This is a genomic window from Marinobacter aromaticivorans (genome assembly GCF_002806975.1).
Taxonomy (GTDB): domain Bacteria; phylum Pseudomonadota; class Gammaproteobacteria; order Pseudomonadales; family Oleiphilaceae; genus Marinobacter; species Marinobacter aromaticivorans.
Window position 1 is genome coordinate 1 of record NZ_NIHD01000012.1, and the last position, 92,802, is coordinate 92,802.

General features: G+C 56.3%; 86 protein-coding genes, 1 tRNA gene, 1 rRNA gene and 1 pseudogene. 59 read left to right on the forward strand and 30 right to left on the reverse strand.

Annotated elements, in window-relative coordinates; translation table 11 throughout:
- Together CDH48_RS15215 and tyrS are read right to left on the reverse strand one after the other, a co-directional pair.
- Nucleotides 1-66: ribosomal RNA gene (locus CDH48_RS15215) — 16S ribosomal RNA — on the reverse strand; the annotation flags it as partial.
- 367 nt (nucleotides 67-433) lie between these two features.
- Nucleotides 434-1,636, reverse strand: a complete 1,203-nt coding sequence (tyrS, locus tag CDH48_RS15220; protein ID WP_100689598.1) for a tyrosine--tRNA ligase — start codon at nucleotides 1,634-1,636, stop codon at nucleotides 434-436.
- A gap of 302 nt (nucleotides 1,637-1,938) precedes the next feature.
- Between tyrS and CDH48_RS15225 the strand changes: the two genes are divergently transcribed.
- Entirely contained in the window at nucleotides 1,939-3,348 is a 1,410-nt protein-coding gene (locus CDH48_RS15225) for a peptidoglycan DD-metalloendopeptidase family protein (RefSeq protein ID WP_100689675.1), read from the forward strand.
- A gap of 5 nt (nucleotides 3,349-3,353) precedes the next feature.
- Nucleotides 3,354-4,451: an anhydro-N-acetylmuramic acid kinase gene (locus CDH48_RS15230; protein WP_100689599.1), complete on the forward strand. Its 1,098-nt coding sequence runs from the start codon at nucleotides 3,354-3,356 to the stop codon at nucleotides 4,449-4,451.
- Between the two features lie 47 nt (nucleotides 4,452-4,498).
- On the opposite strand, the gene erpA is transcribed toward CDH48_RS15230, so the two are convergent.
- The 4 genes from erpA to argC form a co-directional block, all read right to left on the reverse strand.
- Nucleotides 4,499-4,831, reverse strand: a complete 333-nt coding sequence (erpA, locus tag CDH48_RS15235) for an iron-sulfur cluster insertion protein ErpA (RefSeq protein WP_188437786.1) — start codon at nucleotides 4,829-4,831, stop codon at nucleotides 4,499-4,501.
- 84 nt (nucleotides 4,832-4,915) lie between these two features.
- Nucleotides 4,916-5,398 (reverse strand): bactofilin family protein, encoded by a 483-nt coding sequence (locus CDH48_RS15240; protein WP_100689601.1) that lies wholly within the window; start codon nucleotides 5,396-5,398, stop codon nucleotides 4,916-4,918.
- 2 nt (nucleotides 5,399-5,400) lie between these two features.
- Nucleotides 5,401-6,141 (reverse strand): DUF6776 family protein, encoded by a 741-nt coding sequence (locus tag CDH48_RS15245; protein ID WP_100689602.1) that lies wholly within the window; start codon nucleotides 6,139-6,141, stop codon nucleotides 5,401-5,403.
- A 9-nt stretch (nucleotides 6,142-6,150) separates the two neighbouring features.
- On the reverse strand, nucleotides 6,151-7,188 hold the full coding sequence (gene argC / locus CDH48_RS15250) for an N-acetyl-gamma-glutamyl-phosphate reductase (protein ID WP_100689603.1): 1,038 nt from the start codon (nucleotides 7,186-7,188) through the stop codon (nucleotides 6,151-6,153).
- A 179-nt stretch (nucleotides 7,189-7,367) separates the two neighbouring features.
- Here argC and CDH48_RS15255 point away from each other — a divergent pair, with 179 nt between their 5' ends.
- From CDH48_RS15255 to CDH48_RS15280, 6 genes and pseudogenes are all read left to right on the forward strand, one after another.
- Nucleotides 7,368-9,158: a chloride channel protein gene (locus tag CDH48_RS15255; RefSeq protein ID WP_100689604.1), complete on the forward strand. Its 1,791-nt coding sequence runs from the start codon at nucleotides 7,368-7,370 to the stop codon at nucleotides 9,156-9,158.
- A gap of 3 nt (nucleotides 9,159-9,161) precedes the next feature.
- Nucleotides 9,162-9,584: a protoporphyrinogen oxidase HemJ gene (gene hemJ, locus CDH48_RS15260; RefSeq protein WP_100689605.1), complete on the forward strand. Its 423-nt coding sequence runs from the start codon at nucleotides 9,162-9,164 to the stop codon at nucleotides 9,582-9,584.
- 36 nt (nucleotides 9,585-9,620) lie between these two features.
- Nucleotides 9,621-10,385, forward strand: coding sequence for a bifunctional hydroxymethylpyrimidine kinase/phosphomethylpyrimidine kinase (gene thiD, locus CDH48_RS15265; protein WP_227521113.1), 765 nt, complete (start codon nucleotides 9,621-9,623; stop codon nucleotides 10,383-10,385).
- Nucleotides 10,373-11,041, forward strand: coding sequence for a thiamine phosphate synthase (gene thiE, locus CDH48_RS15270; RefSeq protein WP_198515513.1), 669 nt, complete (start codon nucleotides 10,373-10,375; stop codon nucleotides 11,039-11,041). Before thiD ends, thiE begins: the two co-directional genes overlap by 13 nt.
- A gap of 15 nt (nucleotides 11,042-11,056) precedes the next feature.
- Nucleotides 11,057-12,337 (forward strand): glutamate-1-semialdehyde 2,1-aminomutase, encoded by a 1,281-nt coding sequence (gene hemL, locus CDH48_RS15275; protein WP_100689607.1) that lies wholly within the window; start codon nucleotides 11,057-11,059, stop codon nucleotides 12,335-12,337.
- A gap of 361 nt (nucleotides 12,338-12,698) precedes the next feature.
- Nucleotides 12,699-13,619, forward strand: a pseudogene (locus CDH48_RS15280) (lipase family alpha/beta hydrolase).
- 56 nt (nucleotides 13,620-13,675) lie between these two features.
- On the opposite strand, the gene CDH48_RS15285 reads toward CDH48_RS15280, so the two are convergent.
- Together CDH48_RS15285 and mrcB are read right to left on the reverse strand one after the other, a co-directional pair.
- A complete protein-coding gene (locus CDH48_RS15285; RefSeq protein WP_100689608.1) occupies nucleotides 13,676-14,248 on the reverse strand; it encodes a tetratricopeptide repeat protein in 573 nt (190 codons plus the stop codon).
- Nucleotides 14,245-16,575: a penicillin-binding protein 1B gene (gene mrcB / locus CDH48_RS15290; RefSeq protein WP_100689609.1), complete on the reverse strand. Its 2,331-nt coding sequence runs from the start codon at nucleotides 16,573-16,575 to the stop codon at nucleotides 14,245-14,247. Before mrcB ends, CDH48_RS15285 begins: the two co-directional genes overlap by 4 nt.
- Before the next feature lie 120 nt (nucleotides 16,576-16,695).
- Between mrcB and CDH48_RS15295 the strand changes: the two genes are divergently transcribed.
- Together CDH48_RS15295 and CDH48_RS15300 are read left to right on the forward strand one after the other, a co-directional pair.
- Nucleotides 16,696-18,273 (forward strand): bifunctional aminoglycoside phosphotransferase/ATP-binding protein, encoded by a 1,578-nt coding sequence (locus CDH48_RS15295; protein WP_100689610.1) that lies wholly within the window; start codon nucleotides 16,696-16,698, stop codon nucleotides 18,271-18,273.
- A gap of 74 nt (nucleotides 18,274-18,347) precedes the next feature.
- The gene (locus CDH48_RS15300) at nucleotides 18,348-18,734 is read left to right on the forward strand and encodes a Rieske (2Fe-2S) protein (protein WP_100689611.1); all 387 of its coding nucleotides are present in this window, start codon (nucleotides 18,348-18,350) and stop codon (nucleotides 18,732-18,734) included.
- Here CDH48_RS15300 and sfsA read toward each other — a convergent pair.
- The gene (gene sfsA, locus CDH48_RS15305) at nucleotides 18,718-19,449 is read right to left on the reverse strand and encodes a DNA/RNA nuclease SfsA (RefSeq protein ID WP_100689612.1); all 732 of its coding nucleotides are present in this window, start codon (nucleotides 19,447-19,449) and stop codon (nucleotides 18,718-18,720) included. The two genes, CDH48_RS15300 and sfsA, sit on opposite strands and share 17 nt — an antisense overlap.
- 180 nt (nucleotides 19,450-19,629) lie before the next feature.
- Here sfsA and dksA point away from each other — a divergent pair, with 180 nt between their 5' ends.
- The 10 genes from dksA (at nucleotide 19,630) to pgi (ending at nucleotide 31,562) form a co-directional block, all read left to right on the forward strand.
- Entirely contained in the window at nucleotides 19,630-20,061 is a 432-nt protein-coding gene (dksA, locus tag CDH48_RS15310; RefSeq protein ID WP_100689613.1) for an RNA polymerase-binding protein DksA, read from the forward strand.
- 56 nt (nucleotides 20,062-20,117) lie between these two features.
- Complete coding sequence (gene gluQRS / locus CDH48_RS15315; RefSeq protein WP_100689614.1) at nucleotides 20,118-20,993, forward strand: tRNA glutamyl-Q(34) synthetase GluQRS; 876 nt, start codon at nucleotides 20,118-20,120, stop codon at nucleotides 20,991-20,993.
- 49 nt (nucleotides 20,994-21,042) lie between these two features.
- Nucleotides 21,043-21,219 carry a hypothetical protein gene (locus tag CDH48_RS19240; RefSeq protein WP_188437782.1) on the forward strand — a complete coding sequence of 59 codons (177 nt, stop codon included), beginning with the start codon at nucleotides 21,043-21,045 and terminating at the stop codon, nucleotides 21,217-21,219.
- Complete coding sequence (locus tag CDH48_RS15320; protein WP_100689615.1) at nucleotides 21,209-24,172, forward strand: ATP-binding protein; 2,964 nt, start codon at nucleotides 21,209-21,211, stop codon at nucleotides 24,170-24,172. The genes CDH48_RS19240 and CDH48_RS15320 overlap by 11 nt, the downstream gene beginning before the upstream one ends.
- Nucleotides 24,173-24,179: 7 nt before the next feature.
- Complete coding sequence (locus tag CDH48_RS15325; protein ID WP_100689616.1) at nucleotides 24,180-25,577, forward strand: sigma-54-dependent transcriptional regulator; 1,398 nt, start codon at nucleotides 24,180-24,182, stop codon at nucleotides 25,575-25,577.
- A gap of 707 nt (nucleotides 25,578-26,284) precedes the next feature.
- Nucleotides 26,285-27,667: a polynucleotide adenylyltransferase PcnB gene (gene pcnB, locus CDH48_RS15335; RefSeq protein ID WP_100689617.1), complete on the forward strand. Its 1,383-nt coding sequence runs from the start codon at nucleotides 26,285-26,287 to the stop codon at nucleotides 27,665-27,667.
- Entirely contained in the window at nucleotides 27,667-28,164 is a 498-nt protein-coding gene (folK, locus tag CDH48_RS15340) for a 2-amino-4-hydroxy-6-hydroxymethyldihydropteridine diphosphokinase (protein ID WP_100689618.1), read from the forward strand. Before pcnB ends, folK (CDH48_RS15340) begins: the two co-directional genes overlap by 1 nt.
- Before the next feature lie 61 nt (nucleotides 28,165-28,225).
- Complete coding sequence (gene panB, locus CDH48_RS15345) at nucleotides 28,226-29,020, forward strand: 3-methyl-2-oxobutanoate hydroxymethyltransferase (RefSeq protein ID WP_100689619.1); 795 nt, start codon at nucleotides 28,226-28,228, stop codon at nucleotides 29,018-29,020.
- Complete coding sequence (gene panC, locus CDH48_RS15350; protein WP_100689620.1) at nucleotides 29,017-29,865, forward strand: pantoate--beta-alanine ligase; 849 nt, start codon at nucleotides 29,017-29,019, stop codon at nucleotides 29,863-29,865. Before panB ends, panC begins: the two co-directional genes overlap by 4 nt.
- 35 nt (nucleotides 29,866-29,900) lie before the next feature.
- Nucleotides 29,901-31,562 carry a glucose-6-phosphate isomerase gene (pgi, locus tag CDH48_RS15355; RefSeq protein ID WP_100689621.1) on the forward strand — a complete coding sequence of 554 codons (1,662 nt, stop codon included), beginning with the start codon at nucleotides 29,901-29,903 and terminating at the stop codon, nucleotides 31,560-31,562.
- Here the strand turns inward: pgi and folK (CDH48_RS15360) are convergent.
- Complete coding sequence (gene folK, locus CDH48_RS15360) at nucleotides 31,545-32,069, reverse strand: 2-amino-4-hydroxy-6-hydroxymethyldihydropteridine diphosphokinase (protein ID WP_100689622.1); 525 nt, start codon at nucleotides 32,067-32,069, stop codon at nucleotides 31,545-31,547. The genes pgi and folK (CDH48_RS15360) overlap by 18 nt on opposite strands.
- On the reverse strand, nucleotides 32,069-32,425 hold the full coding sequence (folB, locus tag CDH48_RS15365; RefSeq protein WP_100689623.1) for a dihydroneopterin aldolase: 357 nt from the start codon (nucleotides 32,423-32,425) through the stop codon (nucleotides 32,069-32,071). The genes folK (CDH48_RS15360) and folB overlap by 1 nt, the downstream gene beginning before the upstream one ends.
- A gap of 138 nt (nucleotides 32,426-32,563) precedes the next feature.
- Here folB and plsY point away from each other — a divergent pair, with 138 nt between their 5' ends.
- A complete protein-coding gene (gene plsY / locus CDH48_RS15370; protein WP_100689677.1) occupies nucleotides 32,564-33,154 on the forward strand; it encodes a glycerol-3-phosphate 1-O-acyltransferase PlsY in 591 nt (196 codons plus the stop codon).
- Nucleotides 33,155-33,160: 6 nt separating this feature from the next.
- Here the strand turns inward: plsY and tsaD are convergent, their stop codons facing one another.
- Complete coding sequence (gene tsaD, locus CDH48_RS15375; RefSeq protein WP_100689624.1) at nucleotides 33,161-34,219, reverse strand: tRNA (adenosine(37)-N6)-threonylcarbamoyltransferase complex transferase subunit TsaD; 1,059 nt, start codon at nucleotides 34,217-34,219, stop codon at nucleotides 33,161-33,163.
- Between the two features lie 240 nt (nucleotides 34,220-34,459).
- On the opposite strand from tsaD, the gene rpsU reads away from it, so the two are divergent.
- The 16 genes from rpsU (at nucleotide 34,460) to CDH48_RS15455 (ending at nucleotide 51,566) form a co-directional block, all read left to right on the forward strand.
- Nucleotides 34,460-34,675 (forward strand): 30S ribosomal protein S21, encoded by a 216-nt coding sequence (gene rpsU / locus CDH48_RS15380; protein ID WP_007153483.1) that lies wholly within the window; start codon nucleotides 34,460-34,462, stop codon nucleotides 34,673-34,675.
- Between the two features lie 147 nt (nucleotides 34,676-34,822).
- Nucleotides 34,823-36,550, forward strand: a complete 1,728-nt coding sequence (gene dnaG / locus CDH48_RS15385) for a DNA primase (protein WP_100689625.1) — start codon at nucleotides 34,823-34,825, stop codon at nucleotides 36,548-36,550.
- A 117-nt stretch (nucleotides 36,551-36,667) separates the two neighbouring features.
- On the forward strand, nucleotides 36,668-38,512 hold the full coding sequence (gene rpoD / locus CDH48_RS15390; RefSeq protein ID WP_100689626.1) for an RNA polymerase sigma factor RpoD: 1,845 nt from the start codon (nucleotides 36,668-36,670) through the stop codon (nucleotides 38,510-38,512).
- Between the two features lie 99 nt (nucleotides 38,513-38,611).
- Nucleotides 38,612-38,688: transfer RNA gene (locus CDH48_RS15395), tRNA-Ile, on the forward strand.
- Nucleotides 38,689-39,044: 356 nt separating this feature from the next.
- Nucleotides 39,045-39,962 carry a ubiquinol oxidase subunit II gene (gene cyoA / locus CDH48_RS15400; RefSeq protein ID WP_100689627.1) on the forward strand — a complete coding sequence of 306 codons (918 nt, stop codon included), beginning with the start codon at nucleotides 39,045-39,047 and terminating at the stop codon, nucleotides 39,960-39,962.
- Nucleotides 39,963-39,966: 4 nt separating this feature from the next.
- The gene (gene cyoB / locus CDH48_RS15405; RefSeq protein WP_100689628.1) at nucleotides 39,967-41,958 is read left to right on the forward strand and encodes a cytochrome o ubiquinol oxidase subunit I; all 1,992 of its coding nucleotides are present in this window, start codon (nucleotides 39,967-39,969) and stop codon (nucleotides 41,956-41,958) included.
- 2 nt (nucleotides 41,959-41,960) lie between these two features.
- Entirely contained in the window at nucleotides 41,961-42,578 is a 618-nt protein-coding gene (gene cyoC, locus CDH48_RS15410; protein WP_100689629.1) for a cytochrome o ubiquinol oxidase subunit III, read from the forward strand.
- Nucleotides 42,579-42,905, forward strand: a complete 327-nt coding sequence (gene cyoD / locus CDH48_RS15415) for a cytochrome o ubiquinol oxidase subunit IV (RefSeq protein ID WP_100689630.1) — start codon at nucleotides 42,579-42,581, stop codon at nucleotides 42,903-42,905.
- Nucleotides 42,906-42,972: 67 nt separating this feature from the next.
- On the forward strand, nucleotides 42,973-43,584 hold the full coding sequence (locus tag CDH48_RS15420) for a Yip1 family protein (RefSeq protein ID WP_100689631.1): 612 nt from the start codon (nucleotides 42,973-42,975) through the stop codon (nucleotides 43,582-43,584).
- A 353-nt stretch (nucleotides 43,585-43,937) separates the two neighbouring features.
- Complete coding sequence (locus CDH48_RS15425; RefSeq protein WP_100689632.1) at nucleotides 43,938-44,312, forward strand: DUF4398 domain-containing protein; 375 nt, start codon at nucleotides 43,938-43,940, stop codon at nucleotides 44,310-44,312.
- Between the two features lie 26 nt (nucleotides 44,313-44,338).
- The gene (locus tag CDH48_RS15430) at nucleotides 44,339-45,148 is read left to right on the forward strand and encodes an OmpA family protein (RefSeq protein ID WP_100689633.1); all 810 of its coding nucleotides are present in this window, start codon (nucleotides 44,339-44,341) and stop codon (nucleotides 45,146-45,148) included.
- A 194-nt stretch (nucleotides 45,149-45,342) separates the two neighbouring features.
- Complete coding sequence (locus CDH48_RS15435) at nucleotides 45,343-45,600, forward strand: YdcH family protein (RefSeq protein WP_100689634.1); 258 nt, start codon at nucleotides 45,343-45,345, stop codon at nucleotides 45,598-45,600.
- Between the two features lie 228 nt (nucleotides 45,601-45,828).
- Nucleotides 45,829-47,166, forward strand: a complete 1,338-nt coding sequence (gene aupA, locus CDH48_RS15440) for an alkane uptake protein AupA (protein ID WP_100689635.1) — start codon at nucleotides 45,829-45,831, stop codon at nucleotides 47,164-47,166.
- A 13-nt stretch (nucleotides 47,167-47,179) separates the two neighbouring features.
- Complete coding sequence (locus CDH48_RS15445) at nucleotides 47,180-50,485, forward strand: Ig-like domain-containing protein (RefSeq protein WP_100689636.1); 3,306 nt, start codon at nucleotides 47,180-47,182, stop codon at nucleotides 50,483-50,485.
- 163 nt (nucleotides 50,486-50,648) lie between these two features.
- On the forward strand, nucleotides 50,649-50,864 hold the full coding sequence (locus tag CDH48_RS15450) for a hypothetical protein (protein WP_227521114.1): 216 nt from the start codon (nucleotides 50,649-50,651) through the stop codon (nucleotides 50,862-50,864).
- Between the two features lie 246 nt (nucleotides 50,865-51,110).
- Nucleotides 51,111-51,566, forward strand: coding sequence for a DUF2489 domain-containing protein (locus CDH48_RS15455; protein ID WP_100689637.1), 456 nt, complete (start codon nucleotides 51,111-51,113; stop codon nucleotides 51,564-51,566).
- A gap of 297 nt (nucleotides 51,567-51,863) precedes the next feature.
- Here the strand turns inward: CDH48_RS15455 and CDH48_RS15460 are convergent, their stop codons facing one another.
- The 3 genes from CDH48_RS15460 to CDH48_RS15470 all read right to left on the reverse strand — a co-directional run bounded on the left by CDH48_RS15460 (nucleotide 51,864) and on the right by CDH48_RS15470 (nucleotide 56,422).
- A complete protein-coding gene (locus tag CDH48_RS15460; RefSeq protein ID WP_100689638.1) occupies nucleotides 51,864-53,231 on the reverse strand; it encodes an HDOD domain-containing protein in 1,368 nt (455 codons plus the stop codon).
- Nucleotides 53,232-53,378: 147 nt separating this feature from the next.
- On the reverse strand, nucleotides 53,379-55,454 hold the full coding sequence (gene recG / locus CDH48_RS15465) for an ATP-dependent DNA helicase RecG (protein WP_100689639.1): 2,076 nt from the start codon (nucleotides 55,452-55,454) through the stop codon (nucleotides 53,379-53,381).
- Nucleotides 55,455-55,462: 8 nt separating this feature from the next.
- On the reverse strand, nucleotides 55,463-56,422 hold the full coding sequence (locus tag CDH48_RS15470) for a hydrogen peroxide-inducible genes activator (RefSeq protein ID WP_100689640.1): 960 nt from the start codon (nucleotides 56,420-56,422) through the stop codon (nucleotides 55,463-55,465).
- A 75-nt stretch (nucleotides 56,423-56,497) separates the two neighbouring features.
- Between CDH48_RS15470 and CDH48_RS15475 the strand changes: the two genes are divergently transcribed.
- Entirely contained in the window at nucleotides 56,498-57,364 is an 867-nt protein-coding gene (locus CDH48_RS15475) for an NAD-dependent epimerase/dehydratase family protein (RefSeq protein WP_100689641.1), read from the forward strand.
- Nucleotides 57,365-57,384: 20 nt separating this feature from the next.
- Here the strand turns inward: CDH48_RS15475 and CDH48_RS15480 are convergent, their stop codons facing one another.
- From CDH48_RS15480 to gmk, 4 genes are all read right to left on the reverse strand, one after another.
- Complete coding sequence (locus tag CDH48_RS15480) at nucleotides 57,385-57,771, reverse strand: RidA family protein (protein ID WP_100689642.1); 387 nt, start codon at nucleotides 57,769-57,771, stop codon at nucleotides 57,385-57,387.
- A gap of 81 nt (nucleotides 57,772-57,852) precedes the next feature.
- On the reverse strand, nucleotides 57,853-59,994 hold the full coding sequence (locus tag CDH48_RS15485; RefSeq protein WP_100689643.1) for a RelA/SpoT family protein: 2,142 nt from the start codon (nucleotides 59,992-59,994) through the stop codon (nucleotides 57,853-57,855).
- A 28-nt stretch (nucleotides 59,995-60,022) separates the two neighbouring features.
- Nucleotides 60,023-60,235, reverse strand: coding sequence for a DNA-directed RNA polymerase subunit omega (gene rpoZ, locus CDH48_RS15490; RefSeq protein WP_100689644.1), 213 nt, complete (start codon nucleotides 60,233-60,235; stop codon nucleotides 60,023-60,025).
- Nucleotides 60,236-60,323: 88 nt separating this feature from the next.
- Nucleotides 60,324-60,968 carry a guanylate kinase gene (gene gmk, locus CDH48_RS15495; protein ID WP_100689645.1) on the reverse strand — a complete coding sequence of 215 codons (645 nt, stop codon included), beginning with the start codon at nucleotides 60,966-60,968 and terminating at the stop codon, nucleotides 60,324-60,326.
- A 183-nt stretch (nucleotides 60,969-61,151) separates the two neighbouring features.
- Between gmk and CDH48_RS15500 the strand changes: the two genes are divergently transcribed.
- Nucleotides 61,152-62,039 (forward strand): universal stress protein, encoded by an 888-nt coding sequence (locus tag CDH48_RS15500; protein ID WP_100689646.1) that lies wholly within the window; start codon nucleotides 61,152-61,154, stop codon nucleotides 62,037-62,039.
- Complete coding sequence (locus tag CDH48_RS15505) at nucleotides 62,039-62,854, forward strand: RluA family pseudouridine synthase (RefSeq protein WP_100689647.1); 816 nt, start codon at nucleotides 62,039-62,041, stop codon at nucleotides 62,852-62,854. Before CDH48_RS15500 ends, CDH48_RS15505 begins: the two co-directional genes overlap by 1 nt.
- A 14-nt stretch (nucleotides 62,855-62,868) precedes the next feature.
- Here the strand turns inward: CDH48_RS15505 and CDH48_RS15510 are convergent, their stop codons facing one another.
- Entirely contained in the window at nucleotides 62,869-64,098 is a 1,230-nt protein-coding gene (locus tag CDH48_RS15510; protein WP_100689678.1) for an oxygenase MpaB family protein, read from the reverse strand.
- 150 nt (nucleotides 64,099-64,248) lie between these two features.
- Between CDH48_RS15510 and CDH48_RS15515 the strand changes: the two genes are divergently transcribed.
- Nucleotides 64,249-64,833 (forward strand): TetR/AcrR family transcriptional regulator, encoded by a 585-nt coding sequence (locus tag CDH48_RS15515; RefSeq protein WP_157807846.1) that lies wholly within the window; start codon nucleotides 64,249-64,251, stop codon nucleotides 64,831-64,833.
- Nucleotides 64,834-64,859: 26 nt separating this feature from the next.
- On the opposite strand, the gene CDH48_RS15520 is transcribed toward CDH48_RS15515, so the two are convergent.
- Nucleotides 64,860-65,726 (reverse strand): YicC/YloC family endoribonuclease, encoded by an 867-nt coding sequence (locus CDH48_RS15520; protein WP_100689679.1) that lies wholly within the window; start codon nucleotides 65,724-65,726, stop codon nucleotides 64,860-64,862.
- A gap of 178 nt (nucleotides 65,727-65,904) precedes the next feature.
- On the opposite strand from CDH48_RS15520, the gene rph reads away from it, so the two are divergent.
- The gene (gene rph / locus CDH48_RS15525; RefSeq protein WP_100689649.1) at nucleotides 65,905-66,621 is read left to right on the forward strand and encodes a ribonuclease PH; all 717 of its coding nucleotides are present in this window, start codon (nucleotides 65,905-65,907) and stop codon (nucleotides 66,619-66,621) included.
- Nucleotides 66,622-66,770: 149 nt separating this feature from the next.
- Here the strand turns inward: rph and CDH48_RS15530 are convergent, their stop codons facing one another.
- Nucleotides 66,771-67,577, reverse strand: coding sequence for an exodeoxyribonuclease III (locus CDH48_RS15530; RefSeq protein ID WP_100689650.1), 807 nt, complete (start codon nucleotides 67,575-67,577; stop codon nucleotides 66,771-66,773).
- Between the two features lie 81 nt (nucleotides 67,578-67,658).
- On the opposite strand from CDH48_RS15530, the gene pyrE reads away from it, so the two are divergent.
- Together pyrE and CDH48_RS15540 are read left to right on the forward strand one after the other, a co-directional pair.
- On the forward strand, nucleotides 67,659-68,297 hold the full coding sequence (gene pyrE / locus CDH48_RS15535; RefSeq protein WP_100689651.1) for an orotate phosphoribosyltransferase: 639 nt from the start codon (nucleotides 67,659-67,661) through the stop codon (nucleotides 68,295-68,297).
- A 3-nt stretch (nucleotides 68,298-68,300) separates the two neighbouring features.
- A complete protein-coding gene (locus CDH48_RS15540; protein WP_100689652.1) occupies nucleotides 68,301-68,954 on the forward strand; it encodes a DUF4124 domain-containing protein in 654 nt (217 codons plus the stop codon).
- A gap of 124 nt (nucleotides 68,955-69,078) precedes the next feature.
- On the opposite strand, the gene CDH48_RS15545 is transcribed toward CDH48_RS15540, so the two are convergent.
- A complete protein-coding gene (locus CDH48_RS15545; protein WP_100689653.1) occupies nucleotides 69,079-69,498 on the reverse strand; it encodes a hypothetical protein in 420 nt (139 codons plus the stop codon).
- 183 nt (nucleotides 69,499-69,681) lie between these two features.
- A complete protein-coding gene (locus tag CDH48_RS15550; protein WP_100689654.1) occupies nucleotides 69,682-70,020 on the reverse strand; it encodes a DUF2782 domain-containing protein in 339 nt (112 codons plus the stop codon).
- An 87-nt stretch (nucleotides 70,021-70,107) separates the two neighbouring features.
- Here CDH48_RS15550 and polA point away from each other — a divergent pair, with 87 nt between their 5' ends.
- Nucleotides 70,108-72,852 (forward strand): DNA polymerase I, encoded by a 2,745-nt coding sequence (gene polA, locus CDH48_RS15555; protein WP_100689655.1) that lies wholly within the window; start codon nucleotides 70,108-70,110, stop codon nucleotides 72,850-72,852.
- 66 nt (nucleotides 72,853-72,918) lie between these two features.
- Here the strand turns inward: polA and CDH48_RS15560 are convergent, their stop codons facing one another.
- From CDH48_RS15560 to CDH48_RS15570, 3 genes are all read right to left on the reverse strand, one after another.
- Nucleotides 72,919-74,343 carry an OmpP1/FadL family transporter gene (locus tag CDH48_RS15560; protein ID WP_100689656.1) on the reverse strand — a complete coding sequence of 475 codons (1,425 nt, stop codon included), beginning with the start codon at nucleotides 74,341-74,343 and terminating at the stop codon, nucleotides 72,919-72,921.
- A gap of 120 nt (nucleotides 74,344-74,463) precedes the next feature.
- Nucleotides 74,464-75,585: a PilT/PilU family type 4a pilus ATPase gene (locus CDH48_RS15565; protein WP_100689657.1), complete on the reverse strand. Its 1,122-nt coding sequence runs from the start codon at nucleotides 75,583-75,585 to the stop codon at nucleotides 74,464-74,466.
- 95 nt (nucleotides 75,586-75,680) lie between these two features.
- Entirely contained in the window at nucleotides 75,681-76,715 is a 1,035-nt protein-coding gene (locus CDH48_RS15570) for a type IV pilus twitching motility protein PilT (protein ID WP_100689658.1), read from the reverse strand.
- A 139-nt stretch (nucleotides 76,716-76,854) separates the two neighbouring features.
- On the opposite strand from CDH48_RS15570, the gene CDH48_RS15575 reads away from it, so the two are divergent.
- From CDH48_RS15575 to CDH48_RS15620, 10 genes are all read left to right on the forward strand, one after another.
- Complete coding sequence (locus CDH48_RS15575; RefSeq protein WP_100689659.1) at nucleotides 76,855-77,559, forward strand: YggS family pyridoxal phosphate-dependent enzyme; 705 nt, start codon at nucleotides 76,855-76,857, stop codon at nucleotides 77,557-77,559.
- A 62-nt stretch (nucleotides 77,560-77,621) separates the two neighbouring features.
- The gene (gene proC, locus CDH48_RS15580) at nucleotides 77,622-78,455 is read left to right on the forward strand and encodes a pyrroline-5-carboxylate reductase (protein WP_100689660.1); all 834 of its coding nucleotides are present in this window, start codon (nucleotides 77,622-77,624) and stop codon (nucleotides 78,453-78,455) included.
- 30 nt (nucleotides 78,456-78,485) lie between these two features.
- Nucleotides 78,486-79,070, forward strand: a complete 585-nt coding sequence (locus CDH48_RS15585; RefSeq protein WP_100689661.1) for a YggT family protein — start codon at nucleotides 78,486-78,488, stop codon at nucleotides 79,068-79,070.
- A gap of 251 nt (nucleotides 79,071-79,321) precedes the next feature.
- The gene (locus tag CDH48_RS15590; protein WP_100689662.1) at nucleotides 79,322-81,286 is read left to right on the forward strand and encodes a dynamin family protein; all 1,965 of its coding nucleotides are present in this window, start codon (nucleotides 79,322-79,324) and stop codon (nucleotides 81,284-81,286) included.
- Nucleotides 81,287-81,422: 136 nt separating this feature from the next.
- The gene (metX, locus tag CDH48_RS15595) at nucleotides 81,423-82,571 is read left to right on the forward strand and encodes a homoserine O-succinyltransferase MetX (RefSeq protein WP_100689663.1); all 1,149 of its coding nucleotides are present in this window, start codon (nucleotides 81,423-81,425) and stop codon (nucleotides 82,569-82,571) included.
- Nucleotides 82,568-83,173 (forward strand): methionine biosynthesis protein MetW, encoded by a 606-nt coding sequence (gene metW, locus CDH48_RS15600; RefSeq protein ID WP_100689664.1) that lies wholly within the window; start codon nucleotides 82,568-82,570, stop codon nucleotides 83,171-83,173. The genes metX and metW overlap by 4 nt, the downstream gene beginning before the upstream one ends.
- Entirely contained in the window at nucleotides 83,167-83,628 is a 462-nt protein-coding gene (locus tag CDH48_RS15605; protein ID WP_379923812.1) for a DUF4426 domain-containing protein, read from the forward strand. The genes metW and CDH48_RS15605 overlap by 7 nt, the downstream gene beginning before the upstream one ends.
- A 7-nt stretch (nucleotides 83,629-83,635) precedes the next feature.
- Nucleotides 83,636-84,235 (forward strand): RdgB/HAM1 family non-canonical purine NTP pyrophosphatase, encoded by a 600-nt coding sequence (gene rdgB, locus CDH48_RS15610; protein ID WP_100689666.1) that lies wholly within the window; start codon nucleotides 83,636-83,638, stop codon nucleotides 84,233-84,235.
- Between the two features lie 2 nt (nucleotides 84,236-84,237).
- Nucleotides 84,238-85,386 (forward strand): radical SAM family heme chaperone HemW, encoded by a 1,149-nt coding sequence (hemW, locus tag CDH48_RS15615; protein ID WP_100689667.1) that lies wholly within the window; start codon nucleotides 84,238-84,240, stop codon nucleotides 85,384-85,386.
- Entirely contained in the window at nucleotides 85,386-85,919 is a 534-nt protein-coding gene (locus tag CDH48_RS15620) for a hypothetical protein (RefSeq protein WP_100689668.1), read from the forward strand. Before hemW ends, CDH48_RS15620 begins: the two co-directional genes overlap by 1 nt.
- A 44-nt stretch (nucleotides 85,920-85,963) precedes the next feature.
- Here the strand turns inward: CDH48_RS15620 and trmB are convergent, their stop codons facing one another.
- The 3 genes from trmB to CDH48_RS15635 form a co-directional block, all read right to left on the reverse strand.
- Nucleotides 85,964-86,716, reverse strand: coding sequence for a tRNA (guanosine(46)-N7)-methyltransferase TrmB (gene trmB / locus CDH48_RS15625; protein ID WP_100689669.1), 753 nt, complete (start codon nucleotides 86,714-86,716; stop codon nucleotides 85,964-85,966).
- Nucleotides 86,717-86,787: 71 nt separating this feature from the next.
- Nucleotides 86,788-88,314 (reverse strand): YifB family Mg chelatase-like AAA ATPase, encoded by a 1,527-nt coding sequence (locus CDH48_RS15630; RefSeq protein WP_100689670.1) that lies wholly within the window; start codon nucleotides 88,312-88,314, stop codon nucleotides 86,788-86,790.
- An 88-nt stretch (nucleotides 88,315-88,402) separates the two neighbouring features.
- Nucleotides 88,403-88,657, reverse strand: a complete 255-nt coding sequence (locus CDH48_RS15635; protein WP_100689671.1) for an accessory factor UbiK family protein — start codon at nucleotides 88,655-88,657, stop codon at nucleotides 88,403-88,405.
- A 390-nt stretch (nucleotides 88,658-89,047) separates the two neighbouring features.
- Between CDH48_RS15635 and glnK the strand changes: the two genes are divergently transcribed.
- From glnK to CDH48_RS15655, 4 genes are all read left to right on the forward strand, one after another.
- Nucleotides 89,048-89,386 (forward strand): P-II family nitrogen regulator, encoded by a 339-nt coding sequence (glnK, locus tag CDH48_RS15640; protein WP_100689672.1) that lies wholly within the window; start codon nucleotides 89,048-89,050, stop codon nucleotides 89,384-89,386.
- A gap of 66 nt (nucleotides 89,387-89,452) precedes the next feature.
- Nucleotides 89,453-90,721, forward strand: a complete 1,269-nt coding sequence (locus CDH48_RS15645) for an ammonium transporter (protein WP_100689673.1) — start codon at nucleotides 89,453-89,455, stop codon at nucleotides 90,719-90,721.
- 163 nt (nucleotides 90,722-90,884) lie between these two features.
- Entirely contained in the window at nucleotides 90,885-91,751 is an 867-nt protein-coding gene (locus tag CDH48_RS15650) for a DUF4123 domain-containing protein (protein WP_157807847.1), read from the forward strand.
- The coding region (locus tag CDH48_RS15655) for an alpha/beta hydrolase (RefSeq protein ID WP_157807848.1) at nucleotides 91,752-92,802 on the forward strand (1,051 nt) is incomplete at its 3' end.

Genomic DNA, 92,802 nt, shown 5'->3' on the forward strand with positions numbered 1-92,802 from the left:
CTCGACTTGCATGTGTTAAGCCTGCCGCCAGCGTTCAATCTGAGCCATGATCAAACTCTTCAGTTTAAATCATACAAGATCCGAAGATCTTTAATCTTGCTCAAGACAAAACTCAATTTTCGACGAGTCGCTGTCTTGGTATTTCCTGTCGAAATACTCCAGCCAGCGCCCACACGAATTACTTGGTCAATTTGTTAAAGAGCCGTTGAGCCGTTGCTCAATCAAGGTGGCGTATTCTACATCGATCCGCCGCCTTGTCAACCGTTTATTTGAAGAAAGTTAAACTCCGCTTTCTTCAATACTTTCAAACAGTTGCCCTTCCAGAATCACCCCGCCTCAGCGGTGCACCCCTCGAAGGAGATGCGCATTCTACAGACACCCGCAGAACTGTCAACGGGGTTTTTGAAATAAACTCAAAATTACCCAAAATCGGTCATGCAGTGATCAATACCCGGGCAATTTTCTTCTTTCCGGCCTGAATCACGCAGGTATCCCCCTCAACAAAAGTCCGGTCACCTTCAAACTTCTGGCCATCCACAAAAACCGCACCGCGCCCCAGAACATCCCGCGCAGCTGCTCCATTTTTCACCAATCCAGCCAAACGCAGCACAGAGGGCATAAGTATTTCCCGCTGACCATCCAGAGAAACCTCCACCTCCGGCACATTCTCGGGAATCTCTCCCAAAGCGACCCGGTTACCAGCAGACTTGTGAGCCGTCCGGGCTGCCTCTTCATTGTGGAAGCGGGTAATAATTTCCTCTGCCAGAAGTTTTTTGTAGTCCTGGGGATTTGCCCCTCCATCCACGGCACTCCGGAATTCATTCACCTCGGCCAGAGGCCTGAAACTCAGGAGTTCGAAGTAACGCCACAACAAATCATCGGGCACAGAAAGCAGCTTGGTATACATTTCTCCGGGAGAGTCGTTGACACCGATATAATTACCCAGGGACTTGGACATTTTCTGGACGCCATCCAACCCTTCCAGAATCGGCATGGTAATAACGACCTGGGGCGCCTGGCCGTAATGCCTCTGCAAAATACGCCCCATCAGAAGATTGAACTTCTGATCCGTACCACCCAGTTCAACATCTGCCTCCAGGGCGACAGAGTCGTAACCCTGAATCAATGGATAGAGGAATTCATGGATGGCGATAGACTGCTCTGCGCGGTAGCGCTTGGTGAAATCATCCCGCTCCAGCATGCGGGCAACCGTATACTGGCCCGCCAGGCGAATCATGTCCGCCGCGCTCAGCTTGCTCATCCACTCGGAGTTGAAAACCACCCGGGTTTTCTCACGATCGAGAATCTTGAACACCTGCTCTTTATAGGTAATTGCGTTCTGCGCAACCTGCTCATCTGAAAGCGGGGGCCGGGTAGCACTTTTACCAGACGGATCCCCGATCTTTCCCGTGAAATCGCCAATAAGGAAGATGACCTGGTGGCCAAGGTCCTGAAACTGCCGCAATTTATTGATGAGCACCGTATGCCCGAGATGGAGATCGGGGGCCGTGGGATCAAAACCTGCCTTGATGCGCAAGGGACGACCTTCTTTCAGCTTGGCAACCAGGTCTTCTTCCGGTATCAGCTCGTCTACGCCCCTTTTGATAATGGCCAGCGCTTCATCAATAGATGCCATGAATTATTCAACTCCAGTCAGTTTCACGAAATGATCAGTTACAGACTTCAACAAAAGAAATCTGTGAGTTACCCGGCGTCTTGCTACAGTGTAACTGCTCAGTTTTTAAACGAATCCGGGCATTGCGGGCGCGCTTATTATATCAACGCTGTCACAAGAAATCCGGCCAGCAGCGCAATAACCGTAATGTTTCAAGCTGTTCCACATGCTTTCTATGGGGTAATCTGTTGGTCTATACTTGAACAACAGCTTTAATTGGGTAGCACAAGCTGCCGGAATACCGATTAAAACGGATGCAACACGTGCTGAAAACGTTCCCGAAAACCCATATTACCATCGCCGCCGCTGCAACCGTGGTGGTAACTGCCGCTATTCTTATGAGCCCCAGCGCGGACGTTGAGGCCAAACGCATGTCCTACGCTCTGGATCTGGAGCAGGGCACAGCCTCAGAAATCATCTCGCAAAAGCCGCGACAAAAACAGGCTCGGACGCCTGAAAAGTCTGTTAAGTCTGAAAGCCAGCCTGAAGATACCGCTGCGGAAAGCGGCCCGGAAGTTGCTGAAAATACTCCGGAGCCGGCACCGGTTGAGTCAGAGCCCCGCCTGAAGTGGCAGTCCTTTGATATTGAATCCGGCGACACCTTGTCATCCCTGTTTAAAAAGGCCGGATTTAACGACGGCATGATGCTCTCCGTTATTCATGGTGAAGGAGAGGCTGACAAGATCCAGCGCCTTTACGCTGGTGAGACTATCCGTTTCGGGATCGACAGCGAAGGCGGGCTTGCTGCGGTTGAGCTCCAGCGCAACCTGCTGGAAACGTTGAAGATTGCCAGACAGGAAGGCACTTTCAGCGGCGAGACAGTAATACGGAAACCGGAGCCCAGGCCGGCATTTGCTTCCGGCACCATTGACGACTCTCTATACCTTGCAGCCCGTGACGCCGGGCTCAATGACAGGCTCACCATGAAGCTGGCAGGGATTTTCGGCTGGGATATCGACTTTGTTTACGATGTTCGTAAAGGTGACCGGTTTGAAGTGGTTTATGAGGAACTGTACCTTGACGGTGAAAAATTCGACACAGGCCGCATCCTCTCTGCCCGCTTTATAAACCGCGGCGAGGAGAATCTCGCGCTCCTGTACACCGACAGCAATGGCGAGAGCGACTACTACTCCCCTGACGGGAAAAGCATGCGCAAGGCTTTCCTGCGCACGCCCATCAGTGCCAGAGTTTCTTCTCCCTTCAACCTTCAGCGCCGCCATCCGGTGCTGGATGTTGTGCGCCCACACGAAGGAACAGACTATGCCGCACCACCGGGCACGCCAATCAAGGCTGCCGGTAATGGCCGGGTCCAGTTTGCCGGATGGAAAGGTGGCTATGGCCGAACAGTCGTCCTGAAACATGGCGACAACATAACAACCCTGTACGCACACATGAGCCGGATCGGCAAAGGCATCAAAAACGGCACGCGGGTAAAACAAGGTGAAACAATTGGCTATGTCGGTTCATCCGGCATGGTGACCGGGCCACACCTGCACTACGAATTCCGGTTAAATGGCTCGCCACGAAACTCGCGGACGGTAAAGCTGCCGGATGCCCAACCCATCCCTGCCACAGAAATGGTCCGCTTCAAAAAGTTTGCAGGGCAGCAGATCGCCCAGTTTGATGCGTTCAAGAAAAACTACCAGCACCTCGCCCTGGCCTCGGAAGACTGAGGCCCATGGATACCTGGATCGGGCTGATGTCCGGCACCAGCATGGATGGCATAGATGCCGTGCTGGTGTCCTTCCAGGACAAAATTGTTTGCATTCATGAAACACATTCCTCCCCTTACCCCGAAGACCTGCGTCATCGCCTGGAACTGGCCAGTCAAAACCAGGCCACGCCAGATGAAATCGGAGAGCTTGACACCCTGACGGGCACCCTCTTTGCGGATGCCGCTGAAAACCTGATCCGGAAATCCGGTATAGACAGGTCAACGGTTTCCGCTATCGGGAGCCACGGGCAAACCCTGCGTCATCAACCGTCAGGGCCCGGGCGCTTTTCTCTTCAGGTAGGCAACCCTGCGATCATTGCGGAAAAAACCAGGGTTACTACTGTGGGGGATTTCCGCAGCAGGGACATGGCCGCCGGCGGGCAAGGCGCCCCCCTGGTTCCGGCTTTTCACAAACATTTTTTCGGCTCTGAAAACGAAGATCGATGCATTCTCAACCTCGGCGGCATCGCCAATATCACCTGGATTCCTTCCAACCCGGAGAAGCCTGTAACCGGCTTCGATACAGGCCCGGCAAACGCCTTGATGGATGCCTGGTGCCAGGATCAGACAGGCCGCCCCTTTGATGAAGATGGCCAATGGGCCGAGGAAGGCATTGTTGATCAGGCCCTGCTGGGAGATATGCTTTCAGATGCCTACTTCGAACGGCCAGCGCCCAAAAGCACCGGAAAGGAAAAGTTCAATCTTCAGTGGGTTAAAACTATGGTGCAGCGGCATCCCGAAACCCGACCCGAAGATGTTCAGCGCACACTGCTGAAGCTTTCGGTGATAACAGCCGTGCGGCAAATCCCTCAATCCTTGCCTATGACAGTCTATGCCTGCGGGGGTGGAACCCGGAACCGGGTATTTATGAATGAGCTATCGCAGGCGCTTACTCCCGTTCGCTTGTTGAACACAGCTGAACTTGGTATTGACCCCCAGTGGGTAGAGCCAACCGCATTTGCATGGCTGGCCCGGCAAACGATCAACGGCAAACCGGGTAACCTTGCAGAGGCAACGGGTGCTTCCGGGCCGCGAATACTCGGGGCCATATACCCGGCCTGACACCGCAGGCTATCCCCGCTCTTCCAAACGCTATCGACCCTGGAATCTCAAATGGTAAACGAACTTCCACAACCACAGGTGGAACTGGCATTGGGATTTTGCACAACGAATTGGGAACCTTGCAGGCCTTCCTGATAATCAATGGTGGCTCCCACAAGGTATTGATAACTCATGGGATCTACCAGAAGAACGGCACCATCCCGCTCGATGACTGTGTCCTCGTCATCCTGAGTTTCGTCAAATGAGAACCCGTACTGAAATCCGGAACAGCCACCGCCTGTAACAAACACGCGCAGCTTCAGGCTCGGGTTGTCTTCTTCCTCAACCAGTTCACGTACTTTGTTGACCGCACTGTCACTGAAGAACAGTGGTGTTGCCATTTGCTGCTGAACTACACTCAAGTTCGCCTCCGGATTACCTGATAAGACCTGAGGGATTATGGTATTCCTGAGTAAAACAATCAACTATTCGGATTTTCCACCACCCTCTTCTTCCGCCAGCTCTCTGGCCTCTGCATCGGCTGAAGCATTCTCAGCCTCGTTGGTTGTGTTTTTTTCCTGGGTCAGCAGCGCCTTAGGTTCGCGTTGATGAACAAGATTGCCATTGACCGAGGAGCCCATCGCCATCTGGATCAGGTTGTAGTACACACTGCCATTAATGGCTGCCTTTTCCGCCAGTTCAAGATGCGCAGACGCATATACGTCTCCGTGAACCGTGCCGTTAATAATCACATGGGGCGCTGCTATATCACCGGTAATCTCGCCCACCTCGGAGACCCGCAAGACCGCATCACTGCCATCTTCAGCCAGTACTTTGCCACGAATACGGCCGTCGACATGCAGACCGCCGGAAAAATGCACATCACCCTCTATAGTCGTGCGTGATGAAATCAGCGTGTCGAAACTACCCGTGGGCCGGCGGGGCTTCTGTTTTTTTTTGCCAAGCATTGTCAGTTCTCCGTTAAATCATCCCAGTTGAATGTCCGTTCGGCCTGCGAGGATTTGCGCCCCTGAGCCTGCGCAACCACCTGCACTTCCAATGGTTCGAAGTCATCGGGCAGTGTCAGCTTGCCCTCTACATCCTGAAAATACCGGAAGCGGAATTTCACCCCGAGATCTTCTATGTCCTGAGAAAGGTCGCGCAAAGCGATAACTTCTTTCTCGTCATTGCGCATGCCGATGATATTAACCGCTACGACACCGGCAATATAACTTTTGTTATTGCCAACCTGGGTAAGCACCAGCTTGAAATTATAAACACCTGGCTGGCGATCACTGCCCAGCGAAAAGCGATCAACCTGTAAACCTTTACTGGTTTCCGAGGGCGCCATGATATTTTTATAGAACGTCAGGTCGGACTGCAGGGCACCAACACGGGTTTCCAGATCGACAATTATTTTCCTGGCTTCGTTCAGCGCCTGCTGATCAATCAGCTTGCCACGCTCGAGATTAACCAGTTGCTGCCGGGCATCCCGATAATTGCTTTCCAGCCTGGCAACCCTGTCTTTCAGTTGTTCGTTAGAGGCTTCAGCACTGGAAAAACGGAAACCGCCCTGAGCCAGACCCGCAGCGTAGCCCGCAGCTGCTGCCACAAGCGTCAAACTTACAAGAAGAGCTGCGCGCCTGAACCTGTAGCCCGGCCGGTGCCGGATAACCACATACTCCTCAGCCGGTTTGCGTTGTTCGCTCACTGACGTTCCTCAAGGCAGCAGTGCAGGTGCTTCAAGACCCAGCGTTTCCTTCAGACCAAACATGACATTCATGTTCTGGATTGCCTGGCCAGCAGCTCCTTTTACCAGGTTGTCGATAACCGACGAAATGATAACAATGTTGCTCCGCTCCTGGCGGTGCAGCGCCATACGGCAAAGATTGGCACCGCGCACACTGCGGGTTTCGGGATGGCTGCCGAAAGGCATAACATCCACAAACGGCTCGTTGCGATAGCGCCCTTCAAACAATGCTTGCAGCCGGTCAAAATCCGCAGGATTTTTCATCTCTGCATAAAGCGTTGCTTCAATACCGCGAATCATCGGAACCAGATGCGGCACAAACGTAACACCGATTTCCGTGCCCGCAGCCGCCGACAAACCCTGGCGAATTTCAGGCAAATGACGGTGTCCTGATGCGCCGTAGGCTTTAAAACTTTCACCTACCTCACCGTGCAGCATTCCGATTTTGCCCTGCCGGCCACCGCCACTGGCGCCGGATTTGGCATCCGCAATCAGCCGTGAAGGATCAACCAGCCCCTGCTCCAGCAAAGGCAGGAAACCCAGCTGAACGGCAGTCGGATAACACCCGGGGTTGGCAACCAACTGCGCCCTGGCTATTTCGTCGCGCACCACTTCAGGCAAACCATAAACCGCTTTTTCGACCCACTCCGGCGACTCATGGGGCATGCCATACCATTCGGACCAAACCTGTAAATCCTTGATACGGAAGTCAGCAGAAAGATCGACAACCCGCACACCGGATTCCATCAGCCCCGGGATCATTCGCATGGCAACCCCGTGCGGTGTTGCAAAAAACACCAGATCGCACGCCGCCAGCACACTGGCATCCGGCTCTGAGTATGCCAGATCAAAGTGCCCCCGGAGGTTCGGATACATATCGGCCACCGGCACTCCGGCTTCCGACCTTGAGGTAATGCAACTAACCGTTACTTCCGGATGAACTGCGAGAATTCTGAGGAGTTCGACGCCGGTATACCCGGTGCCACCCACGATACCTACTTTAATCAACTTTCACTCCAGCGAGGTTGGGTCAGGATGTTAAAAGCCATGCTCTGTAGCCTGGTAGCTTGATGGCCTAGTCTATCATGATAAACCAAGGACTTATTGCAGCTTGCAGGCCGACGGTTACAATGTTGTCAGAAATTCTCTGGCAAGCCATCCTCCTCCATACCGGAATACCGGCATACATGAAAAATACCTGGCATCGGATTAAAGAAAACCTGATGAGTACTTTCCCGGGCAGGCTCTCCGGCGTTGATTCGTTGCCCCAGCTTGCCATACTCGGTTTGCTGTCCGGCCTGGTTACTGGCGGCGTGATTCTGGTTTTTCGCCTGGCCATCGAGTGGCCCCTGGAACATTTCCTGCCAGGGGATGAATCGGACATTTTTGCATCAGAAACCTTTGAGAACCTGGATATTCTCACCCGGGGGTTGCTGCCACTTGCCGGCGCACTGGGCATTGGCCTGTTCCTACATCGCCTTGCAAACCAAGACCGCAAGGTCGGCGTTGTGCACGTTATGGAACGCCTGAATTACCATCAGGGCTACATTACTGCCAAAAGCGCTTTTATTCAGTTCATACTGGGCGTTACAACCGTTGTGTCCGGGCAATCGGCTGGCCGGGAAGGCCCTGCCGTGCATCTGGGCGCCGCGTTCTCAAGCCTCATGGGGCAATGGATGCGCCTGCCCAACAACAGCATACGCACGCTTGTGGCGTGTGGCTGCGCTGCCGCAATTTCCGCCTCGTTCAATACGCCCATCTCCGGAGTCATTTTCGCTATGGAAGTGGTGATGATGGAATATACCATTGCAGGCTTTACGCCGATCATTCTTGCCGCCGTAAGTGCGGCGGTTGTAACTCAGGTTGTATACGGAGCCGAACCGGCATTCAGCGTTCCGGCGCTGACCATGAACTCACTGCTGGAGATACCCTGGATACTGGTTATTGCGATTGTTATTGGTGTTGCTGCGGCGCTCTTTATCCAGTTGGTGGGTTCCATGGGCCGTTTCAGCCATCGCCCTGTTATGCTGCGGGTTATCACTGCGGGTGTGCTCATGGTTCCTGCCGCGGTTCTGGTACCCGAAACCATGGGCATTGGTTACGATACGGTCAATGCAACCATCAACGGTGAACTGGGTTTCTGGTTGTTATTGAGTGCCGGCGTCGTAAAAGTTGTCATTACCGCATTAACCGTCGGCCTGGGAATGCCCAGCAGTATTATCGGCCCCACCCTGTTTATGGGTGCAACCCTGGGCGGGGCCATGGGCCTTGTGGGCGCAGAGTTCATGCCGCAACACGCCTCATCGGTTGGTTTTTACGCCATGCTTGGCATGGGCGCGATGATGGGCGCCGTACTGCAGGCCCCCCTCGCCGCGCTGATGGCCTTGATGGAACTGACCCGCAATCCGAACATCATTCTTCCGGGTATGCTGATTATTACCACCTCGACACTGATCACCAGCGAGGCCTTTGGAAAAAAATCCCTGTTTCTGACGGTACTGAAAAGCCAGGGTCTGAGTTATCAGCATTCGCCGGTTATTCAGGCCTTGCGCCGGGTTTCCGTGGCCGCAATCATGGACAAAAGCATTCTGCGGATAGAAAGGCACCTGACTGTCGAAGAAGCCCAAAAGGCCCTGAAAGCCGGGCCCAAATGGCTGGTGGTAGAGGGCAGTAACGGCCCCACTGCACTGCTACCGGCGGTCGATCTGGCACGATATCTGGAAGACTCCGAAGAAATGGCTAAAGAGGAAAGCGAAGCGCCGGGCGAACTCATTGATCTGATACACATCCCGGCTAACCGCCGGGATATTGCGCCGGTACAATATCAGGCAACGCTCGAGGAGGCGCTGCATGAATTCGAAACCACCAGCGCCGAGGCTCTATACGTTCAGCGCCATGTAGCTCCAATGATTCAGCGGGTTTATGGTGTGGTGCTCAAATCCGATATAGAAAGTTATTACCAATACCGACGGAGCTGATCAATGCTGTGGGTCAAAGCCTTTCATATAATTTCACTGGTGTGCTGGTTCGCGGGCATTTTTTACCTGCCAAGACTGTTTGTCTACCATGCAGCCTGTGAGGATGAACCCGGGCGTGAACGTTTCAAGATCATGGAACGTAAGCTCTACAGGGGCATCACGACGCCTTCGATGATTGCCACCGTGATCTTTGGTGTCTGGCTGCTCAGCTATAACCTGCCCGGCTATTTCAGCCAGGGCTGGCTGCACGCAAAGCTTGTCCTTGTGGGGCTGTTGATTATCTATCACTTTTACTGCGGGCATCTGGTCAAAGTGTTTCGCGACGACCTGAACACCCGCAGCCATGTTTTCTATCGCTGGTTCAACGAATTGCCGGTATTCGTCCTGCTGGCCGTTGTGATTCTGGCCGTCGTAAAACCTTTCTAGGGAGCTTTAGCCATCAGACACTACACTCGCCCTCAGGTGCTTGTCCTATCCGGCCTGGACCCTTCTGGCGGAGCCGGTATCCAGGCTGATATCCAGGCCATTACCTCATTAGGCTGCCACCCGCTGCCGATACTGACCTGCCTGACTGTGCAGGACACCCGGAATGTTTACAGCGCCGAAGCTATCGACCCGGAGCTTATTCGCAAGCAACTCGACTGTATTGCCGGTGATGCGCCCATACATGCTGTTAAAACCGGCGCTCTGGGCAGCGCTGCGGTGGTGGATGTACTGGTGGAATTTCTGGGCAAATACCCGGATGTTCCTGTAATAACCGACCCCGTCATCAAGGCCGCCGGCGGCGGTGACCTGGCCGACGAAAACATTCTTGCGAGCATGAAAGAGCGGCTTTTCCCGCTGGCGGAAATGATCACTCCGAACGGTCTCGAACTGGCGCTTCTGGGTGAAAGTGACGACCCCGATGAAGCTGCGGCCCGGCTCATCGCCAACGGCTGCGCATCGGTGCTTGTCACGGGCGGGCACGGCACCGGTATTCACCTTACCAACACCCTGTACAACCATTTGTCTACGCCGATGTCCTGGGATATCGAGCGCATTGGCGGAGAATACCATGGCACCGGCTGCACGCTTGCAGCAGCAATTGCTGCCGGGCGGGCTCAGGGGCTTTCGGCCCGCGCCGCCATTTCGCAAGCGCAAAACTACGTACACAGAACCATTTTGCATGCACTTGAGGTGGGCAAGGGCCAGCCGGTTCCGGATCGGGGTATTCTGTGGGAGCGATGAGCACACGTGTTCCGGTCGGGCTTTACGCGATTACCGACAGCCGGCTTACGCCCCCGGCAACCCTGACCGCTTCCGTGGAAGCCGCCATTCGCGGCGGTGCGGTCATGATACAATACCGGGAAAAGTCCGCACCGGCGGCAGAACGCCTCGCACAGGCACAAAATCTGCAGTCCGTGTGTGCCAGCGCCGGCATTCCGTTGCTTATTAACGATGACCCGAAGCTGGCCAGGCGGGTAGGCGCGGCAGGCGTGCACCTTGGCCAGACAGACTGCAGCGCCGAAGAAGCACGTTATTTGCTGGGCGATGACGCCATCATCGGTATCACCTGCCATGCCGATCCTGTATTGGCAGAAGCAGCCGCCAACGCTGGTGCTGACTACCTGGCCTTCGGCCGGTTTTTTACATCATCAACCAAACCGGATGCGCCGGCAGCAGCGCCCGATATACTGGTTCAAGCGAAACGCCTTGGCCTGCCAGCTACCGCCATTGGAGGCATTACCACAGAGAACGGCGAGCTGCTCATACGGGCAGGCGCGGATCTTCTGGCGGTTGTCGGCGGGCTTTTCGGGGGCACCCCCGAAGCAATCGAACACAAAGCAAGAATATTCCAGAGGCTGTTTGCCAGCCATCACCCACTCTTTTCAATCCCCCGATAGCAGGAGCTCTCAAAAATGACGCACTCCGAAACCCTGTTCGAACAGGCCCAGAAGTACATTCCCGGTGGCGTTAACTCCCCGGTTCGCGCCTTCCGGGGCGTGGGCGGCACCCCGATCTTTTTCAAGCACGCTGAAGGCGCCTACCTGTACGACGAAGATGGCAAACGCTATATCGACTACATTGGCTCCTGGGGCCCCATGATCCTCGGCCATTCGGATAAACGCATCAAAGATGCCCTGCACGCCCAGGTGGATCTTGGCGTTGGTTACGGCGCTCCCACCTCCATCGAAACCGACATGGCGCGCAAGGTGTGCGAACTGGTGCCTTCGATTGATCTGGTTCGCATGGTGAACTCCGGCACTGAAGCCACCATGAGCGCCATTCGCCTTGCCCGTGGTTACACCCGCCGTGACAAGATTGTGAAATTTGAAGGCTGCTATCACGGGCACGTGGATTCACTGCTGGTGAAGGCCGGCTCCGGCGCCCTGACCCTGGGGGTTCCCAACTCGCCAGGAATACCCGCCAGCCTGGCAGAACTGACACTGACCCTGGATTTCAACGACATCGAGGGTGTGCGCGAAACCTTCAAAGAAATGGGCGACGAGATTGCGGCGATTATTGTTGAGCCGGTTGCCGGAAACATGAACTGCATCCCCGCAGCTCCGGGCTTTCTGGAATGCCTGAGGGAAGTCTGCGATGAGCACGGAACCGTGCTGATTTTTGACGAGGTAATGTCCGGGTTCCGGGTATCACTTGGCGGCGCCCAGGAACTGTACGGCGTCACTCCGGACCTGACCGCCCTGGGCAAGGTCATTGGCGGTGGCCTGCCTGTTGGCGCCTTTGGCGGCAAGCGGGAGATCATGGAACACATTTCTCCGCTTGGCCCGGTTTACCAGGCGGGAACACTCAGCGGAAACCCTCTGGCCATGTGCGCCGGTCTTACCACCCTCAACGTCATTTCAGAACCGGGCTTTCACGATCGCCTGACCCAAAAAACCCTGGCCCTGCGGGATGGACTCAAAGCCGCTGCTGATGAGGCCGGCATTGCGCTGACGGTCCAGGGCGCAGGCGCCATGTTCGGTCTGTTTTTCACCGAGGAACCCAGCATCACACGCTTTGACCAGGTCATGCGCTGCGACACCGAACGTTTCAAGAAATTCTTCCAGGGCATGCTGAAAGAAGGCATTTACCTTGCACCGTCTGCCTTCGAGGCTGGCTTCACCAGTGCTGCCTTGTCGGGTGATGATATCGCCGAAACGATCGCTGCAGCCAAAAAGGTCTTTGCAACACTTTGATTGCCGCAGCCTGATCAACCCTGACCCGCAAGGTCACACGCGCGGTTTACGGACCGGCGCCCGGCAAGCATTGCATAAAGGCATGTCTTGCCGGGCCAACCCGTGAGCCCTGTCACACTTTAACTCCCGCGGCAGCATGTTTGCCCCTTTAACCGTTGACTATACAGCCGCACTGATCAAATTATGGTCACGTATCCCTTGAGATGCTCTGACGGCGAACATCTAACAAAAACAACAGGGAAGTCAGCACACAGAGGTTCTGGGCCGAGTGTTACGGCGCAGGCATGGCGTATCTGGAGCAACCCGTTAGGTTGAGCCGCAGTTTGAACAACAAACACAACCTCAAACTGTAGGAAATACAATGAAACTCTGGATCAAAACACTCGCTCTGGTTGTGACCATAGCCTGGTCAGCCCCCTCCGCCGCCTGGTGGTGGAATTCCAAACCTGCAAATTATGCCGATACCCGGTACCCCGTAGTGCTGGTTCACGGCATGTTCGGTTTCGACTCTATTGTCGGTGTGGACTACTGGTACGGCATCGCAGAGGATCTGCGCAGAAATGGCGCGGATGTTTATACCACCCAGGTGCCCGCACTGGACAGCACGATTGCCAGGGGCGAAGCCCTGCTGCCACAGGTACAGGCCATTGCGGCCGTTCACGGCAAGGTCAATCTGATAGGCCACAGCCATGGTGGGCCAACAGCCCGCCACGTTGCCCGGGTAAGGCCGGATCTGGTGGCTTCGGTCACCTCCGTTGGCTCGCCCCACAAAGGCTCTGCGGTTGCCGACCTGATTGTCGGATCGCCTGCGAGTGGCCTTGCCGGCACCCTGGGTAATGCCCTTGGGGGCCTCATCGACCTGCTCTCAGGGGGCGGATACGATCAGAACATGGAAGCCAGCCTGCAGTCACTGACCAGCTAGGGCAGCGCGGAATTCAATAGTTTTGCGCCTGCAGGCATTCCGGCAAGCGCCTGCGGAGAAGGTGCCCATTCGGCAAACGGAGTACGATTCTATTCCTGGGGCGGTACCGGTGTTATTACCAACGTTCTGGACCCGTCTGACGCCCTGCTCGGCACCACCAGCCTGGCATTCGGTTCCAGCCAGAATGACGGTCTTGTAGAACGTTGCAGCAGCCGCTTCGGCAAGGTTATCCGGGATAATTACTTCATGAACCATCTTGATGAGGTGAATCAGACTCTGGGGCTGCACAGCCTGTTCGAGACGGACCCGAAAGCCGTCTTCAAACAGCATGCTAACCGGTTGAAGAACGCAGGCCTCTGAGCGCGGCGCGCGCCTGCCCGGCAAATGCCCGGCAGGCGCCTTCTATGCATTATTTACTAAAGGGCAGAGGCTCGCTCCTCAGCCTGGTTCGCTCCCGCCACGTTACCGCGCGCTCTGCGGATATCCGCCAGCAATAGCCAGCCTGCGCGCTGCAGCCGCGTGTCACTTCCCGCCAGGGACAATCCCTTGAGCGTAAACTGCTCTGCTGGGCCAAGCTGGCTGCCGGCCACATAGGCTTCCGACAGTTTGAAATATACCTCTGCGGATCTGGGTGCGATTCTCTGGGCACGCTCCAGCCGCACAATGGCACCCTGGACATCACCACGCTGCAAGAGCGTATCTGCTTCACGAACAAGGCCGAGAGCTGCCGGTGACAGCTCATCCCCGGCTTCACGATAACTCGGCTTGTTATTGCGTTCGGGCGGTTGCTCAGGCTCTGGGGCTTCAGTCTGTTCGCTTTTGCGCCAGACTCTGGCTTTGCTCTCATCGTCCACCGTCTGCGGAGGCTCCGGCGCACGGGACGAGCCGCCTGCGGGCACATAAATGGAGCCTCCCGGCCCGGATGCGCAACCTGCCAGCGTCAGAAGTGCGGCCAGCATGCTTGCGTTAAAAATACCTTGCCTACTCATTGGAACAGTCCTTCAAACCAGCCTCGAATTTTCCGCTCAAGGGTGCCGGAGCAGGACACTCTCTGTGTCGGCTCGCTACCCGAAATAAACGGCAGAAGGCGCGCATTATCGCAATACTCATCGGTTAGTGCCTGTTTTTCGGGATTTACCCAGTGATAACTCACCCCATCGGGCACCACGGGTGAAAACCCGTGTTGCGGTACCTGAGCCATAAACCGCGACCAAACCGGCAAGGCTCCGGTAGCACCGGTCAGCGCGGTTGGCCCATTGTCATCCCGCCCTACCCAGGCAACGGCCAACAAATCGCCGCTGAACCCGGCAAACCAGGAATCACGCCCCTCGTCGGTTGTTCCGGTTTTACCGGCCAGGGTCAGTTCCTTGGGAACCGTGTAGTAAGCGGAGCGCCCGGTGCCTTCCTGCATGGTTTCCTGCATGGCGTATTGCAACAGATGCACCGCTGCAGGGTCCGCCACCTGATCCACTTCAAGGCTGTATCGTGAAAGTGCCTCACCACCGGCGTCCGTCACCTCCCTGATGGTTCGCAACGGCGTGTTAAACCCGGATGTGGCCAGCCCCTGGTAGATCTGGGCGACGGTTACCGGGCTCATGGCAACAGAACCCAGTAGCATCGAGGGATACTCGGATATGGGCGAAACCACGCCGAAAGCGCGCAGGGTCTCACGTACCGCGGGAACACCAACATCCAGACCGACCCGCACCGCAGGCAGATTGTAGGATCTGGAAAGGGCCCGGTGCAGAGGTACTTCGCCCCGTTCCTCACCATCGTAGTTCTTAGGCTGCCAGCGCCGCCCGTCATCGAATTCCAGGGTGAACGACTTGTCCAGCACCGGTGTCATAAGGGTGTAACGATCAGGCTGCTCCAACGCGGTCAGGTAGGTAAACGGCTTGATCAGCGAACCAATCGGGCGGTTGGCATCCAGAGCGCGGTTGAATCCGGCAAACTGCGGGTCTTTTCCGCCAACCAGCGCCAGAACTTCACCGGTATCCTTGGCGGTGACCACCAATGTCGCCTCCAGCGCTTTGGCGGTTTCTCCGCGCGCCAGCCTTGGCAGGGTGTCGGTAACCGCGTATTCGGCAGCATACTGAATGGCAGGGTTCAGCGTGGTAAAAATGCGAAGACCCTCGCTGCGCAAATCCTCTTCTTTGTAGTCCCGCGCCAGGTGCCGCCGGACAAGATCGATATAGGCAGGGTAGCGGTTCTCCGAATACGAGGGTTTGGCGCTAACCCCCAATGGCAAACCGCGAGCACGGGCGGCTTTCGAGGGATCCACAAGGCCTGCATCTTCCATTTCGCTAATCACCAGATTACGGCGTTTTGTCGCCCGTTCCGGATGCCGTCGCGGATTGTAATAGCTTGGTCCTTTCACCATACCCACTAACAGGGCGATCTGGTGCACATCCAGGTCTTTCAGGGACTCACCGAAGTAAAACTGACTGGCCAGCCCGAATCCGTTAATGCTGCGGGTGCCTGCCTGGCCCAGATAAACCTCATTCAGATAGGTTTCCAGTATGTCGTCTTTTTCGTAATGCAGTTCCAGCAGAATCGACATCAGGGCTTCATTGCCCTTGCGCAGCAGAGTCTGGTCGCGGGTCAGGAAAAAGTTTTTTACCAGTTGCTGGGTCAGGGTACTGCCGCCCTGCACAATTTGCCCGGCGCGCATATTGGCCAGCATGGCACGGCCAATAGAGAGCGGCGCAATTCCAAAGTGGTCATAGAACTTCCTGTCCTCCACTGCCATCAGGGTCGCCGGCAGCAGGGCCGGCACTTCTTTCAATTGCACCAGAATGCGGTCTTCCTTGTGCGCCGGGTATATTCCGCCAATGCGTGCCGGCTCCAGCCTCACAATCGCGGCCTCGTCACCGGCGGTCACAGAAAAGTCCTGAACCCGGTCACCGTAAATGTTGAGAGACAGCCTGCGCCTGGGCTCATCGCCATCGGGAAACCGGAACCCCCGGGTGCTGATTATAAAATGACCGCCATTGCGCCGATAACTACCGGGCTTGACGCCATCACCTTTGCGATAACCGGAAAGCGCCAATTCCCGCTCCAGTGCCCCGGAACTCACACCTGCGCCGTCATAAAGCTCCAGGGGCCGCGCATACACCCGCGAGGGTACTTCAAAACGCCTCCCCTCAAACCGGGAAGTAACAACTGCGTCGAGGTACACCATCCAGCAGGCAAGCAGCACAAGGCAAACCGCAGAAACACGTAAGAACAGTTTCCAGAACCGGGAGCGGCGCCCACCCCGACGGTTTTTGCTTTTGGATTTTCTATTGGGCTTTGAAGAAGATCTGCTTTTTTTCATGGGCGGATTATAACGAAGCCTGCACAACATAAGGCAGGCCAAGTATGTGTTATTTCTGTAACCTGCCCGTTATGATAGGGCAATAAAAATCAATGAGTTCAGGGAAGCGAGGAGCGCACCGTGAGTGAAACATCCCAAGGCAATCTGCTACTGGCACTGCAAAACCCCGCGTTGTACTACCATCCGGTGGATGGGTTCCAGATTATCGAGACCCACATCTCCCAGATACTTCTGACCGGTCAGTATGCCTATAAGATCAAAAAGCCCGTGGATTTCGGATTTCTCGACTTCTCGACACTGGAGCGTCGCAAGCATTTTTGCGAGGAAGAGCTGCGCCTCAATCGCCGCCTCGCGGAGCCACTATACCTGGAGGTGCTCCCGATTACCGGAAGGCCAGAGAAACCCGTTATCGGCGGTGAGGGCGAGCCGTTTGAGTACATACTGAAAATGCGCCAGTTCCGCCAGAACCAGTTGTTTGACCAGCAACAGGAAGCCGGCACGCTGAAGCCGGAGCTGCTTTGCAGCCTGGCGCGGCAGGTGGCTGAATTCCACGACAGCCTGGAACCCATAGCCGACGACAAGCCCATGGGCACGCCCGAGGCCGTGTACGCAGCCATGCAGGAGAACTTTGACCAGATCCGACCGCTCATTAGCGACAACACCCTGCTTCGCCAGCTCGATAACCTCGAGGCCTGGACCCAGACCACCTTCGAACGGCACCGGGATTTGATTGCAAAACGGCGAAGCGATGGTTTTGTACGTGAGTGCCACGGTGATCTGCATCTTGCAAACATCACCGTATACAACGACGAGGTTACGGTTTTTGATTGCATCGAGTTCAGCGAGCCGTTTCGCTGGATTGATGTCATTAACGACCTGGCGTTTTTGCTGATGGACCTGGAGTCCCGGCGCGAACCTGCTCTGGCGAACCTGGTTCTTAACACCTACCTTGAGTACCGCGACGACTTTCAAGCCCTGCCATTACTACCCCTTTACAAGGCATACCGGGCGATGGTGCGGGCAAAGATAGCCCTGCTCACCCTGGGTAACCCCGCTCTGAGCCAGGACGAAAAAGACAGGCTGATGCAGCTTTATCGTGACTATACCCAGCTTGCCGAAGGCTACAGCAGCATCCCCAACCGCTACCTGCTGGCAACCGTGGGTTTGTCCGCCAGCGGCAAGACCTGCGTCAGCGCCGCCATGGCAGCAGAGCTTGGCCTTATCCGGCTGCGCTCGGACGTTGAGCGTAAAAGACTGCATGGGCTGGCTCCACTGGAAAGCAGTCAGTCGCCCACCGGAGGCCACCTGTACTCGGAGGAAGCCAACGAAAAGACCTATCAGCGCCTGGCCAGCCTGGCCAGTGATCTCCTCGCTGGCGGCATGTCGGTTATCGTGGATGCCGCCTGCCTGAAAGAAAAAGAGCGGGCATTGTTTGCTGCAGTTGCCGAAAGCCAGGGTGTGCCATTTGCCCTGATTCACTGCGACGCGCCGGAAGAACTGCGCAAGCAGTGGATACGCAAACGCAAGGGCGATGCGTCAGAGGCAACAGAGGAACTGCTGGATGTCCAGAAAGACTGGTTTGAACCCCTCACAAGCGAAGAGAAAAGTCACACAATTCACCTGCGCAGCGATCAGGAACGTGTGGCAGAAGCGGTTGCAGACCGGATAAGACAACATTTTGGCCTGAGCGCCGGGTAAAAATGCCTTCCAATAGCCTGAAAACCGTTCTGGTCGGCGTTACTCGCTGACACACCCGAACAGAGCCTCTATTAATGACAGACAGACGAAAGAACCCATGGCTACCAGTATGCGACAAGCAAGCGCTCGAGGCTGGCCAGTTTGTAGAGTTCGCGTTAATCACGGCAGAACAGGAAAGCGGGAAAAATGCCGACACTCTGCCACCAACAGGCTTTGTGTTTCTGGATGGCAACACCCCCAGAGCGTATCTCAACCGCTGCCCCCACATGGGCGTTGAACTGAACTGGATGCCGGGCCGCTTCATGGACACCGACAATCTGTTTCTTCAATGCTCCACGCACGGTGCCCTGTTCAAGCCGGGGAACGGAGAATGTATTGCCGGACCCTGCCAGGGCGATGCGCTCACTGCCCTGGACGTGCGCGAAATCGGGGGATCTCTGGAAGTCAGACTTCCAGAATGACCGGGACAGACTCGCCCAGCGTCATGTCGCCAGTTGGATTGCCGTCATCGCGCCCCAGATTTGCCCGGTAGGCCAGAACCTCAACGCCGGCATCGCACGCCCGCCGCAGCAGTTGGCCATAGTGGGGATCAATATGGTCCGCAGGGCGTACCGCCTCTATCCCGGTATGATTCACCACAAAAAACAGCACGGCTCTGTCGCCAAGTTCCACCTGAGCCATCAGCTCCCGCAGGTGTTTCTGGCCGCGGGTTGTCACCGCATCCGGAAAGAAGCCCTGGCCGGCTTCCGCAAGGGTTACGTTTTTTACCTCTACCCAGGCATCCGGCGCTGAATGATGGCCAGAGAGCAGCAGATCAATGCGGCTTTTTTCCTCGCCATATCTAACTTCTGTGCGGCAGTGCGTGTAGCCGGTCAGCTCCGCGACCCTGCCTGCTTCAATGGCGTTACGAGCTTGAGCGTTAGGCCTGGCCGTGTTAACACAGGCCAGCTTGCCCGGTGAGGTTTCAACAAGCTCCCAGGTGTAGGGCAGTTTACGCGCAGGATTCTCGCTGCGGCTCAGCCATACCCGGCCATCCGCGGGCTGGCACCCAAGCATGGAGCCGGTATTCGGGCAATGGGCGGTTACCTCTGTTCCGTCCGACAGGCGCACGTCCGCAAGAAACCGTTTATAACGGCGAATAAGTCGCCCCTCAATCAGGGGTTCAGGAAACTTCATAAGCTCTCCGAATGCAAAGTGGGTATCACAGGGCTGGCACCCCCGTGACTAATCTGCTATTTTCCGCCAAATCCCGTTTCAGGACGACCGCTTCATCCAGAGTATGGCCGCGCCGCAACGGGGGCTGGCGCGCAGGGAAGCCAAGTGTCCTTGTGAAGCATAAAAAAGAGGCCGGGTTCAATGGTAAACACAGCAAACGAACGTTTCACCAACTTCACCCCTTACAACATGAAGAAGGGTGAAGAATACATGAGTGCCGACATGCTGGAGCACTTCAAGGAGCTGCTGATGCAATGGAAGCAGGAGCTCATGGAAGAAGTGGACCGCACTATGCACCACATGCAGGAAGATGCTGCAAACTACGCAGATCCCAGCGACCGCGCAACCCAGGAAGAAGAATTCAGCCTGGAACTACGCACCCGCGACCGCGAGCGCAAACTGATCAAGAAAATTGACCAGACTATCGATCGTATCGATAAAGACGACTATGGCTATTGCGACCAGTGCGGTGTTGAAATCGGCATCCGGCGCCTTGAAGCGCGCCCGACCGCAACACTGTGCATTGACTGCAAGACTCTGGCCGAGATACGCGAGCGCCAGACTGGCATCTGAGGCGGCAGCCCCTACCTGGCCGGCTATAAAACAAGCCGGCCAATATCCCCTGACCTATGACCATTCAGAGCCGTTACAGGGGGCGTTTTGCGCCCTCACCCACCGGGCCGCTGCACTTTGGCTCGCTTGTTACAGCTCTGGCGAGCTATCTGGAAGCAAACTCACGCCATGGACAATGGCTGGTGCGTATTGAAGATCTCGACCCCCTCCGGGAACCGCCCGAGGCCACCGGCGAAATCCTCAACAGCCTTGACGCCCACGGCCTGTTTCCAGACGAACCGGTGTGCTTCCAGTCCCGGCGCCATGACGCCTACCAGGAGGCTATAGAGCGCCTGCTGGGTAGCGGCCGGGCCTATCGCTGCAGTTGCTCCCGCAAACAACTTCAGGCCAATAACGGCCGGCATCCGCAGAATTGCAGAAACAGGCACTTTGCAACACTGGATGAGCCATTCGCCATCCGCTTTGCTCTGGATGATGAGCAAAGCCGGTGGCAGGACCAGCTACTGGGCCCGCAGCAACAGGTTGTTCGGGCCGAAATCGACGACCCTGTGATTTTGCGCAAGGAAGGCTTTTTCGCCTATCAGCTTGCTGTGGTGGTCGATGATATCGAGCAGGGCATTACAGATGTTGTGCGCGGCTCAGACCTGCTGGATATGACTGCCCAGCAAATCCAGATTTACCGGGCGCTGGATGCGACTCCACCACGCTGGCTGCATATCCCTGTAATCCTTAACGAACAGGGACAAAAACTCAGCAAGCAGAACCATGCCCCGGCGCTGGATGACGCTACGCCGGTAAACAATCTGTTCGCGGCATTAAACGCACTGAACCAGCAGCCACCGCAATCCCTGCTGGCGGGGTCAGTGGACCAGCTTCTGGAATGGGGCTGCAAGCACTGGAAACGCAGAGCCGTTCACCTGACACGCCGCTAGCGGTCGTGGTATAAAGCCCTTACAAACTTCAGAGCGGATCGCACGCCGGATGTATATCTATCGCCTGGTTTTTCTTCTGGTTCTGGCCATCTATATTTTTTCACCCAATATTCTCGACTGGTGGACCTCTCCCGGCAACGCCTGGTACAGCCCTTTCATAATCTGGGCCGGGCTTATTGCCATTGGTTTCTGGCTGGAGTGGCGGCGGGACCCCAATGAGTTTTAGTGCGTCCGGGCTGCTATTCGCCAGCCTGCTGTACCTGATCCTCCTGTTCGGCATTGCCTGGATCACAGAGCGCGGCACGATACCGCGCCACTGGGTGCGCCACCCCCTGGTTTACACGCTCAGCCTGGGTGTATACGCCGGCATATGGGCGGTCTATGCTGCTGTGGGTATGGCTGCTGAGTCCGGTTACGGATTTCTGGCCTACTACCTCGGCATCAGTGGCGCCTTTTTACTGGCACCTGTGTTGCTCAACCCCATTATGCGGATTGGCCGCGCGTATCAGCTAACCTCCCTGGCCGATCTTTTTGCCTACCGGTATCGCAGCCAGTGGGCAGGAACACTGGTTACCCTTTGCTCCGGCGGCGCCATCCTGTCTCTGCTGAGCATGCAGATACAGGCGGTCTCAACATCCGCCAGCATTCTTGCACCCGACACCTCACCACACCTGATCAGTATCATGTTCAGCATCATTGTTGTGCTGTTCGCCATGCTTTTTGGTGCCCGCCGCAACCAGGAGATGGAGAATCACCCAGGGCTGGTGCTTGCCATTGCCTTCGATTCGCTGGTCAAACTGGCAGCCTTGCTGGTGCTTGCCGGCGTTATTCTGTTCGCGGTATTCGACGGCATGGGCGGCCTGGAGGCCTGGCTTGCCGGCAATACCACCCCGGCAACCACCATGTCTCTGAGCATCGACGATGGCAGCTGGCGCGCGCTGATGCTGATGTCTTTTGCAGGAGCGCTGGTGTTACCGCACATGTACCACATGACCTTCAGCGAGAGCCCGTCGCCAAAAGCGCTTGCGAAAGCCAGCTGGGGCCTGCCACTTTATCTGCTGCTATTGGGAATACCGGTGCCGCTGATTCTTTGGGGCGGCCAGGAACTGGCGGTAACCACTGGCCCCAACTTTTACACACTGGGTATTGCCCAGGCACTGGAAAGCCCGGCACTGACTTTGTTCATGTACATTGCGGGGCTTTCGGCCGCCAGCGGGTTGATGATTGTAAGCACCCTGGCCCTGGCAGGCATGGTTCTCAACCATGTGGTCCTGCCCCTGAAAACGCCGAAGGACCAGGGCGACATCTACCGGTGGCTGCAGTGGGTCAAGCGCATGCTGATTGCCGCCATCATTATGCTGGCACTGCTGTTCCACGAAACCCTTGGTAAAAACCTGGACCTGTCCATTCTGGGAGCCATCTCCCTTGCCGGAACCCTGCAACTGCTGCCCGGTGCCCTCGGCGTCATATACTGGCCTGAGGGTAACCGCCGCGGGTTAATTGCCGGGCTGATTACGGGGCTGGTTATCTGGCTTGTCACTCTGGTACTGCCTTTCTCCCACACCGCCAGTCTGCTGGACTGGCTGAACGCACCAATAGTTCCGGATTACAGCAACTGGCATATATTCACATTTGTCAGCCTGACCGCAAACGTATCGGTATTTGCGTTGATCTCGGTGCTCAGCACCAGCACCAGTGAGGAAACCAGCGCTGCCCAGGCCTGCTCCATGGGCGCTCTGTCACGCCCGCAAAGGCGTGAATTGCTGGCGAGTTCGTCCGCAGATTTTGTGCGCCAGTTGGCGGAACCCCTGGGCTTTGATGTGGCCCGGCGCGAAATTGAACGGGCCCTGTCACAACTGAAGCTACCGAGTGTCGAGTATCGCCCTTATCAGCTCAGGCGCCTGCGCGACCAGGTTGAAATCAATCTCTCCGGATTACTCGGGCCAGCTGTTGCCCGGGACATGGTTAAACGTAACCTTGGCTTCAAACCTCTGGCACGGGGCGGCACCGCTCAGGATATACGCTACGTTGAGCGTGCCCTGGGAGAGTATCAGAACCGGCTAACCGGGTTGGCCGGCGAACTGGACAACCTGCGCCGGCATTACCGCCAAACGCTTCACAACCTTCCGATCCCGGCCTGTTCCGTTGGCGAGGATGGCGAAATCCTGATGTGGAACCAGGCCATGGAAGAACTGACCGGCATCACCGCCGATGACGTTGTGGGAGCCAGGCTGATGGCTTTGCCCGATCACTGGCATCACCTGCTGGATGATTTCAACAGCGGAGCGGACCTGCACCGTTACAAACACCGGCTGGATCTGAAAGGCCGACCGCACTGGCTGAACCTTCACAAGGCAGCACTGAGTGGCCCCGACCACCCGGATGGCGGCAGCATCATACTGGTGGAAGACCAGACTGAGACCCGGCTACTGGAAGATGAATTGATGCACAGTGAGCGGCTGGCATCCGTTGGCAGGCTGGCAGCCGGTGTTGCCCATGAAATCGGCAACCCGGTAACCGGCATTTCCTCTCTGGCCCAGAACCTCAAGCTTGAGACCGACAACCCGGACATTCTGGAAACCGCGGACCAGATCCAGCAACAGACCCGTCGTATATCCACTATTCTGCAATCACTGATGAACTTTGCCCGCACGGGTAACCACGCCCAGGCGAACCGTTACGAGCCGGTGAGCATCCGTCGATGTGTGGATGAATCCAGCAACCTGCTGTCTCTCAGCAGCGAAGGAATGGGCATTCACTACATTAACGACTGCCCGGAGACCCTTCAGGTTCTGGGTGATGAACAGCGGCTTGTGCAGGTGTTCGTCAACCTTCTGGCCAACGCCCGGGATGCCTCCCCGGTAGGTGGCTCCATTCGGGTGACTGGCCAGCAAGACGGCTACTCGGCTATCATCGAGGTTGTTGATCAGGGCTCGGGCATTCCCGTGGACAAGCTTGATCACGTTTTCGAGCCCTTCTACACCACCAAGGCACCAAACAAGGGAACGGGTCTTGGTTTATCGCTGGTATACAGCATTATTGAAGAACACTATGGCAACATTCAGGTCGAAAGCCCTGCCGACCCGGAGACCGGAGCCGGCACCCGCGTTCGACTGAAGCTGCCTGCTTATGAGCCGGAGGTCGCCAGCTCCGCCACCCGACCGAATGACAGATCCTGAGACTGCTATGCCCCGTATTCTGATCGTGGAAGATGAAGACATTATTCGCTCCGCTGTTCGCAAGCTGTTGCTGCACGCAGGGTATGAGGTTGACGATGTCGGTTCGGTAGAAGAGGCCGAGCAGAACCACGATCCTGACCAGTTTGACCTGATTATTTCCGATCTGCGCCTGCCCGGTGCCGCCGGCACAGAACTGATCAACCGGGCACCAAACACGCCCGTGTTGATCATGACCAGCTACGCCAGCCTGCGCTCGGCAGTGGATTCCATGAAAATGGGAGCCGTGGAATACATAGCCAAGCCTTTTGACCATGACGAAATGCTGGCTGCGGTGGAGAGCATTCTGGCCCGCACCATGTCTGCAACCCCCGAGCGCCAGGGTGAAACAGGCTTACCGTCAGAAAATGGAGACCCTGCTAGCATCATGTATGGCCAGTGCGAGGCCATGCAGCGCGTATTCACATTGATCCGAAAAGTGGCGCCGACAGAAACAACCGTGCTTGTACAGGGGGAATCCGGCACCGGTAAGGAACTGGTGGCCCGGGCACTACATCTTTTAAGCCCTCGCGCTGCCAAACCACTGATCTCGGTAAACTGTGCCGCTATCCCGGAAAGCCTTATTGAATCCGAATTGTTCGGCCATGAGAAAGGCGCCTTTACCGGCGCAGTATCCGCGAGAACCGGCCTGATCGAGGCTGCGGATGGCGGCAGCCTTTTCCTCGATGAAATCGGTGAACTGCCTGCTGAAGCACAGGCCCGCCTGCTGCGTGTATTGCAGGAAAGCGAAATCCGCAAGGTGGGTTCAACCCAGAGCCGGAAGGTAAACGTGCGCATGATCGCCGCAACCCACCGCAATCTCAAAGCAATGACCCGCACGGGCGAGTTCCGGGAAGACCTCTACTATCGCCTGAACGTGATGCAGATACGTATTCCGCCTCTGCGGGAACGCCAGAGCGATATTCTGGGGCTGGCCCGGCGCTTCCTGGCCAGACTGGGGGAAAAAGTGGGCAAACCCAACCTGAACCTCAGCCCCGAGGCCATGCGGGCACTTGAACGGCACCGATGGCCCGGTAATGTGCGGGAACTGGAAAACGCGATCGAGCGCGCCAGCATTCTATGTGACGGCGATGTTATTACACCGTCCCTGCTGGATCTCGACAGTGAAGACGGTGACGAGTACATCCCGGAGACCCTGGTAGAAGGTAACCACCAACAGCTCCCGTCCCGCGATGCAGACAGCGCCAATGATCTGTCGCTGGAAGATTATTTCCAGCATTTTGTGCTTGAAAACCAGGACCGCATGAGCGAGACCGAACTGGCTCAAAAACTGGGCATTAGCCGAAAATCCCTTTGGGAGCGCCGCCAACGCCTTGGGATTCCCCGCAAGAAAACCTCAGGAAACTGACACCGCCAGTATAAACCGGGCTGCCGGCCTGTAATGGATGCGGGAAAACCATGAACCATGACTCAGCTGTTACCGCATGTTCCTCTTGGTAACACTTACCAGAAAAATCGACTGTTTCGGGTAACACTTACACCGGATACGGGGTAACACTTATACCGCTCTAAAAGTTAAACCACTGTTAATAAAGAGTTTTCAAAAACTGGCACAGCATCTGCAACTACTTAAGCGCACGACAATAAGAACAAGAGTGACAAAGCAGCGCCTCAACAAAAACAAAAAGCTGCGGGAATACGTTCAGCAACAAAAACAAATATAGAACGTGAGCGAACTGAGTGTTTTGGGTACTTTGCTTTTTTGGTAGTCCCTTGGCACGTGTGAGTTGTAGAGATGCAGAGAAGAACCACCCTTGAGGTGGCGCCGCACCTACCAATAGCTTGCTCGATGTCGTTGACTGCTCATTGTGTTCAAAGCTTTCCGTTTGCACTGCTGAGAAGCCCCGGTCTTGGGGATATACAGTGGGGTACAAAAACGAAGAAAAATCCCGGCAAGAATAAAAATAATGCAGATCGTCAACGTTTTGAGGGCGGATTCGTGAAAGCGGATCCGCCTTTTAATTATCCGTGCACTCGAGATTACAGGGCAAACGTGTGCAAATCCTGTTCAAACCGTTAAACTTACGGTTTTGCTCAACGCAACCACGGATCTCAATGCCAAAAACACTCTCCTCCATTTTCGAGCAGTCCGTCGACAAACTCCGCTCTTTCCTCCCCGGAAACGGGAAAAAAAAGGCCCGGGCCTATCAGCGACGGGAAATACCCAGAGACCAGCATAATGTCTCGCGGTCCTCTATCAGCGAGCCTGCCAAAAAGGTTCTCAGCCGGCTCAACAAATCCGGCTATGAGGCCTACCTGGTGGGCGGCAGTGTACGCGACGTGCTTCTTGGCCAGCGACCCAAAGACTTCGATATTGCCACCAACGCCATCCCTGAAGAAGTACACGACCTGTTCCGCAATTCCCGCCTTATAGGGCGCCGCTTCCGCATTGTGCACGTTGTGTTCGGCCGTGAGGTCATTGAGGTCACTACCTTTCGTGGCAACGCCACCGACGCCCAGGACGACAGCGTTGATGATGACCGCAAAACCAGCGAACACGGCCTGCTGTTACGGGACAATGTTTACGGTACCCAGGAAGAAGACGCCCTGCGCCGTGACTTTACCGTCAACGCGCTTTACTACTGCATCCGGAATTTCACCGTTGTCGACTTTGCCAACGGCATCGAAGACCTGCGTAACCGGCAACTGCGGCTTATTGGCGACCCGGAAACCCGCTACCGTGAAGACCCGGTGCGCATGCTCCGTGCCATTCGCTTTGCCGCCAAACTGGGCTTTGAAATAGAACCGGAAACCGAAGCCCCGATCCACCAGCTTGCCCCTTTGCTGACCCACATTCCTCCGGCCCGGCTGTTCGAGGAAGTGCTGAAACTGTTTTCCGCAGGCTACGGCGAGGCCACTTACGATCTGCTTACCCGTTACAACCTGCTGGCACCGCTGTTTCCCGAAACTGTGAAGGCTATCGAAGCTGGCGAGCCGGATGAACTGATTCGCCAGGCACTGCGCAATACGGATGCCCGCATCGCCCAGGGCAAGTCGGTAACACCTTACTTTCTGTTTGCTGCCATGCTCTGGCCAGCGCTGCAGAAGGAATGGCGCCACCGGCAGGATAACGGAGACCCGGTGCAACCAGCGCTGCACGGGGCGATCGGCAAGGTTATCGGGCGCCAGGTACAGGCAACCTCGATACCCAAGCGTTTCTCGGGGCCGATGAAGGAAATATGGGAGTTGCAGATGCGCCTGCCCCGCAGACACGGCAAGCGGGCGTTCGTGACCATGAGCCACCCGCGATTTCGTGCCGCTTACGACTTCCTGCTGGTGCGGGAAGCCTGCGGTGAGATTGAACCCGGCCTGGGCGACTGGTGGACCGAGTTTCAGCGGCTGGATGAGCGCGGGCAAGAGCGGATGCTTTCAGAGCTCAGCAGCGACACCCCCAAAAAGCGCCGCCGGCGCAAACCGGTCAAACGGCCCGCTCCCTGATGAGAACCGATGCCTTTATCGGCCTGGGCAGCAATCTGCAGGAACCAGCTGTCCAGCTTGCAAGGGCTGTGGCAGAACTGGCGGCCCTGCCCGGTACAGTACTGGTTGCGCAGTCGCCTTTTTACGCCAGCAGCCCAGTAGGCCCGCAGGACCAGCCTGATTTTGTCAATGGTGTTGCCTGGCTCTCCACAGGGCTTGCGCCACACGCTCTGCTCGACCACCTCCAGGCAATTGAACAGGCACACGGGCGGGAGCGACTAAGGCACTGGGGGCCACGCACACTGGATCTTGACCTGCTGATTTATGGCAACCGGGTGCTGAATGACGACCGGCTTACCGTCCCCCACCGGGAACTGGCAAACCGGGATTTTGCCCTGCAACCCTTGCTGGACCTTAAACCGGATCTCATACTGCCGGGAGGTACTACAATCGCCTCCCTTAGGGCACAATGCCCGGACAACCGGTTGCGCCGACTTCCACCTCCGGATTACCCTTAGCAATTAAACACCGGTTACCCCGGCCCGGTTTTGGCCCACCTACCCAAAAGGCAAGGATTCTATGGCTGTTACCATCAATACCCTGCGGGAATACAAGCAAAAAGGCGAAGCCTTTGCAGCGCTCACCTCCTACGACGCCACGTTTGCCCAGGTGGTCAGCGAAGCCGGCGTAGACGTTCTCCTGATTGGCGACTCGCTGGGCATGGTTCTTCAGGGTCATGACAGCACACTACCCGTCACCATGGACCAGATCGTTTACCATGTGAGCTGCGTTGCAAAAGGCAACCGGGGCGCGCTGATCATGGCCGACATGCCATTCATGAGTTATGGCACTGTGGATGCTGCCCTTGAGAACGCTGCAGAACTCATGCGCGCAGGTGCTCACATGGTCAAGTTGGAAGGCACTGACTGGATGAAAGATACCATCACAGCGCTCACTGAACGGGCTGTACCTGTGTGCGCCCATCTGGGCCTGACGCCCCAGTTCGTCAACAAGTTCGGCGGGTACAAGGTTCAGGGCCGCGATGAGCGCTCGGCGGAAATAATGATCGAACACGCCTGCGAACTGGAGGCTGCCGGAGCTGACGTCATTTTGCTGGAGTGCGTTCCGGCACCGCTGGCGGCCAGGATTTCCCAGGCCGTCAAGGCGCCGGTAATCGGAATTGGCGCCGGCGCAGACACAGATGGCCAGATTCTGGTACTGCACGACATGCTCGGTATTACAACGGGCCGAAAACCCCGTTTCGTAAAAAACTTTCTGGCCGAAAACGGCTCCATTCAGGAAGCCATTGCTGCCTACGCCAAAGCCGTGCGTGAGCGCACATTCCCTGCTGAGGAGCATACGTTCAAGGCATGAGAACCGTCCATTCACTGAAAGAGTTGCGTACCATCCTGCGCGGTTACCGCCAGCAGGAAAAAACCGTTGGCCTGGTACCTACCATGGGGAATCTGCATGAAGGGCACATATCACTGGTGCGCAAAGCTGCCGAAGCTGCGGACGTTGTTGTCACCAGTATTTTTGTCAACCCGATGCAGTTTGGTGCCAACGAGGACCTCGACACCTACCCGCGCACCCTGATAGATGACCAGGAGATGCTCGGTGCAGCCGGCAACACCCTGGTGTTCGCGCCCTCTGCAGAAGAGGTTTATCCGGATGGCCTCGCAAGGCACACCCGGGTAGTGGTGCCGGAGGTCAGTGAAGGGCACTGCGGTGCCAGTCGTCCAGGGCATTTTGAAGGTGTTGCGACAGTGGTTTCCGTACTGTTCAACATGATTCAGCCAGACTTTGCCGTGTTCGGCGAGAAAGATTTCCAGCAACTGGCGGTCATCCGCAAAATGACGCGGGATCTGATGATTCCCGTGGAAGTGATTGGGGCACCCACGGTGCGGGAAGAAGACGGACTGGCAAAAAGCTCACGCAACGGCTATCTGTCTGCAGAGGAGCGTAGCCTGGCTCCGGTTATTTATCAGACACTGCAAGCCACCGCCGCAAAAATAACAGGCGGGCGCACCGATTTTCCGACGCTCGCCCAGGAAGCCGCTTCCAGCCTGCGCGACGCCGGCTTGCGTCTGGATTATTTCAACATTGCCAACAGCGAGACCCTGAAGCCTGCCGCGCCGGAAGACCAAAACATTACACTGCTGGTGGCCGCCTTCCTCGGCACCACCCGGCTGATTGATAATATCTCGATCAGTCGCTGAGACACGATACAAATGCACCAGGAAAGGACTCTCTGATGACCGCAACAAACCCGACCCTGACATCACTGCCTGAATGGAAAAACCTGGAGGCCTGCCGCGAACACCTGCAGGCCTGTCATATAAAAACGCTTTTTGCAGAGGACCCGCAACGGGCAAAGCGCTACTTTATCAAGGGCGCCGGGTTATCTCTGGATTTTTCCCGAAACCGGCTTACCGATGAGGTGCTCGACGCACTGATAGCCCTGGCCCGCAGCCGCAACCTGGAAGAACGCAGAGCCGCCCTGCTGCGCGGCGACAAGGTCAACCTTACCGAGAACCGCCCTGCGCTGCACACGGCCCTGCGCAACCCGGGAACAGACAGCCTTGTGGTCGACGGCCAGGACGTGATCGCAGAAGTAAACGCAACACTGGCCCGCATGGAAGCCTTCGTACAGGAGGTTCTGGGCCAGTCGCGCACCGGCTTTACCGGCAAAGCGTTTACCGATGTGGTCAGCATTGGCATTGGCGGTTCGTTTCTTGGCCCCAAACTGGTGACCGAGGCGCTTCAGCCCTACCGCGCATCCGGACTTCGTTGTCACTATGTAGCCAACATTGATGGTACGGAAATCTGCGAAACCCTGGCACAGGTGAATCCTGAAACCACGTTATTCCTGGTGCAGTCAAAGTCCTTTGGCACCCGGGAAACCCTGGAAAACAGCAAAGTTGCCCGGGCATGGTTCATCGAGCGCAGTGGCAATGAACAAGCGGTCGCCAGCCACTTCATGGCCGTGACGGCCAACATCCATGCAGCGCAAGAGTTTGGCATCAGCCCGGACAACGTATTCCCCATGTGGGACTGGGTAGGGGGGCGCTACTCCCTGTGGTCTGCGATCGGGCTACCCATAGCACTGACCATCGGCATGGACAACTTCCGCGCACTGCTCGCCGGCGCTCACGCCATGGACACGCATTTTCGCGATGTGCCCCTGGAACAAAACCTGCCCGTTGTCATGGCCATGCTGGGCATCTGGTACACCAATTTCTGGGGCGCGGAAACCCACGCCATATTGCCCTACGACCACTACCTTCGCAGCCTGCCGGATCACCTGCAGCAACTGGATATGGAAAGCAGTGGTAAACGGGTCAGCCAGCAGGGAGAAACCCTTGGATACCATTCAGGGCCTGTCATCTGGGGTGGTGTCGGTGCCAACGGCCAGCACGCCTACCACCAGCTGATTCACCAGGGCACCCGGCTGATTCCGACAGATTTCATCATTCCCTTGCAAACCCACAACCCGGTCGGAACACACCACGCGGACCTTTTCGCCAACTGCCTGGGCCAGTCCCGTGCGATGATGTCGGGAAAAACCCTGGAAGAAGCCAAGGCAGAACTGGCCGCCAGCGGCATGGCTGAAGCAGAGATTGAGCGGCTGGCACCACACAAGGTAATCCCCGGCAACCAGCCCAGCAACACACTGATGATGGACAAGGTGACGCCGGAAACCGTGGGTGCCCTGATAGCCCTGTATGAACACCGCACCTTCGTACAGGGCGTGATCTGGGATATCGACTCGTTTGATCAATGGGGCGTTGAACTGGGGAAAAAACTGGGGCAGGCAATATTACCAAGACTGCTTGCACAGAAGGCCGCGAGCGAAGCCAGCGACAGTTCGACGGATCACCTGATTGAACTGTTCCGCTCAGCTAACCGCCTTTGATATCAACCGCCCCTGCCAGCTGAAATCAACCGGCCAGGTTTTCTGGTTGCTGCTGTATGCCTGCCAGAGTTCAAGATAACTCTTGCGACATACCGGGTGTTTCACTGCCGGGGCAATATCTGCCAGCGGGCGAAGCACATAAGCGTTCCTGACAATTTCGCCCCGGGGCAACTCCACACCGTCCATCCAGCCCACTGCTTCGCCGTACGTGAGTATATCGAGATCCAGCGTTCTTGCGCTGAACCTGGGAGCTTCCGGCTGCCGGCCATTTTCTGCTTCCAGGCGCTTGAAGAAGCGTGAGAGTTCGCCCACGGAAAGCGTGGTTCTGATACCGACAACCAGATTGAGAAATGGCGAACCGTCGAATCCTACCGCTTCACTTTCATAGACCGGCGAAATATCCAGCTCACCAAACCCGTCTTTCAGGGCATCCAGCGCCGCGCGAACGTAACGTTCCCGCTCAATATTAGTGCCAATGCCAATATAAACCGGAACCGGGGCTGGCATTATCGGCCTCCCCTTTCTATGCAAACACCCACAGACCGGGCAGCAGGCACGGCTCCGGGTTTGCGCAGCGTTACCCGCAGCCAGCCAATACCGAATTCCCGCCGCAAAACTTCAGCCAGCACCTCCGCACCATGCTCCAGGAGCTTTGGCTTCAGGCCCTTGAGACACTGCTCTGTGCGCTCACTGACGGCGGCGTAATCAAGGGCATCGGCCACATCATCCGAGGCGCCAGGGATACGGTTGTCCCAGGCCATTTCCAGATCCACAACCAGTGCCTGGGTCACTTCGCGCTCCCAGTCAAATACACCGACTACGGTTTCCACAACCAGGCCTTCGATCAATACGCTGTCTGCCAAGGAATCCCCCGGGGCTATACACACTGCTGATTGAATAACCTACAGACTGCGGATACTGTAATAGCCCCGGCCTGTAAATTCAGGGCGGGCATTTTCGCACAGATTGCCCTGATACGTCTTTGTTTCCGAGTTCCTGAAATGGCGTTGAGTGACCCGGTATTGATTGTTTTTTTATGTGTGGCTGCCTATCTGCTGGGCTCTGTGCTGTTTGCATTGCCGGTAAGCCGGCTATGGGGCTTACCCGACCCGCGCGCACAGGGCTCGGGCAATCCGGGCGCAACCAACGTATACCGGACCGGTGGCTGGCCACCTGCGCTGGTTACCCTGGCACTGGACGCGGCCAAAGGCTGGCTGCCGGTCTGGCTGGCACACAACGCCGGGCTTTCAGCCATTATCCAGGCCATGGTGGCGCTGTGCGCCGTTACCGGGCATATGATTCCGGCGTATTACCGGTTCAAGGGCGGCAAAGGCGTCGCAACCGCGCTGGGTGCAGGCGTTGCACTGGCACCCGTCACCACGTTCGCCATGGCCACGTTATGGTTACTGGCACTATGGCGCTGGAAGATATCGGCACTGGCCTCCGTGCTTGCCATTATCAGTGGCCCGATCATCAGTGCCTTTATTGAACCCGACAAACTGCCCGTATTCGGCCTGCTTGCGATACTGATTGTGGTCCGCCACCGCAACAACCTGATAAGGCTCGCCCAGGGGAGAGAAACCGGCCTGTAGCTGTTTTCAGTCAACAAGCCCTTCCAGCCTTGTCTCGGTAAGGGGCGGCAGCGTATTCATCGGCCACCGTGGCACCGCCACAATCCGCTCACCATCTCGCTGCCCCGCCTTCATCCGCTGGGCACCGGCATAGGCAATCATGGCACCGTTATCGGTACAGAATTCGGGCCTGGCATAAAACACATGGGCGCGCAGTTTTTTCGCCATTTTTTCCAGGCCTGCCCGCAACCGCTTGTTGGCACTGACCCCCCCGGCAATCACCAGGCGGCTACAGCCTGTCTGCTCCAGCGCCCGCCGGCATTTGATCACCAGGGTCTCCACCACCGCGGTTTCAAATGCCAGGGCGATATCGGCGCGAGCCTGGTCGCTCAGACCACCCGCTGCTTTTTTCTCCGCGTTGACGGTATTAAGGGTAAACGTTTTCAGGCCACTGAAACTGAAATCCAGGCCCGGGCGGTCGGTCATCGGGCGGGGGAAGCGGTAGCGGCCAGCCACACCTTTTTCCGCAAGCGCCGCCACTCGGGGGCCACCAGGATAGTCCAGCCCGAGCATCTTGGCTGTCTTGTCGAACGCCTCACCGGCTGCATCATCCACAGACTCACCCAGCATTTCGTATTCGCCTATGCCATCCACACGCACCAACTGGGTATGCCCACCCGATACCAGCAACGCCACAAAAGGAAATGCCGGCGGATTATCTTCCAGCATGGGGGCCAGCAGATGGCCTTCCATGTGGTGTACACCGAGCACAGGAACACCCAGAGCAAAGCCCAGGGCATGGGCAACCGAGCCACCCACCATAAGCGCGCCGATCAGGCCGGGGCCTGCCGTATAGGCAACACCTTCAATATCCCGGCGGGTAACGCCCGCATCCGAGAGCACCTGATCACACAGGGGCAGCAGTTTGCGCACGTGGTCGCGGGAGGCAAGCTCCGGCACCACGCCGCCGTAATCGGCGTGCATCTCGATCTGGCTGTACAGTGCATGGCTCAGCAGGCCTTTATCGGTGTCAAAAAGTGCAACGCCGGTTTCATCACAGGAGGTCTCAATACCCAGAATCAGCATATAACCTGGCCACATCGGTTAGCGTAAATGAATAAACGGCGCGTATTTTAGCAGAAACCCGAAACTCACTGTCAGTTTCATGGAACAAACATTGACCTTGCCACGATCCAGGCGCTATCATTGCCGCCCTAAATTACGAACTGGTCGAGTTTTAGCCAATCTGACCAGGAATCGAGCCAGTCTGGCACCGCCAGATGCGCATATAAATGAAACCGAATCTATCAGGTAGGTGATTGTCGAATGCCAGCTGTTAAAGTGAAAGAGAATGAACCGTTTGACGTAGCACTGCGTCGCTTCAAGCGCTCTTGCGAAAAAGCAGGTGTACTTTCAGAAGTGCGTCGTCGTGAGCACTATGAAAAGCCCACCGCCGTGCGCAAGCGCAAAGCTGCCGCTGCCGTTAAGCGCCATCTCAAGAAGCTTCAGCGGGAACAGCGCAAGTTCGAGCGTCTGTACTGAGTTAGCAGGCGCCGCTTGACTGCAAAGCACTGATTGCCTGTTCAGCCACAGGCTGCACAGAGCGACCTGAAATGCCGCCGGGGCCTGGCTTCGGCGGCATTTTTGGCTATTGGCCCCAGTTTGTAAAGGGCCTGATGTGGAGCCATTATGAGCGGACTGATCCCCCAACGCTTTGTTGAAGACCTGCTCGACCGGGTAGATCTGGCAGAGCTGATCGGCTCGCGCATTACACTTAAAAAAGCCGGCGCCAGCTACAAGGCCTGTTGCCCGTTTCACGATGAAAAAACACCGTCGTTCAATGTGAGGCCAGACAAAGGCTTCTATCATTGCTTCGGATGTGGCGCACACGGGGACGCCATCAGCTTTGTTCGTGAGTTTCAAGGGCTGGGTTTTACCGATGCCGTTGAGGAACTGGCACGCCGGGCCGGGCTGGAAGTGCCTTACGATCAGGCCGCCAGGCAGGAAATGCAGCAGGCGCGAACGCTGACCGATGCGCTGGACTTTGCCAGCCGCTTTTACCAGGCAGCTCTCCATGGCCAGCAAGGCTCCTTTGCCCGCGACTATCTTTACCAGCGGGGGCTGGATGACGAGGTTATCCGGCGCTATCAGGTGGGCTACGCGCCTGCCTCCGGCACCGCCCTGTTTGATGCTGCAGACAGGGATTTGCAGGGGCCGCTGATCGAAACGGGCACCGTCTCTGACAAATACGGAAGGCCGCGGGACCTGTTCCGCAACCGGGTCATGTTCCCCCTTCGTAACAGCCGGGGCAGAACCATCGCCTTCGGAGGACGGACTCTCGGCGACGACAAGGCCAAATACATCAATTCTCCCGAATCGGACGTATTTCACAAAAGCCGGGAGATATACGGCCTGTTTGAAGCAAAGCAGGCGCTGAAACAGGTCGACAAGCTGCTCGTTGTAGAAGGCTACATGGATGTGATTGCCCTGGCCCAACACGGCATTCACTACGCCGTAGCGACGCTGGGTACAGCAACAAACCAGGATAGCCTGACGGCCCTGTTAAGGCAGGCACGGCACATAGTGTTCTGCTTTGATGGCGATCAGGCCGGGTTCCGGGCAGCTGACCGGGCCATGGAAAATGCGCTGGAGCTCATGGCAGACGGCCTTCACCTGCAGTTTCTGATGCTGCCCGAGGGCGAAGACCCGGATACCCTGGTGCGCAAAGAAGGTCCGGCGGCGTTCCAGAAGCGTATTGACGGCGCCACCCCGCTCTCCCGGTACCTGTTTGACCGCCAGAGCGAAGGCCTGGATTTGCAGTTACCGGAAAACCGGGGTGAGCTGCGGGCCAGAACCGAACCGCTTCTGAACAAAATGCCCAGAAGCACCCTGCGCGATGCCATGTGGCACGAAATGCTCCGGCTGTGCGGGGGGCGCAACCAGTGGCAAGGCCGCCAATCCCGGCAGTGGGACCAGTGGAAAGGCAACCGGCGGGATCGCGTAACTGAAGAACGTATCGATGTAAAACTGAGCAAGGACAGCATCCTGTGCCTTGCATTGCTTGAAGCACCGGATCTGGCCAGCGAAGTTGCCGAACTGGCAAAAAACTCCCGGCAGTATGCCCAGGCGGGGAATTTTGCGGGCTTTATTCTTGAGCGTGACATCCGGCATCGGAAATCACTTATAACCATACTGGCCCTGGATGACCGGGCGCGTGAGCAGTTTTACCACCTGTTTGATGGTATCGAGCACATACCGGCCCGGGAAAGCACGCTGGCCGCGGCACGAGAGCTGCTAAGCCCGAACGAAGAGGCGGCAAGACAGCAAAGACTGGCTACACTTTTACGTAATTTCGCAAACCTTACCGCTGAACAGCGGCAGGAACTGCGAGAGCTGAGCGGGGGTACCCCGGATTAACAGCACTTGAAACTTGACACATTGATCACCATCTAACCATTCGGTGGCGGTGCATTAGAGCGACAGCTATAATGGCTGTTTAATTTTTATTTATTTAAGCGAGTTCACAGGGTGTCTATGTCAGGCAATTCGCAGAAATCACGTTTGAAAGACCTCATCGCACGAGGCAAGGAACAAGGCTACCTGACTTACGCCGAGGTGAACGACCACCTCCCGGAAGACATTGCCGACCCGGATCAGGTCGAAGATATTATTCGCATGATCAACGATATGGGTATTCAGGTGACGGAAGTGGCACCGGATGCCGATACTCTGTTGATGACAGACGGCGACTCTACCGCCGATGAAGCCGCTGCTGCCGAAGCCGCGGCCGCGTTGGCTGCCGTAGAATCAGACGCCGGTCGCACCACAGACCCGGTGCGCATGTACATGCGCGAGATGGGTACCGTGGAGCTGCTGACCCGTGAAGGCGAGATTGTCATCGCCAAACGCATCGAAGAAGGCATTCGTGACGTCATGGCAGCCGTCGCCCACTTCCCGGGCACGGTCGGCACCGTCATTCAGGCCTACGATCGTATCATCGAAAATGAAGGTCGCATCAGCGACATCGTAACCGGCTTCCTGGACCCGGATGGTGCCGAGCCGTTCATGCCGGAAACACCGGCCAAGCCCGAGTCAGCAGACGCCGACGATGCAGACGAAGATTCTGATACAGAGGAAGAAGAACCCGAGAGCGGGCCAGATCCCGAGGAGACTCGCCTGCGCTTTGAACTCCTTCGTGAAAAGCTGGCTGTTGCCGATGAACTGCTTGCCAAGCATGGCCGTGCCGACAAGCGGACCCAGGCCGCCCTCAACGAACTGGGGCAGGTTTTCGCACCGTTCAAGCTGGGCAACAAAGCCTTCGACGAACTGGTCAATGTAGTACGCTCCACCAACGATCTCGTACGCGAGAACGAACGGGCCATCCTGGCAATCTGCGTTCGCGAATGCAAAATGCCCCGCAAGGATTTCATCAAGTCCTTCCCGGGCAATGAAGCAAACCCGGAATGGGGCGAAAAGATTGCCAAGAGCAAAAAGCCCTACGCTGCTGCAATCGGCGAACGCCTGGATGAAATAGTCCGCCTTCAGAAGCGCATCATGAATGTGCAGACCGAAGTGGACCTGGATGTTGTCGACATCAAGGAAATCAACCGCCGGGTTTCCATTGGTGAAGCGAGAGCCCGCCGTGCCAAGAAAGAAATGGTCGAGGCCAACCTGCGGCTGGTAATTTCTATCGCCAAGAAGTACACCAACCGCGGCCTGCAGTTCCTGGACCTGATTCAGGAGGGCAACATTGGCCTGATGAAGGCGGTAGACAAGTTTGAATACCGTCGCGGTTACAAGTTCTCGACCTACGCCACCTGGTGGATACGTCAGGCCATTACCCGCTCCATTGCGGACCAGGCACGCACCATTCGTATTCCGGTGCACATGATCGAAACCATCAACAAGCTCAACCGCATTTCCCGCCAGATGCTGCAGGAAATGGGTCGCGAACCCACGCCGGAAGAGCTGGGCGAGCGCATGGAAATGCCGGAAGACAAGATCCGCAAGGTGCTGAAGATTGCCAAAGAGCCGATCTCCATGGAAACACCAATTGGCGACGATGAAGACAGCCATCTGGGCGACTTCATCGAAGACATCCAGGCACTCTCGCCGGTGGATTCGGCAACGGCAGAAGGCCTGCGGGAGGCCACACGTTCCGTACTTGCCGGCCTCACCGCCCGTGAGTCCAAGGTGTTGCGCATGCGCTTCGGTATCGAGATGAACACGGACCACACGCTGGAAGAAGTCGGCAAACAGTTCGACGTAACCCGTGAGCGCATCCGCCAGATCGAAGCCAAGGCACTGCGCAAACTGCGCCACCCTTCCCGCTCCGATCACCTGCGCGGTTTTATTGACGACCAGGGAAATCAGGGATAAATCGCAAGAACTAACAGTAGCGGGCGCCGTGCCTCATCGGTATAATGGCGCCCGTTTTGTTTGCCTGCGGAAACACCTGCACAGCAGGCACTGCGTTACGGGCCTATAGCTCAGTTGGTTAGAGCAGAGGACTCATAATCCTTTGGTCGCTGGTTCGAGTCCAGCTGGGCCCACCATTTCTTGAAATTTCGGTAACACTCGCCACGCTTTTAGCGGGCGTAATCGGAACACAAAACACCTGGAAAAGCCCCACGCTACCATGCCTGGGGCTTTTTTATTTCTGTTCGCCGTTAAAACAACCACTCTTATATCACCGAGCCTGTAGCCCACCCATACTCCCATGATTTAAATCAAATCGTAAGTAGAATCCAGATTTAACTTATTCCAGAATTGGCAGAAGCTCTTTTCGGGAATAATCAAGCGGATCCGGAGAGCCTGAGCCGCGAGGATTAATTCCCGATACCTTCCACACACCGATAGCCACATCCGAGCCGAGCGGCGTTTTGCCTGACGGCTCCAATGAGGTTAAAAGATGGGAAGAAAACCTTATCTGCGCCCCCTTGGCGCCCTGCTTATGGCTGCTCTGCCCTTCCTGATTTCTGGGTGCAGTTCGGCGTTGATGGACCCAAAAGGCCAGGTTGGCGAAGAGCAGCGGGTCCTGATCATCACCGCGTTTGCTCTCATGCTCATTGTGGTCATACCGGTTATCGTGATGACCCTGCTTTTCGCTTTCCGCTACCGTGAAAGCAATCCCGATGCCGCCTACAAACCGGATTGGGGGCACTCGAAGGCGATTGAGGTGGTGGTCTGGCTGATCCCCTGCGTCATTATTGTGGTACTTGCCATTCTGACCTGGGTAACCTCCCACTCTCTTGACCCCATGAAACCCATTGACGCGGAAAACGAGCAGAACGCGCTCGAAATCCAGGCTGTCTCCCTGGACTGGAAATGGCTGTTCATATACCCGGAACAGCGTTTGGCATCGGTCAACGAAGTGGCGTTTCCTGCAAACCGGCCAGTGCACTTCCGTATCAGTTCCGGGTCGGTCATGAATTCCTTCTGGATCCCGGCTCTGGGCACCCAGATATACGCGATGGCAGGCATGGACAGTAACCTGCACCTGATTGCCAATGAACAGGGGACCTATCCCGGCCGGTCCACCAATTACAGCGGTGCCGGCTTCTCCGGAATGACGTTCGATGCCCTTGCGCTCTCCGAACCGGAGTTCGAGCGCTGGGTGGACGAGGTTAACTCCTCGGATCAAACCCTCTCATTTGAGGACGGCTACAAGGAACTGGCCCAACCCAGCCAATCCGTGCCGGTCCAGTATTACTCGGATGTATCACCAGATCTGTACCGGAACATTCTCAACAGTTTCCGTGAAGGGAAACCGGATGAGCACAGCACCACTGAGCATAGCGTCCCAATGAGCGCTGAGACAGCGGAGTAAAACGATGTTCGGAAAACTGAGCCTGGAAGCCATTCCCTACCATGAACCCATCGTCATGTCGGTGGCTGTGGTCATGGCAATCGTAGGGGCCTATATCGTTGGCTGGATCACCTTCAACAAAAAATGGATTTATCTCTGGAAGGAGTGGATCACCTCCGTTGACCACAAAAAACTGGGCATCATGTATTTCCTGGTGGCGCTGGTGATGCTGATCCGGGGTTTTTCCGATGCCATCATGATGCGTACCCAGCAGGCCATGGCCGCCGGCGGTGCGGAGGGCTACCTGCCACCGGAACACTACGACCAGATCTTTACCGCCCATGGCGTAATCATGATTTTTTTCGTCGCCATGCCCATGGTAATCGGGCTAATGAACCTCGTGGTTCCGTTGCAGATCGGCGCCCGCGACGTGGCCTTCCCGTTTCTGAATAACCTGAGCTTCTGGCTGTTTGCGGCGGGTGTTGTTCTGGTGAACATTTCCCTGGTGGTCGGCGAGTTCGCCAAAACCGGCTGGCTCGCGTATGCGCCGCTTTCCGAAAGCACGTACAGTCCCGGAGTCGGGGTGGATTACTGGATATGGGCATTACAGATATCGGGTGTGGGGACGACGCTCACCGGTATCAACTTTTTTGTCACCATCATGAAGATGCGGACCAAAGGCATGACACTGTTCCGCATGCCTATTTTCACCTGGACTTCCCTGGTGGCAAACGGCCTGATCATCGCCTCCTTCCCCATTCTCACCGCCACCATCGCGATGCTCACGCTCGATCGTTATCTGGACTTCCACTTCTTTACCAACGATCTCGGCGGCAACATGATGATGTATGTGAACCTCATCTGGGCCTGGGGACATCCGGAAGTCTATATCCTGATTCTGCCCGCGTTCGGGGTGTTTTCCGAGGTCATTGCCACCTTTGCCAAAAAACGCCTCTTTGGCTACCACACCATGGTGTGGGCCACGGTGGCGATTGGTCTGCTCTCGTTCATGGTCTGGCTGCACCACTTTTTCACCATGGGGGCGGGCGCCAACGTCAACGCGTTCTTCGGCATCATGACTATGATCATTGCGGTCCCCACTGGGGTGAAAATATTCAACTGGTTGTTCACCATGTTCCGGGGCCGCCTGGAGTTCACCTCACCGGTGCTGTGGACGCTGGGATTCATCATCACGTTCACGCTCGGAGGTATGACCGGCGTTATGCTGGCAGTACCGGCCGCGAACTTCGTGCTGCATAACAGCCTGTTTGTCATTGCCCACTTCCATAATGTGATCATCGGGGGTGTTGTTTTCGGGAGCCTGGCTGGTTACACCTTCTGGTTTCCCAAAGCATTCGGGTTCACGCTCAATGAAAAATGGGGTAAACGTTCATTCTGGTGCTGGATTATCGGCTTCTACCTGGCGTTTACCCCATTGTACATTCTCAGTTTTTATGGCGCGGTGCGTCGCATGCAGTCCTATCCCAATGCCGACTGGCAACCGCTGATGATTGTGGCCTGGGTCGGCGCCGTGTTCATTCTTGCCGGCATTCTCTGTACCGCCATCCAGCTGTACGTCAGCATCCGCGACCGAAAGGCCCGGGCCGATGTCACCGGGGATCCCTGGAACGGGCGAACGCTGGAGTGGAGCACCTCGTCGCCCCCACCCCACTACAACTTCGCTCACCTGCCTGTCGTGAACTCAATCGACAACTTCTGGGAAGAGAAGCAGAGGCGGGGCGGGCAAGCGTTGCCGGGCAACCCGGAGCAGACCGAATATCAGGACATCCACATGCCCCGCAATACGGTGGCCGGGCCCGTCATTGGTGCTTTCAGTATCGTGCTGGGTTTTGCACTTGTGTGGCATATATGGTGGTTGGCAGGAGCGAGTGCCCTGGGCATTTTCGTGAGTTTTATCATGCGGGTGTTCAATGACGATATCGATTACCACGTGCCGGCGGATGAGGTAAGGCAAACCGAGACCGAGCACTATCAACAGGTTCAGATGCAGGCGTAATCATGACCACCGACACCATGACGAACCAACCTGGAATCATGCGCACCGACGAAGAACACGCCGATACCACAGGCATGAAAACCTACGGCTTCTGGATTTACCTGATGAGCGATCTCATCATCTTCGGTTGCCTGTTTGCGACTTACGGCGTACTGCACAACAACACCGCCGGGGGGCCGTCCGGCAAAGATCTGTTCGAGCTCAAATTCGTTCTCGGCGAAACCTTCCTGCTGCTGTTCAGCAGCTTCACCTACGGGCTCGCCATGCTGGCCATGCACCGGGACCGTCTGGGCCAGTTGATGGGCTGGCTGATAGCAACTTTCGTGCTCGGTGCGGGTTTTGTAGGGATGGAACTCTACGAGTTCCATCACCTGATCAGCGAGGGTTACGGCCCGGACCGCAGCGGATTCCTGTCGTCGTTTTTCGCTCTGGTCGGCACCCACGGCCTGCATGTGAGTTTTGGGCTGCTATGGATGCTCATTATGCTGATCCAGTTACCCATCAAAGGGCTGACCGACAAAACCCGGCCGCGAATCCTGTGCCTGAGCCTGTTCTGGCACTTTCTGGACATCGTATGGATTTGTGTCTTCACGTTTGTCTATCTCATGGGAGTACTGTAAATGAGCACTTCAACCACCCACGATCAACAGGGCCACGGTAGCCTGCGATCCTATATCACCGGTCTCCTGCTCTCGATTATCCTGACGGCAATTCCATTCGGCATGGTCATGGCAGGGAGCTTCAGCAAAACCGTCACGGTGATCGCCATCTCAGTTATGGCCATACTTCAGATAATCCTGCAACTGACTCTGTTCATGCACATGAATCTGAAAACCCGGGAGGGACGCGATTCCGGATCGTTTCTGTTTTTTGCTGTTGTTACGCTGACCCTTGTTGTGGGTGGGTCGGTCTGGATCATGTACAACCTGCATATCAACTTGATGTAAACACCTGATAGGTGCACCGGTCGCTCATAACGCCGCGACAACCCGAACAAGAAAAGGAGGTGTTTCCGTGCTGACCCATGTCTGGGGCCTTCTGGTCCACCCTCAATCGGAGTGGCAACACATCGGCAAAGAGGACGAAACCGTTCGCCACCTCTATGCCCATCATGTTTTCATACTCGCCGCTATTCCCGTAGTCAGCGCCTATATCGGGACCACTCAGGTTGGGTGGGGCTTTGGCGGTGACCACGCCTTTATCAAGCTTGACCTGATCAGTGCACTTTACGCGGGGATCGCGTTTTATATCAGTATTCTGATGGCGGTGTTCCTGGTCGGGACCCTTATCCATCGCATGGCCCGGAGCTTCAGCACACCGCCCAGCCACCGGCGTTGCGTGATCTTTGCCGGATACATCGCCACCCCGATGTTTCTCAGTGGTCTGGTCGCGATTTACCCTATTGTGTGGCTTTGTCTGCTCGCGGGGACAATCGGCCTGTGCATGACGGCCTACGTGCTCTACGTGGGCATCCCCTACTTTCTGGGCATCAGTTCTGAAGAAGGCTTTATCGTATCCAGTACCACCCTGGCAGTGGGTGTACTGGTACTCGAGGTGATGCTGGCGATCACCGTTATGCTGTGGGGCTATGGCGAAGTGCTGTTACCCTGGCTGTTCCGCTTCTGACCCGGAGAGCAGCCCCGCTGACAGCACTTCGAGTTCGCTGCGTATCTGGTGGCCCCAGACTTGTGCAGATTCACGGGTTATCGGGGCGATAGCGCCTGCTGCACAATCGGCCGGCGATCATGATTAAAGCTTATTCAGCCCTTCGCCCGCAATCGCCGGCTTTTATTTCAGATACTTACACCAGTTCATTGCCACTGGGTTATGGAATGGCAACCGCTTTTCGCAAAAAGATGTTGCCATTGCTTCATGGTTGATCTCCGGTGGACTGCTAAGCTTGGTGTAAGGTGCGCATGGTTGAATTCGTGCATACACACCTTCCACATAGCTTGTATATCGCTGAAAGGAGATCGTGCATGAATAAGCATAAATCAATGTTATACACCGCCGGCATTACGGGTATTGCTCTTGCCATAGGCGGCTGTGCCAGTTCCGGCGAACGACCGGATTCAGATCTTCAGTCCGCTGAGGCTTCTCTCCAGCAAGCTGTGGCTGCCGATGCGCGGGAGTTTGAGCCGGTGCTGCTCAACAACGCACAAAACAAAGTGGCCGATGCAAAGAACCTGATTGAGCAGGAGCGCTTTACAGAGGCTAAGCGCCTTCTGGAACAGGCGGCTGTCGACGCCCAGCTCGCTGGTGCCCGTTCCGAAACGGCAAAAGCGAAGCAGGCTGTAGCGGAGGTCAATCAGAATATTGAGACTCTGCGCAATCAAATGAATCAGGACCAGTAATCGCCCTATCTGGAAAGGAGACTGTTATGAACAAACGCAACATAACACTGGGCATGGCTGCCGGCTTGTCATTACTTATTGCCGGCTGTGCCACAACACCCCCGGAGAATGCGATGGTAAATGAAGCCCGGGCGTCTTATGAGAAAATCAAAGACGATCCGGATGTCGCCCGCAGCGGCGACCGCCACCTGCGTAGCGCCAGGGACCAGCTGAACCGGGCGGAATCTTTACTGGATGATGGCGCAGATACGGTGCGCGTTGAGCATGCAGCCTACCTGGCGAACCGCCACGCGCAGATTGCCAACGAGCAGGGCGAGCGTGCCCGGCTGCAGAAGCAGATAGATTCCGCCGAGGAACGGCGCCGCAAATTACTGCTTGCTCAACGTTCCAGTGAAGCCGAGCAGGCGCGCAAGGAAGCCGAAATGCTGCGCAAGCGAATGGAAGAGTTGCAGGCAGAGCGTACGGACCGTGGCATGGTGCTGACTCTTGGGGATGTTCTTTTTGATCTGAACAAGGCGGACCTGAAACCTTCAGGGGAGCAGACCATAGACCGCCTGGCCCAGTTCATGAAAGAGTATGAAGACCGCCGGGTTCGTGTGGAAGGCTACACCGACAGTACCGGTGAGGCTTCCTACAACCAGCGGCTATCCGAGCGTCGGGCCCAGGCCGTGCGGGATGAACTGATCTCGCGAGGCATTGAAAGCCGCCGGGTGGAAACCAAAGGCTTTGGCGAGCAGTACCCCGTAGCCAGCAACGACACGGCTGCCGGTCGTCAGCAGAATCGCCGTGTGGAGATCGTTATCTCCGACAAAGACGGCAATATCGAGACCCGGTAAAAACGGAGTTCAGCCAACCACGGGAATCCCGCGGGGGAGACTTCTCTCCCCCCCTTTTACATCCGTGAACCTGACATCCTGCCAGTTAGCGCAACGACCTGCATTCCGGAAACATTAACAAACATCTATCTCGCTAAAACAAAACGCCTTACACTGAAAACCGACAACCCACCAAAAACCGGGAGTATTAACGAATGCCACTTGAAAAACACGACCTTGCCCATGAACTGCCCGAGTCCAAAGAAACCATTCACACCCTGAAGACCACCGATCAGCATTTTGCGAAACTTTTCGATGCCTATCACGACATTGATCATGAAGTGTACCGCATTGAGCAAGGTGTAGAGACTACGTCGGATGAGTATCTGGAAGAACAGAAGAAAAAGCGGCTGAGCCTGAAGGATCAGCTTTACGGAATGATTCGCGACTACGAGGCTTCAATGGCCAGCTAAAGCAAAATTAATTTTCTCTTTAGCCTTTGTATCCAAAGGCTTTTTTTGAATCCGTGCAGCTTACATGGTCATTTCGACACGGTTGCATGTCAATAATGCCAACGTCCTAAAAGGACAAGCCTCATACACTTCCAGTTGAACAAATGTACCAGCCCTATCCGGAACCCTGCACCCGGGGAACTGATAACGGCCAGAGTATAAAAACAACGAGATAATTGGAGTGTATCAATGGTTTCCACCTCCCGGTTTTCAGCACGGGCGCTAACCCTTGCGGTAGCTGCAGCATCCACCACCCTTTCTGTACCCACCTCAGCCAGTATGGGCAATATAGGTACAACCTATGGAGTGATGCCAGTGGACGTCGCCACCGCCCAGTCTCTCTCCATGTTTAATAACCAGGTATCCGCCACCTATTACAACCCGGCGTCCCTCACCCGGGATGAACGCGGTGAACTGACAGCAGGCATACTCCACGCTGAGCAGGAGTTACGATCGACAAACCCCAATGCCAATGGCGATGTGGTTTCCAGCTCACCGAGTCAGCACGTGCTGATCGGCATGAAAACCAATCTGGGGTCGCTTACCCGCTTTGACCACCCGATTTACCTGGGCTTCATTGCCGGCGTGGAAAAATACGGCAAGGAAATGCTGGCGTTCGATTCCCGAACCTCCACCAGCGGTCAGTTTCTGCAGTACGGGAAAGAACCGCTGTTCCTGAACCTTGGCGGTGCCACCCCTGTTTGGCGCGGGATTTCCGCGGGCGCATCGGCGCGTATAACCCTGGATGCAACCGCCAATCTCAATGCGGTATCCACACTCGGTGGAGAAACCAGCCGGGAGCGCCTGGCTGTTAACGCGGAGCCACAGATAAAAACCATTCTTGGCACCACCATTGATCTTGGCAGCACCTTCTGCCCGGAAAGCAGCTGCTTTTTGCAGGGCTGGGAAACCGCGTTCACCTACCGCACCAAGTCTTCCGCTTCTACAACGGTTGATTCAAATATTATCGTTACCCAGACCATTCCCGACCCGGGCCTGAGCCTTGCGGTAACAACCATCGATTCGTTTCAACCGGAAACCTTTGGTTTCGGCGCCCAGTACAGGGGCGAAAACTGGCGCCTGGGTGGCAGTATTGAACAGCAGAACTGGTCAGAGCTGTCCAGCGAGTTCGCCGGTGATACCATCAAGAATCAGTCAACAATACCGGCTTCCGACCGCATCCGGTTTGACGACACCCTGATTCCACGTATCGGCGCCGAGTTTGACCTCAACAAAAACTTTTCCGTGCGCGGCGGGGTGGCGTATGAAGAGTCTCCCCTGAAGTCCACCCGCAACCCCGAAATCAACTATCTGGACACCGACAAGATTGTGGTAGGCCTGGGCATCAGCGCCACCTACGATCGCACACGATTGCTCGCTTACCCTGTTCGCCTCGATCTGGGCTACCAGTACCAGCAGTTGCAGGAGCGCGACTTTACTCTGGTGGATTTTGATGGCGCAGAAACCAGCGTAACAGCAGACGGCGACATCCATGTTATCAGCGGTTCAGTTACCCTGAAGTTCTGAGGAGAGGTTTGCCATGAAGTACAACAAGACCCTGGCACTGATTCCCGCCCTTTTGCTTGCAGCCTGCGGCGGGGATGAGCAGAGCATCAACCAGAAAACCACGCCCGGCTCGGTGATCTACTCGTACCCGGCAGACGGGCAGGCGGATGTCAGCCCGAAAGCCGATATTGTTCTCCGGTTTTCCCATGCGATTACTGAAGACGACGCCAGCCTCACCAGCAAAATCAGCGTGCAATCCGACGGCGCTGTCGTGCCCTTCAGTGTTGAAAAAATTGATGAAGGCCGAAGCCTGAAGTTAACAACAAGCGGCGCTTTGACTACCGCATCCGCCTATTCCGTCACTTTTAACGAGCCGCTCCAGGCCGAAGGCGGGCGCACAATCGGCACACCCAACGGTGTTGGTGACCCGGGTATCCAGTTCGAGACCCGGGGCAGTTTCTCCGGGGCTGCGGGGCTGGCAAACACCTCGGATAGCTTTGGCGTAGCCTGGAAGGTACCGGCCAGCGATGATCAAACCGACAAACGCTTCCAGGCGATGAACTTTTCAACGTTCCGCTTTGCGATGACGCAACCGGTACATCCGGACTGGAAAGAGCTTGGTGGTTCGATTGAAATGCTCGACAAGAACGGCCAGCCAGTGCCTGCGTCCATTCTGGTGAAAGGCAACCGGATCACGGTTGACCCGTGCGTGACACCCGACCCTCAGCAGTGCGGCGGTAAGGAAGATGTGCTTAACAGCGGTGAAACCTACACGCTCGAATTCACCGATCTGGCAAGCCTGACCGATCCCGGGGCGGAAAACCGGTTTAACAAGACATTCAGCTTCACCCCCCGGGATACCGGCCCCACAGTCGTGTTGCAGCAAAGCGCTATAGACTCTGGCCTGGCGGCGGGAGAAACGGATGAAACACGGCTGACCAAGTCCATCCTGAATGGCCAGATCATCAATGGAGTTACCCTGAACTCCGTACTTCAGGGTGTTGCCGGCCCTTCCCAGCAGACAGGTGATCTGTTTGCCGAGCTGGCATTCGCGCCGTCATTTGAAGCGACTGAAGCACTCCCTCTGCGTATACCTAAGGGCAGTATTCTTCGCAGTACCAGCCTGGACGTGCTCGTTGGCGGCAAAGTGCCCGTTCTGGATGCGGCAACCCATGAGCTCCAAACCACAGGCGACATCAAGGTAACCATGCTCTCCGATGCCTCCGGCTACCTGAGCCCGAACGCCTACACCGACGACATCAATGTTCCCCGGCAGATTACCCTGTTCATGGATGTTTCCATGAACACGGAAGAAGCACAGCCAAACGCTGCTCTCTCCCAGGATCTGATGGGCGTGGAACTGCGGGGCATTGCACTGGTAAAAGACGGCGTACTGACCATTGATGCCATTGGCATGGTTGAACCCAACCTGCTCGGGCAGGAATACACGGATTCCACCATTGCGTTCCATCTTCAGGCCGCCACAGATGCCGACTCGGCCCTGGATGCCGAAGAACTGCGTGAGCTGGATAATACAGCGCCCAAGCTGGTGAGCTGGACACCGGGCGCAACAGATGCCATCCCGCCCACACGGCAATCGATGCACCGCCCCGGCGACCCGGTTATTCTGTTCTTTGATGAGCCGCTGGATCCGGAGTCCGTCAAGAGCGCCGTCAGCCTCTTTGCCAACGATTCAAGCGGTAGCCAGGAACTCACAGACCTGAAAATTGAAGTGGATGGCACCACCATCGCTATTCAACCGAAATCTGGTTTGCGGCATGGGGTGGACTATAAGCTGCAACTTAATAGTCTGGCAGACATAGTAGGCAACACCGCTACCATCCCTCCGTTGAGATTCTCATTACCGGAAATAGACGATGGCAGCGGCTCCGTTACCGAGCAATCCCCCTTCGCTCTTACCATCTACCCTGGCTATCCGTGTGTCACGGAAAACCTCAATCTGGCGGAAGGTTTCCACGGGCATTGTAAGGATGTGGCTGGCGACAATTTGCCAAACGACAATGCAGGTAACGCACAAAGCAGGGATATTCTGCCGGTCACGACGTTACCAGCAGACCGCCCGATCGTTGTGGTCTTCTCTCAATCCATGAAGCTCAGCTCTATCCGGCTCAATGAAACGTTTATTGTGGAAAAGGTCGATGAATCGGGGAATGTCATCTCCGGCATTGATGGACGCCTTGAAAAAAACCTGCAACGCATCAGTTTCTTCCCTGATCAACCATGGGAGCCTGGCGCTCTTTATCGCTATACGCTGGTCTCCGCCGTAAACGGCAACTGTGATGTCGTCATTTGCGGAAAAAATAACAGGGCCTTCCAAACTGATCTTTTGCTGGATCCCGAGGACAATGGCGGCGAACCTCTAGAGATTTATTTTAGGGGTCAGGAGAGTGTTTCGACGGTATTCACACCGCTGAGAAACCTTCCAATTCGAGACGCTAATTCCAATTATTATATCGAGGATTTCGAACCTTTCGATTTTGTCCAGGCGACAGATGAGAGTGGTTTGCCTCTCGAGCACTTTGAAACACCACCAAACGCAGCACGACTGGCGATGAATGGAAACGCAGTAGTGCTCGGAAACAACGGAGGCGAAGAGGCCAACGCCCGCGTAGGCTGCTCATATCAAGAAGCAAACGAATGCTGGGACAAGAAGTACATTTATCAAACGTATGGTCTGAACACCGAAGTAATCGGGCCCGAAATTGATCCAGAGACCGGTGAGGAAACGGGGAATATCCGAGTATTGCTTTACCCAACCATGCTGGTCACCACGCCAGCTAAAGTTTGGTATAACTTGCTCGGGCCATCGGAATCCAACACCGGCCCCCAGATTCTTCGTATGAGATACCAAGAACCTACAGAAAACAACCCGATGGGGCTGGTCGAGGGCCGCATCGTCACAGGTGAAAACGGCGGCCCACGATTCCAGGTGGATGCCGACCTACTACTTGATGCACCAAACCTTGACCTACCCATAGAGGGCCTGCTTGCCCACAATCTGTTCAGTTATCCATTCAAGTTGGAATTGGACGGACCGATCACGTTCTTCGACGATGGCAGAATGCAAATCGAACAGAGGAATAGTAACACTCCACTTATTACCGTTGATGTTGCCGGCTCCAATAACGCAACGTCCGGACTGCTTGGTTTCGTAAGCTGCCTCGGTAGCATCTTTACAGGTGGAGGCTTGAGTGCCTGTGAAGAACTGGCGAACGGCAATGGCAAGGCTGTTCAATTACCGCTGAAGATACCGCCTCAGGGAGTTTATCTGAACTTCATTTCCAACCCGGTCAAAGATTTACCGGCCCATTACGAATAAAACAGGGGCCACTCAGATCCGTGCTCTTCAGGCCAGTCTCCGGACTGGCCTTTTTTGTAGCCGGAACAGCGAATCACGGTTTCCCTCAGCCAGCATTTTCCTGCCAATCTGGTTGCACAATGAAACCCGACCTGCAACAACAAGAACCCCGGGAGAAACACTCATGCAAAACGGCACCAGTACCCAGACCTTCGGCAGTATCGCGATCTGGCTCGCATACTGCCTGAACATACTTACCGGGAAGCTGGATGTTGTTGGCGGTGTGATGTTCAGCCAGCCCGCCATTGATCTGATTGCACCGGGAGCCATGTCCGGGCAACGGGGGCACTTTGGCAAGCGCCACAGCCGGGTTAAAGGGGCTGCCGGAGTTTGCGAGTGAGTACCCTTCAAGCACCATGGCGGATGAAATTCTCACGCCGATATCATTCTGCCTCCCACCACTGCATTTGAACGCAGCAAGCGATTGCCTCGGCCCGTGCCGGCGCGAGTATCAACGAAGTATAATGCGACCAGGAAACCGATCCGGTTGCCGGCACATCCGTATTGAATGGTCAGTCGGTAACTGTCAAAGTCTGGCAGTCGAAACAGCAACCTGTGCCCGCCTGAACCTGATAGGGAGAACAGCATGCCTCAATGGCTACAGTGGAGCCTGATTATTGCCGGCGCTATCGCCATCACTGTCCTGCTGGGTTTTATCCGGCGGCAGATATCCATACTTGCGGATAACCGCAGGCGCAAACAGAAGGCAGAGGCGTTTCAGGCAAAACGACGTCAGGATATGATCGACAGTATCCGCGTGATTGCAATGGCGGTAGAGGAAAATCAGATCGAATATTCCGAGGCCTGCCTGCGCATCAAAGGCCTGCTTGATCATGTGGCTCCGGAGTTAATGGAGAGGGCTCCGTTCCGGGTGTTTATGGAAGTCTACGAGCAGCTTCGCCATATGCCGACCCATCAGGCACGCCAGGATACGGAGGTGCGTTTTGTAGAGAAAATGGACAAGGAACGGTTTGAGGTGGAAGAACGCCATGCCGATGAAATACGCCGTGCCGCAACGGCCATCCGCAATCACGCTTTCTGACCCAAAACCTGTTTGTTTCTTTTTGTAACAGGGAAAAACAGTGTCGGCTTTTTATCGATTCATTATCAGTAGCTTGCTCAAAGCACGAAAAGTGACGTAATGCTCAAATTCCCACGTTCGGGGAAATGGCTTTTCCTTTTTAAAGTCCTTGTCTAAATTGAAACCAAGGGGGCCGGCTGTTCACCACATTAATCACTGCCCTGGGTTGTTTCTCCTGTCACGTTCGGACGACTCTGCAACAAGCAGAAACTTTGCCGGCCTTCTGTAGCCGGCTTTTTTTCAGCTCACTTTTCTTTTTTACTGGCTCATCATGCCAGCCATGGCCATCACGTTATCCTTGCTGGCGACCAGCTCATCAAACTGGGCCTCGACCCGCGCGCGGTCCAGGCCAAGCTCGTCATAGACCTCCTGCTCCAGAGGCTCACCAGCACCCCCCAGCGCCACGCCTCTGGATGTCAGCAGTTGCCTCCCAAGCCAAAGCAGCCTGGCGTACACACTGTGCGCGCCCTGATAGTTACGGTTTTTCTGGTACCTTATGGCCAGCGTAACCTCTTCAGGCATGCCCCAGTTTTCCATCAGCTGCGCCGCAATCTGTTCCCGGGTGATTCCGAGGAGATAGTGTTCTGTTACCGACGAATCGATACCGGGATTCACTTCCAGGGAACGACATACCAGGTTGAAATGGGGTGGAAAAACCTGGGCCAGCAAAAGATAGCCAAAGTTATGCAGAAGACCCGCAAGGTAGGCCAAACCGAACATCGGGCGTTTACTGCGGGGCATCATGCTGGCGAGAATGCCTGCAGACTGGGCCTGCCAGATGGCCTGTTGCCAGTAATCGACATAACCGTCCGGGTGATCCTGTGGCTGCTTGAGCGCTCGTCCCAGCGAAAGGCCCATGGCAAGGTTCATCACCATATCAAACCCGAGCACTCTCGATACGGCATCGTGCACGGAGCGAACCTGCCCGGCGGCGGCATAAAAGGATGAAGATGCCCAACTGACAACCTGGGCGGCCAGGCTGGGATCACTCTCAACAATGTCCACCAGATCACCCATTACCGCATTCGGGTTCACCCGCAGATGAATAATGCGTTGCGCGGTTTCAGGCAGTGGCGGGAGTTCCAGTGTATCTTCCAGGCGCTGGCGGATGCGCAGGCTGGTAAACTTCTTGAGGGCGAAAGTCAGCTGGCTGCGATCATTGGCCGGATCGTCCAGGTTTACTGTGATGTTTTCTGCTGCCACGGTAAACGACCGGCGTTCAGCCCCGGCTGTCAGTGCACGAAAGTCCTCTGCCGGCATCACCATGGCCAGATTCTGGCCTTCCAGCTCCAGGGCTACCGAAGGCAAATCATCTATCCGGCGATCGACAATGGTCGGCCAGCCTGTCAGCGAGGGCAACGCAGGCAGTTCTCTCAGCCCGGCCCGCTCTTTCACCCGAACCTGTTCCCGGGATTTCATCAGCCGATAGTCGCTTTCCAGTTGCTTGTTCAGCCGCTCCAGATCAATCAGATCTTCCTTGCAACAGATCACCTGAAGTTTATCCGGCCCGTCGTTGAGCAGGACCATCCGCAACAGTTCGTGGCGGTTGGCCTGGCGCGCGTCCCTCAGCGAAACACCCTTAGCGGCCTCACCAAGAGCCTGCTGAACCGTTACCGGTAATTCCATTGTATTCTCCCGAGTGTTGCTGCCTGCCAACCGGCCTCAATAATCGGCCATTGGCTGTTCAGTATAAGGCATGGCTTGCGTCTGAATGTTGATGTAAAACCAATTCACGGGAATGCAGGTACGTTTTATTATTCCCGCCAGATCGATTCACACATCGCCATACCGTACTTTTTCGCCCAGCCAGCGCCGGATCAACGCCTGCACCACTCTTGGGTGCTGCATAAGTTCCGGCGCCATCTCGCGCACTGGCTCAATCCAGCCCTTGTCTCTCTCAAAGTCTGCCAGCCGGAACTGCATCATGCCAGTCTGTCGGGTGCCGAGCACTTCGCCAGGCCCGCGGATTTCCAGATCCTTTTCAGCAATCACAAAACCGTCCTGGCTGTCACGCAAAGCCTGCAGCCTTGCTTTGCCGTTAGCGGAGAGGGGCGGGTGGTACATGAGCACGCAAAAACTGGCCTGTTCGCCCCGCCCTACCCTGCCACGGAGCTGGTGTAACTGGGCCAGGCCCAGGCGTTCCGGGTTTTCAATAATGATCAGGGACGCATTGGGTACATCCACGCCCACTTCGATTACAGTGGTGGCAACCAGCAAATCCAGCGCGCCCCGCTTGAACCGGTTCATTACCTCTGCCTTTTCCGTCGACTTGAGGCGCCCGTGCACCAGCCCGACCTTCAGCTCCGGCAACCGCTGCTCCAGCTCCTGGGCGGTAACCTCTGCAGCCTGACACTGCAGTGCCTCCGACTCCTCAATCAGGGTACAAACCCAGTAAGCCTGCCGGCCAGTTGAACAGGCGCTGCGCACGCGCTCAATCACATCTTCCCGCCGGGTATCGGGAATCACGATGGTTTCAACCGGTTTCCGGCCCGGGGGTAATTCGTCAATCACCGAAGTGTCGAGATCGGCATAAGCACTCATGGCCAGGGTGCGCGGGATGGGTGTTGCGGTCATGATCAGTTGGTGCGGTGCCAGGTTTCCGCCCACGCCTTTCTCCCGCAGGGCAAGGCGTTGGTGCACACCGAACCGGTGCTGCTCATCCACAATCACCAGCGCCAAACGGTGAAACAGCACATCGTCCTGGAACAGCGCGTGGGTGCCTATCACCACGCTGGCGGCCCCGGTATGAACGGCCTCCAGTGCTTCTGTTCTGGCTTTTCCCTTTACCTTGCCAGACAACCAGGCCAGTTGGATACCCAGGGGCGCCAACCAGCCATAAAAGTTCTGGTAATGCTGTTCAGCCAGTATTTCCGTGGGCGCCATCAGCGCAACCTGAGCCCCCGCTCCTATGGCCTGAAGCGCTGCCAGGGCGGCAACGATGGTTTTACCGGAACCTACATCGCCCTGAATCAGCCGCAGCATGGGTACGGGCTGGCTGAGGTCCTGCCGGATATCACCCATAACATGGCGTTGGGCGCCCGTCAGGGAAAACGGAAGCTCGCCGAGGAATCGCTCGGTCAGATCGCCCGTTGGTAACAGAGGCAAAGCCTGGCGGGCCTGTATCTGTTCCCGAACCTGCAGCAGGCTCAACTGATGGGCGAGCAGCTCTTCCATCACAAGGCGTTGCTGTGCCGGGTGGCGCCCCTCCACCAGTAGATGCACCGGAGCATTGGCAGGGGGAGAGTGCACCAACTGGACGGCTTCGGTGATACCCGGCAACTGGAAATCCGCGAGCAGCTTTTCTGGTAACCAGTCCCGTATCGGATGCCGGTGAAGGTAGGCCAGGGCCTGCTGGCACAGGCCTCTTACCCGGGGTTGCTGGATGCCTTCGGTCAGCGGGTAAACCGGCGTAAGGGTTGCCTGCCCCTCTGCCGGCATGGGTGGAGGATTTACCTGGTATTCAGGATGGTAGAATTCGTATCCGGCACGGCCAGGGCGCACTTCACCAAAACAGCGAACCCGCGTACCCTCTGCCAGGTGGTTTTTCTGGGCTGCATTGAAGTGAAAAAACCGCATCACCAGAAACCCGCTGCTGTCTTTCAGCGTAACCTGCAAGCTGCGGCGGCGCCCCATCACCACATCCGCTTTCATCACCTCCCCTTCCACTACCGCCACATCACCTATTCTGAGGCTGCCCATGGGCAGGATCCGGGTGCGGTCTTCATAGCGGTGAGGCAGGTGAAACAGCAGATCCTGCAACGAGGCAATACCCAGTCGCGCAAGCTTTTCAGCCAACGCCTCGCCTACGCCCTTGAGCTCAGTGACCGGTATATCGTCCAGGGATGCCATGGCTAAAGTCAGTCCGTTTCGGCAACAACCGGCGTGTCTACTTTCGCCTTCTCAATTACCCGGCACTGGCTGGCCGCAAGTGAGAGCACGTCAATGGCCTTGGGCCTTGGAAAGGTGACACGCCAGGCCAAAGCCACCGTACGGAATGGCACAGGCGGGGCGAAGGGCCGGGTTACCAGTATATCTTTATGGTACCGCATGCCGGAGGCGGCTGAGAGCGGCAGCACGGTAATACCCAGGCCAGAGGCAACCATGTGCCGAATGGTCTCCAGAGAACTGCCCTCTGTAACCAGTGAAGGGGACCCGGTATCCGCACGGCGGGTAACGGCTTCCACCAGAGGCGGGCAGGATTCCAGCACCTGATCCCGGAAGCAATGGCCGGGGCCAAGTAATAGTAACTGCTCGCGAGCCAGCTCCTCACCTGTAATTTGTTCTTTGGCGGCCAGCGCGTGGCCCGCGGGCAAAAGCACCACAAAGGGCTCATCGTATAACGGTAGTGTCAGCACCTCGGCTTCTTCAAAAGGCAGCGCTATAATAATTGCGTCCAGTTCAGATTGCCGCAGCTTCTGGCGCAGGTTGGCGGTGTAGTTTTCTTCGATATAAAGCGGCATTTCCGGCGCGGCACGGCGTAGCTCGGGCAAAAGATGGGGGAACAGATAAGGCCCTATGGTGTAAATGGCGCCCACCTTGAGCGGCGAGCTCAACTGGTTTTTTCCATCCTGGGCCATATCACGGATCACCCCCACCTGGTCCAGAACCCGCTGGGCCTGTTCCACAATGCGCTGACCGGTTTCAGTAACCCGGATGCTGCTTTTGCTGCGCTCAAACAGTGGGATGCCCAGCTCGTCTTCCAGCTTTTTGACCGCAACGCTGAGTGTCGGCTGGCTGACGTGGCAACGCTCGGCAGCCCGGCCAAAATGCCTTTCGCGGGCAAGCGTAACAACGTATCGTAACTCGGTAAGAGTCATGGTGATCTCCGGTCAAAAGGATACGGGCGACGATTCACTTGTTTATGGGTTAGAGGATAAGGATTGATATTGTCTATGGCAATCACTGAACGCAATAGTAAGCCGCGTATTCTTATAGCCGGTTGCGGCAAACTCGGAGGCGCCATCGCAGTCAAACTGAAGGAATCGGCACAGGTTTACGGCCTGCGTCGCAATCCTGCCAGGGTACCGGAAGGTGTCGCCGCCATAGGTGCAGACCTGACACGTCCGGAAACCCTCGCGGGCAAGCTGCCTGAAAACCTGCAGACGCTCGTCTACTGCCTGACTCCTTCCAGTTACGACGAGCAGGGCTACCGCGATGCGTATGTTAATGGCTTGTCCAATCTTCTCGCGGCCCTGGGCAATCAACAGCTTAAGCGGCTGTTTTTTATCAGCAGCACCAGTGTGTATGCCCAGAACGATGACAGCCTGGTCGATGAAACCAGCCCGGCCCACCCCTCCCGCACCACAGGGCAGCAGATACTCGCTGGCGAGCAGACAGCACTGGATAGTGGCCATCCTGCCACCGTGGTGCGTTTCAGCGGGATTTACGGGCCGTCAAGAAGGCGTTTTCTCGAGGAAGTTATTGAGGGTCGCATGAACCCTGAAGCGCCGGCGCCATACAGCAACCGCATTCATGAAGAAGACGCCGCAGCGGCTGTCGCCTATCTCAACGCTATGGCGCTTTCAGGAAAGCCTCTGGATACCTGCTATGTTGCGAGTGATTGCGAACCGGTGCGGCTGGATGAGGTGGTTGAATGGGTTCGCCAACAGGTTCCCTGTGCAGAGCCTGTAGCAGGTGCCCGAAAAGGCGGCCGGGCCGGCAGCAAGCGCTGCAATAACCAGCGCCTGCTGGATACAGGGTTTACTTTCCGCTATCCGGATTTTCGCGCCGGGTACCGTGCAATGATTGAAAACAGTTAAACCCGCTGCCTGATTCCGGCTCAGCTCAGTACCATTATTGCTTCCATCTCCACCGGCACACCCTTGGGCAGAGCTGAGACTTCAACGGCTGCCCGGGCCGGATAGGGCTCGGGGAAATAGGTCGCCATTATTTCGTTAACCGTGGCAAAGTTAGCCAGATCGGTCATGTAAATATTCACTTTAACGATATCCTTCAGTTCGCCTCCGGCAGCTTCGCAAACAGCCTTCAGGTTTTCGAACACCTGGCGGGTTTTGGCGGCAAAGTCTCCGGCTACCACTTCCATGGTTTCGGGCACCAGCGGAATCTGGCCAGAGATGTAGACCGTGTCACCTGCTTTCACGGCCTGGGAGTAGGTACCGATTGCCTGGGGTGCATTATCAGTCTGGATTACGGATTTATTGGCCATACCCTGTTACTTCCTCTCGTCCAAAACACCAATCGTCGCCCTTCCACAGGCGGGCTGTCAACTATGTAACCCTGACCGGGCTCAGTATTTTACGCGGCTGATTGAGGTGACCGCCTTGATGTTGCGTACCCGCCGCATCACCCGCGCCAGATGCTTGCGCCCGTGAACTTTAACCACAAGGCTGACCACCCCAAACCGGGCGTCCAGTTCGTCCACGTTAATACGCTCGATATTGCCGTCTGCCATGGCGACGGCATTGGCAATCTCGGCTATCAGCCCGCGCTGGCGTTCCAGTTCGACGCGAAGTTCTACAGAGAACTCGTCGGTGATATCTTTCGCCCAGGTGAGATGGGTCAGGCGGGACCGGCCCTCGTCGTCTTCCGGAAGGCGGGAGCAGGTGTCGGAATGAATGGTCATGCCACTGCCGGAGTCCATCACGCCGACAACCGGATCCCCGGGAATGGGTTTGCAGCAGGTGGCGAAGTGAACCAGCATACCCTCAGTTCCCTGAATGGTGATGGGTTCATTGTCGCCGCCCTGGATGTCCCGGACTTCGCCACCGGAATCTTCCCGCTCAGCACCACTTACAAGCTGACGTGCCACCAGGTAAGCCATTCGATTGCCCAGCCCGATTTCGCTCACCAGGTCATCAAAACTGTTTACCTGGTTGTGGTTAACCACGGCCTGCTTCTGTGCGTCATCAATATCAGACAAACGGGCACCAAAGCCATCCAGGGACTTTTTCAGGAGCGTGCGGCCCAGATCCAGCGATTCCGCCATCTTCTGGCTCTTCAGCGTATGGCGAATGCTGCTTCGTGCCTTGCCGGTCACCACAAAACTGAGCCAGGCCGGGTTCGGGCGGGCGCCCGGTGCAGTAATGATTTCCACGGTCTGGCCACTTTGCAACGGCTTGCTCAGGGAGCCGAGGTTCCGGTTGATTCGACAGGCTACTGTGGCATTGCCGATATCGGTGTGGATTGCGTAGGCGAAATCCACGGGCGTTGCGCCTCTGGGCAACTCCATGATCTTACCCCTGGGGGTAAACACATAGATTTCATCCGGGAACAGGTCCACTTTTACGTGTTCGATAAACTCGAGAGAGTCGTCTGCCCGCTCACGCATCTCCATCAGGCCCTTGACCCAGCGGTCCACTCTTGTCTGGTTCACGCTGGTGACGTTGCTGGGCTCATTTTTGTACATCCAGTGGGCGGCGATGCCGTCGTTGGCAATGTGCTCCATTTCCTCGGTGCGGATCTGGATTTCGATGTTTACGTGCATGCCAAAAAGTGTGGTGTGCAACGACTGATAACCGTTGGCCTTGGGCATGGCAATGTAATCCTTGAACCGGCCCGGCATGGGTTTATAAAGGCTGTGCACAGCACCGAGAATCCGGTAGCAGTCGTCTTCCGTATCGGTAATGATGCGGAAGGCGTATACGTCCATGATTTCGTAAAACGACTTCTGCTTGAACTTCATCTTGTTGTAGATGCTGTTCAGGTGCTTCTCACGCCCCATTATCCGGCCCGGCAGACCACGTTCTTCCAGTTTTTCCTGCAGTCGGCCCCGGATTTCCTCAATTATCTCACGGTGGCTGCCGCGCAATTTATCCACCGCCTTGGAGATATAGCGGGAGCGCATCGGGTGTAATGATGCGAAACCAAGGTCTTCAAGCTCGGTGGAAAGCGCATGCATACCGAGGCGATTGGCAATGGGAGCGTATATATCGAGGGTTTCTGTGGCGATGCGCTGGCGTTTTTCATAGGGCATGGGCCCCAGGGTGCGCATGTTGTGCAGGCGGTCGGCCAGTTTCACCAGAATAACGCGTATATCCCGGGCCATGGCCAGGGTCATTTTCTGGAAGTTCTCCGCCTGGGCTTCCGCCCGGGAACGAAACTCAATCTGGGTCAGCTTGCTGACTCCGTCCACCAGTTCCGCTACATCCTCGCCAAACTGTTCGGCGAGGGCATCTTTGGGAATACCGGTGTCTTCTATAACATCGTGAAGCATCGCCGCCATCAAGCTCTGGTGATCGAGCTTGAGGCCGGCGAGAATACGTGCAACTGCGAGAGGGTGGGTTATGTAGCGATCGCCGCTTTTTCGCATCTGGCCCTCATGGGCCTGCTCGGCATAATAATAGGCCCTTCGCACCTGATTGATGCGATTGGTATCCAGATAGGTACTGAGCTCACTTCTCAGCCCTTCTATTGTATTCTCAAGCGACACCGCGCCTCCACCGTATTGCTGCAGCCCCTTATTCGTCTTCGATTTCAGTCAGCAAATCACGGGAAACCAGGCCAGCGGCAATCTCTCGCAAGGCGATAACCGTGGGCTTATCGTTCTCTTCCGGAACCATTGGCTCTGCGCCTTTGGTGGCAATCTGGCGGGAACGCTTGGTTGCCAGCATCACCAACTGGAAACGGTTATCAACATGTTCCAGACAATCTTCAACGGTAACTCGTGCCATAACTTCCCCGACAATATAAAAATGACTGATTTAGCGGACCCACTAGTTTACTGCCCGCGGCGCAAATTGTATACCGCAAAAGCCCGTATCAGGCCGTGCTGTCGCTTTCACCGCACAACTGCGAAAGCAGCCGCCTGTGCCGAGACAGCTGCGCGCCAATCTGCAAGCGCTGGCTGCGCACAATGGCCAGAAGATCAGCCCGCGCCTCCTTGAAATCATCATTTACAACGAGATAGTCAAACTCACCGGCGTGGCGGCACTCATCCCTGGCTTCCGACAGCCGCCGATTCACAACCTCCGGCGTGTCGGTGCCTCTGCCCACAAGCCGGTCCCGCAGACTTTCAGCCGAAGGCGGCACAATGAAAATACTGACACACTCGGGAATAAGCCGGCGTACCTGGGACGCGCCCTGCCAGTCGATCTCGAGAATGACATCACGGCCCGTGGCCAACATCTCCCGAACCCACACCTGCGACGTACCGTAGTAATTACCGAAAACGTCCGCGTGTTCCAGAAAATCGCCACGGCCAATCATGGCTTCAAACTCGTCACGGCTGACAAAATGGTAGTTAATGCCGTCCTTTTCCCCTTCACGCATGGGGCGGGTGGTGTGGGATACGGAGACTCCCAGCTTTTGATCTTCATGCACCATTTCTGCCACGAGACTGGTCTTGCCAGCACCCGATGGCGCAGAAATAACGAACAGCGTACCCGTTTCACCGGCCTGGCTCATGATTCGACAACTCCTGAACTGGATCTGGCCGCCATTAACTGAAGGCCCGGAAAGCAGCCAATTATACGGACTTTGACCAAACACCGCATCCCGGACACCGCCACAACTGGTACCATTGGAAGGATGTAAGCAAAACACCACAGCATCAAACCAAAGCACAGTACAAACGATGGGGAAGGCAGCATGGATAAACTACTGATCGTCATGGATCCGGCCCATAAACACCAGAAAGCTCTGGCCCGGGGAATCGAGCTGGCGCGCGCCACGGGCGCTCACCTGGAAATCGTGGCCTTCACCCATGAGCATCTTGGCGCCCTGCCCTCAGACCCCGCCGTGCAACAGCGTGCCAGGGATGCCCTGATCGGACTTCGACAGCGCTGGCTGGACCAGATGCTGGCCCTGTCAGATTGCAGCGATCTGCAGGTCACCACCCATACAGTGTGGGAAAAAAACATACACCAGTGGATCATTGAACACTGCCACCCCAACCGCTTCAAAGCCGTGATCAAAACCGGGAGCCGCTCGGAGACCCTGCTTTATACACCAACGGACTGGCACCTGATCCGGGAATGCCCGGTACCGGTGATGCTGGTTGCGGAGCAGAAGTGGAACCACGCCCACCCGATTCTGGCGGCTGTCGATCTCAGTTCCACCAAGCCGGTCAAAAAAGCCCTCAACACGAAAATCATTGAGCAGGCCAGCGCTCTGGCAAAAGCCTTTGGATCGGAAGTTCATCTGGTTCACGCACTGCACATTTCCGAAGTGCTGGCAGATCTTGAAATCATCAACGTGGCCGAGCATGAACAAAGGCGCAGAGCCGCACTTGAACCCACCATCACTCACCTGTGCAACACCTGGCGCCTGAGCCGGGACCAGATTCATATGGCGGTTGGCCCGGCCCACAAGGTTATTCCCAGCGTTGCCAGCAAACTGAAAGCCGACATGCTGGTCATTGGCACCAGTGGCAAAACCGGCCTCAGGGCCAGGGTGATCGGCAATACCGCAGAGAAAGTGCTCACACACCTGAGAACGGACCTGCTTGCTATCAAGCCCGGAGATGCCGGCCAGTAATGCGCAGAAAATTCGACGTTACAACGGAACAGCCTACAACAGCGAGTGAAGCCCTGAGCCAGGCATCCGGGCTTTCGCGCCAGCGCGTCAAGGACGCCATGAACAAGGGCGCCTGCTGGTGGACATTAAAAGGCAAGCAGGTTCGGCTGCGGCGCGCCACCAGGGAACTCAAGGCCGGCACCCGGCTGCAGCTCTATTACGACGAGAAGGTACTGGGCCGAAAACCGGAAGCAGCAACGCTGCTAGAGGATAAAAACCGCTACAGCGTCTGGTTCAAACCCCACGGCTTACTGGCCCAGGGCTCACAATGGGGCGACCACTGCAGCCTGTTGCGCCGGGCTGAGGTGGAGTTGAAGCGCCCCTGCTTTCTTGTCCACCGGCTCGATGCCGATGCTGCCGGGCTAATGCTCATCGCCCACGACCCGAAAGCCGCGGGCGCACTGTCCCAGTGCTTCGCCGGGCGCACTATGACCAAACAGTACCTGGCCAGGGTAACCGGTGTTATCAAACTGCAGGATCAACTGATCGACGCGCCAATTGACGGAAAAACCGCCGTCAGCCGTGCTTCCACGATCAGTACCGATGAAGCCTCCGCAACCAGTCTTCTGCGAGTCACCATTGAAACCGGCCGCAAGCACCAGATCCGCAAACATTTGCAGAGCCTCGGCCATCCAATTATCGGCGACCGCCTGTACGGCAAGCCGGCGCAGGTTCCGCTGCAACTGCTGGCGACCAGCCTCGAGTTTGACTGCCCCATCAGCCGACAGCGGGTAAAACCGGAGCTGCCGGAACCGCTGCACAGCCTTGCCACGTGAACGCACTCCATTGTTTAAGTTCCGGGAAGCTGCACGCTGGAAGTGATGTCTGGCCGGCCGTCTCCAAACAGGGTCCGCATTTGTTGCCTTTGTGCTTTTCTGCCAAGTCTTGCCAACCGGTTTCGTCCCCCGGGCACAATTCGGTGGCCTGCGCACCAGGCAGCGTTAAGTGGCGCAAACAGGGCGGGATACCACGGTAGCGCCGACTTCGGGAGGCCCAATGCTTCCATTCCTTTCCCACCTACAAACAAGCGCGTCATACTCAGGTGAACCTGGCGCTCCCAATGGCCCCGAAGTTTTGGAAAATTGGCGTAGTGCCGGCCAAGCGGTTCATCCATAAGCGCGCGACCCAGCCGGCGGCTGTTCTCATCAGCAGTTGCCTGGCTTATCACGTTTTGGTAAAGGGCAATTCTGCCTTCCTGTTCGGATTCACACAGCAGGGATTCGTCTACACCCATAAGCCAGCCGATGTAGCGCCAAAGGTGCATGATATCCTCCGAATCCTGGCGGCTGATGAGCGTACCCAGAAGCTTTTGTCCAAACAGGAAGGACACAGAAAACGCCAGGTAGGTGGCTTGCATATCGTGCTGGTTGACCGGGAGCCCCCACTCGGAAGTATCCCAATCCGGGTTATCCAGAAGTTGTTGCCGAACCATCGCATGAATCAAGCGAACCCGAAGTGTTGTTTTAAAGCCTTCGGCATCTCGCTTCAGACCTCCGGGGGTAATGCAGTCCATCCACCATTTTGTGGTCTCTGCAACCCGACGCGCGGCTCCCCGCTCCAGGGCGCCAGTCATGATCAGTGTCTGGTTGATTCCTCTTGCCTGATAACCGGCCATAAGCCCAAGGTCACGCAAGACACGCATGCCGGTTTGCCCGGAAATGGCACTGGCCTGAGCGCCCCGCTCGAGCCGCTCCCAGTCCACCGAGGCGGGGGGCTGTTTGACAGCATCGAAGAACGCACGCAGCGGCGGCGCCAGTCCCTTCTGATCGAAGTTTCCTGACTCCAGTACTTTCCTGAACTGAGCGAAGCCTTTGCCACCGCCTTCACCACGAACCCAATTTGCCAAATCGTCAGCAACAGGATCACCCACCATCAGGGTTTCTCCCATGCGTTGCCATTGCTGTTCATCGGGAACCGCCGCCTTGCGATCATGGATGAACCACAGTAACGGCCTGGCAATTCTCTCAGCTTCAGATCGGTCCGCACCGTGGCGTGATGGCACTTTGTTTTGAATACCCATAAATCCACTCCAGTAGGGTTGGTTGTTTTTGTTACGACTCAGGATCAGCATATCAATGCCTGACGCGCCTTGGTACTCTCCAGTACCAAAATTAATGATACCCTTCCAGACACATTAATGAAGCGGGACCCAGGAACTGGACAAAACACTATGAAGGCTGAAACCAATTACCGCGTCCGCCTGCTTGAGGGCCTTACGCAGGTACTTGAAAGCAAAACGTATCGTGAGATTACCCTGGCGGACATTGCGGCAGCAGCACGGGTATCCCGCCGCACTTTCTATGAGCATTTCCCAAGCAAAGACGACTGTCTGCTGGCGCTTGCCGATCACACCAGCAAGAGCATGATGGTGGCGGTTCTTAAAGCCAGTTCGCCCACAAAAACCTGGCCGGTGCTGGTTCGGGATATCACCCAGGCCTATCTGTTCTTTATAGAATCAAAGCCCCATCTGATGCGCGCGCTGTATATAGACCTCGCGGCGCTGGGTGAATCAGGAGTGCAGATGCGGCGCAGGGTAGCAGAGCAGTTCGCCCTGTTCCTGCAGAAACAAGTTGAGCAGCAGCGCACTTCCAACAAGGCGCTGCAGCCAATGAGCCTGCTAATGAGCATGGCGCTGGTGGCGGGAATTAATGAGCTCATTCTCTATGAGCTCACTGAAAAGAAGGCTGGCTCTCTGATGGAACTCGCACCCACCGCAGAGCAGTTGATTCACCGGGTAGCGGCAGGGCAACAGTGAAAAGGTGGCTACGAGGTTAATGAACGTTACTCAATATTCTGAACCTGCTCGCGAACCTGCTCAATCAGCACTTTCAAATCCACGGCAGCCCGGGTTACGCCGGCATCAATGCTCTTGCTGCTCAGGGTGTTGGCCTCCCGGTTCAGCTCCTGCATGAGAAAATCCAGGCGGCGGCCAATGGCCTCATCACGCTTGAGGGTGTCTGTAACCTCGCTGATATGCGCATCCAGCCGGTCCAGCTCTTCGGCTACGTCACTTTTCTGGGCCAGCATGACCATTTCCTGGGCAATACGCTCCGGGTCCAGTTCCACCTTCGCCTTCTGGAAGCGCTCTCGCAGGTGCTCCTCCTGAGCCTCAAGCAGGCGGGGCATTCCTTCACGAACAGTTGCAACGAGAGATTTCATCTGTACCAGGCGATCTTCAAACAATGGTCGCAAACGCTCACCTTCCCGCTCACGCACAACGGCAAGCTCTTCCACTGTTTGCCTGAACAGTTCCAGGCCTGCCTCGCGGACCGAACTGAAATCCTGCTCTGGCACTGACAAAACTCCGGGCCATCGCAGAATGTCGAGGGCATTTATGTGCGCCGGGTTATCCAGCATACGATTAATATAATTTGCGGCCTCGTTAACCGCACGGGCAGTATCCTCATTGATCTCGAACCCCGGAGCACCCGCTTCGGTGGTCTGCAGGCGAATCGATACATCCACCTTGCCCCGCTTCAACTGCTTGCGCAGCTCCTCCCGAAACGGATTTTCAAGCTCACGCAGGGCATCCGGCAGCCGAAACGACGGTTCCAGATACCGATGATTGACAGTACGGATCTCGCAGGTCAGCGTACCCTGGGCATCCTGGACATCTTTCCGGGCAAATGCAGTCATACTTCTGATCATGTCGGCTCCGGTCTGGTTATTGAAGACATACTCCGAGTTTAACAGGCTGCGATCACCTGCGGCGAACCCTTCCATCCGCCCCGACACCCCGGCGCAACGTGTTATACTTTCCGGCTTTCAAATCCGGATCCGCCCGGGACAGCCTCCCGGACACTTACCTCAAACATCAGGAAACGCTATGCGCCCAAGCGGCAGAACGCCCGAACAGCCCAGAGACATTCGCCTCACCCGCAACTACACCCGCCACGCGGAAGGCTCCGTGCTGGTTGAATTCGGGGATACCAAAGTCATCTGCACTGCCTCAGTGGAAAACAAAGTACCGCCCTTCCTGCGCGGCGAAGGCAAAGGCTGGGTCACCGCCGAATACGGCATGCTGCCCCGCTCAACCGGCAGCCGCATGGGCCGTGAAGCCGCCCGTGGCAAACAGGGCGGCCGTACCGTCGAAATCCAGCGCCTGATTGGCCGCTCCCTGCGCGCAGCGGTTGACATGGAAGCCCTGGGCGAGCACACCATCACCATCGACTGCGACGTCATCCAGGCTGATGGCGGTACCCGCACAGCAGCCATCACCGGCGGTTGCGTGGCCCTGGTCGACGCGCTGAACCATCTGGTTGCAACCAAGCGCCTGAAGAAGTCGCCGCTGAAGCAAATGGTGGCCGCTGTGTCCGTTGGCATCTACAAAGGCACTCCGGTGGTTGATCTGGACTATCTGGAAGACTCAGAAGCCGAAACCGACATGAACGTGATCATGACCGATCAGGGCGGTTTCATCGAAATCCAGGGGACTGCAGAAGCTGCACCGTTTGTTCAGGATGAACTAAACAGCATGCTGGCACTGGCGAAACAGGGTATTGAAAAGTTGTTCGTACTGCAGAAAGATGCGCTGGAAGGCTAAAAAAGCTAACTCAAAAGTCTGGGCGCCTGCGCGGTAACGCTTCCCCGGACTGTTGGAGGCCAAGGATGGCCGGAAACAAGCGTACAGGGAAGTACTCGCAGCGTGTCTGGGGAAGCCTTACCGGGTAGGCGCTCGCTCCCCCCAGAAGCCTAGATGCCGATTTCTATATCGTAATCCATAATCACCGGAGCGTGATCCGAAAACCGGGTTGTGCTATCAATCCAGCCATCCTGAATGGTCTTGCGAATCCCCGGTGTCACAAGCTGATAATCCACCCGAATACCCGCATTCTTCCGCGAACCCTCAGCCTGTTCAGGCCACCAGGTAAACTGATTACTTTGCTTGTTGATATCGCGGAACGCATCCACGCAACCCATCTCATCGAACAGGCGATCCAGCCAGGCACGCTCGTGAGGCAGAAAGCCGGAGAAATCCAGTTTGTGGTAAAGCGGGCTGGCGTCCGTTACGTGATGGGCCGTTTGCAGGTTCGCGCCGAAAATGAACTGGCGACGTTTACGCAGGGTTTTCTGCATATGCAGGCCAAACGCATCCATAAAGTCATCTTTATGGTCGAGAACCGTCAGATCGTCCTCGCTGATCAACTCCTCCTCACGCCCAAGAGCACAGGGAGCCAGCACAGAGGCCACAGAAACCTTGTCAAAATCTGCCTGGATAAAACGCCCTTCCCGGTCCGCCTGTTCATTGGCAAAACCGTACATAATGGCCTTGGGGAAGTGCCGCGTATAAATTCCCACGCCACCATCCTCATTGTTTTCGCCATCTATGAAGTAGGCCTCGTAGCCTTCAGGAATGAGATTGAAATCTTCAATTTCGTAGGCACGCATACGGTGATCCTGAACACACACAACATCTGCGTCCTGCCCGGCCAGCCAGTCGAAGAAACCTTTATCAACGGCCTGGGCAAGACCATTGACGCTGATTGATACTACCCGCATACGTGTTCCCTGATTCGGTTTGTGTGTATGATACCGTTTTTGCGCATTATTTAAAGATCCATACCCGCCAGAAGCCTTGCCATGCACGACTATCAGCAAAAGTTCATCGAATTCGCCATCCGCCGGAACGTGCTGCGTTTCGGTGACTTTACCCTCAAATCCGGCCGCATCAGCCCATACTTTTTCAACGCCGGGCTTTTTAACACCGGTGAAGACCTGCTGCACCTCAGCCAGGCCTATGCTGCCGCCATCGACCGCAGCGGCGTTGATTATGACATCATTTTCGGGCCTGCCTATAAGGGCATTCCGTTGGCAACCGTAACGGCCATGGCATTGGCGCAGAAGGGCAACAACAAGCCCTTTGCCTTTAACCGTAAAGAAAAGAAAGAACACGGTGAAGGCGGTAATATTGTCGGAGCCCCGTTGCAGGGTAAAGTGTTAATCGTTGATGATGTTATCACTGCCGGCACAGCCATACGCGAATCTATAGACCTTATCCACGCGTCGGGCGCAGAACCTGCCGGTGTACTGATCGCCCTGGACAGACAGGAGCGCGGTAACGGCGAGCTCTCTGCCATACAGGAAGTAGAGAGCGAATTCGGTATCCCGGTGGTCAGTATCATCCGCCTGGAACAGGTTTTAGACTATCTTGAGACCAATCCGGAGTTTTCTGGCCACGCCGCGAAGGTTGCCAGCTACCGGGAACTTTACGGAGTCTGACTGATGCACAAGCGCCTTACCGTAATTTCAGCTATCACCTCTGCACTCCTCCTGTTTTCGAGCATGTCGGTTCAGGCAGAGGCTGGCATGTACCGCTACACGGACGAAGAAGGCCAGATCGTAATCAGCAACACCATTCCCCAGTCAGCCACGAAACGCGGCTACGATATTCTCAATTCAAACGGGCGTGTTGTCGAAACCATCCCCCCGGCGCCAACGGAAGAAGAAATTGCCGCCCGTGAAGCAGAAAAACAGCGCCAGAAAGAGCTCGCCATCCAGCGCGAAAAAGACGCGCAGCTTCTGAAGCGTTTCAGCCACCCCGACCAGGCCATCAAAGCCATGCACCGCAAACTGGATGAACTCCGGGGGCTGATCCAGCTAAAGCGAGGCAATATTTCGGTTATTTCCAGCCAGCTGGATAATGAACAGAGCCGGGCTGCGAACATGGAGCGTACCGGCCAGGAAATACCGGATGCCGTGCTCGAAAAAATTCGTCGCCTCGAATCCCAGATTCGCGATATCGAAAGGGAAATTTCGTGGCAAACCCAGGAAATAGAATCTCTGAAACAGTCTTTCGAGAAAGACATAAAACGCCTTGAAGAAGTTACCGGAGAAACCCGCACCCTGTCACTGGAGCAGACGAACACCGACGACTAGATCACCGCGTATTTTCACTTGACAAAAAAAAGGGTGCCATGGCTTGGCCGGCACCCTTTTCTTCAGCAGACTACTTATTCAGCAGGCTACAACGCTGACTTCACTGCACTCAACGGCCTCACAATCAGGCTGAAGCCGTTGTCTTCTTCTCTGCAGTCTTTTTCTTTGCCGTCGTCTTGCGAGCTGCCGGCTTCTTGGCCTCTACAGACTTTTTGGCTTCCTGGGCGGCGTCAGATACGTCGTCCGCTGCTTCAGAAACCGCGTCTGCACCTTCGGCCGCTTCTTTCTCGAGCTTTGCCACCAGGTCGGCTGCAAAGTTACCAAAACGGCTGTTCAGGTTGCGCAGCTGGTCGAACAAGCTGTCGCTGTACCCGTTATAACGCTTGCGCAGGGTCTTCACGCTGTACTCACGCGCTTCAGACTCCAGCTTTTCTGCGTAGTCGAAGGGCTTGGCTGCCAGCTTCTTCTGCTGCTCTTCAGCGGCATTGATACCTTTTTCCACGATTTCCTGAAGCTGTTCCTGATAAGTTTTGAGTTTACCCATGATCATTCTCCTTGGTTTACTGAAATTTCCCGGCCTCTCACCTGCCTTTCCTGATCGCGGCTGGAACCGCCTGATCAGTGCCAGGTTAAAGGCCTTTCGCTGATTCTGTAACCAAGACTACTGTTTAAAATTAGAATGTTCATACTAAAAACCGGGAATAGCTGCGAACGTGCATAGGTTCTTTTACCAGCGAAACAGCACCCAGCTTGGCACCAGCATGTCGGATTCGGTTTCCCGTATCCAGCCGCCCCCGTCTGCGGGCACCAGGTAGTATTCCCGACCTACTTTTGGCACCACTTTTATTTCCACGAGCTGGCCGTTCACCCGGTACTCATAGAAAACCTCATCGTCACCAGGCCGGATAACAATCTGCGGGCCATCACTGGACGACTGGTAATCGGAAACCACAATCGGTTCTTTCGGCGTTTCTACAACCGTCTCATCCAGCGCACCGCTTTCCTGTGCCAGCGCGGTTCCAACACCGCAGAGAAGCAGAAATGCGGAACAGGCGATTCGTTTCATTTTCGTGATACCCTTTTGGTCATTCAATTAAGTACAGAGTTGCACAAGCCAACCTTCGCTTCAATCACAATCCGGATCCGTGTTGACATGACTGAACAAAAGACCCCACCTGTGGTGCTTGTGGACGGTTCGTCCTACCTATTCCGTGCTTATCATGCACTTCCGCCACTGACCACCAGCAAAAACCACCCCACCGGAGCGATCAAAGGCGTGATTGCGATGATCCGGCGCCTTGAGCAGGATTTCCCCGGCTCGAAAATGGTTGTGGTGTTCGATGCCAAGGGCAAAACCTTCCGCCACGAATTGTACGAAGAGTACAAGGCCAACCGGCCGCCCATGCCGGATGATCTGGCGGTTCAGATCGAGCCCATTCACCAGATGGTAAAAGCCATGGGATTGCCCCTGCTGATTGTGGAAGGGGTGGAAGCTGACGATGTGATTGGCACCCTGGCCAACGAAGCCACCAGCAAAGGTATTGATGTGGTGGTCTCCACCGGCGACAAGGATATGGCTCAACTGGTCAGCGACCACGTAACCCTGATCAACACCATGACCGAAACAAAGATGGATCAGGAAGGAGTCATGGAAAAGTTTGGCATTCGCCCCGATCAGATCATCGATTACCTTGCGCTGGTTGGCGACAAGGTGGATAACATTCCCGGCGTCAACAAGTGTGGCCCGAAAACCGCGGTGAAGTGGCTGCAGGCCTACGACAGCCTGGACGGGGTGATTGAGCACGCCGACGAGATCAAGGGCAAGATTGGCGAGTACCTGCGCGAAGCTGTTGATACCCTGCCCCTGAGCCGGGAGCTGGCTACCATCAAGATGGACGTTGATCTGGATTTTGGCCTGGAGGATCTGCAGGAGCGGGAACAGAATGATGAGGAGCTGCTGCAGCTTTTCCGGGAATACGAATTGCGAAGCTGGATTGCCGAGCTGGAAGCCAGGGTAGCGGAATCCACTAAATCCGGCGAAAACCCGGCAACAGAACCAGCCGACAACCCGGATCCATCTGGCGGGGAAAAGCGCTACAGCGTAATCACCCGTCAGCAAGACCTGGACGAATGGATAGCCAGGCTTGAAAAGTCCGAGCTGTTTGCCTTCGACACTGAAACCACCAGCCTGCGATATATGAGCGCCGAGCTGGTGGGCGTGTCGTTTGCGGTCAAGGCGGGCGAGGCAGCCTACGTACCCTTTGGCCACGATTACATGGGGGCCCCGGAGCAACTTGATCGCGAGAAAGTCCTGGCGCAGCTCAAGCCGCTGCTGGAAGACCCGAAGCAGAAAAAAGTTGGCCAGAACCTGAAGTACGACAAGAACGTTCTGGCCAATCACGGCATCTGCCTGGAAGGCATTGCCGAAGACACCATGGTGGAGTCCTATGTACTGAACTCTGTGTCATCCCGTCATGACATGGACACCCTGGCCAGACACTATCTGGGCGAGGAAACCATCACCTTTGAATCCATTGCCGGCAAAGGCGCCAAACAGCTCACGTTCAACCAGCTGGATCTGGAGAAAGCCGGCCCCTATGCCGCAGAAGATGCCGATATAACCCTGCGCCTGCATCAGGTTCTGCGACCGCAACTGGCCCGGGTCGGCAAGCTGGAATCGGTATACACAGACATAGACCTGCCTCTGGTTCCTGTGCTCTCCCGCATGGAGCAGCGCGGCACCCTGATCAGGGCCAGCACCCTGCACCAGCACAGCCAGGAACTGGCAGAGCGCATGGCGGAGCTGGAAAAAGAAGCGCACGAGGTGGCAGGTGAAAAATTCAATCTGGGCTCGCCAAAGCAGTTACAGGCCATTTTCTACGGGAAAATGGGGCTGCCGGTCATAAAGAAAACCCCTAAAGGGGCGCCTTCTACCGCAGAGCCCGTTTTGCAGGAACTGGCCCACGAACACGAACTGCCCAGACTCATTCTGGAACACCGTAGCCTGAGCAAGCTCAAGTCCACGTACACCGATACCCTGCCAGAGCTGATCCACCACCGCACAGGGCGAGTGCACACCTCGTACCACCAGGCCGTAACTGCCACGGGCCGGCTAAGCTCTTCAGAACCCAACCTGCAGAACATTCCGGTTCGCACCGAGCAGGGCCGGCGCATTCGCCAGGCCTTTATTGCCGAGAAAGGCTATAAACTGATGGCCGCGGACTATTCACAGATTGAACTTCGAATCATGGCGCACCTGTCTGGCGACAAAGGCCTGCTGACCGCCTTTGAGAAGGGCGAGGACATTCACAAATCGACCGCCTCGGAAGTGTTCGGCATAACTCTGGACGAAGTGAGCAGCGACCAGCGCCGCAGCGCCAAGGCCATTAACTTTGGCCTGATTTACGGCATGTCGGCCTTCGGCCTGGCCCGTCAGCTGGATGTGGAGCGGAAGGTGGCGCAACAGTACATAGACCGCTACTTCGAACGCTATCCCGGCGTGCTGCGCTACATGGACAACATCCGCAAACAGGCCCACGACGACGGCTTCGTTGAAACCCTGTTTGGCCGCCGCCTGTACCTGCCGGAAATCAACGCCCGCAACAAACAGCTGCAGCAGGCGGCTGAGCGAACCGCCATCAACGCCCCCATGCAGGGAACAGCCGCCGACATCATCAAGCTGGCGATGATTGAGGTGGAAAACTGGCTGCTCTCAGAACATGCAGATAGCGCGCGCATGACCATGCAGGTGCACGACGAACTGATTCTTGAAGTGAAAGAAGAGGCTGTGGACGAGGTCCGCGAAGGGCTTATCAAGCGTATGTCTGGTGCGGCGAAGCTGGCCGTGCCGTTGCTGGTGGAAGCTGGCGTGGGTGATAACTGGGATCAGGCGCACTAAAAGAAACGCCCGGAGAGCGAAGAGCTCGACCGGGCGTTTTTATTACCTGTTAAGCCAAGGCGTTGTTCAGAACGCTTTACTGATCTGGATGCCAGCACTCCACGCCTCAAGATCGTACTCACCCTCATAGAGTGAATTCGGATCGGTCGGATTTGGGGCTGTGCCGGCTGGAGTCAGGACATAGGCCTGGTCAGACACTTTGGGGTCATCTGTGAACAACAGGGTGCCTACCGCCGCGTCTACTGTCCAGCCACTCTGAGCCGACTTCCACTGTGCGCCCAGCGTCAGCCAGTGACGATCACTGGAGGGGATGCGCGCCGTAACATATTGGTCAACCGGTGATTCATCCCACGCATAACCAGCTTTGAGCGCCCACTCGGGCGTCACCTGGTAAATACCACCCACATTGAACTGCCATGTGTTTTTCCACCCTTCCGGCGTGTGGGAAAGCAGGTTGGGCAATCCACCCGGGCTCTTACTCGTCAGGGGCTTGCTCGGATCGCGCCCGTATATGTCCAGAGAGTCGAAACGGCTCCATCTGGAGTAGGTGGCGCCTGCAAGAACCGTGAACTGATCCGTCAGCTTATGGCGAAGACCCGCACTGATGCTTTCGGGGATAGCCAATGGGACCCGCGCAGGCTCAGTTGAGTTAAGCGGAACAGCAACCCCTGGCCCCGGAGGATTTGGGGTGCCGGCAGGGGTGGCAACCGCCACATTGGTAAACTTGGCATCACCTTCGAGATCCAGCTCGGTGCCGGTCTGAGCCTTGAGGCCGAACTGGGTCCGGTCGTTCATCTCATACAAAAAGCCAACCTGGAAGGTTACGCCGACATCATCACCTTCAATGTCAGCATAGCCCTGCGCTGGCGTTCCGGGCAAGACACCACCCGGTGCCAGCGCAATCGTGCCGGAGTTATCCATAAACTTGGTAAGTTTGCCCTCAACGTACATTACGTTGAGGCCCAAACCCATCGAAAGACCCTGGCCGTTATTAACCGAAATCGCGGGCGTGAATGAGATCGCCGTCAGCTCCGTTTTGTCGGCGAAGAAGCGGCCAACAAAATCATCATCGTAGTCTGCGGCCAGGCCATAGGGTGCATGGATGCCGAAACCCACATCAATTGAGTCATTGATCTCATGGGTCAGGTAAACATTAGGAAGCACGGCTGGATCTGCAATATCACCGCCACGCCCACCAGAAACAGGCTGGCCAATCTGGTTGGTTCCACTTGCACTTTTGGCCTCAGCATCAATATCCAGAACAGCCGCACCAAAAGAAATGTTCGTACCCTTCAACTGGCTCATACCCGCCGGGTTAAAAAATATCGTGGTCGCATTCTCCGGGTTCGCAACAGCGCCGGCGTTCGCGACGCCCATGGCGCTCGCACTCTGCTCGTTCAGGGAAAAACCACCAGCAAAAACAGTGGCCGGGGCAGCCACTGCGGCCAGAGTGGCAAGCCGTACAGCGCGGGAAAGATGTATGGATTTCATATCAGCAGAATCTCCTTTGTCGTTTGGAGGCAGTATACGCAGCAGCAGACGCCGGCCTCAAATGCTAAAGCTACTGATTTGAAAATTTAACCTTTTACGAAGCCACTCAGCCTCTGCCCGTCAGTTATCCTGTATGGTCAATTTATCCACAGAAGATGACAGTTTGTCTGCCCCCTGGGCATCGGCACCCAGTTTAATCATCAGGCGCAAATCATTAGCCGAGTCTGCGTGCGCCAGGGCATCTTCGTAGGTAATAGAGCCTTCGGCGTAAAGCTGGTAGAGCGCCTGATCAAAGGTCTGCATGCCGGATTCGTTGGACTTGGACATCAGCTCCTTGAGCTTATGCACCTCGCCTTTTCGAATCAGGTCTGCAACCAGCGGTGTATTGATCAGAACTTCAATAACCGCTTTCCGGCCTTTGCCATCCGGTGTCGGGATCAGCTGCTGAGCCACAATAGCCTTGAGGTTTAGCGACAGATCCATCCAGATCTGGTTGTGCTGTTCCGGCGGGAAAAACTGGATAATCCGGTCGAGCGCCTGGTTGGCGTTATTGGCGTGGAGCGTTGCGAGGCACAGGTGACCAGTCTCCGCAAACTGAACCGAATACTCCATGGTCTGGCGGGTGCGCACCTCACCGATCAGGATCACGTCGGGCGCCTGGCGCAGCGTGTTTTTCAGCGCCACTTCAAAGCTCTCGGTATCAATCCCCACCTCCCGTTGCGTCACGATGCAGCCCTGATGCTGATGCACAAACTCGATGGGATCTTCAATGGAAATGATGTGTCCGCGGCTGTTGCGGTTACGGTGCCCGAGCATGGCCGCCAGCGACGTTGACTTACCGGTGCCGGTCGCCCCGACAAACATGATCAGGCCACGCTTGGTCATGGCCAGCTCTTTGGTAATTTCCGGCAGGGCAAGATCATCTATCTGGGGAATCTTCACCTCTATACGTCTCAGCACCATGCCGCACAGGTTGCGCTGAAAGAACGCACTCACCCGGAAGCGGCCTATGCCGCGGGCGCTGATGGCAAAGTTACATTCGTGAGTTTCCTCGAATTCGGCCCTCTGCTTTTCGTTCATCGCGCCGTACACAAGCTCCCTCGTCTGTTCCGGCGTTAACGCGCTCTTGGTGACAGGGAGTACTTTGCCGTTCACCTTCATGCTGGGGGGGACACCGGCGGTAATAAAGAGGTCTGAACCTCCTTTTTCGACCATCAGACGAAGCAGTTTTTCGAATTCCATTTTTGGTTACCTTTGTTCTTTCTGCATGACTAACCGACAGTATTCCGGGGAGAGGGCACACCTTGCCTGCCCTCTCCTGCCCCAACCGTCAGGGCTCAGAAATTATCTGGCATTTTCGCCTTCAACCGCGCTGCCTCACGGGAAATCAGTCCCTTCTGCAACAAGCGCTCCAGGCACTGATCCAGCGTCTGCATGCCCAGCGAACCGCCCGTCTGGATGGATGAATACATCTGGGCGATTTTATCCTCACGAATCAGGTTGCGGATGGCTGAGGTGCCAATCATGATCTCGTGCGCCGCAATACGACCGCCACCCATTTTCTTCATCAAGGTCTGGGAGACCACCGCCTGCAATGATTCGGAGAGCATGGAGCGCACCATGGATTTTTCTTCCGCCGGGAACACATCCACTACCCGGTCAATGGTCTTGGCTGCCGAGGTGGTGTGCAGGGTGCCGAAAACCAGGTGGCCGGTTTCTGCCGCTGTGAGCGCCAGGCGGATGGTTTCCAGATCCCGCAACTCACCAACCAGAATAATGTCGGGGTCTTCCCGTAGCGCCGAACGCAGGGCTTCGTTAAAGCCCAGGGTGTCCCGGTGGACTTCCCGCTGGTTAACCAGGCACTTTTTCGAGTCGTGTACGAATTCGATGGGGTCTTCTATGGTCAGCACGTGCTCATAGCGGGTATCGTTGATGTAATCAATCATTGCCGCCAGCGTGGTGGACTTGCCCGAACCCGTTGGTCCGGTAACCAGCACCAGCCCACGGGGCACCGAAGAAATGTCCTTGAACACCTGGCCCATGCCGAGGTCTTCCATGGTCAGAACTTTCGAGGGGATGGTACGAAAAACAGCGCCGGCGCCCCGGTTCTGGTTAAAGGCGTTAACACGGAAGCGGGCAACACCGGGTACTTCGAAGGAAAAGTCCGTTTCCAGAAATTCCTCGTAGTCCTTGCGCTGCTTGTCGTTCATGATGTCGTAGATGAGCCCGTGAACTTCCTTGTGCTCCAGGGGTGGCAGATTGATGCGGCGAACATCGCCGTCAACACGAATCATCGGGGGCAGGCCGGCAGAGAGGTGCAAGTCAGACGCACCCTGTTTCGCCGAAAAGGCAAGCAGCTCAGTAATATCCATAGAGGTCCTCGGAAGGCTTTTTCTTTTAATCCGGTAACGCCGGCCTGATACAGGCGTACTCCGATCACTTGGCATTTCAGTGACCTGCGAGTAACGTGTCGCCATATAAAGGGCGGACCAAACGCGGTTATTTCAAACTATGAGCAGCATAGCAGACAACCTCGGGAGCGTAACCCGACGCATACAAAAAGCAACATTGCAGGCGGGCCGCGAACCCGGCTCTGTGAACCTGTTGGCAGTGAGCAAGACACGCCCGGCCCGGGATCTGAGAGAAGCCGTGACGGCGGGCCAACTGGCATTCGGGGAAAACTACGTTCAGGAAGCCCTTGAAAAGATGTCGGAACTCAGTGATCTGACACAGATCGACTGGCATTTTATCGGCCCGATACAATCCAACAAGACACGGCAAATCGCTTCGGCTTTCTCCTGGGTTCACAGTGTCGATCGCCTGAAAGTGGCACGACGTCTGAGTGAGCAGAGAGAAGCAGGCCTGCCCCCATTGAATATTTGCCTTCAGGTCAATATTAACAACGAAGAGAGTAAATCCGGGTGCCAGCCCGATGATCTGCCGGAATTGATCCGGGAGACCAGCCAGTTGCCCGGTCTCGCGCTCAGAGGGCTAATGGCAATCCCCGATCCCGGGCAGTCCGAATCTGAGCTGAGGGAGAGCTTCCGCAAGGTCGCCAATCTGCTGAAAGAACTGCGGCGCGACTTTCCGGAGGCAGGGCCCCTGGATACCTTATCCATGGGCATGTCCGGCGATCTTGAAATGGCAATTGCAGAGGGCGCCACCTGGGTTCGCATTGGCACAGCAGTCTTTGGCGAGCGCCCGCAGAAGAGCTGAACAGTCCCGTACCTGCTATTATCGGGACCGGATGTATAACCGCATAACCGCTGGAGCATACCTTGAGCAAATCACCAACCATTTCGTTTATCGGTGCCGGTAACATGGCCAGCGCCATTATTGGCGGCATGCTGGACAGCGGCTTCAAAGCCAGCCGCATCTGGGCCAGCGCGCCAGACGACGGGCACCTGCAGTCCATTCGCAAACGTTTCGGCATCAGCGTAACCACAGACAACCGTTACTGTGCGCAGCAGGCAGACATGGTTGTACTTGCGGTGAAGCCCCGGGCCATGGCGAGCGTCTGCCGCGACATTGCACCCATCGCCCAGAACACCCGCCCGCTGATGGTATCAATTGCTGCCGGGCTGAGCGCCGACACCCTGGACGAGTGGCTTGGTGGTGGCCTGCCGATTGTGCGTGTTATGCCCAATACGCCCTCACTGGTAGGCAAAGGCGCTGCCGGGCTGTTTGCCAGCGAAAGCGTGACCAGCGCCCAGAAAAAAATGGTGCAATCGGTGTTTGAGGGTATAGGCATTGCGGTGTGGGTTGAGGATGAGAACCTGCTGCATGGCGTTACCGCGCTTTCAGGAAGCGGCCCAGCCTACTTTTTCCTGATGCTCGAAGCACTTGAGGCGGCAGCGACTGACGCCGGCGTAAATCCCGAAACCGCCCGGCAACTGGCCATTCAAACCATGGCGGGCGCAGCAGAAATGGCCGCCAGAAGCGAACACGACCCGGCTCAACTGAAAAAGAACGTCATGTCCCCGGGGGGAACAACGGAGCGGGCCGTGAATACTTTTGAAGAGGGCGGCATGCGCGATCTGGTAAAAAAAGCGTATAACGCAGCCTACAAGCGCTCGGAAGAAATGGCCAAAGAACTGGCTGGCAAAGAGTAAAACAGTCACTGATAACGGAGATACGGCTACATGCTGGCAGACATTCTGATTACCATCCTGCTGATCGCGTCCACTTTCTACATGACCATAATACTGCTGCGTTTTTTGCTGCAGCTGGCCCGGGCAGACTTTTACAACCCGATCTCCCAGTTCGCGGTAAAGGCCACAAACCCGCTGCTCAGACCCCTGCGCCGGTTCATTCCCGGCTGGGGCGGGATCGACGGAGCATCCCTAGTACTGGCGGTGATCATCCAGGCCATCACCTTCTTCCTGATTCTTGTTGCCCTGAACGGCGGCATACCCGCGTTCAACCCCATTACCCTGCTCGTCTGGGCTGTACTGAACGTTCTGGATCTGATCGTAAAAATCTATTTCTGGTCCGTTATCGCCATTGTTGTTGTCAGCTGGATTGCCCCGGGCAGCTCACACCCCGCTATTCAACTGATTGCCCAGATCACCGAACCCGTGATGCGCCCGGTGCGGAATGTGATGCCGTCCATGGGCGGGCTGGACCTGTCACCCATTATTGTTTTCCTTATTCTGAATGTTATTTCAGTTGTCATTGAGCACATGAAACTGGCCGTCGGCCTTGGCTCCATCGGCCTCGGACTGTAGACCTTGTCGCAAATAAACAATCTGTAACAGTTTTCCACAAAATACCCCTTCTGGAAGCCGCACTCTCACATCGTTGATTTTGCGGCTTTTTTACACACCTTCTGTCGATAGTCAGCACATACCTTCGAGCACGCTGCCGCAAAACCTTCGGGAACCGGTTAGTATTAATCGTAATTAATCAATCCGTCCGTCACGCGGATCCCGGCATAGCCGCACAGGGAACCCCGGAAGTCGTGTAGAAGGAATATCCGATGAGTCATCAGGGAAATCTGACCCAGCAGGTTGAGGCATACCACAACTGGAAAAAAGAGCTGATCCGCCAGATTGGCCGTTACCGTTTGTGGCTGCAGGACAACAACCTTTTCTCCGACGACATCAGTGCACGAATCCGGCACGGGCTTGAATTGCTTATTGAAGATGAACTGACCATTGCGTTCGTCGGCGAGTATTCCCGTGGCAAGACAGAGCTTATAAATGCGCTGTTCTTCTCTGAATTTGGTCAGCGCATGCTGCCCTCCCAGGCCGGGCGCACAACCATGTGCCCGACCGAACTGTTTTTTGACCGCAGCGCCAACGAAAACTACCTGCTGCTCCTGCCTATCGAGACCCGAAACGGCAATCTCTCACTGCAGCAATTACGCAAGCAACCAGAGCGCTGGGTAAAGCACGATCTGGACCAGCACAACCCGGAACTCATGCGTGAAGTTCTGGGTGAAGTCGCACGGGTCAAAAGTGTTTCCCCGGCAGAAGCCCGCGCCCTGGGTTTTGACCAGGATATGCTCGAGCACGACCGCAACAATCCCGGTAACGTTCTGGTTCCCGCGTGGCGCAATGCCCAGATCAGCATTCGCCATCCCTTGTTCGAACGCGGCCTGCGTATACTGGATACGCCCGGGCTCAATGCGCTGGGATCGGAACCGGAACTCACCATCAGCATGTTGCCGAAAGCCCATGCGGTCATCTTTGTGCTCAGCGCAGACACTGGTGTAACCGCCAGCGACATGACCATCTGGAAAGAGTATATAGATACCGAGCATTCGGACCATCGTGCCGGCCGCTTTGCGGTTCTGAACAAGATTGATGTGCTCTGGGATGATCTGCAGGGCGAAAAACACACCAATGAAGCCATTGAACGGGTGCGCGGCTATTCCGCAGATCACCTGGGCATCCGCCAGCATGATGTTATCCCGCTCTCCGCCAAGCAGGGCCTTGTAGCCAGGGTCCGCAACGATGACGATCTTTTCGTACGCTCCAACGTCGGCAATCTGGAGCAGCTGATTATCCAGCGCATCCTGATGCACAAAGAACAGCTGATCACCCAGAGCCTGATTAACGATCTGCTGGGCATGCTGCAGAATAGCCAGGCGGCCATGCAGACGCGGCTCGATTCGCTTGAAGAGGAGTTAAGGGCCTGCTCTGGCATTAACATGGATAAAGCCGCCCTTGCCCGGATGGCTGACCGCGCCCAGAAAGACTACGACTTCTACTACAAAAAACTGCTCACTCTGCGCTCAAGCCGCCGGCTCATGGGCTCCCAGGGGGAGATGCTGAACAGACTGGTAGACGAACAGCGCTTTGAAGCCCACGCCGAAAAAATCCGCAGAAGCATGTCGAAAAGCTGGACGACCGCGGGCATGAACAACGCCATGGATCAGTTTTTCGAGCTTCTGGAAAGCGACCTCACCAACCTGCTCAGTGAAGGGCAGCTTGCGGAAAAAATGGTTGGCGCTATTTATCGCCGTTATAACGAGGATACCCGTGCCCGCCATCTGGAGCCGATTCCGCTGCGTGCCGGTCGCCATGTGATTGCCATAAGGGAACTGCGCAAAAAGGCACGGCGCTTTCGTGTCAGCCCAAAAAACCTGCTTACCGAGCAGTCCATTCTGGTACAACGCTTTTTCAACGTCATGGTCAGCGAAGCCCGGACTCTGCACGCCCGCGTACGCAAGGATGTACAGCGCTGGCCGTCAGAGGCCCTGCTGCCTATCATGCAGTACTCAATGGAGCAAAAGCAGCTGCTGGAGCACCAGATACGGCGCCTTCGGGACATGGTAAGAAACGATCGCGACAGCCGTTTCGAACGGGAGCGGCTCGAAAACTCCATCAGCGATTTACGCCGGCAGCTCGAGCTCGCAGACGCCATGCAACGGCAAATCCGCAAACCCGCACCCACCATGATCCAGCAAAAGGTGGTCAACATTTCTGGCGCAATATAGTCTGAAGCGCTGCCACGGCATGGGCCGCCGGTTGCAGGTGTGACCACCGGCCTTTAAACTGCCCTGTTGGTACAGGTTTTTTGCCCTGACCAGCCAAGCAGTTATCAACGGACCGAACCAGGAACCTGCCGCGCCGATGCCCGATTCCCTGCCTGCGGATTCTGTCGGGGTAGTCACCCCCCAGACATACCATTTTGAGACGCCCATTGAACTGGCGTGCGGACACACACTGGACAGCTATGATCTGGTGGTAGAGACCTATGGCGAGCTCAACGCCGACCGCAGCAATGCTGTGCTGATTTGCCATGCCCTGAGCGGCCACCACCATGCCGCAGGCTACCATTCCATGGACGATCGCAAACCTGGCTGGTGGGACACCTGCATCGGCCCGGGCAAGCCGGTGGATACCAACCGTTTTTTCGTAGTCAGCCTTAACAACCTGGGCGGCTGTCACGGCAGCACAGGCCCCAACTCGATAAACCCGGCAACGGGTAAACCTTATGGCCCGGACTTTCCGGTTATTACCGTTGGCGACTGGGTGAAAAGCCAGGCCTTGCTGGCCGATCGCCTGGGCATTGATTGCTGGGCCGCTGTGGTAGGCGGCTCTCTCGGCGGAATGCAGGCACTGCAGTGGAGCCTGGACTACCCGGATCGCCTGAAACACTCGGTGGCTATTGCCTCCAGCCCCCGGCTCACGGCCCAGAACATCGCCTTTAACGAGGTGGCCCGGCAGGCAATCACCTCGGACCGGGAATTCCACGAAGGCCGATACTACGATTTCGATACCCTGCCCCGTCGCGGTCTTATGCTGGCGCGCATGGTCGGCCATATTACCTATCTGTCCGATGCATCCATGGGGGAGAAGTTTGGCCGCGAACTGAGGGACCAGGCCTACAAGTTTGGTTACGATGCCGAGTTTCAGGTAGAAAGTTACCTCCGCTACCAGGGTGAGCGCTTTTCGGAGGTTTTCGACGCCAACACCTATCTGCTGATGACCCGGGCGCTGGATTATTTTGACCCGGCCTACGAGTTTGGCGGCGATCTGTCAAAAGCCTTGGCCAGGGCCAGTTGCGAGTTTCTGGTGCTTTCGTTCAGCACCGACTGGCGCTTTACACCGGCGCGCTCGGAAGAAATGGTGAATGCAATGATTGCCGCCCGCAAGAAAGTCAGCTACGCCGAGATAGACGCACCCTGGGGTCACGATGCGTTTTTGATTCCAACACCTCGCTACACGGATATTTTCACCGCCTACATGGATCGTGTTGCCAGGGAGGCAGGCACATGAGAGCAGATCTTGAAATCATTCAGCAATGGGTCAAGCCGGGCCATCACGTGCTGGACCTGGGTTGCGGTGACGGCACTCTGCTCGATTTCCTGCAAAGAGAGCGCAACGCCAGCGGGTATGGTCTTGAGATCAACCCGGACCACATAACCACGTGCATGAGCCGTGGCGTCTCTGTTATCGAGCAGAATCTGGACACCCAGGGCCTGGACAATTTTGAAGACAACAGCTTCGACATTGTGCTGATGACCCAGGCACTGCAGGCAGTGCGCCGGCCCGACAAGGTACTGGATGAAATGCTGCGCCTGGGCGATGAAGGCATAGTGACCTTCCCTAATTTCGCGCATTGGCGGCTGCGTTGGGGACTTGCCCTGAGTGGCCGCATGCCCGAATCCGAAGCTTTGCCGTATAAATGGTACAACACGCCTAACATAAGGCTATGCACCTTCCAGGATTTCGAAGCTCTGTGCCGGCAGAAAGGTATTCGCATCAAGAGCCGACGTGTGGTGGACGGTCAGCACCAGAACAGCTGGCTGGCGCGCTTATGGCCGAACCTGTTGGGTGAGATTGCAATCTATCGTATTACCCGGGAGAACAGATCATGATTAACAAAACACTACGCAGTGTCTTTACGCTTGCAGTAATTGCCCTGTACGCATCCCTTTTCAGCCTTTCTGCTCACGCCGGCTCCGAGGACTTTGGAGACTACCAGGTACACTGGAGTGTATTCCCCAGCACCTTCCTGACACCCGAAACGGCAAAAGCCAACAACCTGCAGCGCAGTAAAGGCATTGGCATCGTCAACATTTCCATCATGCGGGAAAACGAAAACGGCGTTATCGAACCTGTGGCCGGTCAGGTGGAAGGCAAGGTTTCAAACGATGTCCAGCAGGTGAAGTTTCTGGCCTTTCGCAGAATACAGGAAGGCGATTCTGTCTACTTCATTGCCCAATACCAGTATTCATCCGGCGAGCTGATGACATTCAACGTTACCGCCCGCCCTACCGGGCACAGGCAGGATTTGCCGGTACGGTTCGCTCACACTCTGTTCAACGACTGAGCGAATCATGTCTGAGAAACTTGTTATTGCCAGTAACAATGAAGGCAAAATCCGCGAATTTGCCCAACTCCTCGCGCCACTGAACCTTGTGCCAGTGCCCCAGGGGGAGCTGGGCGTTGGCGAAGTCGAAGAGCCAGCCGTTACCTTTGTGGAGAATGCCATCCTCAAAGCGCGCCATGCCGCGCGGGAAACCGGCTTACCTGCACTGGCGGATGACAGCGGCCTTGCCGTGGATGCACTGGGCGGCGCCCCCGGCGTTCGCTCAGCACGATACGCCGGGGCCGGTGCATCCGATCGCGACAATCTTGATGCACTACTGGAAGCCATGGCCGATGTACCTGACGGCCAGCGCAGCGCACAATTCCACTGCGTGCTGGTATACCTCAGGCACGCCGATGACCCGACACCGATTATCTGCCACGGTCGCTGGCCGGGCACTATTCTCCGGGCGCCACGGGGCGAAGGCGGGTTCGGCTACGACCCGGTCTTTCTCTGCCCGGAAAGGAACTGCAGCGCTTCGGAACTGACCCGGGATGAGAAAAACCGGATCAGCCATCGCGGCCGGGCTCTGGCGTTGCTGATGGAACAGCTCCGGGCGGAGACCTGAGCGTGACCGCCTCTCCCCCGGCGCCGGTTACACCGCCTCTGAGCCTGTATATCCACGTACCCTGGTGCGTGCGCAAATGCCCCTATTGCGACTTCAATTCCCACGCCATCCAGCATGACATTCCCGAAGCCGCATACCTGAACGCCCTGTTTGAAGACATTGACCAGGACCTCCCACTGGCGGAGGGGCGCACCATCGAAACCGTGTTCATTGGAGGCGGCACACCCTCCTTGATGAGCGGCGGGTTCTACCGGGATCTTTTCAAAGGGCTGAGGGAACGCCTGGCCTTTGCCGCTGATGCCGAAATCACGCTGGAGGCCAACCCGGGCACACTGGAAGAAGGCCGGTTTGAAGCCTTTCGTGCAGCCGGCATCAACCGCCTGTCTATCGGCGTGCAGAGTTTTAACCCGGCTCACCTGAAGGCTCTCGGTCGCATCCACGACAGCAGGGCGGCGCACAGGGCAATTGAAACCGCCAGAAAAGCGGGCTTCGATAACTTCAACCTGGATTTGATGCATGGCCTGCCTGGCCAAAACCCGGAGGAAGCGCTTGAAGATCTGAAAGCTGCCATAAGCCACGAGCCGCCTCATATATCCTGGTATCAGCTGACACTGGAGCCCAATACCGAGTTCTACAGCCGGCCACCGGATCTGCCCGATGACGACCGGCTCTGGGAGATTGCCCAGTGCGGCAGCGAGTACCTGCACCGGCAGGGATTCAGCGATTACGAAGTGTCTGCCTGGTGCCAGGAAGGCAAAGCTTCACGGCATAACCTGAACTACTGGATGTTCGGGGATTATCTGGCTCTGGGCGCTGGCGGGCACGGGAAAATCAGCCTTCCGGACGGCACCATAAAGCGTTACTGGAAAACCCGGCAGCCGGAGGCTTACCTTAACCGGATCGGCAGCCGCACCGCTGGAAGCAATATAATTGAGACGGATGACCTGCCTCTGGAATTCCTGATGAATGCGTTACGCCTGCGAAAAGGTGTCGATGAAAGCCTTTTTTCCGAGCGCACGGGTTTACCCCTGACATCCGTTGCGGTACAACTTGAAGCACTGCGTGACGATAAATTACTGGTACGTGACCGGCTTCAGGCAACAGACCTGGGGCAAAGGTATCTGAACAGCCTGCTGGAGCGTTTTCTGTAATGGACACGGAAAAGGGATTACTGGCATTACCCAAAAGCCTGAAAACCGGCCTGATTGCTACGGTGGTTTTGCTGGCAGCATTAATTTTGATCAATCAGCCCCTGAAAACGGGCTCGGCACATCAGGGCATTGTCAGCTATCAACTGGCGGGAAGCGCCGAGCAGGCCCTGGGTATCATACAAAGCTGGGGTGATGAAGGCCTGCAATGGGCAAAGCTTTCCCTGTGGCTGGACTTTCTGTTTATCCCGGTTTACTGCGTGACCCTGGTAATGCTCACCCGGCACTTCACTCTGGACAGACCCGGCGTTCGCGAGCGCACGACCGCGCGCTGGATACGCACCCTGTTCATAACCGCCGGCCTGGCTGACGTGACCGAGAATGTACTGCTGCTGAACAACCTGGACGCACCCACGGATGCCATCAGCCTTGCGGCCACCATCAGCGCCCTGGTGAAATTCACGGCGCTGACGCTGGGCATTGCGGGGCTGGTAATCATCAGGGCAGCGCGGCGCCATCCACTGGTACCGGAGTAATAGCACTAAAATCCGAAAGCAACTCTGAAGCCCCATCGGGCATCTCAGTTTGTGCGATAAAACAGCAAGTCCCACACACCGTGGCCGAGATTCTCCCCCCGTTTTTCGAATTTGGTAATCGGGCGATAGTCGGGCCGCGGTGAGTATTGACCCTGCTCCTGGGTATTGGCAAACCCTTCAGATTCACCCATCACTTCCAGCATGTGCTCCGCGTAGTTTTCCCAGTCTGTTGCCAGATGCAGAATACCGCCTACCCTGAGCTTATGGCGGAGGCGCTGCACAAATTCGGGCTGTATCAGCCGGCGCTTGTGATGCCTCTTTTTGTGCCAGGGGTCCGGGAAGAACACCATCACCTGATCCAGGCAGGCATCCGGCAGGCACAGATCAATCACATCGTTGGCATCTATGTTGTAAATGCGCACATTCTCCAGGCCGCGATCCTCAATTTCCTTGAGCAGCGCACCGACGCCCGGCAGGTGAACTTCCACACCGATAAAATCCTGCTCTGGTGCAGCCTCAGCCATCTCTGCCAGCGAGTGGCCCATGCCGAAACCGATTTCCAGGTTGAGCATGGCATCCCGGCCAAACACCTGGCGCGGGTCAATCATGCCGTCTTCACGGCTCAGGCCAAACTTCGGCCAGCTGCGCTCATAGGCCTTCCTCTGACCCTCGGTCATGCGCCCCTGACGCAATACAAAGCTGCGGACGCCACGGCGGGTGGTGATGGACGATTCGCCGGCGGCCGGTTTCGGTGCCTTTTCGTCGCCAAGATCTTGCGGTTCTTTCTGATCAGTCATCTGCAATCCTTAACCGCGGGCTGCGGGTTTGATTAACGGAATTTGCACACAGTTTACCAGAGTAGAACGAATCAGGCGGATACCACAGAGTTCCTGTTGGTCTGGCGATCAAACTGCCGGTAACCCAGTGCTTCCACCAGATGCGACTGCGTGACCGCATCGGCACCGTCAAGATCTGCCAGAGTGCGCGCAACGCGCAGTATCCGGTGCAGTGCCCGGGCTGACAGCCCCAGCTTCTCCATTGCGCCTGCGAGCATTTTTTCACTGGCGCCTTCAAGACTGCAGGCTTGCTGCAGCCTGCGCCCGGACAAGGTGGCATTGACACCACCACGCCGGGCCTGGCGCTCTCTGGCAAGCGCTACTCGCTCCCGCACCACTGCACTGGATTCGCCATCACCACCTGACTGCATCAGTATAGCGCCACTTTGAACAGGCACTTCCACATGCAAATCGAACCGGTCCAAAAGCGGGCCCGAAATTTTCGAGCGATAGCGCATCACCTGCTGCGGCGTACACTGGCATTCAATGCCCGGGTGCCCGCTGTAGCCACAGGGGCAAGGATTCATTGCGCCGACAACCTGAAACCGGGCCGGGAAGTTGACCTGTCGCGCCGCCCGGCTGATGGAAATTTCGCCGGTTTCCATGGGCTCTCGCAGTACTTCCAGCACACGTCGCTCAAACTCCGGTAATTCGTCGAGAAACAGTACGCCACGGTGCGCCAGCGAGATTTCTCCGGGCCTGGGGCTGCTGCCCCCACCCACCAGCGCCACCGCCGAAGCGGTGTGGTGGGGCGATCTGAACGGCGGCTGGCGCCAGCCGCCCTCTCCTACCCGCAGCCCGGCAACCGAGTGTACGCTGGCAACCTCCATGGCGTGGTCGTCATTCAGATCCGGTAAGATCCCGGGTAACCGACTGGCCAACATGCTTTTACCGGTTCCCGGAGGGCCAAAAAACAGCAGGTTATGGGCACCTGCCGCAGCCACTTCCAGCGCCCGTCGTGGAACGCTCTGCCCACGCACATCGGCAAGATCCGGCATGCCGGAAGCGACTGCAGACTCTTGCTTTATACGGGACACAGGTATCAGCCGCGCCCGACCACAGAGGTGTTCGCACACGGCCAGAATGTGCCCCGCCGCCAGTACGTCGTCCTGGCTGGCAAGGGCAGCTTCGTCGGCGTTGTCCTTGGGCACCAGCAAATTCCGCCCCGCTTCGCGCGCAGCCAGCACAGCTGGCAGCACGCCTTTCAGGGGGCGTAGCGCACCATCGAGGGAGAGCTCTCCAAGAAACTCACAGGAGGCAAGGCTTTCCGGGGGAATTTGCCCGGAGGCGGCGAGAATACCCAGAGCAATCGGGAGGTCGAACCGGCCACCCTCCTTGGGCAAATCGGCAGGCGCCAGATTGATGGTTATACGGCGGGCGGGAAATTCGAAGCCTGCATTCAACAGCGCGCTTCTGACACGTTCCCGGCTTTCACGCACGCCGGTTTCCGGCAGGCCAACAATAGAAAGAGCCGGAAGACCCCCGGAGAGGTGAACCTCAACAGTGACCTCGGGTGCGCAAACACCAATGCTGGCGCGGGAATGAACGACGGCAAGCATAACTACCTTCCTTGGTTTGTGAATATCGCTAACGGCCGACACAAGTCGACAATCCTGAACCCCGCTTCCTGCCGGGAAGGATCCTGGCCTACTGTGGGTTCAGAGCTTTCTCCAGGTCGGCTACCCTTTTTTCCAGGACCTCTACCTTTTCACGGGTTTTCATAAGCACCGCTTGCTGGGCATCAAACTCTTCACGGGTTACCAGTTCCAGGCGGGACAGCACCGACATAACCACAGCGCGAGCCTGGGTTTCAAAATCTTCCCGGGCGGCACGTGCCATATCCGGAACAAACTGCCCGAACTGCCCCTGTAACTGCGCGAAAATATCCTGTGGACCTTTCACTCATCACCTCACTGATTAAAATAATGTCCGGTTTCGGCCAAAAGGCGGGTGCCGTGACCGGTTTGCAGCAGTGTATCATACCGCCAGCCCTGCCATACTAGGCACGGTGCGCACTATAATGGTGGTGCCCGCCCTGCAGCCTGCTCAACTGTGGCTCAAGGCGAAGCAAAACGCTCCATTGTGGTGCGCAATCTGGTTCTCGGATTCGCTGAAAGCTGCGACCAGACCCGCTCAGAAAACTGATTTCAAAAGATTTTTTTGCGTTGGCATACCCGGTGCTAAAGCTCTTGTACGCAATCCGCACAATTGACGTGCGAAGCGGCAGCACTCCGAACTCAACAACGTGCCGGTGGGCTCTCATGTTGGGACGGCTTTACCAAGGAGAAAGCAATGAAACTTGTGACAGCGATCATTAAGCCTTTCAAGCTGGATGATGTCCGAGAGGCACTATCCGAGATTGGCGTACAAGGCGTAACCGTCACTGAGGTCAAGGGCTTCGGTAGGCAGAAAGGCCACACAGAACTATACCGTGGCGCGGAATACGTGGTGGATTTTCTGCCCAAGGTAAAAGTAGAGGTTGCCATCGGTGACAACCTGCTGGACCAGGTTATCGAGTCCATCACCAAGGCGGCAAACACCGGCAAGATTGGCGACGGCAAGATCTTCGTAACCGAACTGCAACAGACCATTCGGATCCGGACAGGCGAAACCGGCGAAGAAGCCATCTGATCCCGCTCTGATTATTTGACAGCCAACGCAAAAAAAATCTGAAGTGCCTTGTGCGGAGGGCTTCCCATGGAAAGCAATGTTTTTCACCTGCAGTATGCAATAGATACCTTTTATTTCCTGATGTGCGGCGCATTAGTTATGTGGATGGCCGCGGGTTTTGCCATGCTCGAGTCCGGGCTGGTTCGAGCGAAAAACACCACCGAAATTCTCACCAAAAACGTCGCACTTTATGCCATCGCCTGCATCATGTATCTGGTGTGTGGCTACGCCATCATGTACGACGGCGCCCTGCTTCTGAACGGCATAGGGCAAACGCATGCCGCTATCATATTGGGGCAGTTTGCTGCCCGGGAGGGTGGCTTTGAAGGCGGTGCGATATACTCCAGCGCGGCGGATTTCTTCTTTCAGGTGGTGTTCGTGGCCACTGCCATGTCGATCGTATCCGGCGCTGTGGCAGAACGCATGAAGCTGTGGGCATTCCTGGCTTTTGCTGCTGTGATGACCGGGGTTATCTACCCGCTGGAAGGTTCCTGGACCTGGGGTGGCAGGGACGTTTTCGGTTTGTATAACCTGGGCGAGCTAGGCTTCAGCGACTTTGCCGGTTCCGGCATTGTCCATCTGGCTGGTGCAGCCGCGGCCCTTGCCGGCGTGCTCTTGCTGGGCGCCCGGAAAGGTAAATACGGACCCAATGGCGAAATCCGCGCGATTCCCGGCTCGAACCTGCCGCTGGCCGCGCTGGGTACCTTTATTCTCTGGATGGGCTGGTTTGGCTTCAACGGTGGTTCTGTCCTGAAACTGGGCGACATTGCCAGCGCCAATTCAGTTGCCATGGTATTCCTCAACACCAACGCGGCTGCCGCCGGCGGTGCCATAGCCGCTCTGATAACCGGTCGCCTGCTGTTCGGCAAAGCGGACCTGACCATGCTCCTCAACGGAGCCATTGCAGGCCTGGTGGTTATCACCGCCGAACCTTCCACGCCCAGCGCGCTGGTTGCAACTCTCTGGGGCAGTCTGGGTGGCATAGCGGTTGTGTTCAGCATCATCTTTCTGGACAGGCTTCGCATTGACGATCCGGTAGGCGCCATCTCGGCACACGGTATATGCGGCTTACTCGGGCTTTTTCTGGTACCGGTCACGAACGGCGATGCAAGTTTCAGCGGGCAACTGATTGGCGCAGCAACCATCTTCGGCTGGGTGTTCCTTGCCAGTCTGCTGGTGTGGGGCATTATAAAAGCGGTGATGGGGATACGTGTCAGCGAAGAGGATGAATACGACGGCGTTGACTTGTCTGAGTGCGGTATGGAGGCCTATCCGGAGTTTGTAACCGCGGGGTAACAAGCTCCCATTCGCAAATGGAGGGAGCATGTCTGTACGCCCCTCCATTTACATCGTGCTGCTTTCTGATGCCGGTTATGAGAAGTCCGGCAGGTGACAGGGTTTTCGGGTTCCGCTACTATCTCAGGGCATTTTGGCCATCTAAGGATAGATGAAGGCAGCCATGACGGATATCACAGCCCTGAGCCGGGAGGCTCACAGAACCACATCGTTTTTTCACCACACTGACCCTTTTAAAGCAGATGCCAGCTGGTATCTGGTTGATCAGGCAAGGCACCCCGAGGCCTTGCGCCTGTTGTTTGAGCATGACCCCGCGCCAGTTTACGAACTGCCCTATATTCACTCGGAATACCGTGGACACGCCTATAGTGGCCCACTGCTTATTCAGCCTGTCACCCGTCAGAGTGAAGAGTGGCTGCACAGCTGGCTGACAGAAGGCAAAGCCCTTGCTCTATATGGCCCGCCATTGGCGCCTGAAGCGATCTGCAATCACCTTGTCGGCCTGAATACCATCCGGGCAATTTACGGCGATAGCCTCTTTCGTTATGCGGATCCCGCCACACTGGGCAGTCTAGGCGCATCGCTTTCATTGCACCAGCGCTTACGGGTGCTTGGGCCACTAACCGCCATCCATGGCCACTACGGGGGCACTAACTGGTCGCTTGTGAACAGTGAAGGTCCAGTACCTTCCAATGGGTCAGACGAGCAGCTCAAAACTCCCCTTGTACTCACCCAAGAGAATCTTGCCGCAATGGAACATTATCGCCAGAACGTGCTGGCAGAGTCACTTGCGCGGAGCAATGGGCTGGCGGATGAGGTTGTTTCGTTCTGGTTCCAGCAACTGATCACACTGGGTGCTCCGAATGAGCAAGCGTTGGCAGAAGGCGTTGAACTTCTGGCAAAACAAGGTTTTACCGGAGTTTTGAGCGAAGATGGGCTCGCTACGGTGCGCAAGACCCGGCAAGGAGCCAATTGGTCAGACACACTGGAAGCACTTGCAGCATTGGCGCATTCACAGGAGGGAACCTGAATGGCACACTCAAGCAACCTGCCCTTTACCCCCAGCTCAGCACCGCTGGGCGCCCACGGTGCACCCATTTGCGTACACGAAAAAGCAAACGTGCGGCTGCAACGCTCGGATAACCTCGGGCGCCCCAGGGCTTTTACCCACGCCGGCACGATCAGGGATGAAAGCGGCCATGTCGCTACGGCTGACCTGCAAAACGGCACTGAAGATACGCCGGATAATGCCGAGGCTCTCTTCACTCAACTCGTCACCGGAAACGCCAGTTGGCACTGGCCGGAGGAGCCAGAAGGCGAGCACCTGATCGGGTTCGACACCCTAAGCGAACAACGCCGCTTCGCCCCCGGCCAGCACCTCGACGAAGGGGTAGACCTCACCGTTATCCAGGACGAACGCACAGCCAGGGCCATACACTTGCCACCACCGGTGATCATTAACCTGCGCGAACCGGCACCTTCAACAGGCGATTTACTGACAGACGAGCAACTGGATTACTTCCGGGCAAACGGCAACAACGCGCTTATCTATATACACGGCTACAACGTGCCCCATGGGGAATGGGGGCGGTTTCTGAAGTACGACAGCAGCCGCGAGCCCTACCACGGCAACGCACCGTCATTTGCAAAGGCCTATCGCTGGCACCCCGATAAAGCCACGGTTTGGCAGGATGGGAAAGCACTGTCGGGCAAAAGCACAGTTACACCGGGTGAGGAAAAGCTGAATGGCACAGGCGCCCATAACTGGGCGATTCACATGGAGTACCAGCTGAACCGCGCTGCGGGTTTTGATGGCCAGGACTGGATGCCCTACAGCCGCATTATCAATATTTCCTGGCCAGGGAACACCGGCGCCATCGACTTCATGCAGGCGGAGCTGAATGCCATGGCAAGCGGGCGGCGTTTGGTGCCCCTACTTCACCAGCTGGCAAACGCCGGCACTGCCATCAACATCATCACTCATTCACTGGGGGCACGGGTGGGCCTGACCGCCCTGAACATTCTGGGCACCACCGGCCATCACAATCTGGTCGACCACCTGTTTCTCTGGCAGCCAGCGG

Coding starts and splice junctions, on each gene's coding strand:
- tyrS (WP_100689598.1), bottom strand. CDS start 1,636: ATGGCATCTATTGATGAAGCGCTGGCCATTATCAAAAGGGGCGTAGAC.
- CDH48_RS15230 (WP_100689599.1), top strand. CDS start 3,354: ATGGATACCTGGATCGGGCTGATGTCCGGCACCAGCATGGATGGCATA.
- erpA (WP_188437786.1), bottom strand. CDS start 4,831: ATGGCAACACCACTGTTCTTCAGTGACAGTGCGGTCAACAAAGTACGT.
- CDH48_RS15240 (WP_100689601.1), bottom strand. CDS start 5,398: ATGCTTGGCAAAAAAAAACAGAAGCCCCGCCGGCCCACGGGTAGTTTC.
- CDH48_RS15255 (WP_100689604.1), top strand. CDS start 7,368: ATGAAAAATACCTGGCATCGGATTAAAGAAAACCTGATGAGTACTTTC.
- hemJ (WP_100689605.1), top strand. CDS start 9,162: ATGCTGTGGGTCAAAGCCTTTCATATAATTTCACTGGTGTGCTGGTTC.
- hemL (WP_100689607.1), top strand. CDS start 11,057: ATGACGCACTCCGAAACCCTGTTCGAACAGGCCCAGAAGTACATTCCC.
- CDH48_RS15285 (WP_100689608.1), bottom strand. CDS start 14,248: ATGAGTAGGCAAGGTATTTTTAACGCAAGCATGCTGGCCGCACTTCTG.
- mrcB (WP_100689609.1), bottom strand. CDS start 16,575: ATGAAAAAAAGCAGATCTTCTTCAAAGCCCAATAGAAAATCCAAAAGC.
- CDH48_RS15300 (WP_100689611.1), top strand. CDS start 18,348: ATGACAGACAGACGAAAGAACCCATGGCTACCAGTATGCGACAAGCAA.
- sfsA (WP_100689612.1), bottom strand. CDS start 19,449: ATGAAGTTTCCTGAACCCCTGATTGAGGGGCGACTTATTCGCCGTTAT.
- dksA (WP_100689613.1), top strand. CDS start 19,630: ATGGTAAACACAGCAAACGAACGTTTCACCAACTTCACCCCTTACAAC.
- gluQRS (WP_100689614.1), top strand. CDS start 20,118: ATGACCATTCAGAGCCGTTACAGGGGGCGTTTTGCGCCCTCACCCACC.
- CDH48_RS19240 (WP_188437782.1), top strand. CDS start 21,043: ATGTATATCTATCGCCTGGTTTTTCTTCTGGTTCTGGCCATCTATATT.
- CDH48_RS15320 (WP_100689615.1), top strand. CDS start 21,209: ATGAGTTTTAGTGCGTCCGGGCTGCTATTCGCCAGCCTGCTGTACCTG.
- CDH48_RS15325 (WP_100689616.1), top strand. CDS start 24,180: ATGCCCCGTATTCTGATCGTGGAAGATGAAGACATTATTCGCTCCGCT.
- pcnB (WP_100689617.1), top strand. CDS start 26,285: ATGCCAAAAACACTCTCCTCCATTTTCGAGCAGTCCGTCGACAAACTC.
- folK (WP_100689618.1), top strand. CDS start 27,667: ATGAGAACCGATGCCTTTATCGGCCTGGGCAGCAATCTGCAGGAACCA.
- panB (WP_100689619.1), top strand. CDS start 28,226: ATGGCTGTTACCATCAATACCCTGCGGGAATACAAGCAAAAAGGCGAA.
- panC (WP_100689620.1), top strand. CDS start 29,017: ATGAGAACCGTCCATTCACTGAAAGAGTTGCGTACCATCCTGCGCGGT.
- pgi (WP_100689621.1), top strand. CDS start 29,901: ATGACCGCAACAAACCCGACCCTGACATCACTGCCTGAATGGAAAAAC.
- folK (WP_100689622.1), bottom strand. CDS start 32,069: ATGCCAGCCCCGGTTCCGGTTTATATTGGCATTGGCACTAATATTGAG.
- plsY (WP_100689677.1), top strand. CDS start 32,564: ATGGCGTTGAGTGACCCGGTATTGATTGTTTTTTTATGTGTGGCTGCC.
- tsaD (WP_100689624.1), bottom strand. CDS start 34,219: ATGCTGATTCTGGGTATTGAGACCTCCTGTGATGAAACCGGCGTTGCA.
- rpsU (WP_007153483.1), top strand. CDS start 34,460: ATGCCAGCTGTTAAAGTGAAAGAGAATGAACCGTTTGACGTAGCACTG.
- dnaG (WP_100689625.1), top strand. CDS start 34,823: ATGAGCGGACTGATCCCCCAACGCTTTGTTGAAGACCTGCTCGACCGG.
- rpoD (WP_100689626.1), top strand. CDS start 36,668: ATGTCAGGCAATTCGCAGAAATCACGTTTGAAAGACCTCATCGCACGA.
- cyoA (WP_100689627.1), top strand. CDS start 39,045: ATGGGAAGAAAACCTTATCTGCGCCCCCTTGGCGCCCTGCTTATGGCT.
- cyoB (WP_100689628.1), top strand. CDS start 39,967: ATGTTCGGAAAACTGAGCCTGGAAGCCATTCCCTACCATGAACCCATC.
- cyoC (WP_100689629.1), top strand. CDS start 41,961: ATGACCACCGACACCATGACGAACCAACCTGGAATCATGCGCACCGAC.
- cyoD (WP_100689630.1), top strand. CDS start 42,579: ATGAGCACTTCAACCACCCACGATCAACAGGGCCACGGTAGCCTGCGA.
- CDH48_RS15425 (WP_100689632.1), top strand. CDS start 43,938: ATGAATAAGCATAAATCAATGTTATACACCGCCGGCATTACGGGTATT.
- CDH48_RS15430 (WP_100689633.1), top strand. CDS start 44,339: ATGAACAAACGCAACATAACACTGGGCATGGCTGCCGGCTTGTCATTA.
- CDH48_RS15435 (WP_100689634.1), top strand. CDS start 45,343: ATGCCACTTGAAAAACACGACCTTGCCCATGAACTGCCCGAGTCCAAA.
- aupA (WP_100689635.1), top strand. CDS start 45,829: ATGGTTTCCACCTCCCGGTTTTCAGCACGGGCGCTAACCCTTGCGGTA.
- CDH48_RS15445 (WP_100689636.1), top strand. CDS start 47,180: ATGAAGTACAACAAGACCCTGGCACTGATTCCCGCCCTTTTGCTTGCA.
- CDH48_RS15450 (WP_227521114.1), top strand. CDS start 50,649: ATGCAAAACGGCACCAGTACCCAGACCTTCGGCAGTATCGCGATCTGG.
- CDH48_RS15455 (WP_100689637.1), top strand. CDS start 51,111: ATGCCTCAATGGCTACAGTGGAGCCTGATTATTGCCGGCGCTATCGCC.
- CDH48_RS15460 (WP_100689638.1), bottom strand. CDS start 53,231: ATGGAATTACCGGTAACGGTTCAGCAGGCTCTTGGTGAGGCCGCTAAG.
- recG (WP_100689639.1), bottom strand. CDS start 55,454: ATGGCATCCCTGGACGATATACCGGTCACTGAGCTCAAGGGCGTAGGC.
- CDH48_RS15470 (WP_100689640.1), bottom strand. CDS start 56,422: ATGACTCTTACCGAGTTACGATACGTTGTTACGCTTGCCCGCGAAAGG.
- CDH48_RS15475 (WP_100689641.1), top strand. CDS start 56,498: ATGGCAATCACTGAACGCAATAGTAAGCCGCGTATTCTTATAGCCGGT.
- CDH48_RS15480 (WP_100689642.1), bottom strand. CDS start 57,771: ATGGCCAATAAATCCGTAATCCAGACTGATAATGCACCCCAGGCAATC.
- rpoZ (WP_100689644.1), bottom strand. CDS start 60,235: ATGGCACGAGTTACCGTTGAAGATTGTCTGGAACATGTTGATAACCGT.
- gmk (WP_100689645.1), bottom strand. CDS start 60,968: ATGAGCCAGGCCGGTGAAACGGGTACGCTGTTCGTTATTTCTGCGCCA.
- CDH48_RS15500 (WP_100689646.1), top strand. CDS start 61,152: ATGGATAAACTACTGATCGTCATGGATCCGGCCCATAAACACCAGAAA.
- CDH48_RS15505 (WP_100689647.1), top strand. CDS start 62,039: ATGCGCAGAAAATTCGACGTTACAACGGAACAGCCTACAACAGCGAGT.
- CDH48_RS15510 (WP_100689678.1), bottom strand. CDS start 64,098: ATGGGTATTCAAAACAAAGTGCCATCACGCCACGGTGCGGACCGATCT.
- CDH48_RS15515 (WP_157807846.1), top strand. CDS start 64,249: ATGAAGGCTGAAACCAATTACCGCGTCCGCCTGCTTGAGGGCCTTACG.
- CDH48_RS15520 (WP_100689679.1), bottom strand. CDS start 65,726: ATGATCAGAAGTATGACTGCATTTGCCCGGAAAGATGTCCAGGATGCC.
- rph (WP_100689649.1), top strand. CDS start 65,905: ATGCGCCCAAGCGGCAGAACGCCCGAACAGCCCAGAGACATTCGCCTC.
- CDH48_RS15530 (WP_100689650.1), bottom strand. CDS start 67,577: ATGCGGGTAGTATCAATCAGCGTCAATGGTCTTGCCCAGGCCGTTGAT.
- pyrE (WP_100689651.1), top strand. CDS start 67,659: ATGCACGACTATCAGCAAAAGTTCATCGAATTCGCCATCCGCCGGAAC.
- CDH48_RS15540 (WP_100689652.1), top strand. CDS start 68,301: ATGCACAAGCGCCTTACCGTAATTTCAGCTATCACCTCTGCACTCCTC.
- CDH48_RS15545 (WP_100689653.1), bottom strand. CDS start 69,498: ATGGGTAAACTCAAAACTTATCAGGAACAGCTTCAGGAAATCGTGGAA.
- CDH48_RS15550 (WP_100689654.1), bottom strand. CDS start 70,020: ATGAAACGAATCGCCTGTTCCGCATTTCTGCTTCTCTGCGGTGTTGGA.
- polA (WP_100689655.1), top strand. CDS start 70,108: ATGACTGAACAAAAGACCCCACCTGTGGTGCTTGTGGACGGTTCGTCC.
- CDH48_RS15560 (WP_100689656.1), bottom strand. CDS start 74,343: ATGAAATCCATACATCTTTCCCGCGCTGTACGGCTTGCCACTCTGGCC.
- CDH48_RS15565 (WP_100689657.1), bottom strand. CDS start 75,585: ATGGAATTCGAAAAACTGCTTCGTCTGATGGTCGAAAAAGGAGGTTCA.
- CDH48_RS15570 (WP_100689658.1), bottom strand. CDS start 76,715: ATGGATATTACTGAGCTGCTTGCCTTTTCGGCGAAACAGGGTGCGTCT.
- CDH48_RS15575 (WP_100689659.1), top strand. CDS start 76,855: ATGAGCAGCATAGCAGACAACCTCGGGAGCGTAACCCGACGCATACAA.
- CDH48_RS15585 (WP_100689661.1), top strand. CDS start 78,486: ATGCTGGCAGACATTCTGATTACCATCCTGCTGATCGCGTCCACTTTC.
- CDH48_RS15590 (WP_100689662.1), top strand. CDS start 79,322: ATGAGTCATCAGGGAAATCTGACCCAGCAGGTTGAGGCATACCACAAC.
- metX (WP_100689663.1), top strand. CDS start 81,423: ATGCCCGATTCCCTGCCTGCGGATTCTGTCGGGGTAGTCACCCCCCAG.
- metW (WP_100689664.1), top strand. CDS start 82,568: ATGAGAGCAGATCTTGAAATCATTCAGCAATGGGTCAAGCCGGGCCAT.
- rdgB (WP_100689666.1), top strand. CDS start 83,636: ATGTCTGAGAAACTTGTTATTGCCAGTAACAATGAAGGCAAAATCCGC.
- CDH48_RS15620 (WP_100689668.1), top strand. CDS start 85,386: ATGGACACGGAAAAGGGATTACTGGCATTACCCAAAAGCCTGAAAACC.
- trmB (WP_100689669.1), bottom strand. CDS start 86,716: ATGACTGATCAGAAAGAACCGCAAGATCTTGGCGACGAAAAGGCACCG.
- CDH48_RS15630 (WP_100689670.1), bottom strand. CDS start 88,314: ATGCTTGCCGTCGTTCATTCCCGCGCCAGCATTGGTGTTTGCGCACCC.
- glnK (WP_100689672.1), top strand. CDS start 89,048: ATGAAACTTGTGACAGCGATCATTAAGCCTTTCAAGCTGGATGATGTC.
- CDH48_RS15645 (WP_100689673.1), top strand. CDS start 89,453: ATGGAAAGCAATGTTTTTCACCTGCAGTATGCAATAGATACCTTTTAT.
- CDH48_RS15650 (WP_157807847.1), top strand. CDS start 90,885: ATGACGGATATCACAGCCCTGAGCCGGGAGGCTCACAGAACCACATCG.